This window comes from Mycolicibacterium fluoranthenivorans (assembly GCF_011758805.1).
Taxonomy (GTDB): Bacteria; Actinomycetota; Actinomycetes; order Mycobacteriales; family Mycobacteriaceae; genus Mycobacterium; species Mycobacterium fluoranthenivorans.
In genome coordinates this window covers 1-109,888 of record NZ_JAANOW010000005.1, presented here as the reverse complement: position 1 = coordinate 109,888, position 109,888 = coordinate 1, and the positions used below count along the sequence as shown (strand labels likewise).

General features: G+C 65.4%; 136 protein-coding genes and 1 pseudogene (1 of these 137 cut by a window edge). 102 read left to right on the top strand and 35 right to left on the bottom strand.

Features of this window, described 5'->3' with window-relative positions; translation table 11 throughout:
* From FHU31_RS32100 to FHU31_RS29125, 57 genes are all read left to right on the top strand, one after another.
* On the top strand, positions 1 to 406 hold the 3' portion of the coding sequence (locus tag FHU31_RS32100) for a BRO family protein (protein WP_263988175.1). 401 nt of this gene lie to the left of the window's left edge; only the last 406 of its 807 coding nucleotides appear in the window; its start codon lies off the left edge, out of view; the stop codon is at positions 404 to 406.
* Positions 403 to 723, top strand: coding sequence for a hypothetical protein (locus FHU31_RS29395; RefSeq protein WP_167164678.1), 321 nt, complete (start codon positions 403 to 405; stop codon positions 721 to 723). The genes FHU31_RS32100 and FHU31_RS29395 overlap by 4 nt, the downstream gene beginning before the upstream one ends.
* A gap of 265 nt (positions 724 to 988) precedes the next feature.
* Complete coding sequence (locus FHU31_RS29390) at positions 989 to 1,198, top strand: hypothetical protein (protein WP_167164676.1); 210 nt, start codon at positions 989 to 991, stop codon at positions 1,196 to 1,198.
* A gap of 277 nt (positions 1,199 to 1,475) precedes the next feature.
* Entirely contained in the window at positions 1,476 to 1,820 is a 345-nt protein-coding gene (locus FHU31_RS29385) for a hypothetical protein (RefSeq protein WP_167164674.1), read from the top strand.
* Between the two features lie 73 nt (positions 1,821 to 1,893).
* Positions 1,894 to 2,166, top strand: a complete 273-nt coding sequence (locus FHU31_RS29380; protein WP_167164672.1) for a hypothetical protein — start codon at positions 1,894 to 1,896, stop codon at positions 2,164 to 2,166.
* Entirely contained in the window at positions 2,163 to 2,636 is a 474-nt protein-coding gene (locus tag FHU31_RS29375; protein WP_167164670.1) for a DUF732 domain-containing protein, read from the top strand. Before FHU31_RS29380 ends, FHU31_RS29375 begins: the two co-directional genes overlap by 4 nt.
* The gene (locus FHU31_RS29370; RefSeq protein ID WP_167164668.1) at positions 2,633 to 3,418 is read left to right on the top strand and encodes a hypothetical protein; all 786 of its coding nucleotides are present in this window, start codon (positions 2,633 to 2,635) and stop codon (positions 3,416 to 3,418) included. Before FHU31_RS29375 ends, FHU31_RS29370 begins: the two co-directional genes overlap by 4 nt.
* Positions 3,415 to 4,338, top strand: coding sequence for a YqaJ viral recombinase family protein (locus FHU31_RS29365; protein WP_167164666.1), 924 nt, complete (start codon positions 3,415 to 3,417; stop codon positions 4,336 to 4,338). The genes FHU31_RS29370 and FHU31_RS29365 overlap by 4 nt, the downstream gene beginning before the upstream one ends.
* Positions 4,335 to 5,369, top strand: coding sequence for a recombinase RecT (locus FHU31_RS29360; protein ID WP_167164664.1), 1,035 nt, complete (start codon positions 4,335 to 4,337; stop codon positions 5,367 to 5,369). Before FHU31_RS29365 ends, FHU31_RS29360 begins: the two co-directional genes overlap by 4 nt.
* Positions 5,366 to 5,968, top strand: coding sequence for a YegP family protein (locus FHU31_RS29355; RefSeq protein WP_167164662.1), 603 nt, complete (start codon positions 5,366 to 5,368; stop codon positions 5,966 to 5,968). Before FHU31_RS29360 ends, FHU31_RS29355 begins: the two co-directional genes overlap by 4 nt.
* A complete protein-coding gene (locus tag FHU31_RS29350) occupies positions 5,965 to 6,357 on the top strand; it encodes a cytidine deaminase family protein (RefSeq protein ID WP_167164660.1) in 393 nt (130 codons plus the stop codon). Before FHU31_RS29355 ends, FHU31_RS29350 begins: the two co-directional genes overlap by 4 nt.
* Positions 6,351 to 7,631, top strand: a complete 1,281-nt coding sequence (locus FHU31_RS29345) for a DNA cytosine methyltransferase (protein WP_167164658.1) — start codon at positions 6,351 to 6,353, stop codon at positions 7,629 to 7,631. The genes FHU31_RS29350 and FHU31_RS29345 overlap by 7 nt, the downstream gene beginning before the upstream one ends.
* A gap of 23 nt (positions 7,632 to 7,654) precedes the next feature.
* Positions 7,655 to 7,870, top strand: coding sequence for a hypothetical protein (locus FHU31_RS29340; RefSeq protein ID WP_167164656.1), 216 nt, complete (start codon positions 7,655 to 7,657; stop codon positions 7,868 to 7,870).
* Positions 7,867 to 9,018, top strand: a complete 1,152-nt coding sequence (locus tag FHU31_RS32095) for a DNA polymerase III subunit beta (protein ID WP_167164654.1) — start codon at positions 7,867 to 7,869, stop codon at positions 9,016 to 9,018. The genes FHU31_RS29340 and FHU31_RS32095 overlap by 4 nt, the downstream gene beginning before the upstream one ends.
* Positions 9,019 to 9,108: 90 nt before the next feature.
* Positions 9,109 to 9,411: a hypothetical protein gene (locus FHU31_RS29330; protein WP_167164652.1), complete on the top strand. Its 303-nt coding sequence runs from the start codon at positions 9,109 to 9,111 to the stop codon at positions 9,409 to 9,411.
* A gap of 5 nt (positions 9,412 to 9,416) precedes the next feature.
* Positions 9,417 to 9,818 carry a hypothetical protein gene (locus FHU31_RS29325; protein ID WP_167164649.1) on the top strand — a complete coding sequence of 134 codons (402 nt, stop codon included), beginning with the start codon at positions 9,417 to 9,419 and terminating at the stop codon, positions 9,816 to 9,818.
* A 2-nt stretch (positions 9,819 to 9,820) separates the two neighbouring features.
* Positions 9,821 to 10,159, top strand: a complete 339-nt coding sequence (locus tag FHU31_RS29320; RefSeq protein WP_167164647.1) for an HNH endonuclease — start codon at positions 9,821 to 9,823, stop codon at positions 10,157 to 10,159.
* Positions 10,156 to 10,635: an ASCH domain-containing protein gene (locus tag FHU31_RS29315; RefSeq protein ID WP_208411584.1), complete on the top strand. Its 480-nt coding sequence runs from the start codon at positions 10,156 to 10,158 to the stop codon at positions 10,633 to 10,635. The genes FHU31_RS29320 and FHU31_RS29315 overlap by 4 nt, the downstream gene beginning before the upstream one ends.
* On the top strand, positions 10,628 to 11,083 hold the full coding sequence (locus FHU31_RS29310; RefSeq protein WP_167164645.1) for a DUF4326 domain-containing protein: 456 nt from the start codon (positions 10,628 to 10,630) through the stop codon (positions 11,081 to 11,083). The genes FHU31_RS29315 and FHU31_RS29310 overlap by 8 nt, the downstream gene beginning before the upstream one ends.
* Positions 11,080 to 11,385 (top strand): hypothetical protein, encoded by a 306-nt coding sequence (locus FHU31_RS29305; RefSeq protein ID WP_167164643.1) that lies wholly within the window; start codon positions 11,080 to 11,082, stop codon positions 11,383 to 11,385. Before FHU31_RS29310 ends, FHU31_RS29305 begins: the two co-directional genes overlap by 4 nt.
* Before the next feature lie 34 nt (positions 11,386 to 11,419).
* Positions 11,420 to 12,010: a hypothetical protein gene (locus FHU31_RS29300; protein WP_167164641.1), complete on the top strand. Its 591-nt coding sequence runs from the start codon at positions 11,420 to 11,422 to the stop codon at positions 12,008 to 12,010.
* Entirely contained in the window at positions 12,011 to 12,277 is a 267-nt protein-coding gene (locus FHU31_RS32260; protein WP_167164639.1) for an HNH endonuclease, read from the top strand.
* A gap of 508 nt (positions 12,278 to 12,785) precedes the next feature.
* A complete protein-coding gene (locus FHU31_RS29290; protein ID WP_167164637.1) occupies positions 12,786 to 13,382 on the top strand; it encodes a hypothetical protein in 597 nt (198 codons plus the stop codon).
* Positions 13,375 to 14,310, top strand: a complete 936-nt coding sequence (locus tag FHU31_RS29285) for a hypothetical protein (RefSeq protein WP_208411583.1) — start codon at positions 13,375 to 13,377, stop codon at positions 14,308 to 14,310. Before FHU31_RS29290 ends, FHU31_RS29285 begins: the two co-directional genes overlap by 8 nt.
* A complete protein-coding gene (locus FHU31_RS29280) occupies positions 14,303 to 14,635 on the top strand; it encodes a hypothetical protein (protein WP_167164635.1) in 333 nt (110 codons plus the stop codon). Before FHU31_RS29285 ends, FHU31_RS29280 begins: the two co-directional genes overlap by 8 nt.
* Complete coding sequence (locus FHU31_RS29275) at positions 14,632 to 14,913, top strand: hypothetical protein (protein ID WP_167164633.1); 282 nt, start codon at positions 14,632 to 14,634, stop codon at positions 14,911 to 14,913. Before FHU31_RS29280 ends, FHU31_RS29275 begins: the two co-directional genes overlap by 4 nt.
* Positions 14,913 to 15,128, top strand: coding sequence for a hypothetical protein (locus FHU31_RS29270; RefSeq protein WP_167164631.1), 216 nt, complete (start codon positions 14,913 to 14,915; stop codon positions 15,126 to 15,128). Before FHU31_RS29275 ends, FHU31_RS29270 begins: the two co-directional genes overlap by 1 nt.
* Complete coding sequence (locus tag FHU31_RS29265; RefSeq protein ID WP_167164629.1) at positions 15,125 to 15,415, top strand: DUF7352 domain-containing protein; 291 nt, start codon at positions 15,125 to 15,127, stop codon at positions 15,413 to 15,415. The genes FHU31_RS29270 and FHU31_RS29265 overlap by 4 nt, the downstream gene beginning before the upstream one ends.
* Complete coding sequence (locus FHU31_RS29260; protein ID WP_167164627.1) at positions 15,412 to 15,915, top strand: hypothetical protein; 504 nt, start codon at positions 15,412 to 15,414, stop codon at positions 15,913 to 15,915. The genes FHU31_RS29265 and FHU31_RS29260 overlap by 4 nt, the downstream gene beginning before the upstream one ends.
* On the top strand, positions 15,912 to 16,796 hold the full coding sequence (locus FHU31_RS29255) for a hypothetical protein (protein WP_167164625.1): 885 nt from the start codon (positions 15,912 to 15,914) through the stop codon (positions 16,794 to 16,796). Before FHU31_RS29260 ends, FHU31_RS29255 begins: the two co-directional genes overlap by 4 nt.
* A gap of 34 nt (positions 16,797 to 16,830) precedes the next feature.
* Entirely contained in the window at positions 16,831 to 17,112 is a 282-nt protein-coding gene (locus FHU31_RS29250) for a hypothetical protein (RefSeq protein WP_167164623.1), read from the top strand.
* Positions 17,113 to 17,153: 41 nt separating this feature from the next.
* Positions 17,154 to 17,486 (top strand): hypothetical protein, encoded by a 333-nt coding sequence (locus FHU31_RS29245; RefSeq protein WP_167164621.1) that lies wholly within the window; start codon positions 17,154 to 17,156, stop codon positions 17,484 to 17,486.
* Positions 17,487 to 17,538: 52 nt separating this feature from the next.
* Entirely contained in the window at positions 17,539 to 18,909 is a 1,371-nt protein-coding gene (locus FHU31_RS29240; protein WP_167164619.1) for a hypothetical protein, read from the top strand.
* Positions 18,902 to 19,303 carry a hypothetical protein gene (locus FHU31_RS29235; protein ID WP_167164617.1) on the top strand — a complete coding sequence of 134 codons (402 nt, stop codon included), beginning with the start codon at positions 18,902 to 18,904 and terminating at the stop codon, positions 19,301 to 19,303. Before FHU31_RS29240 ends, FHU31_RS29235 begins: the two co-directional genes overlap by 8 nt.
* The gene (locus FHU31_RS29230; RefSeq protein WP_167164615.1) at positions 19,300 to 19,725 is read left to right on the top strand and encodes a hypothetical protein; all 426 of its coding nucleotides are present in this window, start codon (positions 19,300 to 19,302) and stop codon (positions 19,723 to 19,725) included. The genes FHU31_RS29235 and FHU31_RS29230 overlap by 4 nt, the downstream gene beginning before the upstream one ends.
* Positions 19,718 to 20,155: a hypothetical protein gene (locus FHU31_RS29225; RefSeq protein WP_167164612.1), complete on the top strand. Its 438-nt coding sequence runs from the start codon at positions 19,718 to 19,720 to the stop codon at positions 20,153 to 20,155. The genes FHU31_RS29230 and FHU31_RS29225 overlap by 8 nt, the downstream gene beginning before the upstream one ends.
* Positions 20,156 to 20,275: 120 nt before the next feature.
* On the top strand, positions 20,276 to 20,458 hold the full coding sequence (locus FHU31_RS29220; protein WP_167164610.1) for a hypothetical protein: 183 nt from the start codon (positions 20,276 to 20,278) through the stop codon (positions 20,456 to 20,458).
* A 3-nt stretch (positions 20,459 to 20,461) separates the two neighbouring features.
* A complete protein-coding gene (locus FHU31_RS29215) occupies positions 20,462 to 20,848 on the top strand; it encodes a hypothetical protein (RefSeq protein ID WP_167164608.1) in 387 nt (128 codons plus the stop codon).
* A 290-nt stretch (positions 20,849 to 21,138) separates the two neighbouring features.
* On the top strand, positions 21,139 to 21,351 hold the full coding sequence (locus FHU31_RS32255; protein ID WP_420372092.1) for a DUF7213 family protein: 213 nt from the start codon (positions 21,139 to 21,141) through the stop codon (positions 21,349 to 21,351).
* A 588-nt stretch (positions 21,352 to 21,939) separates the two neighbouring features.
* A complete protein-coding gene (locus FHU31_RS29210) occupies positions 21,940 to 22,446 on the top strand; it encodes a phage terminase small subunit (RefSeq protein ID WP_167164606.1) in 507 nt (168 codons plus the stop codon).
* 6 nt (positions 22,447 to 22,452) lie between these two features.
* Entirely contained in the window at positions 22,453 to 24,135 is a 1,683-nt protein-coding gene (locus tag FHU31_RS29205) for a terminase large subunit domain-containing protein (protein WP_167164604.1), read from the top strand.
* A 12-nt stretch (positions 24,136 to 24,147) separates the two neighbouring features.
* Positions 24,148 to 25,662: a phage portal protein gene (locus tag FHU31_RS29200; protein ID WP_234901743.1), complete on the top strand. Its 1,515-nt coding sequence runs from the start codon at positions 24,148 to 24,150 to the stop codon at positions 25,660 to 25,662.
* The gene (locus FHU31_RS29195; RefSeq protein ID WP_167164602.1) at positions 25,646 to 26,800 is read left to right on the top strand and encodes a hypothetical protein; all 1,155 of its coding nucleotides are present in this window, start codon (positions 25,646 to 25,648) and stop codon (positions 26,798 to 26,800) included. The genes FHU31_RS29200 and FHU31_RS29195 overlap by 17 nt, the downstream gene beginning before the upstream one ends.
* 64 nt (positions 26,801 to 26,864) lie before the next feature.
* A complete protein-coding gene (locus tag FHU31_RS29190) occupies positions 26,865 to 27,593 on the top strand; it encodes a hypothetical protein (RefSeq protein WP_167164600.1) in 729 nt (242 codons plus the stop codon).
* 15 nt (positions 27,594 to 27,608) lie between these two features.
* Positions 27,609 to 28,025: a head decoration protein gene (locus tag FHU31_RS29185; protein WP_167164598.1), complete on the top strand. Its 417-nt coding sequence runs from the start codon at positions 27,609 to 27,611 to the stop codon at positions 28,023 to 28,025.
* Between the two features lie 14 nt (positions 28,026 to 28,039).
* Positions 28,040 to 29,098, top strand: coding sequence for a major capsid protein (locus FHU31_RS29180; protein WP_167164596.1), 1,059 nt, complete (start codon positions 28,040 to 28,042; stop codon positions 29,096 to 29,098).
* A 12-nt stretch (positions 29,099 to 29,110) separates the two neighbouring features.
* Positions 29,111 to 29,488: a hypothetical protein gene (locus FHU31_RS29175; protein WP_167164594.1), complete on the top strand. Its 378-nt coding sequence runs from the start codon at positions 29,111 to 29,113 to the stop codon at positions 29,486 to 29,488.
* Entirely contained in the window at positions 29,485 to 29,943 is a 459-nt protein-coding gene (locus tag FHU31_RS29170; protein ID WP_167164592.1) for a hypothetical protein, read from the top strand. Before FHU31_RS29175 ends, FHU31_RS29170 begins: the two co-directional genes overlap by 4 nt.
* 35 nt (positions 29,944 to 29,978) lie before the next feature.
* Positions 29,979 to 30,272, top strand: a complete 294-nt coding sequence (locus FHU31_RS29165; protein ID WP_167164590.1) for a hypothetical protein — start codon at positions 29,979 to 29,981, stop codon at positions 30,270 to 30,272.
* 2 nt (positions 30,273 to 30,274) lie between these two features.
* Positions 30,275 to 30,634 carry a hypothetical protein gene (locus FHU31_RS29160; RefSeq protein WP_167164588.1) on the top strand — a complete coding sequence of 120 codons (360 nt, stop codon included), beginning with the start codon at positions 30,275 to 30,277 and terminating at the stop codon, positions 30,632 to 30,634.
* On the top strand, positions 30,631 to 31,113 hold the full coding sequence (locus FHU31_RS29155) for a phage tail termination protein (RefSeq protein ID WP_167164586.1): 483 nt from the start codon (positions 30,631 to 30,633) through the stop codon (positions 31,111 to 31,113). Before FHU31_RS29160 ends, FHU31_RS29155 begins: the two co-directional genes overlap by 4 nt.
* Positions 31,114 to 31,129: 16 nt before the next feature.
* A complete protein-coding gene (locus FHU31_RS29150) occupies positions 31,130 to 32,047 on the top strand; it encodes an Ig-like domain-containing protein (protein WP_208411582.1) in 918 nt (305 codons plus the stop codon).
* A 71-nt stretch (positions 32,048 to 32,118) separates the two neighbouring features.
* Positions 32,119 to 32,754 (top strand): hypothetical protein, encoded by a 636-nt coding sequence (locus FHU31_RS29145; protein ID WP_167164584.1) that lies wholly within the window; start codon positions 32,119 to 32,121, stop codon positions 32,752 to 32,754.
* Between the two features lie 14 nt (positions 32,755 to 32,768).
* The gene (locus FHU31_RS29140; RefSeq protein ID WP_167164583.1) at positions 32,769 to 33,155 is read left to right on the top strand and encodes a hypothetical protein; all 387 of its coding nucleotides are present in this window, start codon (positions 32,769 to 32,771) and stop codon (positions 33,153 to 33,155) included.
* Positions 33,156 to 33,175: 20 nt separating this feature from the next.
* On the top strand, positions 33,176 to 37,219 hold the full coding sequence (locus tag FHU31_RS29135; protein WP_167164581.1) for a hypothetical protein: 4,044 nt from the start codon (positions 33,176 to 33,178) through the stop codon (positions 37,217 to 37,219).
* Positions 37,220 to 37,428: 209 nt separating this feature from the next.
* Positions 37,429 to 38,151, top strand: coding sequence for a hypothetical protein (locus FHU31_RS29130; RefSeq protein ID WP_167164578.1), 723 nt, complete (start codon positions 37,429 to 37,431; stop codon positions 38,149 to 38,151).
* A gap of 3 nt (positions 38,152 to 38,154) precedes the next feature.
* A complete protein-coding gene (locus FHU31_RS29125; protein WP_167164577.1) occupies positions 38,155 to 39,861 on the top strand; it encodes a Gp37-like protein in 1,707 nt (568 codons plus the stop codon).
* A 9-nt stretch (positions 39,862 to 39,870) separates the two neighbouring features.
* On the opposite strand, the gene FHU31_RS32250 is transcribed toward FHU31_RS29125, so the two are convergent.
* Positions 39,871 to 40,203 carry an HNH endonuclease gene (locus FHU31_RS32250; RefSeq protein WP_420372093.1) on the bottom strand — a complete coding sequence of 111 codons (333 nt, stop codon included), beginning with the start codon at positions 40,201 to 40,203 and terminating at the stop codon, positions 39,871 to 39,873.
* Between the two features lie 531 nt (positions 40,204 to 40,734).
* Here FHU31_RS32250 and FHU31_RS29115 point away from each other — a divergent pair.
* From FHU31_RS29115 to FHU31_RS29060, 13 genes are all read left to right on the top strand, one after another.
* Positions 40,735 to 41,694 (top strand): LtfC-like domain-containing protein, encoded by a 960-nt coding sequence (locus tag FHU31_RS29115; RefSeq protein ID WP_167164574.1) that lies wholly within the window; start codon positions 40,735 to 40,737, stop codon positions 41,692 to 41,694.
* Positions 41,691 to 42,284 carry a hypothetical protein gene (locus FHU31_RS29110; protein ID WP_167164572.1) on the top strand — a complete coding sequence of 198 codons (594 nt, stop codon included), beginning with the start codon at positions 41,691 to 41,693 and terminating at the stop codon, positions 42,282 to 42,284. Before FHU31_RS29115 ends, FHU31_RS29110 begins: the two co-directional genes overlap by 4 nt.
* Positions 42,284 to 44,137, top strand: coding sequence for a hypothetical protein (locus FHU31_RS29105; RefSeq protein WP_167164570.1), 1,854 nt, complete (start codon positions 42,284 to 42,286; stop codon positions 44,135 to 44,137). The genes FHU31_RS29110 and FHU31_RS29105 overlap by 1 nt, the downstream gene beginning before the upstream one ends.
* Positions 44,134 to 44,328 carry a hypothetical protein gene (locus FHU31_RS29100; protein WP_167164568.1) on the top strand — a complete coding sequence of 65 codons (195 nt, stop codon included), beginning with the start codon at positions 44,134 to 44,136 and terminating at the stop codon, positions 44,326 to 44,328. The genes FHU31_RS29105 and FHU31_RS29100 overlap by 4 nt, the downstream gene beginning before the upstream one ends.
* A gap of 16 nt (positions 44,329 to 44,344) precedes the next feature.
* Positions 44,345 to 44,551, top strand: coding sequence for a hypothetical protein (locus tag FHU31_RS29095; RefSeq protein ID WP_167164566.1), 207 nt, complete (start codon positions 44,345 to 44,347; stop codon positions 44,549 to 44,551).
* A 2-nt stretch (positions 44,552 to 44,553) separates the two neighbouring features.
* On the top strand, positions 44,554 to 44,937 hold the full coding sequence (locus tag FHU31_RS29090) for a hypothetical protein (protein ID WP_167164564.1): 384 nt from the start codon (positions 44,554 to 44,556) through the stop codon (positions 44,935 to 44,937).
* The gene (locus FHU31_RS29085) at positions 44,937 to 46,001 is read left to right on the top strand and encodes a phage fiber-tail adaptor protein (RefSeq protein WP_167164562.1); all 1,065 of its coding nucleotides are present in this window, start codon (positions 44,937 to 44,939) and stop codon (positions 45,999 to 46,001) included. Before FHU31_RS29090 ends, FHU31_RS29085 begins: the two co-directional genes overlap by 1 nt.
* A 10-nt stretch (positions 46,002 to 46,011) precedes the next feature.
* Positions 46,012 to 46,461, top strand: coding sequence for a hypothetical protein (locus FHU31_RS29080; protein ID WP_167164560.1), 450 nt, complete (start codon positions 46,012 to 46,014; stop codon positions 46,459 to 46,461).
* On the top strand, positions 46,458 to 47,147 hold the full coding sequence (locus FHU31_RS31310; protein ID WP_208411581.1) for a hypothetical protein: 690 nt from the start codon (positions 46,458 to 46,460) through the stop codon (positions 47,145 to 47,147). Before FHU31_RS29080 ends, FHU31_RS31310 begins: the two co-directional genes overlap by 4 nt.
* Positions 47,148 to 47,325: 178 nt before the next feature.
* On the top strand, positions 47,326 to 48,474 hold the full coding sequence (locus FHU31_RS29070; protein WP_167164558.1) for a hypothetical protein: 1,149 nt from the start codon (positions 47,326 to 47,328) through the stop codon (positions 48,472 to 48,474).
* Positions 48,475 to 48,520: 46 nt separating this feature from the next.
* Positions 48,521 to 48,643: a hypothetical protein gene (locus tag FHU31_RS31940; protein WP_263987786.1), complete on the top strand. Its 123-nt coding sequence runs from the start codon at positions 48,521 to 48,523 to the stop codon at positions 48,641 to 48,643.
* A gap of 157 nt (positions 48,644 to 48,800) precedes the next feature.
* A complete protein-coding gene (locus FHU31_RS29065; RefSeq protein WP_234901741.1) occupies positions 48,801 to 50,327 on the top strand; it encodes a peptidoglycan recognition protein family protein in 1,527 nt (508 codons plus the stop codon).
* Positions 50,327 to 51,409, top strand: coding sequence for a hypothetical protein (locus FHU31_RS29060; protein ID WP_167164556.1), 1,083 nt, complete (start codon positions 50,327 to 50,329; stop codon positions 51,407 to 51,409). The genes FHU31_RS29065 and FHU31_RS29060 overlap by 1 nt, the downstream gene beginning before the upstream one ends.
* Here FHU31_RS29060 and FHU31_RS32245 read toward each other — a convergent pair.
* Complete coding sequence (locus tag FHU31_RS32245) at positions 51,387 to 51,905, bottom strand: NUMOD4 domain-containing protein (RefSeq protein ID WP_167164554.1); 519 nt, start codon at positions 51,903 to 51,905, stop codon at positions 51,387 to 51,389. The genes FHU31_RS29060 and FHU31_RS32245 overlap by 23 nt on opposite strands.
* A 56-nt stretch (positions 51,906 to 51,961) precedes the next feature.
* Between FHU31_RS32245 and FHU31_RS29050 the strand changes: the two genes are divergently transcribed.
* From FHU31_RS29050 to FHU31_RS29030, 5 genes are all read left to right on the top strand, one after another.
* The gene (locus FHU31_RS29050) at positions 51,962 to 52,318 is read left to right on the top strand and encodes a phage holin (protein ID WP_167164552.1); all 357 of its coding nucleotides are present in this window, start codon (positions 51,962 to 51,964) and stop codon (positions 52,316 to 52,318) included.
* Positions 52,315 to 52,611 carry a hypothetical protein gene (locus FHU31_RS29045; RefSeq protein ID WP_167164550.1) on the top strand — a complete coding sequence of 99 codons (297 nt, stop codon included), beginning with the start codon at positions 52,315 to 52,317 and terminating at the stop codon, positions 52,609 to 52,611. Before FHU31_RS29050 ends, FHU31_RS29045 begins: the two co-directional genes overlap by 4 nt.
* Complete coding sequence (locus FHU31_RS29040) at positions 52,608 to 52,817, top strand: DUF7620 family protein (RefSeq protein ID WP_167164548.1); 210 nt, start codon at positions 52,608 to 52,610, stop codon at positions 52,815 to 52,817. The genes FHU31_RS29045 and FHU31_RS29040 overlap by 4 nt, the downstream gene beginning before the upstream one ends.
* The gene (locus FHU31_RS29035; RefSeq protein ID WP_167164546.1) at positions 52,814 to 53,188 is read left to right on the top strand and encodes a putative phage holin; all 375 of its coding nucleotides are present in this window, start codon (positions 52,814 to 52,816) and stop codon (positions 53,186 to 53,188) included. The genes FHU31_RS29040 and FHU31_RS29035 overlap by 4 nt, the downstream gene beginning before the upstream one ends.
* 108 nt (positions 53,189 to 53,296) lie before the next feature.
* Positions 53,297 to 53,485, top strand: coding sequence for a hypothetical protein (locus tag FHU31_RS29030; RefSeq protein WP_167164544.1), 189 nt, complete (start codon positions 53,297 to 53,299; stop codon positions 53,483 to 53,485).
* 185 nt (positions 53,486 to 53,670) lie between these two features.
* Here FHU31_RS29030 and FHU31_RS29025 read toward each other — a convergent pair whose 3' ends face one another.
* The 3 genes from FHU31_RS29025 to FHU31_RS29015 form a co-directional block, all read right to left on the bottom strand.
* The gene (locus FHU31_RS29025) at positions 53,671 to 53,955 is read right to left on the bottom strand and encodes a hypothetical protein (protein WP_167164542.1); all 285 of its coding nucleotides are present in this window, start codon (positions 53,953 to 53,955) and stop codon (positions 53,671 to 53,673) included.
* Positions 53,956 to 53,968: 13 nt separating this feature from the next.
* A complete protein-coding gene (locus FHU31_RS29020; protein ID WP_167164540.1) occupies positions 53,969 to 54,214 on the bottom strand; it encodes a hypothetical protein in 246 nt (81 codons plus the stop codon).
* Positions 54,215 to 54,469: 255 nt separating this feature from the next.
* Entirely contained in the window at positions 54,470 to 54,760 is a 291-nt protein-coding gene (locus FHU31_RS29015) for a hypothetical protein (RefSeq protein WP_167164538.1), read from the bottom strand.
* A gap of 862 nt (positions 54,761 to 55,622) precedes the next feature.
* Here FHU31_RS29015 and FHU31_RS29010 point away from each other — a divergent pair.
* From FHU31_RS29010 to FHU31_RS28995, 4 genes are read left to right on the top strand one after another with little or no spacing between them, the layout of a single operon-like run.
* Positions 55,623 to 56,312, top strand: a complete 690-nt coding sequence (locus FHU31_RS29010; RefSeq protein WP_167164536.1) for an MspA family porin — start codon at positions 55,623 to 55,625, stop codon at positions 56,310 to 56,312.
* A 4-nt stretch (positions 56,313 to 56,316) separates the two neighbouring features.
* The gene (locus tag FHU31_RS29005) at positions 56,317 to 57,468 is read left to right on the top strand and encodes a hypothetical protein (protein WP_234901740.1); all 1,152 of its coding nucleotides are present in this window, start codon (positions 56,317 to 56,319) and stop codon (positions 57,466 to 57,468) included.
* A 24-nt stretch (positions 57,469 to 57,492) separates the two neighbouring features.
* Positions 57,493 to 58,893 (top strand): matrixin family metalloprotease, encoded by a 1,401-nt coding sequence (locus tag FHU31_RS29000; RefSeq protein WP_167164534.1) that lies wholly within the window; start codon positions 57,493 to 57,495, stop codon positions 58,891 to 58,893.
* Between the two features lie 2 nt (positions 58,894 to 58,895).
* Positions 58,896 to 59,465, top strand: coding sequence for a hypothetical protein (locus FHU31_RS28995; RefSeq protein ID WP_167164532.1), 570 nt, complete (start codon positions 58,896 to 58,898; stop codon positions 59,463 to 59,465).
* 550 nt (positions 59,466 to 60,015) lie between these two features.
* Here the strand turns inward: FHU31_RS28995 and FHU31_RS32240 are convergent.
* Positions 60,016 to 60,450, bottom strand: a complete 435-nt coding sequence (locus FHU31_RS32240) for a sulfocyanin-like copper-binding protein (protein WP_409371168.1) — start codon at positions 60,448 to 60,450, stop codon at positions 60,016 to 60,018.
* 278 nt (positions 60,451 to 60,728) lie between these two features.
* Entirely contained in the window at positions 60,729 to 61,004 is a 276-nt protein-coding gene (locus tag FHU31_RS28985; protein WP_167164528.1) for an SHOCT domain-containing protein, read from the bottom strand.
* 79 nt (positions 61,005 to 61,083) lie between these two features.
* Between FHU31_RS28985 and FHU31_RS31935 the strand changes: the two are divergent.
* Positions 61,084 to 61,218 (top strand): annotated as a pseudogene (locus FHU31_RS31935) (ArsR family transcriptional regulator); the annotation flags it as partial.
* Positions 61,219 to 61,390: 172 nt separating this feature from the next.
* Here FHU31_RS31935 and FHU31_RS28975 read toward each other — a convergent pair.
* Entirely contained in the window at positions 61,391 to 63,379 is a 1,989-nt protein-coding gene (locus FHU31_RS28975) for a glycoside hydrolase family 5 protein (protein WP_167164526.1), read from the bottom strand.
* A gap of 682 nt (positions 63,380 to 64,061) precedes the next feature.
* Positions 64,062 to 64,709: a phosphate signaling complex protein PhoU gene (gene phoU, locus FHU31_RS28970; protein ID WP_167164524.1), complete on the bottom strand. Its 648-nt coding sequence runs from the start codon at positions 64,707 to 64,709 to the stop codon at positions 64,062 to 64,064.
* A 156-nt stretch (positions 64,710 to 64,865) separates the two neighbouring features.
* Here phoU and FHU31_RS28965 point away from each other — a divergent pair, with 156 nt between their 5' ends.
* The 3 genes from FHU31_RS28965 to FHU31_RS28955 are packed head-to-tail and all read left to right on the top strand — an operon-like array spanning position 64,866 to position 65,929.
* Positions 64,866 to 65,174, top strand: a complete 309-nt coding sequence (locus FHU31_RS28965; RefSeq protein WP_170847422.1) for a DUF3349 domain-containing protein — start codon at positions 64,866 to 64,868, stop codon at positions 65,172 to 65,174.
* 10 nt (positions 65,175 to 65,184) lie between these two features.
* Entirely contained in the window at positions 65,185 to 65,466 is a 282-nt protein-coding gene (locus FHU31_RS28960; RefSeq protein WP_167164522.1) for a hypothetical protein, read from the top strand.
* Positions 65,467 to 65,506: 40 nt separating this feature from the next.
* A complete protein-coding gene (locus tag FHU31_RS28955) occupies positions 65,507 to 65,929 on the top strand; it encodes a pyridoxamine 5'-phosphate oxidase family protein (protein WP_167164520.1) in 423 nt (140 codons plus the stop codon).
* Positions 65,930 to 66,070: 141 nt separating this feature from the next.
* On the opposite strand, the gene FHU31_RS28950 is transcribed toward FHU31_RS28955, so the two are convergent.
* Positions 66,071 to 67,033 carry an NAD(P)-dependent alcohol dehydrogenase gene (locus tag FHU31_RS28950; protein WP_208411580.1) on the bottom strand — a complete coding sequence of 321 codons (963 nt, stop codon included), beginning with the start codon at positions 67,031 to 67,033 and terminating at the stop codon, positions 66,071 to 66,073.
* Positions 67,034 to 67,200: 167 nt separating this feature from the next.
* Here FHU31_RS28950 and FHU31_RS28945 point away from each other — a divergent pair, with 167 nt between their 5' ends.
* Complete coding sequence (locus FHU31_RS28945) at positions 67,201 to 67,992, top strand: bestrophin-like domain (RefSeq protein WP_263987788.1); 792 nt, start codon at positions 67,201 to 67,203, stop codon at positions 67,990 to 67,992.
* Here the strand turns inward: FHU31_RS28945 and FHU31_RS28940 are convergent.
* The 3 genes from FHU31_RS28940 to FHU31_RS28935 form a co-directional block, all read right to left on the bottom strand.
* Positions 67,989 to 68,576, bottom strand: a complete 588-nt coding sequence (locus FHU31_RS28940; RefSeq protein WP_167164516.1) for a carboxymuconolactone decarboxylase family protein — start codon at positions 68,574 to 68,576, stop codon at positions 67,989 to 67,991. The genes FHU31_RS28945 and FHU31_RS28940 overlap by 4 nt on opposite strands.
* Positions 68,573 to 68,698 (bottom strand): hypothetical protein, encoded by a 126-nt coding sequence (locus FHU31_RS31930; RefSeq protein WP_263987789.1) that lies wholly within the window; start codon positions 68,696 to 68,698, stop codon positions 68,573 to 68,575. Before FHU31_RS31930 ends, FHU31_RS28940 begins: the two co-directional genes overlap by 4 nt.
* 70 nt (positions 68,699 to 68,768) lie before the next feature.
* Positions 68,769 to 69,398, bottom strand: coding sequence for a TetR/AcrR family transcriptional regulator (locus FHU31_RS28935; protein WP_167164514.1), 630 nt, complete (start codon positions 69,396 to 69,398; stop codon positions 68,769 to 68,771).
* A gap of 129 nt (positions 69,399 to 69,527) precedes the next feature.
* On the opposite strand from FHU31_RS28935, the gene FHU31_RS28930 reads away from it, so the two are divergent.
* Positions 69,528 to 70,520 carry an acetyltransferase Pat gene (locus FHU31_RS28930; RefSeq protein WP_167164512.1) on the top strand — a complete coding sequence of 331 codons (993 nt, stop codon included), beginning with the start codon at positions 69,528 to 69,530 and terminating at the stop codon, positions 70,518 to 70,520.
* On the top strand, positions 70,520 to 71,368 hold the full coding sequence (locus FHU31_RS28925; RefSeq protein WP_167164510.1) for a shikimate 5-dehydrogenase: 849 nt from the start codon (positions 70,520 to 70,522) through the stop codon (positions 71,366 to 71,368). Before FHU31_RS28930 ends, FHU31_RS28925 begins: the two co-directional genes overlap by 1 nt.
* Here the strand turns inward: FHU31_RS28925 and FHU31_RS28920 are convergent.
* The 4 genes from FHU31_RS28920 to FHU31_RS28905 form a co-directional block, all read right to left on the bottom strand.
* Entirely contained in the window at positions 71,365 to 72,270 is a 906-nt protein-coding gene (locus FHU31_RS28920) for a hypothetical protein (protein WP_167164508.1), read from the bottom strand. The genes FHU31_RS28925 and FHU31_RS28920 overlap by 4 nt on opposite strands.
* 2 nt (positions 72,271 to 72,272) lie before the next feature.
* On the bottom strand, positions 72,273 to 72,647 hold the full coding sequence (locus FHU31_RS28915) for a hypothetical protein (RefSeq protein ID WP_167164506.1): 375 nt from the start codon (positions 72,645 to 72,647) through the stop codon (positions 72,273 to 72,275).
* Entirely contained in the window at positions 72,644 to 73,351 is a 708-nt protein-coding gene (gene lpqN, locus FHU31_RS28910; RefSeq protein ID WP_167165135.1) for an envelope biogenesis lipoprotein LpqN, read from the bottom strand. Before lpqN ends, FHU31_RS28915 begins: the two co-directional genes overlap by 4 nt.
* Positions 73,352 to 73,431: 80 nt before the next feature.
* Positions 73,432 to 74,397: a bile salt hydrolase gene (locus FHU31_RS28905; RefSeq protein WP_167164504.1), complete on the bottom strand. Its 966-nt coding sequence runs from the start codon at positions 74,395 to 74,397 to the stop codon at positions 73,432 to 73,434.
* Between FHU31_RS28905 and FHU31_RS28900 the strand changes: the two genes are divergently transcribed.
* Positions 74,396 to 75,076: a DUF5642 family protein gene (locus tag FHU31_RS28900; protein WP_167164502.1), complete on the top strand. Its 681-nt coding sequence runs from the start codon at positions 74,396 to 74,398 to the stop codon at positions 75,074 to 75,076. The two genes, FHU31_RS28905 and FHU31_RS28900, sit on opposite strands and share 2 nt — an antisense overlap.
* 20 nt (positions 75,077 to 75,096) lie before the next feature.
* Positions 75,097 to 75,759, top strand: a complete 663-nt coding sequence (locus FHU31_RS28895; protein WP_167164501.1) for a DUF5642 family protein — start codon at positions 75,097 to 75,099, stop codon at positions 75,757 to 75,759.
* Here FHU31_RS28895 and FHU31_RS28890 read toward each other — a convergent pair.
* Together FHU31_RS28890 and soxR are read right to left on the bottom strand one after the other, a co-directional pair.
* Complete coding sequence (locus FHU31_RS28890; RefSeq protein ID WP_167164499.1) at positions 75,756 to 76,352, bottom strand: alpha-ketoglutarate-dependent dioxygenase AlkB; 597 nt, start codon at positions 76,350 to 76,352, stop codon at positions 75,756 to 75,758. The two genes, FHU31_RS28895 and FHU31_RS28890, sit on opposite strands and share 4 nt — an antisense overlap.
* A gap of 30 nt (positions 76,353 to 76,382) precedes the next feature.
* Positions 76,383 to 76,814 (bottom strand): redox-sensitive transcriptional activator SoxR, encoded by a 432-nt coding sequence (gene soxR / locus FHU31_RS28885; protein WP_167164497.1) that lies wholly within the window; start codon positions 76,812 to 76,814, stop codon positions 76,383 to 76,385.
* A 34-nt stretch (positions 76,815 to 76,848) separates the two neighbouring features.
* Between soxR and arcA the strand changes: the two genes are divergently transcribed.
* Positions 76,849 to 78,060 carry an arginine deiminase gene (gene arcA, locus FHU31_RS28880; protein WP_263987790.1) on the top strand — a complete coding sequence of 404 codons (1,212 nt, stop codon included), beginning with the start codon at positions 76,849 to 76,851 and terminating at the stop codon, positions 78,058 to 78,060.
* Positions 78,061 to 78,069: 9 nt separating this feature from the next.
* A complete protein-coding gene (locus tag FHU31_RS28875) occupies positions 78,070 to 79,362 on the top strand; it encodes a cryptochrome/photolyase family protein (protein WP_167164495.1) in 1,293 nt (430 codons plus the stop codon).
* 5 nt (positions 79,363 to 79,367) lie between these two features.
* On the opposite strand, the gene FHU31_RS28870 is transcribed toward FHU31_RS28875, so the two are convergent.
* Positions 79,368 to 80,906, bottom strand: a complete 1,539-nt coding sequence (locus FHU31_RS28870; RefSeq protein ID WP_167164493.1) for a dolichyl-phosphate-mannose--protein mannosyltransferase — start codon at positions 80,904 to 80,906, stop codon at positions 79,368 to 79,370.
* A 62-nt stretch (positions 80,907 to 80,968) separates the two neighbouring features.
* Here FHU31_RS28870 and rsmI point away from each other — a divergent pair, with 62 nt between their 5' ends.
* Positions 80,969 to 81,814, top strand: a complete 846-nt coding sequence (rsmI, locus tag FHU31_RS28865) for a 16S rRNA (cytidine(1402)-2'-O)-methyltransferase (RefSeq protein WP_167164491.1) — start codon at positions 80,969 to 80,971, stop codon at positions 81,812 to 81,814.
* A 29-nt stretch (positions 81,815 to 81,843) separates the two neighbouring features.
* Here rsmI and FHU31_RS28860 read toward each other — a convergent pair whose 3' ends face one another.
* From FHU31_RS28860 to metG, 4 genes are read right to left on the bottom strand one after another with little or no spacing between them, the layout of a single operon-like run.
* The gene (locus FHU31_RS28860) at positions 81,844 to 83,082 is read right to left on the bottom strand and encodes an aminodeoxychorismate synthase component I (protein ID WP_167164489.1); all 1,239 of its coding nucleotides are present in this window, start codon (positions 83,080 to 83,082) and stop codon (positions 81,844 to 81,846) included.
* Positions 83,083 to 83,101: 19 nt separating this feature from the next.
* Entirely contained in the window at positions 83,102 to 83,986 is an 885-nt protein-coding gene (gene sigJ, locus FHU31_RS28855; protein WP_167164487.1) for an RNA polymerase sigma factor SigJ, read from the bottom strand.
* The gene (locus tag FHU31_RS28850; protein WP_167164485.1) at positions 83,983 to 85,149 is read right to left on the bottom strand and encodes an NAD(P)/FAD-dependent oxidoreductase; all 1,167 of its coding nucleotides are present in this window, start codon (positions 85,147 to 85,149) and stop codon (positions 83,983 to 83,985) included. The genes sigJ and FHU31_RS28850 overlap by 4 nt, the downstream gene beginning before the upstream one ends.
* 49 nt (positions 85,150 to 85,198) lie before the next feature.
* Positions 85,199 to 86,791 carry a methionine--tRNA ligase gene (gene metG, locus FHU31_RS28845; RefSeq protein WP_167164483.1) on the bottom strand — a complete coding sequence of 531 codons (1,593 nt, stop codon included), beginning with the start codon at positions 86,789 to 86,791 and terminating at the stop codon, positions 85,199 to 85,201.
* A 26-nt stretch (positions 86,792 to 86,817) separates the two neighbouring features.
* On the opposite strand from metG, the gene FHU31_RS28840 reads away from it, so the two are divergent.
* The 4 genes from FHU31_RS28840 (at position 86,818) to FHU31_RS28825 (ending at position 90,820) form a co-directional block, all read left to right on the top strand.
* Positions 86,818 to 87,654, top strand: a complete 837-nt coding sequence (locus FHU31_RS28840) for a TatD family hydrolase (protein ID WP_167164481.1) — start codon at positions 86,818 to 86,820, stop codon at positions 87,652 to 87,654.
* A gap of 111 nt (positions 87,655 to 87,765) precedes the next feature.
* Entirely contained in the window at positions 87,766 to 88,893 is a 1,128-nt protein-coding gene (locus tag FHU31_RS28835) for a resuscitation-promoting factor (protein ID WP_167164479.1), read from the top strand.
* Positions 88,893 to 89,831, top strand: a complete 939-nt coding sequence (gene rsmA, locus FHU31_RS28830; protein ID WP_090362359.1) for a 16S rRNA (adenine(1518)-N(6)/adenine(1519)-N(6))-dimethyltransferase RsmA — start codon at positions 88,893 to 88,895, stop codon at positions 89,829 to 89,831. Before FHU31_RS28835 ends, rsmA begins: the two co-directional genes overlap by 1 nt.
* Positions 89,819 to 90,820 (top strand): asparaginase domain-containing protein, encoded by a 1,002-nt coding sequence (locus tag FHU31_RS28825; RefSeq protein ID WP_167165131.1) that lies wholly within the window; start codon positions 89,819 to 89,821, stop codon positions 90,818 to 90,820. Before rsmA ends, FHU31_RS28825 begins: the two co-directional genes overlap by 13 nt.
* Here the strand turns inward: FHU31_RS28825 and FHU31_RS28820 are convergent.
* Complete coding sequence (locus FHU31_RS28820; protein ID WP_167164477.1) at positions 90,810 to 91,574, bottom strand: serine/threonine-protein kinase; 765 nt, start codon at positions 91,572 to 91,574, stop codon at positions 90,810 to 90,812. The genes FHU31_RS28825 and FHU31_RS28820 overlap by 11 nt on opposite strands.
* A 75-nt stretch (positions 91,575 to 91,649) precedes the next feature.
* Here FHU31_RS28820 and FHU31_RS28815 point away from each other — a divergent pair, with 75 nt between their 5' ends.
* Positions 91,650 to 92,606, top strand: a complete 957-nt coding sequence (locus tag FHU31_RS28815; RefSeq protein WP_167164475.1) for a 4-(cytidine 5'-diphospho)-2-C-methyl-D-erythritol kinase — start codon at positions 91,650 to 91,652, stop codon at positions 92,604 to 92,606.
* Between the two features lie 373 nt (positions 92,607 to 92,979).
* Positions 92,980 to 94,617: a fatty acyl-AMP ligase gene (locus FHU31_RS28810; protein WP_167164473.1), complete on the top strand. Its 1,638-nt coding sequence runs from the start codon at positions 92,980 to 92,982 to the stop codon at positions 94,615 to 94,617.
* Between the two features lie 48 nt (positions 94,618 to 94,665).
* Here FHU31_RS28810 and FHU31_RS28805 read toward each other — a convergent pair whose 3' ends face one another.
* Both FHU31_RS28805 and FHU31_RS28800 read right to left on the bottom strand, forming a co-directional pair.
* Positions 94,666 to 94,890, bottom strand: a complete 225-nt coding sequence (locus FHU31_RS28805) for a DUF1737 domain-containing protein (protein ID WP_167164471.1) — start codon at positions 94,888 to 94,890, stop codon at positions 94,666 to 94,668.
* A 67-nt stretch (positions 94,891 to 94,957) separates the two neighbouring features.
* Positions 94,958 to 95,443, bottom strand: coding sequence for a MaoC family dehydratase (locus FHU31_RS28800; RefSeq protein WP_167164469.1), 486 nt, complete (start codon positions 95,441 to 95,443; stop codon positions 94,958 to 94,960).
* A 254-nt stretch (positions 95,444 to 95,697) separates the two neighbouring features.
* On the opposite strand from FHU31_RS28800, the gene FHU31_RS28795 reads away from it, so the two are divergent.
* Positions 95,698 to 96,732, top strand: coding sequence for a 4Fe-4S binding protein (locus FHU31_RS28795; protein WP_167164467.1), 1,035 nt, complete (start codon positions 95,698 to 95,700; stop codon positions 96,730 to 96,732).
* 25 nt (positions 96,733 to 96,757) lie between these two features.
* Positions 96,758 to 97,423: a DUF998 domain-containing protein gene (locus tag FHU31_RS28790; RefSeq protein ID WP_167164465.1), complete on the top strand. Its 666-nt coding sequence runs from the start codon at positions 96,758 to 96,760 to the stop codon at positions 97,421 to 97,423.
* On the opposite strand, the gene FHU31_RS28785 is transcribed toward FHU31_RS28790, so the two are convergent.
* Positions 97,390 to 97,908, bottom strand: a complete 519-nt coding sequence (locus FHU31_RS28785; protein ID WP_167164463.1) for a DUF6611 family protein — start codon at positions 97,906 to 97,908, stop codon at positions 97,390 to 97,392. The genes FHU31_RS28790 and FHU31_RS28785 overlap by 34 nt on opposite strands.
* 99 nt (positions 97,909 to 98,007) lie before the next feature.
* Here FHU31_RS28785 and FHU31_RS28780 point away from each other — a divergent pair, with 99 nt between their 5' ends.
* The gene (locus tag FHU31_RS28780) at positions 98,008 to 98,997 is read left to right on the top strand and encodes an efflux ABC transporter ATPase subunit, DrrA-related (protein ID WP_409371169.1); all 990 of its coding nucleotides are present in this window, start codon (positions 98,008 to 98,010) and stop codon (positions 98,995 to 98,997) included.
* A complete protein-coding gene (locus FHU31_RS28775; RefSeq protein WP_090362393.1) occupies positions 98,994 to 99,833 on the top strand; it encodes an ABC transporter permease in 840 nt (279 codons plus the stop codon). Before FHU31_RS28780 ends, FHU31_RS28775 begins: the two co-directional genes overlap by 4 nt.
* 190 nt (positions 99,834 to 100,023) lie before the next feature.
* Here FHU31_RS28775 and FHU31_RS32090 read toward each other — a convergent pair whose 3' ends face one another.
* A complete protein-coding gene (locus tag FHU31_RS32090) occupies positions 100,024 to 100,221 on the bottom strand; it encodes a hypothetical protein (protein WP_167164459.1) in 198 nt (65 codons plus the stop codon).
* Positions 100,222 to 100,459: 238 nt separating this feature from the next.
* On the opposite strand from FHU31_RS32090, the gene FHU31_RS28765 reads away from it, so the two are divergent.
* A complete protein-coding gene (locus FHU31_RS28765; protein ID WP_167164457.1) occupies positions 100,460 to 105,343 on the top strand; it encodes a cadherin-like domain-containing protein in 4,884 nt (1,627 codons plus the stop codon).
* Between the two features lie 92 nt (positions 105,344 to 105,435).
* Here FHU31_RS28765 and pth read toward each other — a convergent pair whose 3' ends face one another.
* The 6 genes from pth to FHU31_RS28735 form a co-directional block, all read right to left on the bottom strand.
* On the bottom strand, positions 105,436 to 106,011 hold the full coding sequence (gene pth / locus FHU31_RS28760; RefSeq protein WP_167164454.1) for an aminoacyl-tRNA hydrolase: 576 nt from the start codon (positions 106,009 to 106,011) through the stop codon (positions 105,436 to 105,438).
* A gap of 2 nt (positions 106,012 to 106,013) precedes the next feature.
* Positions 106,014 to 106,661, bottom strand: a complete 648-nt coding sequence (locus FHU31_RS28755) for a 50S ribosomal protein L25/general stress protein Ctc (RefSeq protein WP_090362402.1) — start codon at positions 106,659 to 106,661, stop codon at positions 106,014 to 106,016.
* A gap of 139 nt (positions 106,662 to 106,800) precedes the next feature.
* Positions 106,801 to 107,664: an oxidoreductase gene (locus FHU31_RS28750; RefSeq protein ID WP_167164452.1), complete on the bottom strand. Its 864-nt coding sequence runs from the start codon at positions 107,662 to 107,664 to the stop codon at positions 106,801 to 106,803.
* Positions 107,665 to 107,715: 51 nt separating this feature from the next.
* Positions 107,716 to 108,381, bottom strand: coding sequence for an LpqN/LpqT family lipoprotein (locus FHU31_RS28745; RefSeq protein WP_167164450.1), 666 nt, complete (start codon positions 108,379 to 108,381; stop codon positions 107,716 to 107,718).
* The gene (gene arsC / locus FHU31_RS28740; RefSeq protein WP_167164448.1) at positions 108,378 to 108,719 is read right to left on the bottom strand and encodes an arsenate reductase (glutaredoxin); all 342 of its coding nucleotides are present in this window, start codon (positions 108,717 to 108,719) and stop codon (positions 108,378 to 108,380) included. The genes FHU31_RS28745 and arsC overlap by 4 nt, the downstream gene beginning before the upstream one ends.
* A 31-nt stretch (positions 108,720 to 108,750) precedes the next feature.
* Positions 108,751 to 109,731: a ribose-phosphate diphosphokinase gene (locus FHU31_RS28735; RefSeq protein ID WP_090362410.1), complete on the bottom strand. Its 981-nt coding sequence runs from the start codon at positions 109,729 to 109,731 to the stop codon at positions 108,751 to 108,753.
* Between the last annotated feature and the right edge of the window lie 157 nt (positions 109,732 to 109,888).

Below are 109,888 nucleotides of genomic sequence, written 5' to 3'. Positions count from 1 at the left end.
GAAGACGCTGGAGGCGCGTGACGCGCGAATCTTCCAGTTGGAGCAGAAGAATACGACTGATGCACCGAAGGTGTCGTATGTCGACACCTACGTCACCGATGCAGACCTCCTTTCGTTCTCCACTGTTGCTTCGACAAATGGAGTCACTGAGAAGTGGCTGCGCCAACTTCTCATCGAAAAAGACTGGATCTACTGCCAATCCGACTCGCGATGGTCGGAGAAGGAGCAGAAGAAGGTCACTCGCAATCGATACAGCGAGAAATCCGACAAGAAGAGGTACTTCCGCAGGGTCGAGGTCCATGAGGCGCCGCGGTTCCGTGGTTCCGAGGTGATGCACACCTTGAAGATCACGCCGCAGGGTGCCGAGGCCATCGCACGCCTGGTCGCCAAGGAGCAGGCCGCATGAACAGCCCACAGATGCTGCCGCACGTTCCGGACGACGGGCGTGAATGGCGCACTGTCGCAACGTTGATCAACGGTGAGCCGATGTTCTCGACGCTAGGTTTGTCGATCCTGACCGGCTACCCCGAAGCGTTCGTCGCAACCGAGGGGAATGTGTCAGCTTTGGCTATCCAGGCCGGGCGGCGTCGTGCCTCGGAAGCGGCGGCTGCTACCGGCAGTCGCGATCTGGACTTCTGCTTGCCGTACCTCGCAGACCAAATGGGTCTCGATCTCGCTAACCCCGATCCATTCGAAATCGTTGCGGCTCGGCGGGTCTCATGAAGCAGTCGTATTCACTGGAACAGGTTGCTGCTGAGCATCTTCCGGCTGGTTGGAAGGACGGTGTTCGTTGGTTGAAGCGGCGTCTGGCTTCGGGGGAGATTCCGGGTAAGCGGATCAGTCGGGGGGTGTGGCGGATGACTGATGAGGATGTCGAGGCGTGGTTGTCGTCGCGTAATCAGCATGCCGGGCCGTCTTCGGGTGATGAGCGGCCGGCGGTGTCGATCTTGGATGGGCTTTCGTCTCGGTCGAGGGCGAGGCGGGCGTCATGACCGCGGTCGTTGATTTGTGGGGTCCGCTGACCGTGCTCGTGCTGATCCTGCTGGCTGCTGTGCGGTGGGGCCGCAGTCAGGAGCGTGCACGGGGCTTGGCCGGCCGGTGGGCGGAGGCGTGGTCGCGTGAGTCGGCTGTGCTGGATGCTGCGGACCGCGCGGCTGATGAGGATCCCCGGCCGTTCGAGCTGCGGGGACGGTCATGAGCGCTTTGGTTGTCGCGCTGATTGTGGGCGTGTACCTGTTTCTCGGCGGACTGATTGGGTTTGCAACCCGATTGCGCCTGATGGGCAAATGTCCGAGCTGCAGCGCGCACAAATACTGCTATTACGGTCACCAGTTTGGCCTACCGATTGCGGTTGGCGTTTTATGGCCACTCGCGATTCCTGTTGTGGGCGGTGCGTGTGTCGCCAACAGGGTGGCTACGTCTGATGGAATTCAGGCTGACGTGCCAGGACTCTTTGACGTGAACGGCGGCCGGTCGTGAGCGCCGGGGTGTTTCGTCCGGGCTGGGACATCGTCGTTGGTGTGATGTGCGAAGCGCTCGACAACATCGCCAGCCTGTTCTCGAAGTCGGATGCGCAGCGCCGCGGTGACGCGCTCATCGAGGCCGGCTACGACCTCGGAACCGACCCGGACGACTTCCTCGCCCCAGTCCTGACCCACCCAACAGTCGAACCGTTCTGGGGATGCCTCGTGCATGGCCGGTCTGGTCCGTGCCATGACTGCCTCATCGAGGACGAGTTCCCAGCCGACGAACCACCGCCCTTGCCGCCGAATTGCGTTGCGGCGTCCCAGATGTTCCCGCAGCACACCCGCACCAAGTAGTAAGCCCACCCCCGGGGACAGGCCGGGAGCGGGCTCATCGACAACGGAATCACCCACTGGAAGGACTCATCCGATGTCAACCAACACAGTAACCGAGGTCGGTTACGAACTCTGTGAACAGCACACGCCAAGCGGGCCGCGGATACAGGTCGTAGACGCCCGAAAGTTCTGGGTGGCCTCCGCGTTCTTGATCAAAAAGGACTGGTGCATCGTCATCTTCGGCGGGGTCCCTGAGATTGACGCCCTCACTATTCCCGGGACCTACCTACGTGCATCCGACAAGGACGCCGCGGTGGAGTGGCTCCATTTCATCGCGAAGCTGTACGTCAAGGCGGTCGGAGCATGAGCGAGAAGAGTAGCTACCCGTTCAACGGAATCGATATTCCGCGCGTACTTCAGGAGCTCGATCTGCGGGACGCGCAGTCGCGTCGCCGGCCGCGCACCCGGTTAGGGCGTGCTGCACGTTGGTTCTTCAGCCTCGGATCGCTCAGCCTCATGGGCATCGGCGCGCTGATCGGTGTCGTCCTCGTGCTGCTGTCCACCCCGGAGGCCCGCGCCGATGCAGCTGACGATGCCGCGTTCCTGTCGGTGCTCGCCGCTGAAGGCTTCACCTACGACCACGGTAAATCGGCCGGCGTCATCGCGAACGGGCACCGTGTCTGTGAACTCCTGTTGGCCGGGGCGGCGCCGTTCGACATTGTCACCGCGATCGACCGGGCAGAACCGAAGATCGGCCGCAACGATGCCGCCCAGTTCGCCGCCCTCGCGAACGCTGTCTTCTGCCCCCAGTTCGGCACCGAAGCGGTGCAAGCGTGACGTGCACGAAGTGCGACGAGGAAGTCCACGCCCGTGGACTGTGCAGCACCCACTGGGCCAGCTTGCGGCGACGGCTCATGGCCTACGGGAAGTGGGATTGCTTCTACGTCGACGCGGCCGCGGTGCAGAAGCATGTCGCAGGGTTGCGCGCCCGGGGGATGGGGCACCGGCGGATCGAAGCGTTGTCCGGTCTGACACGTGCGGCGTTGCAGGCGCTCCCGAACGTCACTCGGGTGTCGCGGCGAACGGAAGCCATCATCCTCGCTATCCCGTTGCCTGCCTGCGTGTTTGACCCGATACTCGCCGACGGCGCCCAAATATCGGTGATCGGTTCGCAGCGCCGTATCCAGGCATTGGCGCGGATGGGGTGGTCGGCCGAGATGCTGGCCGCCCGGGTCGGCTGCGACAGGCGCCGGCTGGCTGCGCTCACCTCGGGGCAGCAGACCAAGGTGACGGTGCGTTGGGCCCGGCGGATCGACGAGTTGTTCAACGAGCTGCAGGACGTGCCGGGCCCGGGTCGGAAGGCTGCCCGGTTCGCTGAGCTGAAGGGTTGGGCGCCGCCGATCGCGTGGGACGACGACACCATCGACGACCCGAATGCCAAGCCGCAGCACGACGCCCATCGCTTCGTCTCCTTCGCTGAGAAGTACGAGGAGCTGCGCGACCACTGCTTAGTGACCGGCCTCGACGCGATCACAGAGCGCCTCAACCGTGACGACCCGGCCAGCGTGAAACGGCAGATCGAGCGATACCTGGAGCAAGAACGGAAGGTCGCATCATGACCCTCACCGCAGGAGTCTTCCGGCCCGGCCAGCCCGGCTACATCGCACCCGGCACCGACGAATGGTTGCAGTGCATCACCCCGTCGAAAGTCGCCGCCATCCTGGGTGTTTCACGGTGGGAGTCGCCGTACTCGCTGTGGCACCGCATGAACGGGTCGCTGCCGCCGAGTGAGCCGAAGGACATCTACCAGGTCGGGCACGACTACGAGGCGTCCGCGGCGAACCGGTGGCGCTCCCGCAACCCCGGCTGGACCCTGTCCCGCGGGGAGCTGCAGTTCGTCATCCCCGCCGAACAGTTCGGGTTCCCCGTCCTGGCGACACTCGACCGTCGGGCCACCCGAAACAAGGTGCAGCACTGCGTGGAATTCAAACTCGCACGCGACCTTTCGGACATGGAGAAGTGGGGCGACAACTTCACCGGTGACTGCCCCGAGGACTACTGGACGCAGGTCCAGGCGCAGATGCTGTTCACCGGCCTCACCAAACGCCCCGGGCAGCTGCTCGCGCTGGGCCCGTTCTGGAACGAAGGTCTCTACACCATCCCGTTCGACCCGCCGACTGGTGCATACATCGTCACTAAGTGCCTGGAGTTCTGGGAGTCCGTGCAGGCCGGCGTCGAACCCGATCTGGACAACACCGTCCCCACCTATGAGTGTGTCCGGTCCCAGCACCCCGGCATCGTCACCGCATCCGAAGCCCCGATCCCCGAAGATCTCGCGGCTGAGTATCACGAGGCTGTGGCGGCGAAAAAGGCTGCGGAGGAACGGGAACGGTTCGCCAAGACCCGCGTCCTGGACCTGATGGGCGACTCGCAGTTCGCCACCACCAACGGTGTGAAGATCGCCCGCCGTCAGCCCAGCCGCGGCGCCGTAGCCCTGTACGCCGTGAAACCCCCCAAAGCGCAGGAAGAAGTCGCATGACCAGCACCGAGATCGCCACCACCGGCGACTACAAGACGTCGTGGAGTGATCAGGAAATCGCGATGCTCCGCCAGGTCGGCATCGAATCCGCCGAACCCGCAGAGCTCAATCTGTTCTTCCACATATGCAAGCGGTCCGGGCTGGACCCGTTCGCCCGCCAGATCTACATGATCCCCCGCGAGACCGATGTGAAGGTCCGCGTGGAGATGGAGAACGGCAACACCCGCCTGGAGACCCGGCGTGTGGTGAAGCAGTCCATCCAGACGGCGATCGACGGGTTCCGGCTGATCGGGATGCGCGCCGCAGCGAAAGCCGGGGTGAAGGTCGCCCACGACCCGGCGGTGTGGGCGGGGGAGGACGGGGACTGGCGGCAGGTGTTCAAGGGCACCCCGGTGGCCGCGCAGTACGTGCTGCGCATCGCAGACACACCGGTGGCCACCACGGTGCTGTTCGAAGAGTTCGCCCAGTTCTCCGGCCGCGGTGAGCTCACGCCGATGTGGAAGAAGTCGCCGTGCAACCAGTTGTCGGTGCGCGCGGAGGCGGCGTGCTGGCGCAAGGCGTTCCCCGCGGACTTCGCCGGCATCGAACTGGAGGGCAGCGATGACCCCACGGTCATCGACTCCGACGGCACCCCCGTCCCGCGCGCTGAGCGCGGCGGCCGCGGTGGCTCCACGATCCGGGATCGGGCCCGCGAAGCCACCGTCGTCGAAGGCGACATCACCGAACCCGGGAAAACCACCGAGCAGAAGCAGCTGAGCGACGGATCCAGGAAGAAGTGGCAGGACCGCCTCAACCAACTGCTCGTCGGCGCCGACGTCACGACACCCGAGCAGCAGCTCCTGGTCGTCGGTGGTCTCGTCGGCCGGACCGGCCTGAACAGCCCCGCCGATGTCGACGACGTCGAACTGCAGGACGCCGTCACCACCCTCAACAAGGCGACGAAAGCCGGGACCGTGCAGCAGGTCGTCACCGACATCATCAACGCCGCCGACTCTGCGGCGGCCGAATCCGAAGGGACTCAGACGAAATGACCGACATCCCGACCGTGTACGTCGAGTTGATCGAAGAACAACCGCTTGCGTTCGGCCCGTGGGCCGAGGATCACCCCGGCGTCGACTTTCGACGGGACGGTGGGTTCCATGGTCTCACCGGCGGTCAGCAGCAACTGATCGAGGCCGCGTACCGCGACTACCTGCAGCGATTCCAGCCGTTCCGCTGGAACGCCAAGGGCGGAAACCACGAGATCGTCGGCCAGGGCGAACGGTACTTCAATCGCGCTGACGCCGAGCATGCCATCCGGCTGCAGTACGGGCAGGAGTCCAGTGTCTACCTGGTACGTGACGGGGAAGCCGACGAACTCCTACGTCAGGCATACCCGCACACCGGGTTGAACGGCACCACGGTGATCGGCCCCGAATGCTTCGCCAGCGCCGACGGTGACCTCATCCAGTGGAAGGGCAGTGCGTACGGGCGATATCCCGATGAATACACGCCCAGCAGCGCCTTCCATGTCGTGGTCGGTGGAGACAACCCCGCCATGGATGCCACGGTCACAGCGGCCGCCGACACCGAGTACGTCGAATACCCGCTGCTGCGGGTCCGCGAGATCCTCGAAAGGCACCAGGTATGACGATCACCGATGCGCAGTGGACCGTGCTGGCGGAAGCCGCATGGGAGACCCGCGCGAACGCCCGACTGATCGGTAAGACGGCCGTCGGCGCGGCGGTCTGGTCCGGGCGGGGCTGGATCTACACGGGCTGCAACGTCGAGCACAAGTTCCGTGCCCACGACGTACACGCCGAAGTCAACGCCCTCACCACGATGACATCCGCCGGCGACGGCCCCGCCGTCGCGATCGTCATCGCTGCCGAGCGTGACCGATTCACACCGTGCGGCGGCTGCATGGACTGGATCTTCGAACTCGGAGGCCCCGGCGTCTTGGTCACTTTCCAAGGCACTCCCGGTGGGCAGCTCGACACGCTGCGCGCCGACGAACTGATGCCTCACTACCCATGCTGAGCATCGGATCGTTGTTCTCGGGTGCTGGCGGCCTGGATATGGCCGTGGAGCAGGTGTTCGGCGGGAAGGTCTCGTGGCAGTGCGAGCTGGAGATCCTGCACGACGAGAAGGGCCATCCTCGGATGAACCCTGCGGGCAAGGTGCTCCGGCATCGGTTCCCGGATGCGCCGAACCTCGGCGACATCACATCCGTGAACTGGGCTGCCATCCCGCCGGTTGATGTGTTGTGCGGCGGGTTCCCGTGCCAGGACGTTTCTGCTGCTGGTAGGCGTGCGGGCCTCGGTCCGGAAACCCGATCTGGGTTGTGGGCCATGTACGCCAACGCTATTGCCGCGCTGCGGCCCAAGTTTGTGGTGATCGAGAATGTGAGAGGACTGCTCAGTGCCGAAGCCCATCGCGGAGTGGAATCCGCAGACGCAACTGTGGGAGACGGGGCAGGTGGATCTGCTCTCCGAGCAGCCGGCGCCGTTCTCGGAGACCTGGCCGACCTCGGGTATGACGCGCAGTGGGCAACTGTTTCCGCTGCCAGTGTCGGAGCCCCCCACCAGCGGGAGCGCGTCTTTATGCTCGCCCACCCTGCCGACGCCGAGGGCTATGGACGGCAACGCCTCAATGACGGCGCCAGCGGCAAGGCAGCACGTAGCCGACGGCAATGGCTCGTTAGCGGAGGTGCTGGGAAGCCATCTTCTTCCGACGCCGCGAGCGACGGATGGGACCAAGGGCGGGCCGAATCAGAGGGGATCGGCGGGCGACCTGATGTTGCCCAGCGCAGTGATGCAGATGTAGCCCTGCTCCCTACGCCGAAGTCCACCGACCACAAGCGCAACGATTCGCCCAGCGAGCACTCTCGGAAGTCCCCAGCTCTCGGGGCAATCGAGCACTACTTGCCGACTCCGGCCGCCGCCGACGCCGAACGTGGTCCCGACTTTGCGCGCGCAGCGCGCGACGGATCGGGCGGCGACGACCTCGTCACGCTGTGCGCCCGTGCGACTCGTGAAATCGGTTCGAACTGGGGCAGATACGAGCCCTCGATCCGCCGCTGGGAGTACTTGACTCGGCCCGCCCCGTCGCCGACAGAGCCCAACACTAAAGGCAATCCCCGCCTCGCACCCGCCTTCCCTGAGTGGATGATGGGCTGGCCTGTCGGCTGGGTTACTGATGTGCCTGGGATCTCCCGCAACGACCAGCTCCGCATCATCGGCAACGGCGTGTGCCCGCAGCAAGCCGTCGCCGCACTCCACCAGCTGCTCCCCGTAATCGGATGCGCGGCATGACCATTCAACGTCGATCAGAAGGCATGACCATGACTGCAGATCACCCCACACTCACCTATCTGCGCGGCGAAGCCACCGCGCACGGCGAAATCTCGGTTTCCGAACCCAGCCAGGTTCTCATCACCGGCGACTTCCCGCCAGGCTTGTCGGCCTACGACTTCCGACCCGGCGCCCGCGTCTTCATCCTCACCGAGGACGACGCAATCGACCTGTTCAACAGGGCTGGGGTGGACTTGTGAAATTCGGCATCAACTCCGCGGCCCTGGCCGACGCGATCAACGCTGCGATCAGTTCAATCGCAACGAAATCCACATCACCCGTCATGGGTGGTGTCCTGATCGAAGCGCAGATCGGCACCGTCACCCTGTCGAGCTTCAACTACGACCGCGCCACCGTTCGGGTGGTCCCGGCGGATGTGATGGACACCGACACAGTTCTCGTGTCCGGCCGGCTGCTGGGCGCGGTGGCCGGGAACCTCCCGAAGAAGGACACCGAAACCACGGTCACGGTGGACGGCAACCAGCTGTTGATTGCTGCTGGGCGCACCGTCTTCCAGCTCCCGATGATGCAGGTGCAGGACTACCCGCACCTACCCGCCATGGCCAGCGAGGATCTGATCGGAACGGTCGACCGCGATCTGTTCACCGAGGCCGTGAAGGTGGTGGGCGGGTTCGCCTCCAACGATGTCCTTCCCGCGAACCTCGCCGCCTTGAACATGCTATGCACACCCGACCAGATCACCCTGCGCGCGACAGACCGCTACATCATCGGCAACCGAAGGATCCCGTGGTCCGGGCACGAGGACAAGGAGATCAGCGTCGCGGCCGCCGACGTCTTGGCCACCATCAAAGCCCTCTCCGACCACACCACCGGCGACGTGGAGGTCCTGTTCAACGGATCCATGTTCGGTTTGCGCACCAAATCCACCACCGTCATGACCCGCGTCCTGGAACTGGAGGAGAAGGAACGCTTCCCGGACACCGGCCGGATCATGGCCTGGCCGCAGTTCTTCGCCACCGCCACCATCCCCGTGGAAGCGCTGCAGTCAATGCTGAAGCGGGCCATGTCGATCGCCGACGACCTCGTCGCCCAGGTCGACCTGGATGTCGACGACGGCCTCCTCTCAGTGACCACCACCCACAGCGCCACGGGCAACATCTCGGACGAGCTGCAGGTGACTCATCACGGCGGGCACCGCAAGATCGCAGTGTCGAGCCGGCGCCTGCACGCCGCCCTGGCCATCATCGACGACCCGATGGTCACGTTGGCGTTCCGCCCCGAAGGGCTGCATCTGCACCTGCACCCGGGGGAGATCGACGAGAACCTCGCCCAGCCGGACACCGACACCATCGCTTTGGTCGGCGGCATCTACGGGGCCCGCCGATGAGGTGCGCCCAGTGGGGTGATGTCCCCATGATCACCGACCCCTGCGTCTGCGACCGCAGCCAGGACAACACCGACGAGAGGACTGACTGACATGGCGCCAGTTGTCATCACTCACACCGAGTACGCCGTCAAGATCGGAGACCGCGGCTACGTCGGTGGATTCGGCGACAGCATCATCGACGAGGTGCCGACGCGGTCGCCCGCCGATGGCACCGGGCAGGGATGCGTATTCCTGACCGCGAAGTCCGCCGCCGAGACGGTCGAACGAATCCAGAGCATCTACCGGAATCTCAACGCCCCCGAGATCGCCGACACCGTCCACGTCGTCAGCCGTCAAGTCCAAACCATGCAATCCGACTGGCAGCCTGTCGTCGCCAACGCCGGACGAGCGTGACGACGATGGCCGAGCTGAAACCCGTTCCGGGACAAATACTCCTGACGTACAAAGACATTTCCACCCTCCGAGAAGCGGCAAGACTAGAGATCAGCGGAACGTCTTCGGACTCCTACAAGACGGCGCGCAACGTCATCGAAGGCGCCATGGCGGCCCTGAACCAACAGAGGTGCGGCGACCCGGCCGGCATGATCCGGCGGTCAGACGCCGGCTCCATCGCCGTTCGTGAACAGCGCGATGACGGAAGCCTCCGATGGAACATCACCTACCTCGACGACGCCGACATCAACAAGACCACCGTCTCGCACATCGAGCGGTGGGACGTCATCCACGCCGAGTCGTGGCGCAGAAGGCTCATCGTCGACGACTTCCCGAAGGCTGAGTCAGAAGAGAAAGCCGCGTCATGAGTGTGGCGACGAAGACCCGGGCGCAGCTGTATGAACGCGCTCATGGCTGCTGCGAAATCTGCGGCATCTGGGGCGCCAACAACGCCCACCACCGACGCAACCGATCCCAAGGCCGCCTGGACACCCTATCGAATCTGATGCTGCTCTGCGGATCCGGCACCACCGGCTGCCACGGCTGGGTCACCGAGCACCCGGAGGAATCGATCACTGAGGGGTGGACGATCCCGCGTGGTGACCGGAGGGTGCCGGCGGATGTGAAGGTGTCGCGGTTCGACCGGGTATTGGGGGCGCGGCGCCTGGTGCTGCTCGACGATGACGGCGGAATCGAGGAAGCCGCATGATCCGCGCCATCACAGTCCGCCAGCCGTGGGCCTGGCAGATCATCAACCAGGGAAAGAACATCGAGAACCGCACCCGCAACATCGCCGGCAAGTACCGCGGACCCGTCGCGATCCACGCCGGGCTGAAGGCGGACGAGGAGGCGCTTCGCCGGCTGCCGAAGCATGCGCCCGAGTGGGTGACCGCGCCGCGGGTGTTCGACTACGGCGTCATCCTCGGAGTCGTTGATCTCGTCGATGTGCACTATGCCCATGCCTGCTTAACCCGAAGGGAAGGCCTCGCGCTGGTCGGGCCGCCAACCCCCTGCTGCGGATCGTGGGCAGAGCGCGATGCGTACCACCTTGTCCTGGCCAACCCGCGACCGATCAGCACCAACCCGGTGACCGACCCCGGCATCCCGTGTCGTGGCGCGCTCGGACTCTGGACACCACCCGCAGACGTGATCGCCCGTATCAACGCGGCGGTGCTCAATGCCTAATCGCGTGCAGCGGAAGCGCCGTGCCGGGGAGGCTGGTATCCCCGCCGGCGCCGTCTACGTAGGCCGCCCAACGGTGTTCGGCAACCCGTTCAAGGTCGGCGCCGACTACAAGTCCGTATACGTGCACGACGACATCAACGTGCACTACCGCATCCCCGGCGGGCCCGATGCCTCCGCCCTCGTCCAGGAGCGCGCCGTCGCCCTGTACCGGGCATGGCTCGACACCGGTGACATCCGCGGCCTGACGGAACTGCCCTGCGCCGAGCTGCCGCCCATCCTGACGCGCAAGCGTGGCCAAATCATCGGCGAACTCCACACGTTGGCTGGCCGGGATTTGTGCTGCTGGTGCCCACCCGAACGCGCCTGTCACGCATCGGTATTGCTGGAACTCGCCAACAACCCCGCCGCACCACAGCGCCCACTTATCAGCACAGAGAGGACACCATGAGCGACTGCCACGATGCCTACTTGGGCAACGTTCGCTGCGACTGCGGCGAGACGATCAATCCGGGCAGCCCATACGTGGAGGTTCAACCGGGCGGCGTGCTGTGGCACGGAAACGCCCAGGGTGGCGGCCATGCATCCAATTTTGAGAGTAAACGCGCTCCGCGAACGCCAGATTTCCGCGACCTGCTGCGACGCGACCTCCTGCGGTATTGCAAGGGCCGGGGGCTGCCGCCATCAGAGGCCGAGCAACGTGCTGCAGAGCTTCTGGAGTTCGTAGAGCGCGAAGCCGCCAGGTTTACATAAGGACTCGTTACGATGCGTGAAAGGTATTGATACAGTGGATATTTGCTTCATCGACACCGAGACCCTTGGCCTTCACCCGGACGCGCCTGTGTGGGACTTCGCGGCGGTAAGGCGGTTCGCCGCCGGCGGTGAGGATAAGACGGAGTTCCGGATCCGTCACGACCCCGCGCACTGGCTGGACGAACTCGCGAAGGCGCCGCACGGGCAGCAGTTCGTCGACGACTACCTCAACCGGTATGTGCGTAGCGACGCGGCAACAGAATTCGATGCCGCCGTCATGATGAACATCGTCACCCGCGGTGCGCTCGTCGTCGCGTGCAACCCGGGATTCGACCTGCCGCGCATCGACAAGCTGATCGTGAAGCACGGGATGACACCGAGCTACCACTATCATCCCTTCGATATATCCAGCATCGTGTTCGGGGCACTCGCAACGGCTTCACGGCTAGACGGTAAGCCCCCGTTGTTCTACACGCCAGACGGCCCTCCCTGGAAGTCCGATGCACTCGCCGCTTACCGCGGCGTGAAGGCGGAGGACTACGCCCGCCACACCGCGGCTGGGGATGTCGCATGGACTGTCGCACAGTGGGACGCCGTCATCGGAACCAAGCAGGGCACCAAGTAAATGGCTGTCTCGAAACGTCTCCGATACGAGATCCTGACCCGCGACGGTGAGGCCTGCCGAAAGTGCGGTCGCCGAGCACCCGAGGTTGAACTCCAGATCGACCACATCATCCCCGTCGCACTGGGCGGGTCGGATGATCCATCGAACCTCCAGACGCTCTGCAGGGACTGCAACGCTGGCAAGGCGTCAATGCCAGCGGTGCTTATCTGTAACGAACCGGACGGACGCGCCCATCGCCAACGGTCCCAACCAATTACACATGGGTAGGGCGTGTCCGGCTTCAGCTGATCAGCTTCGCATGTGCACGACGAAGGAACTCAAAGTTAGGAGAAGTGAAAATGGCGGATCAGTGCACAACGTGCGGTGAAGATATCCCAGAGGGCGAGGCGGAGTTTGACCTCAATGGCGGTCGGATTGGCCTCCCGCATCACGCGGTCTGCTTATCTATGCCCGAATCCCTGAAGGCCAAGCTGTCGCGCTGCCCTGCGTGCGGGCACATGGAGGGTTCGCACATGAACGTGACCGCGTTCGATGAGTCCACTGGAAAAATCCGAGCAGTACACGCCGAGTGCAGTTGCGGATGCCGGTACTACATGATGCCACGCGGAGTCGGCTGATGCGATCTCACGTCGGTTACACCGTTACAGATAACACTGTCTCCAAGGGACATTCAGTGGTGTCGACTCCACGTCGTACACAGTCGTACACACCTCCGGAGTCGTTACAGATAACTGATTCCCCGCTCATCGCGGAGGTATCGCGGACCGCCGAAGCGATGGCAGAAGCCCTCCAGATCGTCGCCGACGAACGTGCGTTGGACCGCGAGCAAAGAGCTCGGTTGCATACGGCGTTCCTAGACGAATGGAACACCTGGACGAACTGGCGTGGCGACACTTTCGACCTGCCGGGTAGCTGGAAGGCCGACATTGATCAGCTCCTTAGAGCCGGCCTGCGAATCGACGACCTGATTGAACTTGTCGATGTGGCGATGGCCGTTAAGGCGAAAGACACCTGGAAGTACTTTTGCGGCTGCTGCTGGCGCCGACTGAAGCAGGACGTGGATTGCGCTGCCGAAATCGTTTCTCGGGCGGCGCTTTCCGAGGAGAAATTGGTGACGATATGGACCAACTCGCAGATTGCGGAGCACGTTCAGTCCTCTGAGACGTACGCGGGTGGCCTTCTGGGCGACGATTCCATCTCCTCTGCCTACTGCCCGCACAGGCAGTGGGGGGAAGGCGACTGCGGCGATCCAGTCTGCCAGATCGAACGTTCAGAGGCGCTGAGTTGGATGGCGGACTCCATGAACAGAAAGCGCAAGCGCGACGAGGCCATCATGAACGAACTCGACGAGTTGGAGTCCGCCGATGCCTAGGGATCACACGCGAGTCAACCTCGACATCTGGGGTGACGACGACTTCCGGGACTTGCCCGTGGACGCCCAGAACCTCTACTGGACGCTGTGGACTAGCCCCGATAGGACGTACTGCGGAGGCCATGATTGGCGGCCGGGGAAGATGACCCAGTGCGCTGAGGACTGGACTGTTATAAGGCTTCTCGCCGCCGCGCAGATTCTCTCTGAGCGCCTGTTCGTGTTGTTCGATGACGTCACCGAGGAGTGCTTGATCCGGTCGTGGATCAAGCACGACGGGTTGTGGCGTACGCCGAATATGGCGGTGACGATGGCCAACGCAAGGGCGGCGATGGGGTCGAAGATTCTGCGTGGCGTGATCGTCCACGAGGTGCAAAAGCTCGTGAAGGCGGAGCCGGATTTGAACGGCTGGAAGCGCGACGAGGTGAAGAAGATGCTGGCGCAGAGGGCGGTTGATCCGGCTGATGTTCCGCCGTACAACCCGGACCCTAACGGGGGCGTTAACCCCACAATCAACCCAGTCGATAACCCGGCTGTTAACCCTTACGGCCAGGGTGGCGTTAACCCCACGATCAACCCGGCCCCTACTACAGCTACAGCTTCTCCTACTACAGCTACCTCTACAAATAGGGGTTACGTAAGTAGGGAACGTCACCTAGCGATCGCCCCCGACCCGAACGTCCCCCCATCTCCTCGCTGCAGCCTTCATCGGAACGAACCGTCCACCAAGGGTTGCGGCGCCTGCGCTGACGCGCGGCGCGCATACGACGAATGGGACACCGCGGTGAGAGCCGAGAAGGCCCGACGGCTCGCCCTGTGCGATGACTGCGACGAAGCGGGCTGGGTGAAGGGCCCCGACGGCATCGCCGCCCAGCCCGGACGCAAGTGCACCCACGAACCGCACGAACCAGCGGAGGTCGGCCATGCCTGAACAGATCTCGACCGTCGAGCTGCGCCAGCACCTCGCGTGGCCGGCGACCGTTCCTGCCGAGGCACTCGCCGTCGGGGACGCGTACATCGAGGAGCACGCGGCGGTATGTGACTCGATCTTCCCGGGGCTGGGCGGATTCCTGCGGGACATCTGGCGCGCCATCCGGCCATCACCGTCGTGCGACTGCCCGCTGGACCCGTACCACCGCTGGAACTGCGCCCTGACGCCGATCTGGGCGCAGACGATCCGGGATCTCGACACCAACCCGTGGACGGTCATCAAGCCTTGGGATCTCGCGATGGTCAGCACGGGGTGCAGCTCATGATGCGCGACCCGTACGAACCCTTCGGCGGTGAACCCGATGACATCGCCGGCTTCACCGCCCAAGACCTCGATGGCCGCACCGTCGACGAGCAGCGCGCCGCTGCGATCGCCGACTGCCAGCTCTGCGACGAGAACGGCTACCGGACCGGGGCGACGCGCTGCGACCACATTGACCACGCCGCGATCGCCGAACGCCACCGCGCCGAGATCGCCGCTCAGCTCGCCGAGATCCGCGCCCGCAAGGAACCACCCACCGAAACCACCGATAGGAGCTCCTGATGGGACTGAGACCCCCAAGAACCATGACCCTGGATCCCGACTACGAGACACTTCTGGCCGAAGAGGCGTACGACGCCGCTGTCGAGGTCGTCGGAAACGCCGCACTCATCGGCATCCGACACGGCCAGTGGGATCTCTACGCCGCGGCGTTCCAGCGCCTGCAGGTTGAGGCCCGGGCCGCGATCGCCACGAGTCACGCCGGCGGTGCCCGATGAGAATCATCCGCCACCAGATTGCCATCACCGACTACCAGGAGATCGATCTCCCGGCCTCCGGAAAGGCCCTATCGGTGGCCATGTCACGAATCCCGGAGCTGCAGAACCATGCGCTCGACCTGTGGTCTGCCGACTACGAGAGCGGTCCGCCGAAGACCCTGGCGATCTACGTAGTGGGTACCGGCAACCCGATGCCGGACGGGATCAACCCCGACTGGTTCATTGGCACCGTCGTCACCCCGTCTGGGCTGGTGTGGCACGCATTCCAGGGATTGATCAACCGATGAGCGCCCTGGAACGTCTTGTCACTGTTCAGCCGGCCTACGACTGCATCGGCGTGCAGCCCTGCGTGCACGGCTCCGACACCTGCAATCCGGGTACCGGCAGATCCCACGGACGCCACAACGCCGAGCTGCACATGACGGTAGGCGGGCCCGACGCTGAGATCACCCTCGTGATCGGAACCGGCTGGGACCTACCGTCCGTGCCGGCGCACCACCGGCTCGCTCGTCACGATTACTACCCACGCGGCAGGTTCGTCGAGTTCCACACCGCACGGCCGCGGTACGAGGGCCAAGACCGCAGAGAACCCCAACCGGACGGTACCTGCAAGAGCTGGTCTGGCTGCTACTTGGCCGGCGGATACACGATGGCCGACGAACCGACTCGGCTGCTCGTCGCGAAGGGTTCCGACGCTGTGTGGGCGTGGCTCGAAAACCTCTACAACGAAACGCAGATGGACATGGCCGCCACCGCCCTGTCTGCTGCTGAGGCGGTCGAGCGATGATCGGGATCAATCAGTCGAACCTCGTGCAGCTCACCCAACCGGACCTGGACCGAGTGTGCGCCAGGATCGCCGAGTACGGGTTCACCAGTGTCCGGTTCGCTGTGGACTGGGGCATCCTGGCGAACTTCTTCGGCAAGGTGAACTACGCGCCGGTGCAGCGCGCCGCGGACGCCCTGAGCAAGGCCGGGCTGACCGCGCTGCCGGTGCTGGGCATCCACTACCCCCGCACCAAGACCCCGGACAGCTTCGCCGCGTTCACGCAGCGTGTGGTCGGCATCTTCGGCGCCCCGTACTACGAGGTGTGGAACGAACCGAACCTCTGGACATTCGGCATCGGCACCCCAGCCGACTACCTCAAGTACCTGCGCGCCGCGGCGAAACCGATCCGGGACTCCGGGGCGAAGGTGATCTCCGCCGGCCTCGCCGCCTACCCGGACCGAAAGAAGCTGTGGCTGCGCAACTACTCGCCGGTGACGTGGCTGGCCGGCCTGTACGCCGCTGGTGAGGCAGAAACGAGGGACTATGACCTGTTCGGGTACCACCCGTACGCGCTGACCGTCGACGAGAAGTTCAGCGACCCCAGCAAGGCCCCGTACGGGATCACCGTCATCCAGGAACTCGACGCGCTCCGCGCCCAGCACGGTGACACCCGGCCGTACGCGTTCACTGAGATCGGTTTCGACACAGGTCGAGTCGGTGTCCCGAATGCCGCGAAGTGGTTGCCATCCCAGTCGGCGGATATGGGTGCGCACACCGATCATCAGTGGTTGTTCTGCTGGCGCGACACCATCGGAGATGGCGGCAACTTTGGGCTCGTCGACGCCGCGGACAAGCCGAAGGCGGCGTTGTTCGACGCGGTGAAACCACTACTGGGCGAATGACATACCGCAACGTTATCGGTGAAAGGATGAATCCATGAGCAAAGGCATCTGCGACTACGGTCGCTACAACGAAGACCCCGAGCACGTCGGCTGCCCTCGCGCGAAAACGAGCGAAACACCGTGTATCGCACGCGACGGCTCGACGGCCCTGGCCGATGACAACAAGTGCGTGGGCTGCGACAAGCGCCCGAGCGCGTTACTCAAAGAACTTCGTCTGGCAGGCGCTATTCAGTACCCAGACCCGCCTCAGCCGACGGCTGCTGCCGACAAGCTGCGCGACGTCGTCCGCGAAGTCACGGCACCGTCCTCTAGCTGACATAAGACCTGATTATCAAACCGAGGAAAGGTGAACGAAAGATGGATGACGACAACGGGTTTGATCTGGTGATGCCATTCGTGTCGGTGCAGTCGAAGGGCGGCCCACACGACGACTCAGCGTTCGCTGCCGGTTACGCGATGGGCCTGTTGGACGCTGAGCTGGGCGGTTCGGTGTTCGATCAGGGGCGTGCAATAAGGGTCGAAGACCGCGCGCAGGCTGATCTGATCGCGATGCGCCACGGGTTCATCGCCGAGTTCAGTGACCCGAGCGAGTGCATGTGCGAGGACCACGCAGACAACGCGGATGAGTGGCTGTTTATGACCGTGCGCCGCGCCGTCGTAGACCCGAGCGATGCGGGTCCGCGTGTTTGAGCGTTCGACGAATGATGCCCGCCGCGGCCCGCAAGACCGCATCTATCCGTGCGTGTCCGGGTCGCGGTGCCGGGCCGCCACTCTCGACGACGCCAATGAATCGCAGCCCGCGCTGACCGAGCAGGCCGCCGGGCTGTGCGAGACGTGCAGCAAGACGTACGCCGAAGCGGTCAAGCAGCTCCCACGGGACTGGGCTGAGCTGTTGGTGACGATCGGGCATCGCCAGGCCGCGCAGGGGGAGGTGGTGCACTCCACGCCGTCGCCGACGGTGCTGCTCAACGCGACGAACGATCGACTCATGGTGGATATCGCGGAGTGGATCGATATCGCCGCCGGGATGGTCGCCGACCGGCGGGGCATGGCGAAGCCGACGGGTGCGCGCCGGCTGCCGCTGGCCGTCGACCCGAAGGACGGGAAGAAGAAGCCGCCGCAGGTCGGGTCGATCGCGTTGCGAACGTGGGATTGGCTTTCGAGCCCGCGTGCGTGGCCGGTGTTGTCGGGGCAGCACCGCATGGTGCTCAACAGCCTGGCGGTCCTCGCGGCCGAGCCTGAGGCGCCGGTGCGGGTGTGGGCGCATCCGGCGCGATGCGACGAGCATCGCGCCCTGATCGACACAGCGGAAGACGTTGTCGGGGCCGTTGCGGCAGGATCTCCCGAACACCAGGCCGCGAGCCGTGAACTGGAGCGCGCACGGCTGGCGGCCGCGGTGTGCGACGACTGCAACGGATGGGGACCGAGAGGGCAGGCCCGCGAAACCCGGACCGTGACCGGAATCGAGGTCCTACAGAAACTCGTAAACCTACACCACCTTGTGCGAAAACACTTGGGGCACACCAGGTTACGCGAAATGTTCACGATGCCATGCCCCCGCTGCGGATACCCCACAGGCCGCGACGACGGCACCACCATCATCACCTGCGAAAACACCAACTGCACACCCCGCGGCCGATCATCCTGGTCCGAACGCGAATACGACTGGCTCACCGGCCGCGTCATAGAAGGGAACACCGAGTTGTGGCTATTCGATGAGGCATACCAACGCCTCGACCGACTCCAGCAGTTGATCGACAAGATCAAAGCCGACGGCATCGACCTCCGCGAACCCGGCTGGGGCGCCATCATCGCCGAGGAACTCGACGTCATCATCGACGGCCACGAACGCCCCGAAGACCGCGCCACCAGCACCGACAAAGCATCCGCATCCCGCCGCCAGGCCGCCGACGACCAGCGCTCCTGGAAAGCCGAACCGAAACACAAGAAGCCCAAGGTCAAGTCCCGCGAGGTGCGCGACGTCGGCATTGCGGGTAGCTCACTGTCGACCATCACCGATATCGACCTGAACACCACAGCACCTCAAGGCATCTGCGGAACGTGTTGCCTCACCCTGCCCTGCGACTGCGAACCCGGAGCAACCCATGCCTGAAACCACAGTCCAGCTCGAAGAACTGGAGACGCGCGTCGCCGCCCGGTACTCCGAGAAGATGGCGGCTCTCTGGACGCTGCCTGACAGCGAGTTCAGCACCGTCGAATTCGGCCCCGACTGGGCCAATCACCTGAAACCTTCCAGTGAGCCGAGGCCCACCGCCCGCACCATCGAGATCAGCACCGTCGACCAACCTCTCCCGCCGCCGATCGTTCCGTTGCCGCCGCCGATCATGCAGTTCCCCCGCGAACAGTGGATCACCTACCCCCACAAGCGAACCATCAGCCTGCTCATCGCCGACCGGATGATCGACCTATGGGATGACCTCACCACCGAGCAACAGGCACAGGTCGGGTACCTGGTGCTGTACGGCGGCCGGGAACACGTCGCATGATGGTCGAACGCCGCTTCCGCCTTTACGTCCTGGGAGATTGGGAAACCCCGGTCTTCGACAGCAGTACCAGCGACATGCATCCTCACGACTTCCTGCTCTACGGGCCGCACGCCGAGCTCAACGTCGTCATCGATCAGGGAACCGGCAGTTGGCGCACGCGCTGGTCCGGTATTTGGACACAGGTCAGCCGCCGGAAGTTCACCGAGCACGACCACTTCGACTTCCTCAAAGGTCTCCTCTCCTGGCCAGAGATTCCAACCCAGGTCACCCCGCCGAGCTACGAAGAACAACGCCGATCCTTGCGCTTCCAACCCGTCACTGAGTTGCTTGCAGGGGTGATCGAAGACGCCGACCTGACCATCACGGTCGACAAGACCGCGCTCTACCGCGGCTCGGAATATCGGACTGGTACCGATGTCTGAAGAGAACCGGAAGCCAGCTCAGCCACCCACCCGCTGGCGCACCCGCCCATGGCCATGGCCCGAAGATAATCGCGAAGACAAGGCCAAGCGCGTCGCCCTTTCGTACCGCGGCCTGGTCCAGCGCATCGCGCAGGGCATGTGCGAAGACCCAGCCGGTGACCTACACCGCCTCGACGAGCACTGGGCGTCCCTCGATATCCATTGGACGCGGCCACGACCCAACCTGTTGAACGATGCCGATGACGAATGGATGTCGGCCCGCGATATCGCCCACGCCCTCGACCGCACGCGCAAAGACATCTACAACTGGGCTCGCGCTGGCCACATCGAACAGCGCTGCGGACCCGACGGCGCCCCGGAATACCTCGTCGGATCGGTCAAGGACTACGTCACCAGTCTCCGAACACGACGCATGAACAGATCTCGATGAAAGGAACACAGGTGCTTTTGAGGACGTTGGAGGTACTTTCTAGTACGCTAATGGTCAAGCACCGCTGTGTCCGGACCGGACCAGCGGTTTTTTCGTGCCCCCAGTCGAGGGGAGTGCCGAATGACGATCAAAGCGCCCACCGCCCTGGACCAACTCAACGCCGCCCTGGACAAGGCCCGCCATTCCCGGCACCAGCCGGACTGCCGCTGCGGCCAATACCAGGGCCTCTGGTGCACCTACCAGGAACAGTTCTGGTGCACCACAGTCGACCGGCTCATATCCGCTGTGAGGCAGGAGTTCTGACCCGTGGACAAAGCCATCGGCATCACCGCCATCGTGCTCCTCGGCGCCATCGTCTACGCCTTCCGCCGACAGACTGCAACACCGCAGCCCGTCACCCTGACGGAAGAAACCATCACGCAGATCAAGGAGATCGCCATGTCCGCAACCCAGGACGCCGTCGACGCCATCGCCGCCCAGCTCACCCGCGCCAAGGATGAGATCAGCTCGGAGATCACCAAGCTCGAAGAGCAGGTCGCCCAGGGCCAGGCCCCCGACCTCACCGCGCTGAAGGCCGCCGCGCAGGCCCTCGACGACGTCGTTCCCGACGCCCCGGTGGAGCAGCCGGTCGAACCCGTCGAACCGCCCGTGTCCGACGAGCCGGTCGACGCGCCGGCCGAAACCACCGAGTAAAAGGCCCCCTGATGGCTGGAGGCGCCGACAGCAGTCCCGGTGTCGGCGCCTCCGCTTCACTCAACGCTTACTGGACCAGTGGGGAAGGCCGAGCCAAGTGGGCCAGCAGCCCGAAGCCTTGGACCACGCTCTACACCCTGCTCCGCAAGTACATGAGCGACGCCAAGGCCAAGGGCCTGGCCACCGAGTATTTTGTTCGTGTGTTTGGCCACGGACCAGGCGCACACCACTGATGGAAGCACGAAGCCCCGAATGGCGATCTGCCTACGCCAAGCTCGACGACGCAGTGAATGAACTGCATCGACTGCTGGAGCGCGACACTGATGGGCCCGGCGACCAGCCTTCCGTCCCAGCAGACTACGTACTACTTGGTCGGATGGATGGCCTACGACAACGATGGCGATCGATTCGGTGGCGTGAGCCTGTTCCCCAAGCAAGGGTCTCAGCCGGCCTACATCACCACAGGTCTCGTTGCCTCGGCTCAGCACTCACTCAACCGCTGATGCCACGAGCACCGCGTCGCTGCCCAGCGCCTGACTGCACAGAGCTCATCACCTCAGACCGCTACTGCGTCGAGCACACGAAGGCCAACGCGTGGAAGGGCAACACCACAGGCCAAGGCTCCACACGAGCCACCAGAGCAGCACGAGACGACTGCCTCCGCGACGCCGGCTATCAGTGCCAGCTGCAGCACGAGGGCTGCACCGGATACGCCAACGAGGCACACCACCGCGACGGCGTTGCAGCTACAGGACGCAGACGCGCCAAGGCCATCGACCGAGGCCGCCTCATAGCCGCCTGTCGCTGGTGTCACGGCATCGAGACCCAACGCCAAGCCGCACACGGCCGATCACGCCCCTGACCTTGCGGTAACACTGCCCACCCTGGCCTCCACCCCTCCCCGGGGACCTCAGCCGGACACCGATATGCACTGTGAAAAATGCCCTGTACGGGTTGGGAGAAAAACTTCACCGCGGCTTTCGGTAACCCCGGATATGCCGTCTGAACTTCTCAAATACGTTCCTGCGCAACAGCTTTGGCGCTCCCGCTATGGGATGCCAAGTGTCCCTTCCTGATATAGGAGCCCGCCCATGCCTGGACCCATCGCCAAGGATCCGTCCATCCGGACGCGACGGAACAAGACATCGACCCGCGCGACGCTGGTCAAGAAGGCCGCTCCAGCGAAGCCTCCGGCAGAACCCGCGGCCACCGCTGAGCAGGCGGTAGAACGCAAAACTCCGACACTGCCCGACAGCATCGAGTGGTACCCGTCGGTCACCGAGTGGTGGGATGATCTGTGGACGTCGGAACCGCGGGACCAGTGGATTGATGCCGATGTGCACCTGCTGTTCGTCGCGGCGCGCATCTACCAGGCGATGCTGGATCCGGCAACGAAGGTGACCGCGGCCAAGGCGCTGGCGGGCGAGTTTCGGCAGATCATGGTGCAGTTCGGTCTCACGCCGATGTCGCGGCGAACGCTGCAGTGGGAGATCACCTCACCGGAGAAGACATCGGGCACGACCCCGCCGGCGAAGAGGACTGCACCGAAGGCCGCCGATCCGCGCGCCAAATTCAGGGTTGTCGCCGGCGGCGCATAGCCGCTCATGGATCTGATCGTTCCGCCGATCGAGGCAGAGTTCTATCCCTCGCTCGGTGACCAGGTCTGCGACTTCCTGCAGGGCTACAACGGCTACACCGGTGCTGTCTTCGGGCCGGGCGATTTGAAGGGCCAGCCCCTGGTCCTCGACGAGGACCGGCAGTTCATCATCTACCGGGCGTTCGAGGTGTGGCCGAAAGGTCACCCGCGTGAGGGCCGGCGGAGGTGGAAGCGCATCGCGGTGTCGGTGCGCAAGGGCTTCGCGAAGACGGAACTGATGGCGCTGATCGCTTACGCGGAGCTGCACCCGGGGAGCCCCGTGCGTTTCAACGGCTTCAACCGTGATGGCACGCTCAAGCAGGGCAGGCCGGTCGTCGACCCGTACATCCCGATGCTGGCCAACGCGAAGCTGCAGGTGTCGGAGCTGGCTTTCGGTGCGCTCAAGTACATCTGCGAAGAGGGACCCGAGAAGGAGCTGTTCGACTGCTCGCTGGAGCGGGTGATTCGAAAGGATCACCGCGGGAAGGCGGACGGCAAGGTCGTCCCCTTAGCCAACGCGCCGGACTCCAACGACGGCGGCCGGACCACGTTCAACGCGTTCGACGAGACGCACCGCCTGTACCTGCCGTCGGAGCGTGACGCGGTAACGACGATGGAAGCGAACACCGGTAAGCGGGTCGCGCAGGATCCGTGGTCGATGTCGACGACGACGGCCGGCGCGCCCGGCCAGAACTCAGTCGCCGAGACCGATCACTTCGAGGCCGAGGCGATGCTGCGGGGAGAGATCAAGCGCCCCCGCATGTTCTACTTCCACCGGCAGGCATCCGACGACTGGGATATGGACAGCTTCGAGGATCGCTGCGAGGCGATCCGGGAGGCGTCCGGGCCGGCGCTGGCGGCGCGCACCGACGTCGAGGATCTCGCGTCGCAGTGGGACATTCCCGGCGCGGATAAGCCGTACCTGGAGCGGGTGTGGTGCAACCGGTGGACCCAGCAGGGCGCCCAGGCGTTCAACCTGGGGCTGTGGAAGGACCTGGCACGGCCTGAGCTGCACATTCGCCGCGGCGCGTACGTGACGGTCGGGTTCGACGGCGCCCGGTTCCGGGACGCCACCGCGCTGGTGATGACCGATGTCCGCACCGGGCTGCAGCAGCTGGAGTACTTGGCCGAATGCCCTCTGCACGCGGAGGATTGGGAAGTCGACGAGGCTGCGCTGACTGCGAAGTGGAACTATATCCGCCGCAATTACAAGGTGATGCTGTGCTACGGCGACCCCGCGTACTACACCGCCACCCTGGGTGGATGGGCGGCGAAGGCCGGAGAAAGTCCAGTCACGAAACGTGCTGTCGTTCAGGAGTTTTGGACGAACAAGCAGGACCGCATGGTGAAAGCACTTCTCGGGTATGAGTCGGCGATCAACTCGGGCCTGATCACGTACTCGGATATCGAGTTCGCCACCAACGAGCCGAAGAAGCACGGCGACCTGACCCGACACCTCGGCAACGCAGGCAAGAAGCTGCTGAACATGGTGGATCTGCAGTCCGGCAAGCAGAAGTGGATCCTCGGGAAGCTGCACAAGGACCGCAAATTCGATGCCTGCATGGCGAGTGTCCTGTCGTGGGAGGCCCGCATGGAGGTTCTCCCGAAGTTGCCGAAGACGAAGAAACGTGTGATCCAGCGACTCAGATAGGAGGGGGTTTCGTTGACGCTCTCTCCTGATGACTGGTTCCAGAAGATCAACGCGATGTTCACCTCGGTCACCCGGCCGCCGTGGCAGGACAAGATGCGCCGCCCAGCCTCCGAGGGCAGCGGTGCGTTCTTCACCCGGTACACCACGCCCCGCAATCGGTTCCTGGACATGCTGTGGTCCTACAACGTGGGTGATCCGCCGCTGCCGCAGATCGAAGAGGCGTACCGGGATGTGTTCCGTCATGTGATGCGTAAAGCGCGGTCGAACTATGCGCCGATGTGCCTGTCTGCGATGTCGGATCGTATGGAGCTGCAGGCAATTTCGACGCTTGCCGATGACGACACCAATGGTGACGATATCGCCGCGCAGATCATGGACGAGACCGGCTTTGTGGCTCAGTTCAAGGAGCTGCAGGACTTCGCTTTCTCCATGGGGGAGAGCTACGGCATGGCCGTCCCGAAGGGCGGCGGTGTCGCTCTGAAGAACGGGCAGCCGTGCCCGTCCGTGCACGCAATCGACCCGCGCCGCTGCATAGGCATCCCTGATCTGACGAACCCGACCAGGTTGCGCGCCGCAGTGGTCAAGCAGTACGACCCAATTACCGATGAGCAGACGGCGTTCCTGTTCCTGCCGGGCCGGAAGTACACCTACCGGCACGGTTCGGGCGGGTGGACGTTCGACGCCGACGTCGAGGTCGAGGCGATCACCGGCCTGGATGAGCTCGGCGGCATCCCCATCGTGCGATTCGACAACCTGCACGGCATGGGGGAGTACGAGCCCCACATCGATCTGCTCGACCGCATCAACGACACCACCCTGCAACGGATCATCGGGTTCTGGTACCAGGCACTGCGCCAGCGCGGCCTATTCGGTGACGACGATGAAGACGACGAGGACGATGACGACGACCTCGACGGCAGCGAGGGCCGCCGGATCGACCCGGAGAACGATCTGAAGGCGGGCCCGGGTGCTCTGTGGCGGTTTCCGGCCGACTTCAAGATGTGGGAGTCCGCGCAAACTGACCTCGGGCAGTTCATCAACGCGAAACGCGACGATGTCAAGGAATTCGCGGCCGTCACCAGTACTCCGCTGCACCTGATCACCCCAGACGCCGCGAACGGGTCCGCTGAGGGCGCGGGTCTGATGCGGGAATCGTTGACATCGAAGGTGCGCGATCGGCGCACCCGGTTCACACCGCAGCTCAAGCTGTTGTGGCGCATGGCGTTCGCGATGGCGGGCGAGACCGACCGGGGCACCGGGATGCGGCTTAACTGGGGGCCGATCGAGTTCCGCACGCTGGCTGAGCAGGCATCGGCGTCCTCGCAGGCGGTGGGAACCTTGTCGCTCGAGGATCGTTGCGAGCGGATCTGGCAGATGTCGCCGGAAGAGACCGACCGCAACGTCGACCGGATGACCGCCGACGCTCTGCTCGGGCTGCCGACGACTCCCGGCCAGACGGCCCCGGCTCAGACACCGCCGGCCGAACAGCAGCCGTCGTCGGGCCCCGCCGTTGACAACACCAACTAGCTACCCGGAGGCGCTGGCCGCTGCTACCGCCGCCCGTACCGCCGGCAGGTCGGTGTCCCCGAACCAGATCGTGGCCACCACCGCCGAAGGTGTGATCACCACGCGGGAACGCGCGGCCACCGTCGCCAAGCGCGCCTTGCGTGCGCTGTGGCGGACCGTCAACCCGTACGACCAGAAGCAGGTCGACGACTTCGCCGCCAAAGGCACCAAGATCCTGGCCACCGCCCAGACCGCCACCGGCCGGGCCGCGGCTGCCGCAGTTGCTACCCAGCTCAAGGCGATGAACATCAAGGTCGACGCCCGTACCGACATCCCCGTCGACGTGCGGGCGCCGGCGCAGGTGATCACCGGCGGCAAGGTCACCTTGGAGTCCCGCGACGTCACTGTCGAGTACTCCAACGGCGATACGCGGACCGTCACCGCGGATGAGATGACCACAGAGGCCGTGCTGAAACGGCCAGCAGCGGGGTTCCGGTGGATCCAGTCCGAGGAAGGTCTGGACGCTGCGGAGCAGTCCGGGCTGCGGATCGATCAGATCGTCGACGACAACCTGATGCTCGCCCAACGCCTGGGAGAGACGCAGGTGTTGGCCAAGGCGGTGGACCTGGACGCCCAGAAGCCTGCTACGAGGGTTATCGGGTACCGGCGGGTGATCCACCCCGAGTTGTCCCGCAGCGGGACGTGCGGCCTGTGTATCGCATCGTCAGACAGGGTGTACAAGGTCGGGGAGTTGCGGCCGATCCACGCGGACTGCAAGTGCACGGTCGCGCCGGTCACCGCGGAACACGACCCGGCCGACGACCTCAACCAGGTCGACCTCAATGCGCTGTACGACGCCGGCGGAGGCACCTCAGCGGCGCACCTTAAGCGCACCCGATACCAGGTCGACGACCACGGCGAGCTCGGCGCAGTTCTGGTCCCGAAACGCAAGTACAGGCCACGAGACAAGAACACGCGCGCTGGCGCAGAAACCGCCGCCGCGAAACCGGAATCCGCTACGGACATCGCATCCCGACATCTGCCACTCCTGGAGAAGAGCCTGGCAGATCTGCGGGTACGCGGTGTCGCCGAAGACTCCGGCCCCGTGCAGTGGCACCTCGAACAGATCGCCCGAATGCGGTCTGCGCTCAACCCCTGATCTTCCGCCAGTTCCGGCGGTCGGCCCGCTATGGGCAAAACCCCTCACCCGATATGGGAGTCGCATGTCCCCGTTACCTTTTCACCCATCCACCAACCTGCAGGCGCTGGGTCTCACCAAGCGCGGTCTGCCGATCTGGCCCGTTATGGGTGGATCCGAAGACGGCGGCCAGCAGCAGGGCGCCGAAGGTGGCCAACAGCAGAACGGTGGTCAGCAGTCAGGTGCGCAGTCCGGGTCCGATAAGGGCTTCCCGGACAACACACCAGTCAAGGACATGACTGTCGACCAGCAGGCCGCCTACTACCGCTACCAGAACCGTCAGACAGACAACAAGCTTGCCGCGTTCCACGGATTCACCCCGCAGGACGTCAACGCGATGTGGTCACGTCTGGAGGAGTTGGAGGGCGAAAAGCTGACCTCCGATCAGAAGGCCGTCAAGGATGCGACCGAGAAGGCCGCAGCCGAGGCACGCGCCGCGGCAGAAGCGGAGTACCGGCCGAAGTTGGATCAGGCCTCTCTGCGCGGTATCGCCGCGGGATTCCTGTCCGGTGACCAGTTGGAGGCGTTCGTCGCCACCACCAATCCCGCCGCGTTCTACGGCGAGAGCGGCGACGTCGACACGGACAAGGTGATCGGTCACCTGACCGCACTGTTCGGCGGTCAGCAGCAACAGCGGAGCGGTGTCAAACAGCAGGCTCCGGTCTGGGGACAGCACAGCGGGGGACAACCCCCATTACGGCCCGGCGAAGCCGGAAAAGCCGCAGCGGACAAGCGCTTCGGTACATCCACGTAAGAAAGGACGCACGCTATGTCGACCGACATTTCGTTGCAGACGACGACCTATCAGGTCGGCAACAAGCAGTGGCTCCTGCAAGAGCCCAAGGTCAAGCCCAACGTGACCCTCGACCCGTCGAAGTTCACCGCCGGCACCCACTACCCCAACGGCTTCCTGCCGTCGGGCACGGCGATCGGGAAGGTCACCGCGACCGGACTGTTCGGCCCGTACAACGACGCTGCCTCCGACGGCACGCAGACCTTATACGGGTTCACCTACGCCGACGCGCGTTTCGTGCGCCAGAACGGCACCACCGCGGCCAAGGTCGGCACCGGTGCCGTGGTCAACGACGCGATCATCTCGGTGGGCAAGCTCCCGTTCCAGTCCGGAACGGGGTCGGTCGATGCCAACGGCAAGGCCGACACCCCCACCATCCGGTACGAGGCGTGAGGGAGGACTGACCCATGGCACTGTTCCTGGACGGCCCGTTGCCGCTCGAAGACACCATCGTGTTCACGCAGAATGTTCCTCTGCCGTCGAACAACCGATTCACCGCGGAGTTCCCCACCCGGAATTACGACACCGACGAGATCGACTTCGCGACGATCACCCAGACCAACCGGGCTGCGAAGTTCCGGAACTGGGATGGTTCGTTCTGGGTGGCGCCGCGTGACACCGGCAAGGAAGGCCGCGTGCGGATGCTCCCGCTCGGCGGCCAGCTGAGCGTCGGTGAGTACGAGCGCCGGCAGAAGGAGATGGCCCGCTACGGCGGCACCATCCAGAACATCCTCGTGGATGCGATCTACGACGACCTGACCAACCTGACCCGCTACGCGCAGAACCGCGTCGAGCTGGCCTGGGGCGACGTCCTCACCGATGGTGTGCTCACCATCAACGAGAACGGTGTGCAGCAGCAGGTCGACTACGGCATCCCCGGCGGCCAGCTGGTCACCGCCGCGACCCTGTGGTCCAACCACGCCGCGTCGACGCCGCTGACCGACCTGATCGCCTGGACCGGCGTGTACTCGGGCCTCAACGGCGCCCCGCACGGCCAGTTCCGGACGTCGCTGGCTGTGGTGCAGCACCTGATGCAGAACACGCAGCTGATCAACGCGATCAAGGGCGCCAACACCGGTGTCACGTGGGTGTCGATCGCCGAGATCAACGCCTTCCTGGCGGGTTTCGGCATCCCGCCGTTCGTGGTGCCCACCGACGGGCAGCCCGGCGGGTCGATCTACGGCTCCAGCTTCGACGTCGACGGCTCCACCACGCTGGCCTACCCGGCCAACAAGGTGGCGTTCCTGCCGTCGGATCTGGGCACGCTGGGCTTCACCGCCTGGGGTGTGCCGACCACGTCGATGGAGCTGAACGCCAACAACGTTCAGGTCCAGTCGGCGACGGGCATCATCGGCATCCTCGTGCGCGAGGAGCAGCCGCCGTTCCGCAAGACCACCTTCGTCGACGGTGTGGTGCTGCCGGTCTTGGCCGACACCCGCAAGATCCTCGTCGCGACGGTCGCGTAAGGCAGTCTGGTCGTGGCGAAGAAGATCGGCGAATTCGCGGTCTACGTCCAGGACGGGGAGGGAGCCGTTCACGGCTTCCTTCCCGGCCAGGTCGTGCCCGCGTGGGCGGCCAAGCAGATGGGCGACCACTGCTTCGCGCAGGAGGGCGGCGAGGGCTCGGCGGACGAACCCGTCGATGAGCCGCCCGCCCCACCGGTGGATCCGGGCGACGCGGAAGATCCCGCGGATCCGGATGAGGAGCCGGCCGGTCCGCCCCCGCGGCACGGCGCAGGCTCCGGTGAGCCTGCCTGGCGGAAGTACGCCGAAGACAACGGCGTCGACGTCGACGGGATCAGCAAGCGCGACGACATCATCGCCGCCGTCGCGGATGCGGGTGTGCCGGTCGAATGACCACGCCCACCCCACCAGAGGGCAAGTTCGTCAGCAGTGACGACGCGGTCGCCCGGTTCGAGGGGACGTTCCCCCCGGCCCGGGTGCCGTGGCTCAAGTTCCGCATCTTCGATGTCGAGAACGCTCTGATGGGGGACGTGCCGTCGTTGCGCAAGACGCTGCCAGACATCATCGAGGCATCGGCGGCCGCCGGTGACCCGGACCGCGTCGAGCGTGTGAAGCAACTCGTCGTGGACAAGGTGCTCGGCCTGTATCGCAATCCTGATGGTGCGACGCAGGTTTCGCAGACCATGGAGCAGGACACCACGAGCCGCTCATACGGGTTCTATCAGGACCCCACCCGCGGCCGGATCGCCTTCACCGCGCAAGAGCTCGACAGGGTTAAGCTGCACAGGAAGCGTCGCCGCCGCATCACCACGATGCCGATCGCTCCGTGGGGTATCGGGTGCCTCTAGAGGTCACGAACTTCGCGACCGTCACACCCAGCAGGGTGACCGACGACGCGAACAACCAGACCACCGAGCTGGACCCGATCGACATCGTGGCATTCCTCAGCGAACCTCAGGCGATCGTCACAGAACGCGGTAAACGCTGGGTGCAGGACGGCATCCTGCGTGTCCGCAAGAAGGCCGACGGCAGCGCCCCGGACCTTCAAGACGGTGACCAAGTCCCGCTGCCGGAAGGCGTTTTCGGTGTCGTCGGTGGACCGGGCCAGAACCGTGTCCATTCGATGACCGGTGAGGACTTCGGCTGGGTGCGCTACAGGATCCGGAAGGGAGGCTGATCGTGGACATCAACTTCCAGACACCGAACCCCGGCCTGGCCGCGTTCCTGCTGTCCGGTGACTGCCGGCGCGCGGTGGAAGAGCGCGCCAACATGGCGATGCTGCTGTACCAGGCCCGCGTCGCGAAACGCACCGGCGCTCTGGCCCGCTCGGCGCACGCATCCACCGAGATCGGCGGTGTCCGCCACGACCGGCACATCGGCGTCATGACGGTCGGCCGCGGCGTCGACTACGAGCTCCCACACGAGTTCGGTCGCGGTAACCATCCTGGATCCGTCCATGATCTGGACTCGGACCACGAGACCATCCAGCAGGGTGCTGACGACCTCAACGCTGTCCTCGAAGAGTTGTCGGCATATTGATCACCTTCGGTTCTTGGTACAAGGGTGGATACCCGAACGTCGAGAACCTCCTCAAGACGCTGTTCGCTGATCCCGCAATCGGTTTGAGCGGCGTCGAGGTCACCTACTGGCTTCCGAGCGAAGAGAAGATCGCCGAAAAGCTGGACGCCGACGAGGGGTTCCTGCGGATCTACCGCACCGGCGGCAAGATCAACCGCTCCGAAGGGCGCGACGAAGCCAACGTGCAGCTCGCCGCCCTCACCAAATCTCGCGACGCCTCGTGGGAACTGATCGAGGTGGCCCGCCAGGTCCTCGAACAGTTCGAGGCGACCGCGATCGTTCCGGGAACCATCCACAAGCTGCACTGCGCCGGTGAAATCCTTGGCCCGCAGCTCATCCCGGAGCAAATCAGGGCCGAACGACTCGTCCCTGTGACCTTCACGCTTCACACCTGGAAGCCGAAGGGACTCGGTAACTACCGCGAGGCTCTCGGCCTCTAACAGAAAGGTCACCACCATGGGTATTCAGTTCCAGTACGGACAGTCCGACCTCGAGCTCGCGGGCTGCGACACCCGCGTACTGCTGGCCCCCAAGGTCGGCACCGCGCCGCTGACCAACATCGAGGACATCACCACCGGCGGCATCGACATCACGAAGGTCGGTGTGGCGTCTCGGTTCCGGTCCGTGGGTAACCACGAGAAGAAGGCTGGCGTGAAGCTGTCCAACAAGCCCACGATCAACAAGATCATGTCCAACGGTCAGGGGTCGCCGACGCGCAACCTGCCGTCGGAGTCCGGAAAGGGCATCTCGTACACCCCGCAGGAAACCAACCTGCTGAACCTGCAGAACGCGTGGGGTTTCCCGCTGTCGGCGGTGTCGGCAGTGTCGGCCAAGGGCGGGTTCACGATCCGCATCCCGGAGCTGCCGGTCCGGTTGCAGTGGCGCACCGTGCTGATCGCGCAGGACTACTTCAACGCCAAGCCGATCTACCTGTACTGGATCGCCAACCAGGCCGAGGTGGGTGACCGCTCCGATCAGGGTGTGCTGGACTCCAACGTCATCGAGACCACGGTGTCGCTGGACTTCCAGACCGATCCCGCGGTCGGTGATCCGGTGATCTTCGGCATGTGCGGTGAGGGCATCCAGGACCTGGCTGCGGCGGTGGCCGACGGCAGCCTGTACCTGCCGGCCACCGGGATCACCACCGCGAACCTGTCGGTGACTGCGGCGGCTGGTGTCAACCACACCAAGCAGGTCGTGGTGACCGACTCGCAGGGCATCGACCGGACCGCGACGGCGACGTTCGTGTCGGACACCCCGGCGAAGGCGACCGTCAACAGCGCGGGTCTGGTCACCGGTGTGGCGTCGGGTTCGGCCAACGTCACCGCCACCTGGAACGGCTTCACCGCGGTCAGCGTCGTCACCGTCACCTAGTCACCCCCGTCACCCCCGCAGCACTCCGATATGGCGTGTTGCGGGGGTGACGTCCTGCATGAAAGGCCGATATGGCTACCAGAGCTGTCAATCCCGTCCCGGTCCCGTCGGAGCGTCTGCAGAAGCTGCTGCTCGACACGAACCGGCCGGACCCGTACCCGGTCACCGACACGCTGGTGATCGTGCCGCCGACGAAGAAGCGGCGTGACGAACTGCGCGAATCCCATCGTGAGATTGAGATCGCGCAGCAGCTGTTAGCCCGCGCGCTGCTGACCGCCCCGAGCCCGCGGCCGGAGTTCCCGGCGATCCCGGGGGCGTTGCCGGACAAGGCGACTGCCAAGCAGCAGGCCTCCTACAAGGTGGAGGTCACGCAGTTCGAGAAGCTCGCTGCCGGCTGGGAGCAGCTCAGTGCGGCATGGGAGGGTGGTGTCGCGAAGTTCGAGGCGGCCGTCGCTGCACACCGCGCCAAGATCAGCGAGCAGGCCGACCGCTACACCCGGGCACTGTTCGGAGCGGCCTATGACGAGGTGTTGGCGTTCTTCGACGACCAGGACCCCGAACTGTGGGATGCCTTCCAGGTCGACTTGCAGGAGCACTTCCGGATCATCCCCAAAGCGCCGGAGGTGCCCGACGACGGCACCTGCCCGCACTGCGGCCACGTCGAAGACACGGAGCAAGCGGGAAAAGCGCCCGAATCCTCGGACTGATCGAAGACAACTGGGTGGCTATCGAAAAAGATTTCGGCAGCCGAGGATTCGACACCCGGGACTGGCTGCGCGGACTGAAACCGTGGGACCAGTTCCTCAATTTCTGCGACATGTTCGCCAACACTGAAGGTTCCTGGCTGTGGGCTGACCAGTTGTCAGATCCCAAGCACCTCGCGGCGTTTGAGCAGCAGTACGAGGAAGCGCAGCGCAACCCGGACAAGTATCGGCCGCCGCTGGCCGGCTATGACGCTCTGATATCGGCGATCCAGGGCCTGCGCAACGATTTCCGGGCGGCCAAGGGAATCTCTCAGTTGGACGGGCCGAAGACTCCGCTCGATGAATTGAGAGACCGGCGCAAGCAGGTCAGTAACGCGAATCTCGATAAGGCCCTGGGATTTTGAACAGAACGGAGGTGATCTGAGTGTCCACGTACGACGCAGGCGATGCGCGACTCAAGGTCATCCCCGACGTTTCGGGATTCAAGAAGAAGCTCGAAGCGGACATGTCGAAGGTCCGCGCAGAGTTCGCCATCGACGTCACCGCGAACACGGCGCAGGCGCGCGCTGATATCGAGCGGTTCCGCGCGGTGGAGCAGCGCAACGGTGTGCAGCTCGGCGTCGACGTTGAGCTTGCTCGTGCGCGGGCGAAGATGGACGAGTTCCGGATCCGGCAGCAGGCCAACGCGATCAACCTACGCGTCGATGTCGATTCGTCCCCGTTGCAGAACGCGCTCTCACGGATTAGCCAGGGCGGCGGCGTGGAATCCGGCGGTGGGGCCGGCGGGCCACTGGGGCTCGCCGCGCTGGCCACACTCGGCGTTGGTTCACTTCCCGCGGTAGCGTCCGCGGCCGCCAACGTTGTCGCAGTCGTGCAGCAGTTGGCCAGCTCTGGCCTCGTGCTGCCCGGTGTGATCGGTGGTATCGCCTCGTCGGCGATCACCGCCAAGGTGGGGTTCACCGGCATGTCCGACGCCATCGACGCCGTGAACAAGGCATCCGATGGCACCCCGAAGTCCATCGAGGCGGCCAAGAACGCCTTGAAGGGTCTGGCACCTGCCGCCGCAGATGTTGTCAAGACGATCACTGAGATCAAACCGGTGTGGGACAAGGCGGTCCGGGACACCTTCCAGCAGAACATGTTCGACGGCATCGCCCCGGCCTTCAAGCAGTCTTTCGACGAGGTGTTCCCCGTCGTGCAAGAGGGTCTGGGGAAGATCTCTACGTCGTGGAACGGCACGTTCAAGGGGTTGCTCAGCGCGGTCGGTTCTGACTCGTCGAAGAGCTTCCTCGAGCGCATCTTCGGTAACACCGCGGACGCGCAGAACATCGCGAATCAGTCGATCTCGCCGATCACCAATGCGATCGGCGCGCTCACCGCGAAGGGCAGCGAATCGTTGCCGCGCATCGCCAACGACATCAAGTCGGTTGCTGAGCGGTTCGACAACTGGATTACGCAGACGTCCGCCGACGGCCGGCTCGATGACTGGATCAACCACGGCATCTCCGGGCTAGAGCATCTCGGTAACACGGGAATCAACATTGCCGGGTCGATCAGTGGGATCGCGAACGCGGTGGGTGGTGACCTGCTCGGCAGTATCGAGCGTGTCACCGGCAAGTGGGACGAGTGGATGAACTCCGTGGAGGGCCAGACGGCGCTCAAGGATCTGATCAAGGAGGGCAACGAGCAGCTCGGCCACATGTCGGACACAGTCAGTAATCTGGGCCCGCTGTTCAAGCAGAATTTCGAGAACGCGGCCACCTTGGTTTCGGCGGTCGGGACCGCCGCGGACGCTACGACGACGGCGCTGGGCAAAATCCCCGGGGCGATCGAGGCGATGAGTGGGCCGTTGGGTGCGCTGCTGGAGGCGTACCGCGTCATCACCGGGCCGAGTGCGCTGGAGAGTGCTCAGCAGAAGGCAGACGACGCGCTGCGTGCCGCGCGGGCGCGCGATCCCCGCACCCAGATCGGCCCGGTAGCGCCGGGGGCGGCGGTCAATCCGAACCCCGCGAACAACGTACCGGTGGTGGGTAGCCCGACTTTGCCGGCGGTGGGCCCGGCCGGGCCGGCGCCATCGGGGGACTGGACGCAGCTTCCCGGGCTGAAGATTCCGACTCGTGCGCGTGGTGGCCCGACACCGTCCGGCCGCGGCACCGGCCCCACTGGTGGGTTTCTGGCCGAGGTGCATTCCGATGAGTGGGTGCTTCCGGCGCACGCGCGATCGGCGATCGGCGATCAGGCGTTGTGGGCGATGACGCAGGGCCGCAGCTTCGAGCCAGGCGGCTACGTCGACCAGTGGGGTAACCCTGTTACTCCTGGCCCGGCCGCGGGCCCCGGTAGTGGGCCGATCGCGCCGAACCCGACCGCGGGCGGCGGCGGACTGAACAGCATCATCGGTAGCTTCGTCGGTGGGCTCGGAGCGGTGGGTAACAACGCGCTGGCACTCGGCCAAGGTCTGATGAACGCGGCGCCTGGCGCTGGTGGTGCGCCGACTCCTGGCGCGCAGACGCAGCACGGTGTCGGCACCCTCGCCCCCGTCGGAGGAAACGGCTCCATGGTGCCGACGTTCGCCGACCGGGCCGCCGGACTCCCTGGGTTCGCTGGGCTGCTCGGGTCCGCGTTCAGTTCGAACCCGGCCGACAGCCTGATGAACTGGGGTCAGCAGACCGCATCGTGGTTGGGCAACTTCACCGCCAAGACAGCCGGGACGTTCGGGTCGGCGTTGTGGTCAGGTGCCCTCGGTTTCTTCGGGCTGGAGAACAGCATCCTGTCGCCGTCCAACCCGTACAACCAGGCAGCGCAGCAGGCCGGTGGGTTCTTCCTGGACTCCAGCGGCCCGATCGGCACCCTGCTCGGCAACGGGCAGTCCGGAAGCGGCAGCGGGGGTTACGGCGGAAGCCTCGACAACCTCACGCCAGCCCAAATACAGCAACTGCTAGCCGTCCAAGGGCAGTCGGGCACGACGCAGTCCGGTATCAAGCTAGGCACCGGTGCCGGCGCTGGAGTGGGCAAGGGGGGTGCCGAGCGGTGGCGGCCGGTCGTGCTCAAGGCGCTGGCTGAGATCGGCCCGAAGTACGGCATCACGAACATCAACGGGTGGGCCGATGCGCTGATCGGGCAGATTCAGTTCGAATCCGGAGGCAACCCGGGTGCACTGAATCCCAACGACTCGGATGGTCTCCCCGCGATCGGCCTGGGTCAGTTCAAGTCGGCAACGTTCAACGCGCACAACGTTACTGGCGGATCCATCAACGATGGTGTGGCCCAGATCTACGCGATGATCGACTATGTCGCCACCCGCTACGGGCAGACAGCGTCCGGGGTCCCGAAGTACATCAACCAAGGTCACGGATACTCCGATGGCGGCAAGGTGTGGGGTGCCGGCACTGAGACGTCGGACTCCATCCCGGCGTGGCTGTCCAACAACGAACACGTCCTCACCGCCTCGGATGTCAACGCCATGGGTGGCCAGGACAACGTCTACAAGTTCCGGAATGCGTTGCACCGCAGCACCGGTGGTGACATCAAGATCGCTGAGATCATCGGCAGCGGTACGCAGCGCGGCTGGCTCGACAACGACATGAACGGCACGCAGGGCCAGCAGCGACCCAGGTGGTCGGAGAAGGCTGGTCCGGGGTTGCAGCCGGGACCGGACTGGAACTCCAAGGGCGGCCCGGCGCGGCGGGACTCGATCACCTTCCCGTGGGAGCCGTGGATTCCTCTGGACCCGTACCGCCAGAACCGCCGCGGTGTCCGTGCTCTCGGCAGCGGCGTAGGTGGGTTTGCGATCGGTGGCGCGGTGCAGGGGCTGATCATGCCGCCGCCGCGACCGGACTTCCAGGTGCCCAACGCTCAGACCAAGGTGGTCCCGCCGCAACCACCAGTGCCGTCGCGGCCGTCGACCGGGCCCGGTGCCCCGCCTGCGCCCGCCCCGGCACCGGCGCAGGTCGACACCAATACCCCGGACTATCCGCCGTTCACCGGCGCCCCGGGCGGCATCACCGGTATCGGTTCCAACGCCGTCGCACCCCCCGGGACCATCAACCACAACCTCAAGGCCGTCGACACCCTCATCGACTCCACCGCATCAACGCTGGGCAATCTTGCCGCCACCGCCGCCTCCATGGGCATGGGGGCAGCGGGAGCTATCGCCCCTGGGGCAGGGGCCGCCTCAGGGCTGGTGTCGTCGATGGTCGCCGGCGGTGCCCAGCAGATCGGGAAGATCGCTAAGAAGGTCGTCAACATCGGATCCAGTGCCCTGGTCGGCAACGTGCCGGGGAGCTTCGGTAACCCGGACATGGATGCATCCGGCCAGACGATCCGGCCGCAACAGAACATCCCCGTGACCGCGCCGAACCGGGTGCAGAACAACACCTTCAACGGTATGGATATCCCGCGCGTATTTCAGGAGCTCGATTTGCGTGACGCCGTGGCCAGTCAAGCGATCCTGGCGAATCATCCGTCATGAGGACCCAGAACAGCATCGATGTCGCAGGTGTGAACGGGGACTTCTGCCGCATCAGCCCGCCAGGGCTGTCCTGGGGGCCGGAGTTAGCCCCGGGATCGACAGGTTTGCATGACCTGCCTATCCAAACGAACTGGGGCACTTACGGTTACGGGCAGTTCTATCAGTCGTGGAAGCCGAAGCGGCGTGACGTCGTGTGGACTATCCACCTGATGAACCCCGACACTGGGACACAGCTGGACCAGAGCGCGGATCTGTGGCATCTGGTGTATTCGCGGTGGCGGGCGATGTTTCACCCCGACAAGGAAACCAAGATCATCTACACCTCAGTCGATGGTGAGCGGATCCTGCGGGTGCGGCCGCTGGATACGACGAAGTCGTTCTCCACGCAGAACTTCGAGGGCATCGATCCTGAGATCTACCGGTACGGGTCTCTGGTGCAGATCATGGCGGCTGAGCTGCCTTTCTACGTCGGCAAACCGGACGTGTACGAGCATGAGATCACCACACCGGGCGACTCGTGGTTCACCCTTCCGTACTTCAACCCCAGCACCGTGGATATCTGGTCGGAATGGGAATTAGCTTGGGGGGCACAGTATGTGCTTCCCGACTACAGCTTCTACAACGAGATCAAGGCCCGCGGCATCGCCGATCTCGGCAAGACTGTCCTCACCCCGCAGATCGTCGAAGGCGACGGGGCCACCTCGGTGTTCACTCGTCCGGATCTAGAAACGTACATCTCGGAGATGGAAACCCCGGTCGGGCTGCGCGCCGGCGGCCGGGACTTCGAATATCCCATCCCACCCGGGTCCGGCACCTCGGACCCCGAGCGGGGCTGCGTGGTCCGTGTCCTCGGAGTACAGGACACCGCGGCGGTGCGGCTCACGCTGCCACGCTGGTATGACTCCCCGTTCAGCACACCGCTGGTGGCCTGACCAATGCCGGGTCTCGCGAGCCTTGACCGGACACGCGAGATCACCGACGAGATCCGTCGGCAACGACGATGCCTGCAGCGCGCGCAAACCGAGATCAGTCTCTACCGCAACATCCCCGATCAGGTCGGCCTGAACCGCCGCGGCGCGGTCAACATCCTCGACACCACCAAGCACCAATTCCCCTGGCGAGACAACGTGTCCTCGCCAGGATATTTCCAGCTTCCCTGCCGGCACCCGATGGCCAAGTGGATCGCGTCGATCCCGAACAACCCGGAGGAGTGCAAGCAAGTCGTCATCCGGGTCGACCGATACGGCGGGCTGCTGCGCTGGTCCGGGATGATGCACCACTGGACCGTCGAAACGATCAACGGCGTCGACTTCCTGACGGCGCACTTCAACGACGACCTGCAGTTCCTGCAGTTCCTGCTCGTACCACCGAATCCCGCCCTGCCCATCCCGATATTCCAATTCCCCAGGGATTTCTTCCTTTTCGCGCCCAGCGCCTGGGGCGCCGCCGCGGTCATCAAGATGCAGTTCGTTCGACAGTTCCTGAATGCCTGGACGCTGCCGGATGACCCGTTCGACTTCGACTCCTACACCGAGTCGTTCGACCCCCGCACCTGGCAGGCCCACATCAAGGGTCCGTCGTTCGCGAACGACCCGTCGCTGTGGGGGATCTTCGCGGCCCGGATGAACACCGCCGACAGTGTGATCGCCGACCCTCTCGACGACGCGCAGCTGTCGCTGACCTACCGGCGGATCTTCACCGACGAAGGCGAAACCGTCACCGGCCTGTTCAACAACGACATCGCCAACGGCGCCCTGGTCTTCGAGGTGAAGGACCGCTCCGGGTTCGCCTCCGGAGACGGCACCTACTTCTCCGGAGGCGCCGCGGCCGGCCTGGCGCGTTCGGTGCTCACCTGGACCTCGGACCTACTCGAAGGGGTGCTCGAGTTCGTCGACGACGACCAGTCACTCACCCCAGACGAGTACTGGCAGTCCTCGTGGATGGGCACCCTGGCCAAGAAGCCCGGTATCACGCTGCGCGACTCCTACGTCAACGACCTGCAATCCAAGGTCACCTATTCGCCGGCCACCGCAACCCAGGTCATCGTGGGCGGCGACAACCCCACAGCGGACGCGCTCGTCGACGCCATCATCAGCTCGGTCGGTAACCTGCTCGGCTACTTCTTCCTACTGGGCTTCGACTCTGCAGGCGATATCGCGAGCGACGTGATCATGCCGTTCCTCGTCGGCACCATCGCCGCGTGGGCTCAGTTCGAACTCGGGAACCGAGCAAGCCATCTCGGCTGGGTGCACCTGCTGGAGATCTACCAGTCCGGCGCCGAGCAGAACGTCTGGTCACTGTCAGCGTTGGCGACAGCGCGCGGCGGTGTCAAGGACACCGCGGACGAGACCAGCCACACCCTGGTCATCGACGAGTCCACGTGGGTGATACCCGGCCTGCATTACGACATCGGTGACCGGATCGTCTCGACGTCGGGCGCGTTGGAACGCATGGGCATCGACGTGATGTTCGTCAACCAGGTCAAGGAGATGACGCTGCAGGGCGACGACTCCGGCAAGTCCGAGTTCGTCACCAAAGTCGGCCTGAACAAGGCGGCGATGTCCCGCGGCGAACGCGACGCCCGAATGCTCAAAAAGGCTATGGACCGAATTAGTGACATTGGAGTTCATTTGGTCCAGTAGGTTCCAAGGTCAAATACCTTGGAATGAAATACCTTTGACGATCCTCATCGCAGTAGTTCGGGAACATTGAAACTGCCGCGATATCTCTGTCATGTTCATCCCGGCAGTGTGAAGGGCGCGCATTGAGGTGACCTCAGCCTGGGTCCGATGGCGAAAACCCGTTCCGTTATAGGCATCGGCGCCTCGGGCCAGTCGGTCATGGGAGTTGTCCTCGTGGGTTCCGAGAATCAAGTGCGCAGGATTAGTGCATGGCGGATTGTCGCAGGCGTGGCGGACTACCAGACCGTCGGGAAGTTCTATCTCATGGTGCAGCTCCCAGGCGATGACGTGAGCCTGACGCATACGTGAGCCGGGCACCGACATTGCTCCGTATCCCTTGTTGAGTGCCCGGGTCCATTCCCAGCACTCATCGGGTGCGCCGGTCGGAGCGTATGTCCGCAGCCGTGCTAGCAGGTCATCGGTGATGAGTTTGGGAACGATCGGCGCGCTGATGTCCTGCCCTTTCTTGTTGCGGCGCCAGTGCGATTGGCACAGGCCGTTAGCAGCGTGATCTCGCTCGCAGCCATCGACTGAGCAACCGCGTTCTAGTCGACGCCGGTTGTCGCCGTCGAGGGGAACGCCACGGGCTTGACGCTGTCGATGTCGACTACAGAGGCCGTGACCGTCAAGTGGTTGGACACATCCGTCGACCGAGCAGGTTCCGCCGCGTGTGTAGCTACGGAGCGGAGCGTCCAGTGGTTGGCCTGTGCGAGAACGCTGATAGTGCGCTGCGCACATCGTCTTCGCGAGAACTTTCCGCTCGCAATCAGGGACTGAACAAACCGTCATGGGTAGCAATCCTACCCATTGCTACCGACATGAGAGGGGGCTGCGGTGGAATCACTCTACTCGGCTGTAGTGCTATCCCGCGGCAGCGTCTGGAAGCCCGAACCAGGCGACCAGCCGTACCTGATCCCGCACACCAGCGGACTGGAGCGTTGGCCGGACCGCTCGACCACACGGATCGTATTCACCGACACCAAGGGCGCGGACCTGCTGAAGTTCGACGGCCGAGTGTTCCCCGATCGCCTTGAGTTTGTGGGCAGCCCAGCACAGATGGACAAGGTCCCGGCCGGCGCGAATTTCACCATCTACCTGGAAACCAAGGAAGGCCCGTTCTCGATCCGGCACGGGAAGGTCATCCGCAAGGAAGTCACCTATACGACCCCGCCGGCGCAGGCCGACGTTGTCCCGCTGACCATCACCGACAACCTGCAACGCACTGCGGCCGGCAACTGGTGGAAGCCCGTGTACGGCCGCATCCAGATCAGCGACAACTCCGACGACGATCTGCCCTACGCCATGATGGGCGGGCCCGGGGCTCAGAAGAGCGCGGTGCGTTACATCCGCGAATTCAGCACCGACGGCATCGAGATCGGCGTCACCCTGCTCAACGTCTCGACATCGTCGCCGTCTTGGACGTCGGTCAACTTCGGCGCCGACATCAACTTTGAGATGGGCTGCGCGGTGAAGTTCGAAACCGGCGCCAGCGCGGCACGCAAACTGCACATCGGCACCCTGACCGCGCCGATGACCATCGTTGACCGCGCACCGGTGATCGCCAACACCGTGGTCAACCTCGAGTACTACCGCATCGTCTACATCGATTCGGTGCGCACCGTGTCGGTGTACAAGGGCACCTCGCTGGACCCGATCAGTACCTGGACCGACGACACGAAGATCGTGCCGCACGGATTCGGTTACCGGCACGTCGGATTCAGCTTCTACCGGGGGACACCGTCGGCCACGCGCGGTATCCAGGTTGCATCGGTCACCGCGCGGGATGCGGCGTGACCGCCACAGCTGCTGAGATCTCGGCGCTGGAGAAGGTGCTGTGGGTGGTGGCCCCTCCCGGGCGCAAGATGCTCGCCCCGAAGCTCGCCGCGGCCGGCCTGCGTGTGCATCCAGAATTGGCGACCAAGCGGCTGGTCAGTATGGGGACCGAGGCTGACGGGAATTGGGCGCCGCAGCGGGCGGAGAAGATCGACATCACCGCCCCGGATCCTCCGATGGACGTGCAGCAGGCCGGGGCGCTGTCCATCGCCCTGCTCGTGTTGCCGCCGCCGCTGCCGGTCGCGCTGGCGCCGGAACTGTATGCGCTCGGTGTCCGGGCGCACCCGGAGCTCGACGAGGCCGGGCAAGGGCTACTCGCACGGGCCAACGTCGTCGGCCTGATTCGCAAGCTCGAAAACCGGGCCCCGAAGTTGTCTGGTCTGGCGGACCGAATCCAGTCCGCTACCGACGCGGCCGCGTCCGGCGACATGAGCAAGGTGCGCGCGCTGGCCGCCGAGCTGGCCCCCCCGATTCGCGCCGACAGCCAGGCCATGAAGCAGACCGCCGCGGCGATCAAGCCTGAAGACTTCGCCACGGAGGACGATTCCTGATGGGCGTGATGCCCAACGGGCCGGACGGGATGAATCCCGATGCCCAGTTCGGCGTCTCAGACACCGGCATATCGGAGTTGCCGAGCCGCACCCAGGTGAACGTCGTTGCGATCCTCAAGGCACAGAAGTTCCCGGCGGGCAGCGTGTGGAAGAACCCCGCCGGTGTGCTGAAGCAGGGCTGGTCGATGGTGATGTCGGCGCTCAGCGGCGCGGCGACCAACGCGGTCAACGCGCTCACCCAGATCGGCACGCTCATCTGGAAAGTGGGCGGCAGCATCATCGACGATGTCGGCGATTTCATCAACGCCGCGCTCGCGAACGCCAACACCGCGGTAACCAACGCCGGTCACGCGATCGCGCAGATCGGTTCCCTGATCGGGAAAGTTGGCGGATCGATCATCGATGACGTCGGTGACTTCATTAACGCCGCCGTATCCAACGCGTCCACGGCGCTGGCCAACGCGGGTATCAGTCTTGCTGGGCTGCAGAACTTCCTGGACGCGCTCGCGTCGGCGTTCGGTGGTTCGTCGTCGGGGAACACCGTGTCGACGGTGGCTGCACAGTCGATCGAGGTGGCCCAGGCCGCCCAGCGCGCCGAAGCGTCGGCGTACGCCGCGCAGCTCGCGGTCGCCGCGCTGGCCAAAGATCTCGACTCCGCGCACGACGGAGCGGTGTTCGACATGACGTTTACCGGCGCCGACGGGGCAGCGCTGAACGCGACTGATTGGCCGACGACCGGACCGACGTCGGGGGACCTGTGCATTCGGCTGATCGGCACGATCCCGACGATGGGCATCAAGGCCGGCGCCGCCACCAACTCGACCTTCTATGCGGGCTGCGGTCACATCTACGAGACGGACGACCAGTCCCTCTCCGTCATCATCGCCGGCGGAAACTCCGACACCGAGGCGGCGACGAGACTGCACTTCCACTGCGACGACATCGGCCCGGCGGCCACCCGCGGCCTGTATCTGTCGATCGTTCCGACGGGTGTGGAGCTGGGATATTTCACCACCAGCGGCGGCATCCGCACGTACACGGCATTCGGCGGCAACGGGACTATCACCACTCCGATGTCCAGCGGTATGCGCGCCGAGGTCCGCAATATTGGCAATCAGTATCAGATCGTCCTCAACGGCGCCGCTCAACCGACCTACGTTGACGCCGCGAACAGGGCTGTGGCGGGCGACTTCCACGCCTTCGTGACGATGGAGACCAAGACCAAGACGTGGAATCCGGGGCTGCCGTGGCAGACCGACGCCATCCGGAACTCGTTCTTCTTGGCCGGCGTCCTGATGTCGGACTACGCCCCGATCGCCTACAAGGGATCGGGCGCGAAGATGTACCGCACCTCGACCGCCAACATCGCAGCGGCATCCGGGGCGAACATACTGCCAGACAACACCTTTGGAGTTGAGGCGCAGAAGACATCTGACATCACTGTCGATCTAGTGACAGGCAAGTTCACGGTCTCACGAGACGACTGGTACATCGTCACCTTCCAGGTGGCGATGACCGTCAAGACGGCCGGCATCACCTCACAGACCGGCATGGCGCCGTATCCGCTGAGCATGGCCCTATTCAAGAACGGCGCGTTGGAGAAGTACGCCGGCGAGACACTGCGGCCGATCGCCTACGACGTCACCGGCACCATCACCGGCGGCGGCAGCACCTTCAACGGCACCCTTCAAACCCGATCTCCCGACGCTGCGTACGCATCGGTGCCGGTCTACCTGCAGGCCGGGGACTACATCCAGCTCGGCTACAACGCCAACGCCGCCAACTCCACGGTCTTCACCGGTGAAGCGACCGGCACCAAAACGTACTTCGAAATCATGGGAGCGAATCCGTGAACTACGCAGTGAACGACGTCAAGAAGGACCCCGACTCCGGGTTCGTCGCGCTCAAGACCGGGATGTCCGATCCAGCGAAATCGTGGCTGGTCGTGACCATCAGCGACGGCAAGACCCACTACGTCGCCGACGAGGACGTCGAGTCCTGGACCGACATGACCACCACCACTGTCCCCGAAGAGACCCCCTGACAAGAGGAGAGCTGACATGGCCTATGCACCGAATTCCCTGAAACGCGACCCAGTTTCGAAGGCGATCGCGATCAGAACCCAATTCCCCGAAGAAGGCCCATTGGCCAACATGGCGTGGCTGGTCGCGACCTCCAACGCGGGGGCGCGCAACGCGAGCGCTGCGGAAGTTGCCGGCTGGTCGGACATCGAAATCCAAGACGCGGCAACAGGAAGTGAGGGCTGATCATGGACACCGAAGAAGACCTCTACTCCGGATTCACCCTCTCCTCGTGCATCCTGGGTATCTCGGCGATCCTGTCCACGATCACCCACGCCAAACTGCACATCGGCACCCCGTTCGACGGCACCATGCACCCATCGGCCTACACCGACCGGATCGCCTCGACCTATGGCACCCCGGACGCGAACGGCCTCTACGACCTCGCTTCGCCGTTCTCATTCGACGGCATCGCGACGATCGAGGACGTGTGGGGGGTGAGCTTCTGGACGGCGTTGACCGGCGGGACGTGCCGCATGGTGCGCCAGTTCTCGGAGGTCAAGCACATCTACACCGGTGACACCCTGACCATCGTGTCGGCGCCGGTGTACGCGAAGGCAGTGGACCGCTAATGGCAGTCGGGTTCGGCGTCAAGGGACTCGGCGCACTCGACGGCGAAGAACTCGACACACACGTAGGTGCCGCGTTCGATCTGGTCACCAACCCTGGTGATTGCATCATCGCGCCGATCGCGTTCTCGGCCGCGGACCTCGCCCTCGGCCCGTTCAAGCTCGTCGACCTCGACCTCGGGGATCTGTCCCGCAAGGTGATGTACGGCGATATCGAGATGACGTCGCTGGGCATCATCCCGTGGGGCACCGTGCCGGTGCAGGCGTGGACAGAAGTGTTCGCGCTGCTCGACTCGCCTGGCGGGAAGCAGCGCATCTACGGCGCGGTGGGCGGCGGTGGGCCGTCGAAGCGGTTCGTGCGGGTGGGCGCGGCGACGTACACCGGGGTGGATTCGGTCGGCCCGCTGGTCACCGGGCAGGGTACTGGTACGGCGATGACGATCTCGGCGACCGCGTCGCCGGCTGACCGTCTGGTGGGTGTGTTCGGTACCCGTTCGGGTATCGCGGGGTTCAGCGGCGCGCAGCAGCGGTATCTCGACAACACCGGTATCGCCCTGGGGATCTGCGATTCTGCCGGGACGGGGTCACCGCAGAACATCACCGCGACCCGGCAGAAGTCGGGTGATTGGGGTGGCATCGTGGTGCCGCTGTATGCCGCTGACACGGTCGCGTCGTGCCCTCCGATGGCCTTCGATGTCGGGTTCGGTCCGGCTATCGCGCACCGGGAACCGCGTCTGGGTGGGTTGCGCCGGCAGGTGTTCGACGTCCCTTTGGATTCCTACACCGAGGTCGTCGATACCGCGGATCCGAAAACCCCGGACGATATCACCCCGTTGACGTTGAATTGGGAGACGTTCCTGGGCAAGACGTTTGATCGGATCAAGGATGCCCGCATCGATGCGGGTGGGTTGGACATCCTCGACTCGTGGTTCACCGATATCGATACCACGGTGATGGTGGGCGGCGGCTCGGCCGGCGGCGACTCCTACACGATCAAGTACCACATCGATACGTGGGGTGGCGAGTCCTACACCCGGTCCCTGCGACTGCCCGTCAAGAACCTGTAGGAGGTGCGTGGTGACTGATCTGCCGAGCTTCACGGTGGACTGGAACGTCTTCGACATTCCGGGCACGGTGATCGCGGGGGAGTTGACCCGCCAAGCCTTGTCCAAGGCCCGGGTGGTGTTCACCTCGAACCTGGTTCAGACGTCGCTGCTGCGGTTCGGCGGCGACTCGCACCGGCCGCCGCACACCGTGTACGCCACCATCGACGGTGACGGATCCTTGGTCGATAAGGACGGGTCGCCGTTGAAACTGTTGGCCAACGACCCGGGTTTGTCGGTGACCGGCATCCAGTGGGCGGCGTCGGTGCTGCTGCCCGTGCCGGGACCGTTGCAGGAACTCCTGATCGGCCCATTCGATGCGCCGGTCGACGGTGCGACGCTGCAGCTCTCGACGGTCATTCAGACCGTCAGTCTGCCGCCGTTGGAGGACAACGAGTACATCATCGACGGGACACCGCTATGACTGCCACTCCGCTGCGCGCTCGGATCATGCCGTACCAGAAGACCGCTGCCGCGTTGGCCACGGAGAACGACATCCCGCTGCAGGGTGAGCGTGTCCGGGAGACGGACACTGGTCGGGAGAAAACGGGTGACGGCGAAACGCACTACAACGACCTGGACTACGACGACGATCCGGCAAAGCTGGATGGAGTCACTGAAACAGGGCTTACGGTACTTACCGGTGATCCTGCCGCCGCCCGGGCGGCGATCGGCGCGGTATCAACCACCGATATCGCGGCGGCCGTGAACAACGTGATCAACGGCGCGCCCGGGGCTTTGGACACTCTGAACGAGTTGGCCACGGCGCTAGGTGACGACGCGAACTTTGCGGCCACAGTCACCAACGCACTCGCCGGCAAGGCAGCTGCCGCGGCCGTGCTGCTATCCCTTGCGGCCAATCCAGACCAGCTCGCCACCGGAACCATCACCCGATCAGCGACCAGCGCTGCGACCGGATTCTCCGTCTCCTGGCCCGACGGAGCCACTGGAACATTCACGGGAACCGAGTCGACCAGCTTTCCCGGCGCGATCGACTCCTATGTGGTGACGCACGTGCTGTCTGCCGTGACCACGACCTACACCCAGCCCGCACTCACCAGAGACTCATCCGGTGCAGTGACCAACCGACCTGCGATCGTGGTGAGCTGACATGGGAGTGCTTGATCCACCCGCCCCCTCCCGCGCAATGGGCCCTGTAAAAGCGCCCCTGTCGACCCCGCCAGGGTTCTCCTGGACCACCTCCCCGCTGGCAGGGAAACTGTTCATTGACCAGTACGGAACACCATCGACCACCTTCGATCCGACGGCCCGTAAGTACGGATCGGGTGTGACCTACTACGTCGATATCGTGTCCGGCTCCGACGCAAACAACGGACTGTCGGCTGGGGCGGCGCTGCAGAACCTGTACACGGCTATGGCCAAGTCCGATGTCGGCACGGTGATGGTGAAAGGCTACGGATACACCAACCCTTACTACCGCAGTAAGGGATTCAACGGTGTCACCCAAGGCAAGAACATCAACGTCATCGGGTATGACGGCGGCACTGGTCTGCCGTATATCACCACTCATGAGGTACTGACTTACACGCTGTCGTCTGGGCAGACCAACACCTATGAGACGACACGCACCAGCGTGTCCGAAGTTATCGACATGGTGGCTGGTGCGCCGGGGGTTCGGTTGACGAAGATGACCAGCATCGCCACTGTTGAAGCGACGGTGGGGTCGTGGTGGCAGAACGGATCCACCCTCTACGTACACGCTTCTGACAACCGGAATCTGAACACCACCAACGCATCACGTATCTGGGCGCTACTGAACGTGCCGAACTTCAAGAACGTCGGCGACTACACCACCTACCTGCAGGACATGATCCTGTACGGCGGCACCGACGTTGTGAACGTCACCAACTCCACCTCCGCTGGTGCGGTGGCGACAATGGTCAACGTCGAGACAGGTTTGTCGCAGAACGCCGGATACAACAACGTGTCCATGCTGGGTGTGGATTCGGTACTGGTGAACTGCGAAACGACCCGCTCAGGTGCGGATGGATTCAACTACCACGCCAACGCTGGCAAGATCCCCCGCGCAATCGAAATCAACTGTCGCGCAACGGATTGCGGACACACGTCCAGCGATCAGTGCTCAACCGCCCATGACGGAGCGCAGGTGATACGAATCGGCGGAACCTATCGCACCGCGACTGCGTCGGTGGTCGCCGACATCAACGGCACCGGTAATAGCACACAGTCATGGAATATCGGGTGTTTGGCTGAGTCGCCGGGTGATGGGTACGCGGACTGGCAGTGTGGACTGTCAGGAGACACCAGCACGCCGGCAGCGAAGATGTGGCTGCACGGTTGCGAAGCGCGGGTTGCCAGTAATAAGACGTTCGGGGCGGCCCCCTACGGCGGCTCACAAATCCTATCCCGAGGTGGACGAATCGAACGCGCCCTCTCTCCGGTCACCGCCTACTGACTAGGCATCTTGTCGCACATCCGGATGAAGGGGAAGAACCCGGGCCATGAAAATCCCTGCCGCTATCACTGTCGGTGCCCTCGCCGGACTCACGCTGGCCGCCACCGTGGCCTACCTGTGGCTGATCGGCGTCGCCCCGCAATTCGAGAAGCAACTCTCCCACCACTAGGAGACCCCTTGCACACGTTGACTTTCCGCGGTGTCGATATCGCCTGCGCTCGCCGCTGGCAGCGGCTCTGCATGCACATGGCCGACCTGCCCGCCGGCATTCAGCGTGCGATGACGATCCGCGCCGGCCACCCCAACCGAACCGTGAGGGAGCTTCGATGAGTTTCACCCGTTTCCTTCAGGACGACCCGCTGCTGACGCGGGCCGACTACATGCGCATCTTCATCGACGTCGCGAACGAACTCGGTCTCGAGGAGAAGCCGGCCGCGGTGCTCGCCGGTATGTGCACGATGCAGGAAGTCGGGGTGAAGGACGGCGATGCGCCCTTCGAACGGCGCATCTGGTGCCCGGCCAACCCCACCCGTGAACCGTCGAGCGCGAACTACCCGCACGACAGCGAGTCCAACGACGGCCGATCATGCGGCATCTGTCAGCAGCAGCGCGGCCCGAACGGTGAACTGTGGTGGGGCACCGTCGCCGACGAGATGAACCCGCGCACCGCGATCCGCAACTTCATGCTGCGGCTGCCCAAGGAATTCCACGCCAACGACGGCATTGACGCCGGCCACTTCATCGCGGCCGCGAACTCGGCGAACGACGTCGTCCAGGGTGTGCAGCGATCCGGCGTTCCCGAGGCGTACGCGCAGTGGTGGGGCGACGCGATCCGCCTCTACAACGAGGTGAAGGCCGGCGCCCCGGTCACCGTCCCACCGCCGCCGGAGGAGATCGAATACGAGCACGGGCCTTGGACGGGTGACCCGGTCTGGCTGGCCGACGTGCTGCGCGCCGAAGGTTTGACGGTCATCGAGACGCCGGGATGGCTGGAATCCGGCCACGGCGACATGGGATCGCTGTGGGGTGTGATCAACCACCACACCGGGTCGAATGGCTCGACGTGGCAGTCGATCCGCAACGGCCGGTCGGATCTTGCCGGGCCTCTGGCGAACATCCATCTGCGCCGCGACGGTGTCGTCGAGCTCGTCGCCGTCGGGGTGTGCTGGCATGGCGGCACCGGGTACTGGCCCGGCCTCGGTCGGCACGTCGCGAATCAGCGGTGCATCGGCATCGAATGCCAGAACGACGGCGGCGGCACTCCCGGGAAGCCGCACCGATCGTCCTGGCCCGACGCGCAGTACGACGCCCTGGTGAAGGTGAACGCCGCCATCAACCGACGTATCGGTGTCGACGCATCGCACAGCCTGTCGCACAAGGAATACGACCAGGGCGACCCGCCCACCGCCGAGGGTAAGTGGGATCCCGGCGCGATCGACATGGACGTCCTGCGCGCCGACATTCAAGCCCAGATCGACCGCAAACCAACGAGCACTGGAGGTTTCCTGATGGCACTGACCGACAAGCAGCAGCAAGAACTCTACGAGGAGGTCATGAAGCGCGGCCCGTCCCGTGCGGCGCTGGCCGAGGACGGCAAAGACATTGAGACGATGCTCGGCTTCATCTACAACATCGACGGCAACATCTGGGACGGCCGGAACACGCTGGCCTACCTGCTCGACGTGCCGTACGCGGTCGAGCACGTGGAGCGCGTCGCCGAACACGGTGTCGCGGCGGACTCCTACGCCGCATCGAACCCGTTCGTCGCCGAATTCGGCCAGGACATGTGCAAGGCGCTCGTCGCGTTCAAACCGAAGTTCCAGGCCGTGTTCAAGACCGGGGGGAATTCCTGATGACCGCGCCGGCGCATCTCGTCGCGCAGGTCTCCTCCGGGTGGCATCCCGCCCGCGATATCGGGGATGTAGACCCGCTGCTCTCCGACGCCAAGACGTTCCTCAAGCGGTTCTCCTACGGCAAGGCCGAAGGCCTCGGGATCACCGACGTCGACGACACCTACACAGAGGGCTACGGTCGCGCGCAGGCGAAGTTCAAGGCCGCGGTCCGGCAGCTGGTGCAGGCCGGGCAGCGACCCGGACCCATCACCGACCTGGATGCCGAGTTCGACTGGGCCACCAAGTCGCAGATGCAGCTGCTCGCCCCGCCGCCCCCGGCGCCGGTCGACGGCCGCAAGCTCAAGCCGCTGTACATCAGCGTCGAAGGGCACATGTCCGACATGTTCATCGGGCCCGCGGTCGGTGTCGGGCAGCAGATGGAAGCCGAAGGCCTGGTCCAGCTGCAGCCCACCGGGTACGTGAATACGGCGATCCCGTTCCAGAGCAACACCGGAGTCTCCGAGGTGTGCCGGTTCATGCTCGACCCGGTACTGATGCCCGCCGGCCGGCCGTGGTGCATCAGCGGATTCTCCGAGGGCGACATCGTCGTCTCACGATTCCTGAACCGGCATGTCATCAACCCGACGGGCCAGTTCCATCACCGTCTCCGCGACCTGGTGTCTGTCCTCGAGATGGGCGCTCCGTACCGCCCCAAGGACTTCCTGGGCGATGCTGTGCTGCAACCGGATTCACCGAAGGCAGGCACGGGCGGGATCAGCCCGGAGTGGCTGCAAGTCGAGGCGCTCGGTGACCGGATCGCCTACCTGGTCCGACACGGTGACATGTACACCGAGACCCCGTTCGACAAGGCCGGGCAGATGCAGCGGTCCATCTACAGCCTGATCGCCGCCTCCGACCCGAAGGCACTGCTATTCGAGCTCGTCGCCGTAGGCATCAACCCCACCGCCGAGATCATGAACGTCGTCAACGCAATCCTGCGCGGCGTGCTGTTCCTCGGCAACATGACCCCCCATGGGGGTTACCAGCTGGGCCCGGCCATCGACTGGGTGCGCGGCAAGATCAAAGCGTCCGTATCGGCCTAGTTTGACGTACGCCGCGGGCATCTCGAACACACTGGCGACATTGCCGGGCCCCGCTTGTGGGGTTAACGTACGTGTTCTCAACTGTGAAAGCATGATTGCGTTTGCAGTGAGTCATGTTGCGCTCGTGATGAGTTCCAATCCGGACGCTGTCCTGAGAATTGGACACTTTTGTATCCCAGCGCAGATTCGCCGCGCGGTTGTCATCGGGATCGCTGTTGTTGTGGCAACCGTCCATCTCTGGCGATGGCCTAGGCCCGATGAACGCCTCCAGCACCAGCACGTGGATCCGTCGATTTCGTTTGTAGCCGTCTCTGGAGAGGCTGACTGTCAGGTAGTTGGTTGGCGGAGATCGGAACGGTGCTATCTCGGTCCCGTGATGGCGACGCCACGCCTTACTTCCATATCTGACGCTGCGGTCAAGGGATCTAACCCGTCCTTGATCTGAAACCTCGTACAGGCCCTCGTATCCGACTACTGGGCGCCAAAGTTCACGCATGACATAAGTCTACGACGCACATATGACAAGTGAAGTTAGAACCTGGAAGGACTGTCATGAAGAATCTACTCAACATCAGGTCGTGGGCCGATGCCCGCGCGTTCCTTCACGTTGCGCTGCCGGCCGTCGCCGCTGTGCTCACCGCTGCCGGGTACATCACCGCCACCGACGCCAACCTCTGGGCCGCGCTGGTCCTGGTGCTCGCCGACGCAGGACTGTCGACCTTCAACACCGCCAACGGGTTCCGGAAATTCCTGTACCCGGCGCTCGCGACGGCCGGAGCGCTGCTCGTCCGGTATGGCTACACGACCGATCAGGTGTGGGCGCTGTGGACCGGACTCGCTCCGGTGCTGTTCGGAGGCGGTGTGGCCGCCGCCAATACCGACACCACGACCGCAGGTCACAAGGCGTGACGTTGCCGAATCCGGCTGCCTGGAATGGCATCAGCATCGTCACGCTGATGATCTTTCTCACGGCGGGATTCATCTATCTGCTGCTCAAAGGGCATCTCATGCTCGGCGTGCATCATCGCCAGCTGATGGCGGAGAAAGACCGCGAGATAGCGGCCAAGGATGCCCTGCTGGTGGAGGACGCCAGGAGCATCGCGAAGTTCGCCGAAGCGGCGAACGTCACCACGGTGACTGCGGAGGTCCAGCAAGCCTTGGTTACAGCGATCCGTGAAGTCGCTCAGGAGCGGATGTCATGAAGCTGTGGTGGCGGAGGGAGATCGACGAGGCCCGTGAGAGCGCCGACCAGGCGGAACGGCAGCAGCAGTTCGCTGCAGAGAGCACCGCGAGGATGGCCGACGCAGCAGTGGAGCGGGCCAAGAAAGTGGGCAGTCAGTTGCGTGATGAGTTGGTGCAGAACGGTTTCGCAGAAGCGTTGCGCACTGCATTCGGGGGTGTGGGGTGACGACGGAGACGTGGGCGAACGTATTCCTGTGCCTTCTGTCCCTGGTGACGGACATCTACCTGCTCACCTATGTTGCGGCCTCGCCGTGGTGGGCCACGATGCTCGGCCGAATCTACGCGCTGAAGACGCTTCTGTTCGCCTTGGTGCTGACGCAGAACGCGGCGTCGGAATTGACCGACTCGGAGTACCCGGCCCGGCAGGTGATCCGCCTGGTGCTCTATGCAGGCAGCACGGTCGCGATGATCGCACTGTGGCAGATGATGCGCAGGTATCAACGCGAAGGGAAGGCGCTGCGCGCCGCGCTCGGGGATACCCGCCCGCAGTGGCGTGTGTGGGTCGACAGCCTGCGTGAGTGGATGCACCGCCAGTGATTCAGGGGTAGCCGCTCGCTGCTGACTTAGTACTCGATAGAACCGCCCCGTCTGGCCTCGTGCCGGACGGGGCGGTTTCTTTTCGTTGGTGGGCAGTACGGTGGCGGGGTGTCTGAGCCTGATCACGTCGTCCGTCAGCGGCCCCGCGGTCAATCCCCGTCGCTGGATGAGGTCGCCCTGCTGGTGCGGACTCCGGGCCGCTGGGATGGGTATCGGTCGTTCACCGATGCGCAGCGCCCCGACGCGGAGGCGTACGCCAAGCAGATGGGTGTCGCTGTGGAGCAGCTGGCACGGTGACCGATCTGGTGCGCGGTCCTCGTGGCTGGTCGGAGGTCGCCCCGACGGGCTGTCCGGCCGGTCACCCGTTCGGGCCGAACCGCACGCTGGTGGGGTGGACGTCGTGCCACGGCCAGCACTCTGGTGGGCATCGCACATGGGCGTGCCTGGCCCCGGGCTGTGGCGAGGTGGTGTACGGGCCGCCGCTATCGGAGGGATGCCGGCCCGGCACCGGGCCAGACGAGCGGTGACGGCGGATAGATGCCGTAGGTGCCGCGCGGGTCGCCAGCAAGCGCCAGGGCGTGCTGCTCGTCCGCCCGGGCGATGATCTCGGCGTTCTCAACGTCCGCGGCCAGGCGCTCCCACAACCGGGTCTCCCATTCCCGGTAGATGAGCCAGCCGACGCACGCGATCGCCGCGCCGCCGACGATCCACCAGAACAACTCCGCGGTGACCACCGCGACGATGACCCAACCCAGCAGCGCGACCATCAGGTAACCAGCCTTATGTCAACCTGCGGACGCAGAACTCGCCGTCGTCCAGGCGCACGATGTAGTCGCCGTTACGCAGTTCTCGAAAGTCACCCTCGGTGGCGAGCAGCGGCGCGTCCCACGTCCCGTCGTCGGCGAAGTTGAAGGTCAGGACCGGATCGCCATACGGATCGAACCCGTTGGCCCACCGACACAACTCTTCGAGGCTGAGGCGCGTTCCATTCCAGTAGCGCGTCTCAACGATCCTTGGATCTCTCACTCTCCCACCTCGTCTGGCTCTGGTCGCTGACCTGGGCGCAGTAGCATGGCGGGTAACGGTATGTCGCGGTTGCCATGCGGTTGGCTGTCACCGACCCGGTACCAGGACGCCCCATAGACGCGTTGGCGGAGCTGCCACGCATAGCCGTTCGCGTCCTCGATCACGGCCCGAAAGAGCTGACCACTCAAGTCAGCGATGGTGGCTAGTTCTTTGCTCATCTCTGTTTCCTTTCGCCGATAACGTTGCGGTAGGCCGTTAGTCGGCTGCGGCTGCGGCTGCGACTTCGCGGAGCACCTGGGCCACTGCGCGGCCCACGTTGCTCCCACCGACCGGATATCGGGCGTCCTCTGCCCGGCGAGCGGCTTTGATCAGCAACGTTCCATTGGTGTCATTCGGGCCCTTGTGCTGAACGTCGGGCACGCGGACGACGGCCAACTTCTCGTCTCGCAAGGTTGAGAGGACGTGCGAGGCCACGGACTTGGGGTCACCACCAAGTGACAGCTCTTCCTCTACAGCTGTGGCGATGATGTCTTGCAATTCGCTCATTTCAACTCCTGTCGATTGCCGATAAGTGGGGCGGTCCGTCGCGTCTTTGGCCCAGCAAACGGGTCCAGGCCGCCGGGCCGGGCGTGTGCGGTCGTGGACCGCACCGATTTTCATATCCGCAGGTGGCGACAGACGGTGAGTGTCCGGTCGACACAGGTGCCGGTGCTGGTCAATAGGCGACACGCCCGATCCAACAGTGGTTCGAATCCCCTGACCCCCAACGTCATCCGGTAGGCGGTTCTGTGCGGCACGGTGCCTGTTGTTGTCTAAAACAACAACAGGCAGGTCGGAGGCGTGTTTACCCAGGTCGCAGCAGGTCAAAATAGCTCCAATCATGCAGGTGAAACCACAAAACGCCTGTTCAGAAAGTGGTTCGATTCCCCTTAGCTCCACTCGTAGGAAATCCGCCCCGACCTCGGTCGGGGCGGATTTCGTTTCCTGTGGGGTTCTGTAGCTCCATTCAGATCGACTTCAACGCCGTTTGATCCGCTCGGATCGCGATCCTCACCACAGTCTGGATTCCCGCGTCCTGGTCATTCACGGTCGGGGTGACAGATGCGACGAGTCCGCAAAGTGTCGGGTGCCTGGCGACCACTGATCCACCCCGGCCCCGCCGGACGGCCGAACAGAACTTAGCCCTGATACGTCCGTGGGTTCACAGGCCGATCTGCGCACTCATTGCAATGTTTGCCAGTTGACGAAGGCATCTTGCGATTGACATGCCAGTCGACTTTATGGCAGGGTGCGCGTTGAAGCGGTAGCTGAGGAGTTCACCAGCATTTGCGAGGGGGTCTCGCCGCGGAACACGTTCGGGGGCGTGCTGTTAATGAGATTGAGTCTTGCTGTTTATGCGCGGCAGTCAATGTTCGCGTTCTTAGCCGGCTTGTTGGCGGCCAGTGTGGCTACCGCTGGTGCGGCGTTTGCTGACCCACAGGTCATGCCGGATCGGTGGACGCAGTTTGTCACTGATGACGGGTGGGTGGTGGATGTGAACACCACCAATGAGGTGATCGATCACATCGACAACCTGGCCGGTGCGTCGAATTCGTGGCAGGCCCGGGTGTCGGTGCGCGCGGAGGCGCGTATCAGCGGTACCGGTGGTGCGGTGATTCAGGATGCGCAGTTGGAAGCCGGGTATTTCGTCGGCTGCCGCACCGATTCGTCGGCGGGTGTCGAGGTGGGCGGCGATATCGGGATCGATCCGTATCAACAGGTCAATGGCCAGGTCTACGGCGGTGGCTACGGCGGCGGTGGTTCCGGTGGTGGCCAGGGCGGCGGGTTCGGCGGGGCGTCGGCTGGTGCGACCTTGGGAGTGCAGGAGCATCTGGGTGGTTACATCCGGGTGGTCCTCAAACCCGGTGGCCTGGCGCAGGTTCCGCTGGACCGGATCAGTCTGCGCAACATGCATGCGGTGTCGAATCTGCGTGATCAGAACATCGAAGCCGACGGGTGCGGTGGTCAGGTCAAGATCCAGTCCTATACGACAATTCGGATCCGTACCGATAACGGCAATGACACCCAAACCCTCTACGGCGAACCGAAAGACCTCTGAGATCATGGTGATTCGGACCAAGCTCGTTGTGGTGGCGTTGACGGTACTGGCAGCCATGGCGCCGGTGCCCACAGTTCACGCCGACCCAGTTCCGACGGATCCTACCCGGCCCGCAGTGCCGCTGCCGATCCAGCGTCCGATGCCCGCCGACCCGGGACGGGTGAATCCCATTGGTGGGGCCAGGATCTCCTCGACGATTCCGCAAGGTGAGACCGCCGGGCTGGAACCACCATTGGCCGCCCAAACCGAACGCGGTGAGGCGACCGTACCCATGTGGGCCAAAGACGGCATCTTCGCCCCGACCGCGCACCCCAACCGCCAGATCTCCCTCCACCTACCCGCCGAGGTGACGCTGGGTCCGGCGGCATGGCTGCCCGGCGGGGGCGGGGTGTACGGCTCACCCGACGTCGATTACACCGTGGTGCCCTATACCGGTGGCGGAGTGGATATCACGGTGACCCGCAAAACGGTGTTCTCCGCCTCGACCATCCCGTTCGGGATCAAACTCCCGGCGGCGACGCATCTGCGCCAAGGCCCTCACGTGGTGGTGGTCGAGACCGACGCTGTTCCCGGTAACCCATCGCGGGTGATCGGCACCTTCTCGATCCCTACGGCCACCGACGCCCACCAGGCACCCTTGTCGGTGACACCGACGTTGGGGCCGGGCTTTCCACCGGGACAGTCGAATCTGACCATCGATCTGGGGCCCGCGAACATTTTCGCGTTCCCGGTCACCATCGCCCTGTCTTACCGGGCCTCTGACGTGCCGACCACGGGTGCGCCCAACCCCAACTGGACCGGCCTGCCGGCCGGGGTCACCGTGCCAGCCGCACCTATCGACGGGCACTGCACCGGCGGACCTGATGCCTACACCAGCGCTGACGGTCGGGCCGCGAACTTCGTGGCGGCGTGTGTGACACAGCAGCAATGCCTGACCACCGCCCCGGCCTACACGTCGGTGGACTCCTGCAACAACCGCTTGTTGGCGCACATGTCGATCCAGTGCACCACGGTGTTCGGTCAAACCGGAGACGACTACGACGCCTGCACCCGTGCCGCTGCCGACTACGTCACCTGGACCAAAACCAACATGACGAGCGGGCCCGATGAACTGGACCATGAGCGCACTGCACGCGAATGGAGAGGTGTTCACTGAGGGAGATAACCGACGATGCCGACGATGAAACCGCCATTCAAGTCGCTTTCGCCGCGCTACCGACGGCTGTTGGTAGTTCCGGCGCTCCTCGCTGTGTTTCTCGCTGCGGTCATCACCACCACCAACGACTTTGAGGGGTCAACGGTTTCGGTGCTGCCTGGGGCGACCGCTGATCCAACCGGCCCCACTGGAGGGCCAGGCGGTGATGGCGGCTTCAACGGCGGCCAATTCCAGCCGCCCGGGATGCCCAGCCCACCAGGGGGATACAACGGCGGCTCTTATCCGCAGCCGGGGCAATCCGATTACGGCGTGGACATCAACTCACCGTCCGTGCAGGCACGCCAATACAGCCAGGCATCCCAATACCCACAGCAGTCTTACCCACGGCGCCAGCAGCCGGTACACGGCACCCAGCCGCCGGATTATGACCGACCGCTCCAGTCGGCGCCATCCCAGGCGCAGGTGCAGCAGAGCCAGCGGGATGTTCCGCAGCCATCGGCAACGGCAGAACCTCAAGAGTCGTCACAACCCGAGCAAGACCGACAGTCGGACTGCACCCTGAACACGTCAGCGGTGACCAACGGGCAAGTGGTGTACGCGGCGAGCCCCGAAGCGGCGGCGGCCGCGGGGCAGGCTGCACAGGAATGGGTGAATGCGGGCTCGGTTCCCATCACTGAGGCCAGCGCGACCGGAGCCTCACCGACGGTGGTGATCGAGTTCTCCCGCGATCCCACGGTGGGCATCGCCGAGTACACCTCCGGCAGCGACACGACCCCTGCGCGAATACGGGTCAATCCGGACAACTTGTCTGTGCAGGAGTTGGCTTCGGTGTTGGCCCATGAACTCGGCCACGCCCTCGGTCTGGCGCATTCGGACGATCCTGCGGCGTTGATGAACCCGGGTGGTCAGCCCCAAGGTGGTCCGCAAGCTGCCGATATCGCGGCGCTGCAACAAGCCTGCACAAGCGGACCAAAAACCCCCAATGTTCCCGAACAACAGACCTGGGGAGCATGCGGGCGCACCTCACCGGAAGACAAGACCGTGCGCACCTTCGCCCGCGCACCCATCAACACACCCGGCCACGCCATGGTCGAAGGCACCTCCACCCTGTATTGCGGCAATCTCAAAAACGGGTACCGCCACATCGCCGACGGCCACGAAAGCGATTGGCAGCGTATTGACGGTAGATACAATTGGCGTGACAACGCTGATCACAGCATCGAGGTAGCGCTGCAACACCCGATGACCGTCTGCTACGCCGAGACCAACGGTACATTCGTGATCGGCTATCTCTTGTTCGAGAAGAACCTCCGCAATGGCGGGCAGCTGACAGGAAAGACGCTGTGGGCGAACGTCATCATTGACGGTGGCGGCGGGAAGATCATCACCGCATACCCTTCGTCTGTTCCGAGAGGGTGCGCATAGACATGTCCGCCACCCAACGCAACACGCTACGCAACATCATCCTCGCCCTGATCATGATTGGAGCGGTCCTTATGGTCACGAGTTGTGGTGACAACAACTCCGGTGGTGGCGACCAGCCGGCCGTGAGCGCACCCGCCCTGCCGACTTGCGCGCAGATTGGCGATGCGCTTCACGGACTAGTCGCCAACCTGGAACCGGTCAACCTAAACCGAACCCAAGAGGACATCGAAAGCGGTGCCATGTGTCGGTGGGAAGACAAACCAACAGGAAAGAGCATTCTCATCGGAGCGAAATATGGCCCGATCGACGTGCAGGAGATATACGACCAGAAGGGAGTCTGGGATCCGTCCACTTCCATGATGCCCGTGTACTCGCTGGCCAAGCCAGACGGCCAGGAACGTTCGGATGCGGTCTTCGTCATATATGACGGCAGCGCCGAGCGGTATGAGCCAGGTTGCGAGGTGAACTTGACCTATTTCACGCCAAAGTTCAAGGTTCAATTCATCGGGGAGGAGTACGTGATCGATCAGGCCAAGGATGCAACGCTGCGGGTGGCGGATTTGATGCGATGAGCCCCACGCTGGGCAATAGGGGATCGTGGCTCAGTGTGGGTCGTGGCGGGCTCTGGTGTGGGTGAGGCGGTATCAGTGATGCCGGTTTCGATGGTTGTTGCCGCCGAAGCAGAGTAGGTCAACCGTCGCTGCATATAACCGCGGGCACGGATCAGCTGGACCATCAACTGGGTCCCCCTCAGCCCCACTCTCCGGGACCCATCATGCCGGGACCCATCATTCCTGGACCCGACTGTGCAGGGCCGTACTGCCCCGGGCCGTACGGCCCGGGTGCCCATTGTCCGGGACCCCAGCAGTCGGGATGCCAGATGCCGTCAGTGTCCCAACATCCTGGCGGGTCTAGCGGATTTGGACCCTGGGCCGGATAGGGGCTTCGAGAGACGGAGGACGGCGCAGGTGCCGACAGGTCACTTCCGGCGGTACCCCCACTAGGCGCGGCCCACAGCATCGAGCCGGTAAGCGCGACGATTGCGGCGCTGGTGACTGTCCATGTTGTGGCGCTGACCATGATCTTCTCCCCTTCTCGTCCGTCTGAGCGTGCTGCGAGGAGTTACGCGATTGGGCTGACATCCAACTCGGCGTACATGCCGGTCCAGTAGTGACCGGTGATGTTGCAGATCAACTCGTAGCGTCCCGGTGTCAGGTTCACCGTGGTCCACCCGCTGGCCCCTGAGGCAATGCCGGTGTTGGTCGCGTTGTCGTCACCTTTGTCAGCACCGCAGGAGCGTGAGGCTTCACCAAGGCTGCCTGCCTCATCGACCTTGCCGTCTGGACCGATGGCCCGCTGGCCGGGGTACTGGCCCTTCGCGAGAGGCAGGACGACCAATTCGTGGTTCAAGGCACCGGCATTGGTCACTCGAAAGGACACCTGTCCCGGCGGAACGGTGGCCGGATTGATGAGGATGCGCATCATCCCGATCATGCCCATCGGCGCGCCTTGATCGCCGGTTCGGCCCGGCCCCATCATGCCGCCCGGTCCCATCATCCCGTGCATATCGGCGAGGGTGATGTCGACAACGGTGCCCGGCAACGCGGGCGCGGAGCATGACGGGATCACAGGAGACCGCCCAGGTCCCATCACGCCGGGACCCGTCATCATCCCTGGACCCATTCCGAAGCCCGGCGGATACGGCGGGCTCGCAGCTATCTGGTTGTGCCGCATGACTATTCCGATGCTCAGTGCCGCTGCGCAGACTATGGCGACGACCAACGCCGTGAGGGCGATAGTCAAATCGCGCGATCTGCGAAGAGTCATCATGGCGGTCAGCGGTGTTCGCGCAGCAGAGCCATGCGCTGCCGGAACTCGTCACCGTCGATCTCACCTCGCGCGAAACGGTCGGCCAGTCGGTCTTCGGCACGCATGCCCTCTGGGCCCGCACCGCCTCGATGGTGAAGGCTCGCGCTGCCCGACAGGTAACGCACGGCGAAGATGATCGCCACCACCACGGCCACGACCAGCAGCACCATCAGCACACTCATCACGACGCCGCCCCAGCCCCAGCTGCTGTGCCATCCATTGCCCCACCCGTATCCACACATCGCTGCCTCCCAAACGCCACGCCTGTCGTACTCGTTGTGGGGCCAGCATGCGCGGGCCGTGCGCTAGGTAGTAGGGCCGATGGTCCTTTTATCGACCGGACTGCTATGGCATCGCCAGGCAGTGCCGGCGGACCTACCGCGGGTCGAGCTGGTACAGGCGGTGGGGCTGGTTCAGTCCACCGTCTCCAAACACCTTGCCTGCCTGCGGGAGTGCGGTCTGATCGACGTACTCGCCGCTGCCCAGATTGTGCTGGAGGCCCCGCGTGGTGAATTACCTCGCGGCCAGACGGCCGAACGACCAATCTGGCGAGATGTCTGCTGCGCTTTCGATTTTCGCCCCGAACGTGGACTGCCCATCGCTCTGGAGGCGACCATCGGCCCCGCTCTTAGTCCGATTCGCTCTTCGCGGAGGACGCATCACCCTTGCCCGACGACGCGCCGGCCCCTGCGGTGGCTCTGCCCTCCGACGTCACGGCGGGTTCGGGGGTACGGGGCTTGGGGGCGGGCTTGGGCTTGACGCCCTTCTTGGGGTTGGTCCCCTTCATGCCGGGGCCGAACTTGGCGCCGGGCCGGGTGACCTTGTCACCCTTGGCGTCGTCGGTCTTCGGCGATGCCCCGGCGGTGGACCCCGCTTCGGTCTTCGTCTCGGACTTGGTGTCGGTGTCGGTCTTGGTGCCCGACGTGCTCTCGGACTTGGTATCCGGCTTGGTGTCGGGCTTCGCTTCCGGCTCGGCCGCAGTCTTCGGATCGCTGACAGCCGCTGTGCCGGTGTTGGTCTCGGTTGCCGACTCCGTCGCGGTGGAAGTCTCGGGTGCCGTTGTGGTGGAGGCCTTCGGCTCGGTCGCCTCGGTCTCCGGCTCGGTCGCAACCTCGCTCGCCTCGGTTGCCGGCTCGGTCACTTCCGCCTCGGCCACGGGGTCGGCGGTGGTACTCGTTGCCTCGCTGTCGACATCGGTGCTTGCCGGCTTCTCTTCGGCCTTGGTGTCAGCGAGAGCGGATGTCGCCGTGGTGGTTTCGTGCTTGACGGTGGTTGCCGTCCGAGCGGATGCGCTCTCGCCGACGTCGGTTGCCTTCTCGACGGATTCCGCCGTGACAGCAGAGGTGGTGTCTGCCTCGCTGCTGGCCGCTGCGACGCGCGCCGCCGCGGTGGCGACCTTGGCTATACCGAAGATCCCGCCGAGCAGGTTCTTCACCGCCTTCATCATTGCCATGGCCGTCATCGGCACGAAGTTGATGATCGTCGCCACCATGGACGCTAGCTGGTGGGCGAAGGCGGCCAATCCGGTCTGCGGCTTGGGTTTGGTGGGATTTGTCGGCTTGGGCCCGGTCAACTCCAGGATCAGCTTCCTGATCACGTCGGCGGCGGCCTTCTCGTTCCAGGAGTAGTCGAACAGGCCGAAGTGGTGTTCGGTGTTCGTGCTGTTGGCGGGGCCGGTGTCCTTGACGTTGTAGATGAAGATGGGACCGCCGTTGAGGAACTTCTGCCAGGACCGGATCATGTCCTCCATGAAGTCGGCCTGCTTCTGCAGATCGGCCGCGGTACCGCTCACCGTGGGCTGGCCGTACTCGCTGATCCAGATCTTCAGGTCGGCGTCACCTTTGACGTTCATCAGCGCCCGGATGGCCTGCAGCTGCGCGAGTGCCGATGTTCCCGGCCACGTATTGGCAGGGCCCGCACTGAATTTCACCGAGTAGTTGTAGGGATGGAATGAGATCGCGTCGAAGTATCCCTGGGCACCGTTGGCGTACATCTGGGTCACGAAGCTCACCGGGTCCAGGGTGAGGTTTCCCAGGGTCAGTCCGGCGCCGACGACACCACCGATCACCTTGATGTCCTGATTGGTACTCGCGGCGACCGTCTTGATCGCCGTGTAGGCCTTCTTGAGCATCTCGGTGTAGGAGGCCGCGCTGACGGGGTTCCATTCCAGGAATCCGTTGGGCTCGTTCCAGATCTCGTAGGCCGAGATCTTGCCCGCGTACCGCTCGGCGACGGTCGCGGCGAACTGGGCGTAGGTGTCCGGGTCGGGATGGCCGTTACCCAGGGAACCAGCCCATGGCGGGGTCTTGTTGAGCACGCCGAGAATGCCCATCCCGCGATCGGAGGCCGCCTTCACGATGTAGTCGGTCTTGGCCCAGTTGTACTTGGTGGCACTCGTCGGCTGGATGTTCAGCCAGAACACGCCGACACGGACATTGGTGACGCCGAGCGACAGCATCTTGTCCAGTGCCTTGTCGATCTCGGCGTTGCTCATCGAGTACAGGTTCGACTCGGCAATGCCGATCGTGGTCGGGGACTCGTCGATGGCCGTCGTATTGACGATGTCGTACGAGGCCTGCCGCACGGTCGGCGCGTGACCATTCTGTGTGGTCGGCAAGAGATATTGACTCGTTGTTGCTGCGAATAGTGCTACCGCGGTCACTGCAATTACGGAACGAACGGCAATCCTTCGGAAATGCCTGAGCGCATGGCTCATGACGGCGACTCCTCCTCTGAACTGCAGCAATTCAGACGCGTGACCAGCTTCTTGCCCAAAAGTTATGTGGGCAACAGCAAATTGGCAAATTATCCATATTGCGCATTAAGGTGGCCGCATTCAGTACCTGATGCTCGTAATTCGGCAAAGGATCGGTCGATGATTCCGATTCTTATCAGGCATCGGTAAGTCGAGTTATGGCAACATTCGCGGAAAGCTGCATCGCGCTCGGTGCGAACCGAAGGGCCATCTGCCCGTGGGCCGCTAATGCACAGTAGATTCCCAGTTTTGGGACGTCGCCTCCCGCGCGCATGCATCGGGTGTGGTCTCAGAGTGTCGGGACGCGCGATGGCTGGCGAATTCGGACGGAGTCTCGTCTGATCCGAAGACGTCGCCGCCCTGGCCTCAGGGGCAAGATTCGTTCGGCGGCGCGGAGGTATCGCGAGTCGCAGGCGACCCCGCGGCCGCAGGTAAAACGCCTGCTCGCCGCCCTATTGCCGGGCGAGAATCTCAGAGAACATTTACAGTTCGCTTAGGCTGGTCGCCTTTACGACCCCGGTATCGGCCCGGCGGCCGGCCGGTCTCAGAGCTCTGGGGTCTGCCCGGTGACCTGAAAGATGACCCGACGCCCGATCTCCACGGCGTGGTCGGCAAAGCGCTCGTAGAACCTGCCCAGCAGGGTGATGTCCACCGCGCTGGCCACGCCGTGGTGCCACTCCTTGTCCATCAGAACCGTGAACAGGTGCTTGTGCAGATGATCCATGGCATCGTCGTCCCGGCTGATCTGGGCGGCTCGCTGAGGATCGCCCGACAGCACCACTTCCTGGGCGCAATTGCTGAGTTCGACTGCGATACGGCCCATTTCGGCGAAGTAGCCGTCGACCTCCTCGGGTACCGCATGTCCGGGGTGGCGGCGTCGCGCGATCTTGGCGACATGCAGCGCCAGCCCGCCCATCCGCTCGGAGTCGGCGACATTCTGAATCGAGCCGACCACCAGGCGTAGGTCGCTCGCGACGGGCGCCTGCAACGCCAGGAGGACGAACGCAGCCTCTTCTGCCTGGGTGCGAAGGTCCACCAGGTGGTCGTGATCGGTGATGACCTGCTCGGCGGTCACCAGGTCGGCCTGCAACAGGGCCTGCGTGGCGCGTTCCATGGCCACTCCAGCCAGCCCGCACATCTCGCTGAGCATCTGGGTCAGCCCGTCGAGCTGGTCTTGGAAAGCGGTGCGCATTGTCACACAGTAGATGCTGAACGCCACGACAGGTGCACTTGGTGAACTCACCATGAATGCGATCTGGCTGGGTGGTGAAAGGAGTTGCCCCCGATGGGGCTTTCCGGCTAACAAGGTTTCAACGCTGACATGTGGCCGGATGGCCGAGGGGGAACTGTGGCGCTATCCGATGTTCTGGCGCGCATCTTGGGATTCCTTCGTGCCGGTTATCCCGAGGGCGTCCCAGCCGACGACTACATCCCGTTGGTCGCCGTGTTGAGGCGGCGCTTGTCGGACGACGAAGTGCTCACGCTGACAACTCAATTGATTGCGTTGGGAAACAGGCCGGCGCACGGGACCGACGTGCGGGTGGCGATCACCAAGCTCACCGACGAGATGCCCTCGCACGAGGACGTGCAACGCGTCGAGCACCGGCTGCTGGCGGCCGGCTGGCCGATAGACGACCCGCTGACGTTTCCGAAATAGGTTGTGCCAGGTGATCGCGGATGGTGAGGCGACCCCGGACGGTGACGCGGTGGTGCTCCGGCTTGTACAGCCCGCTGAACGTGCGCAGGCAGAATTCTTCGCCGATGTGCTCCGACAGGAGATCGCCACGATGACAGCGAAAGTTGCGAAAGCCGAAGCAGATTGGCGCCGCCGCTGCGACGAGAAGGGCTATGTCGAACCGCCGTGTCGGATCGGGGTGGTGCTGCGACGTGTCGAGGAGGCAACGCGGATGCTCGGCGCGATCGACGAGCGCTTTCTGCGTATACGGTGAACGGGAATAGGCCCGGGCCGTCGCGGCGTTGCTCGCCACTATGAGCAGACCTTTCGGAGAGACAGAGCGCGAAGAGTTCCTGGCGGCCAAGCGTGTCGGAGTGCTGTCCGTGGCGTCGGGCGATGCACGGCCGCCCGCCAGCGTCCCGATCTGGTACGACTACACCCCGGAGGGTCTCATCCGGATCAACACGGGGGCGGCCTCGCGCAAGGCCCGGCTCATCGCCCGGGCGGGCGCGGTGACACTGGTGGTGCAGCACGAAGAGCCGCCGTACCAATACGTCGTCGTCGAAGGCAGTGTCGTCGAGACCATCGAGCCCGCTCCGCTGCAGGCGCGGGAGGAGATCGCCATCCGGTACCTGGGCGAGGAAGGGGGGCGGGCGTTCGTCGACTCCATGAAGGACATGCAGAGCGTGCTGTTCATGGTGCGTCCGGACCGGTGGCTCACCGCGGACTACTCCTGACGGTGGCGCGGCCTGCGGGCGGTCCCCCCGGCAGCGGGTCTGTACCGGGGGAACCTGGCGCGGAGACCACCCGGGTTGGGCTCGTGCGCCTTCGGCAGGGATCCCCACCCGGCAGCTGATCGAAACCTGTGTGGTCCGCACTCAGGGCACCAGCACCAGCTTCCCGGTCAGCCGGCCGGTCCGGCTCAGGGTGTGGGCCTCTTCGGCGCTGGTCAGCGGTAGACATTGGGCGATGCTCACCCGCATGGTGCCGTCGGCCACTGCGGCGATCAACGGCTCGAGTCGCGCCCCGGTCGGCTTGCCAAGAATGCCCTTGGATTTCCGTGGCGCGATGAGTCGGGCAAGTGCGGCGCCGGCGTCATCGCCGGCCACCATGATGTGCCGCCCGCCGGGGGCGAGCAGGGCGCGGCATCCGCGGCCGGAGTATCCGCCGGCGCAGTCGACGATGACGCTGAACGGGCCGTACGCCTTTGCCTGGCTGAGGGCATCGCCCCGCCGATAGTCGATGACCACATCGGCGCCGAGCTCTTCTACCCGCTCGACATTGGCGGTTGAGCACACGCCACCGACGAACGCGCCCTCCTGCTTGGCGATCTGCACCACGAGCTGTCCGACGCCGCCGGAAGCACCCAGTACCAGCACTCGACGCTGCGCAGTCGGCACCCGCCGGATCCGGCCGAGTTCCACCACCGACATCCACGCGGTGACGCCCGGGATGGGCAGCGCGCCGGCCACCGTGATATCCACCGAATCGGGCACCCGGCAGATCTGGTCCTCGCGCACCACCACGGTGTCGGCATAGGACCCGCGCTGTCTTCGGGCGAAGTTGGTGCCACCGGCGACCCGATCGCCCACGGCGGCACGTGTCACCCCGGGGCCGACGGCATCGACCACACCGGCGAAGTCGACACCCACGATCACCGGGGGCCTTGGCCCCAGGAGGCGGGCCGCCCAGCGCAGGGGACCGTGGCTGCGCATCTTCCAGTCCACTGGATTCACCCCGATGGACTGCACCCGTATCCGGACCTCGCCCCCGCGGGGTTCGGGGGTGGGGAGCTCCAGCAGTTCCAGCGGTTCCCCGGCTGCCCAGGTCCGTTGGGCCATCGCCTTCACCGCGCTTGTCCTGTCGGAGATCGGCCCACCCGTACAGCCTAGTGAGTCAGCGGCCAGGCCATGGTGAGAATCAGCCGCTCGCAAACCAATTGGTGGATCGCCATCGCACGGATGCCTCCGGCGCCTAAGGTGCGTAGTCGACGAAGGGGGAGGATCCGGTGGCGGCTTGGCTGGTGGAACACATCCCTGCGGGACTGCTCCTGCTCATCTTGATCGCGGTCATCGCCGGCGGTGCGATCCTGCTGTTGACGGTGATACGCCACCGCTACCCGGCGCTGAACCAGGATGAGCACAATGATGTCACCAGGTTCACCTACGGGGTCATCGGGTTCGTCTACGCGTTCTTCATCGGTTTCGTCGTCTCGTCGATGTGGGGTCAGATCAACACCGCAGACGGCAATGCGCGGGCCGAGGGCGCCGCAGCGGTGCAGATGGCAACGGACGCCACGGTATTCGCTCCCGCCGACGGCGATCGCATCAGGACTGCGCTGCTGACCTACGAGAACGCCGCGATCGCCGAATGGTCCGCCGGCGACAACCGACGGTCCGCGGCCGCTGATCACGCGCTGGTCGAACTGCGCACCGCCTACGCACAGGTGCAGGCCACAACCGATGCCCAGAAGACCGTCCTGTCAACGTCATTCGGCAACCTGGACAAGATCGCTCAGGCGCGAACCGTGCGCATCCTGCAGGCGCGCAACGACGACGGGCCGCCGTGGCCACTATGGGCGGTCATCTTCATCACCAGCGCCATGGTGCTCGGCGCCGCGGTCGTCTACGGCGTGGAGCGGCCCGTGATGCACTACCCGATGGTGCTCATCGTCGCCGTGTTGGTCGCCACGAATCTGTTCCTGGTGCTCGAACTGGCGCACCCGTTCGTCGGTGACATCGCCACCTCCCCGGACCCCTTACACGAAGTGGTTCAGGTGCTGACGGAACCGCCGAGCTAGTCCCGGCCGGCCAGGTACTCGCGCACATCGGCGTCGAGTTCGACGCCGAAGCTGCGCAGCATCCAGCCCAGCGTCTCGTAGGCGCCGACGGTGAAGATGGCATCGAGGAGCTGCTCGGTGCTGAGCTCCGCCGACAGCGTCGCCCACGTCGCGTCGCCGATCACGCCGTCGGCGACCAGTTCATCGGCGGTGCGCAGCAGCGCAGCGTCGACCTCGGACCACGTCGACGCGTCCGGGCCCTCGGTGATCGCGGCGATCTCACTGCGCGAGATCCCGACATCACCGGCGATCACCACATGCTGGGCCCACTCGTATTCGGACTGCCGCAGCACCGCCGTCCGCAGAATGAGCAGCTCACGCTGGCGCGGGCTCAGCGAGGTCGCCGACAGCAGGTGACCGTTGAACGTGAAGAACGCGCGCGCCAGTTCGGGGTGATACGCGAACGCGCCGAGCACGTTGAGCCCCTTGGGCCTGCCGTCGGTGGGGATCTGCGCATGGCGCCGCACCGGCGGATTCATCGCGGCGAGGGCGTCGCGCATCGTGGGCGGCCACTGGGTGGGGGGTAGCGGGTCGACACGGGTCATTCGGGCGGCCGGTCCTCTCCTGGCAGACGGCCGTCCACGACGACGCCGGCGGCGTCGTCGATCGGCCGGATGATGGTGGTGAAATCCGAGTGCGCGCCCCGATCGATCGGGGCGCTCCTCAAGATTGCCCCACGGCCTCCGGCACCGGCCGGGCGAGGCCCACTTCCGCTACGGTCAGATGACGGCGGGCTCCTACAGTTTCCACAAGTTGTTGGACAACAACTTCTGCAACTTGCCGACCACAGCGGTGACCTCGGCGTCGGTGCCGACGAATCCGGCGTAGAACCCCACCCCGAACATCAGCACCAGCAGCATGTCCACCAGGGTGTCCGGGTCGGTGCTCGGATCAAACTGCCCGTCGGCGACCGCTTCGGTGACGGCGGCACGCACGAAGGTGCGCACTTCGTCGCGCGGGGCGTAGGAATCCTGGCTGAGCTCCGGATGTCGCTGGGACTCCAGCATCGAGGTCACCAGGAACGCCGCTGCAGAGTCGTACTCGCGGTGCGCGAGCAGAGTTCCGCTGAGGAACGCCGACAACCGGTCCACGAGGGTGGTCTGGGTAGCGGCGGCGGTCACACCCGCGGTGATCAGTGCGGCATTGGTCGCCGTCAACACCTCTTGGTACAGGGCCCGCTTGTTGGCGAAGTAATGGTTGATCGCCGGTCGGGTCAGATCGGCACGTTCGGCGATCGCCTGAAATGTGGCCGCGTCGTAGCCAAGTTCGCTGAAAACCTGCCGGGCTGCACGGATGATCCGCTCGCGAGTCTCCGAGCCGTTAGCTGCCCGGGGGCGACCGCGAGTACGGCGCAGCGTTTGAGTCATACGCGGAGTTTGCCACACTTATCTGACCGGTGCGTAGAAACGCCGTTCCCCACCGCCGGCTCAGGCCCTACACAGCAAAGTTCCGTTCGCGTGGTGGCTTCTCCGCGGACCAGGCCGTAGCCTCGTGACGTGTCTGGAGTGACCGATGCGCGTGCCGGTGAACTGGCCGCGTTGGAGTTCTTCGCCGGGTGCACCGCGCAGGACCTGGCGCCACTGGCGGCGCTGCTACAGCCGCTGACGGCCGCACCCGGCGAGGTGCTCATGCGCCAGGGTGAGCACGCGGTGTCCTTCCTGCTGATCGGTACGGGGTGTGCCGAGGTCGTCCACATCGGTCAGGGCGGCGAAGCGACGGTGGTGGTGCCGCTGCATCCCGGCCTGGTGGTCGGGGAGATCGCCCTGCTGCGCGGTATCCCGCGAACTGCGACGGTGACCGCGACCGATCGACTGACCGGCTGGGTGGGCGACTCTGCGGCGTTCGCCACCATGCTGGATCTGCCGGGCGTGATGGACCGGATGATGCGGACCGCCCGGCAGCGGCTGGCGGCCTTCATCACCCCGATTCCGGTCTCGCTGCGCGACGGGACCGAGCTGTATCTGCGGCCGGTGCTGCCGGGCGACAACGAACGCACCATCCACGGCCCCGTGGAGTTCTCCAGCGAGACCCTCTACCGCCGGTTCCAGAGCACCCGTTCGCCGACGGCGTCGCTGATGGCCTATCTGTTCGAGGTCGACTATGTCGATCACTTCGTCTGGGTGCTCACCGACGGCCCCGACGGGCCGGTGGTGGCCGACGCGCGATTCGTGCGCGAGGGGCATGACGCGACGACGGCCGAGGTCGCGTTCATCGTGGGGGACGCCTACCAGGGACGCGGTGTGGGCACGTTCCTGATGGACGCGCTCGCGGTGGCGGCGCGGGCCGGCGGGGTCACGACGTTCACCGCCCGCGTGTTGTCGGAGAACTATCCGATGCGGGCGATCCTCGACCGGGCCGGTGCGCGCTGGGACCGCGAAGACCTCAACGTGGTGACTACCGTGGTGGACGTGCCTGAGGTGTCGATGAGCCCGCGACGGTATCGGGCCATCTACGAGATGGCCAGGCGAGTGATGCGGGCGGTCGGGTGATGGCACCGGGCCACCCGCTTTCCAGCGGCCGGCGGCCGCCCCTGAACAAAGACACCAGGCTGTGCATCTCGCTGGCGGCCCGTCCGAGCAATATCGGTACCCGTTTCCACAACTACCTCTACGAGGAACTCGGTCTGGACTACCTCTACAAGGCGTTCACCACCACCGATATCGCCGCGGCCATCGGCGGTGTGCGTGCGCTCGGCATCCGGGGCTGCTCGGTGTCGATGCCGTTCAAATTCGACGTCATCGCGCTGGTCGACGAGGTCGAGCCGTCGGCGCGGGCCATCGAGTCGGTCAACACCATCGTCAACGATGACGGGTACCTGCGTGCCTCCAACACCGATTACCTTGCGGTGCAACAGCTTATCGACAGCCACCGGCTGGATCCCGACGATGCCGTCATCATCCGGGGCAGTGGGGGGATGGCCAGTGCGGTCGCCACCGCGTTCCAGGCCAGCGGTTTCGGCTCGGGCACCGTCCTCGCGCGCAATGCCCGAGCGGGCCGGCAACTGGCGGACCGGTTGGGTTACGCCTATGCGCCCGAGGTCGGTTCGCTGCGCGCGCCGATCTTGGTCAACGTCACGCCCATCGGTATGTCCGGCGGCCCCGAGGAGTGCCAACAATCATTCGACGATGACGTAATCGCCAAGGCGCACAACGTCTTCGACGTTGTCGCGTTGCCTTCGGAGACGCCGCTGATCGCCGCGGCACGCGCGGCGGGTGTCGAGGTGATCACCGGCGCAGAGGTCATCGCGCTGCAGGCAGCCGAACAGTTCGAACGCTATACCGGGGTCCGGCCGTCACCGGAACAGATCGCCGCGGCCTCGGCGATCTCCCGTGCCTAAGGCGCGTTGACCACCGTGATCGGCTTGCGCACCCGCTCGACCTGATGCCCGGTGACACCGGAATAGAAGATGCGGGCTCCGACGAACCATGACAGTGACGAGTGCACCGAGGTCGCGGTCGGGGCGGCATCAGGGGGCAGTGGCAACGCGAACGGCAGCTCGAACTCGGTGCCGCCGAGCATCGGGACCTTTTTGCCCAGGTGCAGCGGCGGCCCGTCCAGCGTGCCGCCCTGTGCGGGATAGCGCTCCAACGGATGGTGTTCGCGTTCTCGCTGCCAATAGACCGCGATATCGGCGGTCGGCAGGTCCTGCTGTGGCCGGACCACCAGGTGGCCGGTGATGGCGGCGCCGGCCAGCCCCACGGGTGAGGCCAGCACGATGTCCAGCTGCGAGGCCGCATCGCCCATATAGCGTTCCTGCGGTTCGTCTACCGCGTCGACATCACCGACCCCGATCACGACGGTGAACTCGCCCTTGGCGTCGACATCGCGACCGCCTCTGTCGAGGACCAGCCGGCAGCCCCAGCGCGCCACCTGAGGGGATGAGCCCGGAGCCCAGGACGGCACCTTGAATGATGCGGTGGTTCCGGTGAACTCATCGGCAGCCAGGGGAATCTCCGTGCGGGAGACGCACACCCAGTCATCGGTGTCGCGTTCGCCGCCGTAGTCGGTGCCGACCTCGCCGGCCATCCACAGCGTGTCGTTGGCGGCCGAGGCAGCCGAGTCGGCCCGGCCGGCCCAGTGATACCGGTAAAAGTTGTCGTAACCCCACTCCAGCCGCGCCGAGGTGACCTTGTCGACCGGTTTGTCGGCGGTGACGGTCGCTGTGACGGATTGACGCGGCCGCACCACGCCGGGGGTGATCTCGATGCGTACACCGCCGGTGCGGTTGAACAGTCCCACGGCTACTTCTGCTGGGAGGCCGCGTAATCCTCCGGATGGTTCTTCTTCTGGTGGTTGCGGACCGGCCAGAACAGCACCCAGAGGATCGGGTAGATGGTCACGTAGAACAGCAGGTGCAGCGCGGCGCCGACGACCACGGTGAACACCCATCCGGGCCAGATGAGGATCAGGCAGAACTGGATGAACTGCTTGAGCACCACCGGATAGCCCTCGGCCATGGACAACAAGAACCTCGGGTTCATCACCTTCAGGTACTGCCGCACCTTCGAGATCTCGGCCTCGGCTTCGGACTGTGCCGCACTGACGTCACGGCCGCGCTCGCCGCGCGTCTGACCGCGCTGCGGGGGCGGTGGTTCGGCCGGTGCGGGCTGCGTCATGGAGTGATCGTGGTCTGGTCGTCAATGGCTGTGGTGGCATCCATCAACGGACCCATGTCGTCCTCGGAACCCTGGGCGTTGAGTTGCAGGACGAACAAATCTTGGCCCGCCGGGATGAGCACCGTCTTCTGGGCGATCAACAACTTCTGGCCGTCTTTGACGTACGTACCGCCGACCTGCACCGCATCGAAGCCGCCGAGCTTGCCCGTTTGACCTTCGTTGCCGCCCTCGTACTCGGGCAGATTCTTCAGCTCGTTGGGTGCGTACTCGATGATCTTTGCCGGATCGGCACCGGTGAGCTTGGACATGATCGCCGTGATCGTCGGGGGGACCGGCCCGGCCGGCGTACCGGCGAGCACAATCTGCCCCCATGCCCAGTCCGGCGCCTTGGCCCCGGCATCGGCCCAGCCCTCCGGGATCGGCAGGTTCACCGTGGGCGTACCCGGATCGCCTCGCTTGACCGGCGTTTCGGCGATCTTGTTGTCCTTGACGTAGTCCATGATCGTGTAGTTCTGGCCGCTGGCGTTGGCTGTCGAGCTCGGCGCGGCGCTGGTCGAGCTGGCTTCGGACGTCGTGGACGTCGCCGATGTGCTGCTGGTGCTCTCTTTGCCCGCCGTGTCGGTCTTGGTGTCCGATCCGCAGCCGGCCAAGGCCAGGCCCAGAACGGTGGCCGCCACCGCGAGTCCGCGGGTCGTGGTGTGCATGGTCATGCCTTCTCCTGGGGTGGTCGCCGTCGTGGGTGGGAAACAGTCTTGTCTGGGAGAACTTGTCTGGGAGAACTCTGTCAGAAACCTATGTCACTCGGCGTGAATCGGTCGGTGACGTTACCGGTCAGCGAGTCGTCATAGGGGTTGATCGCCACGGGTTGCGGGCCGAAGGGCAGTTTGTCGAACTCCACCCAGATCACGCTGGGGCTGGTGGTGAGTTCGAAGTAGTAGATGCGGTGGGTCAGATCGCTGACGGTCCGGTACTCGGTGTTGTACACCCCGAAGTCGCCGTAGGGCGCCCCGAACGGCACCGACACGTTGCGCATGATCGCCATCACACCGGCCACCGCCTGACGCTCGGTGCCGGGTTCGGGCAGCAGGGCCTGGTAGTAGGCGGCACGCTGAAATCGGTCGACGGGGTTGACGTTGCCGGGTAGCGGCAGGTCCCGGCTGGGATGGGAGAAGTCATGTGCGGCCAGCAGTTCCAGCTGTTCGTCGTAGCTGGGGTCGTTGGTCATCAGGGTGAACTGCGGCCCGTGGTGCACGACGAGCTCGCCGCCCGCCAGCTCGAGGATCGCAGAGTCGCCGGAACTGTCCTCGATGGCCAGATGCAAGGTGGCGTCCCGGCCACGCGCACCGACCATCACCAGCTGCACGTCGTCCATCAGCGCGAGGGCCTCGTCCACCGTCGCGGCCTGGTCCAGCAGGTACTGGGCCCATAGGCCGGTGTGCAGGCCGGGCCGGGCCGGGTCGCGCGGCCCGGTATCGGTGGATTGCAGGTACAGCGCGTGCACACCGAGACCGCGTTCGTTGAATCCGTCCACGGTGCCCAGGCCGTACACGCTGGTGATCAGACTGGAATAGCGGCTGGTCCAGCGCAGCGGATTGTCGGCGATCACCACCTGGTCCAGCAGCTTTCCGCCGTCGCGGTCACGGCCGGCGCCGAACGCGATGAGCAGAGGTTCGGTCGATTCGGGCCAGTCCATGCTGCGGCCGGCCAGTTTGGCGAGTTGATTACCGTTCCAGAACACCCTGGTGCACATGAGGATGTGGTATCACAACGGCGTGCGCACCATGGTGTTTTGCCTCCTGGTGGCGGCGGGTGTGACGGGATGCGGGACTTCGGACCACATCGCGGCGTCCTCGTCGCCGGCCACCGCCGCGGGGGCCGCCGGCCCCGTCGATCCGGCCGGGGTGGCGCGGGCCCGCAGTGGCCTGCCGGCCGGATATGAGGTGGGCACCCTCGCCGAACAGGCTGCACCCGTGACCTTTTGGGGCTTCAAGCCCGGGTGGTCCGCGACTCCGGAGCACTGCGGCGCGCTGGTCGACCCCGGTGCGGGCACCCCGGTGCGCGGCTGGTCGGCATCGGGACCCGGCGGGATCATCTACGCCGTCGTCGCCGGGCCGGGCGCGCAGACCGCCCCGCCGGACGGGTGTGCGGCCTGGTCGCTGGAGGGCGGGCATACCGATGCCACCGTGACCTCGGTGCCGGGACCCGATATCGAGGGTACGACGACGGTCGCGATGAGTGCGGTGGCCACCACGACCGTCGAGGGCGGCACCCAGACCCGAATGCATGCCGACACCGTCACGGCGTATCTGCGTGACGCCTACGTCGCGTCGGTCACGGTGGTCACCGATCCGGGGTCCGTCCAGCAGGGGCTCCCGCCGAACATCGCGCCAAGCCTGCTGGCGCAGGTGGTTTCGGCGGTCGCGGGGTGAGGCCCGGTAGATTGGCCGCGATGCTCACTCCACGAGCGGCCGCCCTCGTGGCCTGCGTTGCCGCACTCACCGCGTGCTCGACTGCTCGGCCGCCCACCCAGCCCGACATCGCCCGGGTCGCCGACGTGAAATCGCAATTCGGCCCGGAGTTCCACGTCACCGCGGTCGCCCCGGCCGGGATCGACCCGAAAGCGCTCTCGGGGCAGCCGGTACCGCCCGGGGTCACGATCGCGCCGCCCGACTGTGCCAAGTTCGCCAACGGGATCTCGGTGCCCGCCGGTCTGCACGGCAACATGGCGGCCACCACGGCCGAGGGCAAAGGCAACCGCTTCATCGCCATCGCCGTGGAGACCTCGGAGCCCATCCCGTTCGCGGATCCCGGGCCCGCCTGCAAGCTGGTCAGCTACACCGGCCCGGGAGTACGCGGGCAGGTCGAGGTGGTGGACTCCCCGCACATCGACGGTGCACGCGTGCTGGGCACCCACCGGGTGGTGCAGACGGCCGTGCCGGGCGGACCGCCGCGCGTCGGCGAGTTGTTCAACTACGTGGCGAGTTTCGACACGTTCCTGGTGATGGTGACGGCCAATCCGCTGGTGGTGCCGGACAAACCGCCGGCGCCGGTGGATGTCCAGAAAGCCAAGGATCTGCTGACCGCAGCGGTCGCGGCGGTACGAGGCAGCTAGCGCACGTCGCGGGGCCGGAACTGGATGCTGATCCGCGGGCCGATCGGCCGGGCCGTCTTGGGGACCGCATGCTCCCAGGTGCGCTGGCAGGATCCGCCCATCACCAACAGGTCGCCGTGTGCCTGGGGTAACCGCAGGCTGCGCCCACCCGAGCGGGGGCGCATCGCGAAAACCCTTCGTGCGCCGAGGCTGACGATGGCCACCATGGTGTCGCTGGTGCTGCTGCGGCCGACGGTGTCACCGTGCCAGGCCACGCTGTCGTCGCCGTCGCGATACAGGCACAATCCGGCGGTGGTGAACCGCTCACCCAGTTCGCCGGCGTAGATGTCGTTCAGCCGCACCCGCAGTCGCGCGATGCCCGGATGTGGCGCGGGTTCGGTGGTGAGGTCGTGGAAGCTGACCAGCCTCGGTACATCGAGCACCCGGTCATACATCTGCCGGCGTTCGGCCCGCCACGGGATGGCGGTCAGGAGTTCGTCGAACAGTCGGTCGTCACTGCCGAGCCACCCGGCCCGGACGTCGATCCACGCGCCGTCGCCCAGATAGCGACGTTCCGAGTGGTCGAAGAGCGACCCCTGAACGGCCAGAGACACCACCCGATGGTATCGCACAGATGTTCGATATCAGAGCTTGGCGGCGCCGGGCCCCTGTTCGGAGAGCATGTCCCCGGGGTTGGACAGCAGGCAGGTCTTCAGGCTGAGGCAACCACATCCGATGCAGCCGGCCAGGTTGTCGCGCAAACGCTCCAGGTGCACGATGCGGTCATCGAGGTCCTGGCGCCAGCCGGCCGACAGTTTGGCCCAGTCCTTGCTGGTGGGTACCCGGTCGGTGGGCAGCGAGGCCAGGGCTTCGCGGATGCGGGCCAGCGGGATGCCCAGACGCTGCGACATCCGGATGAACGCCACCCGGCGCAAGGTCTCGCGCGGATAGCGCCGCTGGTTACCGCTGGTGCGCCGGGACGCGATGAGTCCCTCGCGTTCGTAGAAGTGCAGCGCCGACACGGCGACACCACTGCGGTGTGCCATCTCACCCGGCGTCAGCTCATGAGACTCCATACACCTCAACCATAGTTGAGCTAACGTTTCCGGTGTGGAAACAGCTCGGGTACTGGGATGCAACTCCGAGGTGGGGACCCTGCGGGTCGTCATCCTGCACCGCCCCGGGGCCGAACTGCAGCGCCTCACCCCGCGCAACAACGACAGCCTGTTGTTCGACGGACTGCCCTGGGTGGCCAAGGCGCAGGAGGAGCATGACGCCTTCGCCGCGGTGCTCGCCTCCAGGGGCGTCGAGGTGCTGCTGCTGGCCGATCTGCTCACCGAGGCACTCGCCTCCGGCGCGGCCAGGATGCACGGCATCTCCGCCGCCGTCGATGCCCGCCGACTGGGGATCCCACTGGCCCAAGAGCTTTCGGCCTACCTGCGCACCCTGGACGCCGCCACGCTGGCGCATGTGCTGATCGCCGGGATGACCTTCACCGAGTTGCCGTTGGCGGGCAGCGAGTTGTCGCTGGTGCGCCGCATGCACCACGGTGCCGACTTCGTCATCGACCCACTGCCCAACCTGATGTTCACCAGGGACTCGTCGTTCTGGATCGGACCGCGGATGGCGATCACCTCGCTGGCGCTGCCGGCACGGTCGCGGGAATCGTCGCTGACCGATCTGATCTACGCCCATCACCCCCGCTTCCTGGGGGTGCGGCGCGCCTACGAATCGCGCTCCGCACCGGTCGAAGGTGGCGATGTGCTACTGCTGCGGCCCGGGGTGGTGGCGGTCGGGGTGGGTGAGCGCACCACGCCCGCCGGGGCGGAAGCGTTGGCGCGCAGCCTGTTCGAAGACGATCTGGCGCACACCGTATTGGCCGTGCCGATCGCCCAGCAGCGCGCCCAGATGCACCTGGACACCGTGTGCACGATGGTCGACACCGACGCCGTGGTGATGTATCCGAATATCGTCGACTCGCTGTCGGCGTTCACCATGCATCGCACGCCCGGGGGTGGGGTGCGCATCGACGAGGAGCTGCCGTTCGTGCAGGCCGCCGCGGCGGCCATGGAGCTCGACAGGTTGCGGGTGATCGACACCGGGCTGGACCCCGTCACCGCGGAACGCGAACAGTGGGACGACGGTAACAACACCCTCGCCCTGGCGCCCGGTGTGGTGGTGGCCTACGAGCGCAACACCGAAACCAATGCCCGCCTTGCCGATTCGGGCATCGAGGTGCTCACCATCGCGGCCGCCGAGCTGGGAAGCGGGCGCGGCGGCCCGCGTTGCATGTCCTGTCCGGCGGCGCGCGACCCGCTGTAACGTCGAAGGATGCCTACGCTGCTGTGGTTCCGGCGTGACCTGCGCGTGCATGACCTGCCGGCCCTGCTGGACGCCGCCGAGTCCGACGGTGAGGTGCTGGCCTGCTACGTGCTGGACCCGAAGCTGCAGGCCACCTCGGGGGCGCGGCGCCTGCAGTACCTGTACGACGCGCTGCGCGATGTGCACGAGCAGCTCGACGGCCGTCTGCTGGTCACCCGTGGTCGCCCGGAACAACGGATTCCGGCCCTGGTCAAGCAGATCGGCGCCACCTCGGTACACGTGTCGGGGGACTTCTCGCCGTTCGGCAAGCGCCGCGATGCCGCCGTCCGCGAGGCCCTGGGTGAGATTGCGCTGGAGGAGGCGGGCTCGCCGTATCTGGTGTCACCCGGGCGGGTCACCAAGGACGATGGCACGCCGTACAAGGTCTTCACCCCGTTCTTCCGGTCCTGGCAGAGCCACGGTTGGCGCTCGCCCGCACAGACGACGGCGACGTCGGTCCGCTGGATCGACCCGGCCGATCTGGATGGCGGCGTGGACATCCCGGCCGGTGACACCGAGCTGGAGTACGCCGCGGGGGAGCGGGCGGCGCGCGCGGCGTGGAAGCGCTTCGTGAAGGACGGGTTGGCGGACTACGAGGAAGATCGCAACCGGCCGGATCTCGATGCCAGCAGCCGGATGTCGGCGCATCTCAAGTTCGGCACCGTCCATCCCCGCACCCTGGCCGCCGACCTCGGCAAAGGTGAAGGGGCCCAGGCCTATCTACGCGAGCTGGCCTTCCGCGATTTCTACGCCGATGTGCTGCACCACTGGCCGCGCAGCGCGTGGTGGAACTGGAACCGCACCTTCGACGCGATCGAGGTCGACGAGGACGCCGAGGCGCGCAAGCGGTTCGAGCTCTGGAAGGCGGGCAAGACCGGTTTCCCGATCGTCGACGCCGGGATGCGCCAGCTCGCCGAAACCGGCTTCATGCACAATCGGGTCCGGATGATCACGGCGTCGTTCCTGGTCAAGGATCTGCACCTGCCGTGGCAGTGGGGTGCGCGCTGGTTCCTGGACCAGCTGGTCGACGGAGACATGGCAAGCAATCAGCACTGCTGGCAGTGGGCCGCCGGCTGCGGCACCGACGCCGCCCCGTACTTCCGGGTGTTCAACCCGGACACCCAGGGCAAGAAATTCGACCCCGACGGGGTCTATGTGCGGCGCTGGGTGCCGGAGTATGGGTCGGCCGACTACCCGGCCCCGATGGTGGACCACAAGGCCGAACGGGCCGAGGCGTTGCGGCGGTATGAGGGGATTCGGTAGCGGAACTACCGCCAGCTGGGCAACCAGATCTGCATGTTCCACGTCGACGGAGAGATCGGCAGCCCGGTGAGAATCGGGTACATCCAGGCGAAGTTCGTGATCACCAGCGCCACATAACAACTCACCGCGATCAGGCCCAGCGTCCGGCGTTCGGCATTCTGCCCGGGTTGGTACAGCACGTCGCCGAGGATCAGCGCGATCGCCATGATCAGGAACGGCGCCATGGTGGTCGCGTAGAAGAAGTACATCTGCCGGTCGATATCGGCGAACCACGGCAGGAAGCCCGCGCCGTAGCCGACGAGCACCACCGCGTAGCGCCAGTCGCGGCGCACGAACGCCCGCCAGATCGCCCACACCAGGACCGGGACGGCGACGAACCACATCGCCGGGGTGCCCACCAGCATGACGGCCTTGACACAGGACTGTGCGCCGCAGCCTGGCACGTTCTGCTGATCGATCGCGTACAACACCGGGCGCAGCGACATCGGCCACGTCCACGGTTTCGATTCCCACGGGTGGTGGTTGCCCGCGGCATTGGTCAGCCCGGAATGGAAGTGATACGCCTGATAGGTGTAGTGCCACAGCGACCGCAGCGCATCCGGCATCCAGCTGTCCAGGCCGATCGAGCGGCCTTCTTCATGGCGGTCCACCGCGGTCTCGGAGGCGAACCACGGCGCGTAGCTGCCCAGGTACACCAGGAACGGGATGATCCAGAACACGTAGATCGACGGACCCACGTCGCGGCGCAGGGTGCCCAGCCACGGCCGCGGCACGCGGTACTGGCGGCGGGCGATGACGTCGAACGCCAGCGTCATCAACCCGAAGAAGACGATGAAATACAGGCCCGACCACTTCGTCGCGCAGGCCAGTCCCAGCAGCACGCCGGCGCCGAACCGCCACCAGCGCACGCCCAGGCGCGGACCCCACGGGGTCTCCGCGATCCGGCCCTCCATCAGCGCCACGTGCATCCGGGACCGCACCTCGTCGCGGTCGACGATCAGCGCGCCGAATGCCGCCACCACCCACATCACCAGGAACACGTCCAGCAGTGCGGTGCGCGCCGAGACGAAGCTGACGCCGTCGGCGATCAACAGCAGGCCGGCGATCCCACCGACCAGGGTCGACCGGGTGATCCGGCGCACGATCCGCGCCGTCAGCACGACGATGATGACGCCGCACACCGCACCGGAGAACCGCCAGCCCAGCCCGTTGTAGCCGAAGATCCACTCGCCGATCGCCATCAGCTGCTTGGCCACCGGCGGGTGCACCACCAGGCCGTAGCCGGGGTTGTCCTCGACGCCGTGGTTGCCCAGCATCTGCCAGGCCTGCGGCGCGTAGTGCTTCTCGTCGAAGATCGGGGTGCCGGCGTCGGTCGGCGAGCCGAGATTCAGGAAGCGGGTCAGCGCGGCCAGGGCGCCGATGATGAGGGTCATCACCCAGCCCTGAAGGCGATCCAGCGGCCCGAAGTCCGGCACGGGTACGAGCGGGCCGGGGCTGATCACGGGTACGGCGCGCTCCGGCTGCACGGTATGAGGAGCGGTCATCACCGACGATCGTAAGCTGTGCAGTTGTGGAACCCTGGGTCGCTCCGCTCCAGCCCGCCGGAGTGTCAAACCCCGGCTCTGGCCGACTGTTGCTGGCGGCCACGCCGCTCGGACAGCCCGCAGATGCGTCCGCCCGCCTCGTCGAGGCACTGGCCGGCGCCGACGTGATCGCCGCCGAGGACACCCGGCGCGCCCGCACCCTCGCTGCGGCGCTGGGCGTGACGCCCGCGGGACGCTGGCTGAGCGTGTTCGACCAGAACGAGTCGGCGCGGGTGCCCGCCCTGCTGGAGGAGATCCGCGGCGGCGCCACGGTGGTCCTGATCAGCGACGCGGGAATGCCGCTGATCAACGATCCGGGCTACCGGCTGGTGACGGCCTGCATCGAGGCGGGGTTGGCGGTCAGTTGTCTGCCCGGTCCGTCGGCGGTGACCACCGCGCTGGCGGTGTCCGGGCTGGGCGCGGACAAGTTCTGTTTCGAGGGGTTCGCGCCGCGCAAACAGGTCGCGCGGCGCACCTGGCTGGGCACCCTGGCCGCCGAACAGCGCACCGCGGTGTTCTTCGAGTCGCCGCGCCGGCTGGCCGACACCCTGCGCGACGCGGTGGACACCCTGGGCGCGGACCGGCGCGCGGTGGTGTGCCGGGAGCTCACCAAGACCCACGAGGAGATCAAGCGGGGCACGCTGGGCGAGTTGGCCGACTGGGCCGCTGACGGTGTGCTCGGCGAGATCACCGTGGTGCTGGCGGGCGCGGTGCCCAAGGCCGACCTGGGTTCCCTGGTCGCGCTGGTACTGGAGCTGGTGGACGACGGTGCGCGCGCCAAGGATGCCTGTGCCGAGGTGATCGCCGCGCATCCCGGTGCGCCGTCGCGGCGTGAGCTGTACGACGCGGTGTTGAAGGCGCGCAGCTGACACGATGGGCGGGCCCATCTGATCGACCGCTACGTCGGCACCGGGCCGGCCGAGGCCACTCCGACGTGGCCGGCCACCCCGACGATCGCGGCCGCCTTGTGCAGGCATTCCGCCCACTCGGCGTCCGGGTCGGAGTCCGCGGTGATCCCTCCGCCGACACCGAGGACCGCGTTGCCCCGCGCATCGAACTCCACCGTCCGGATTGCCACATTCAGTTCAGCCCCCGCCGATGGTGACGCCAAACCCACTGTCCCGCAGTAGATTCCACGTCGGTCCGGCTCCCACTGCAGGAGCAGCTCGCGGGCCCGGCCCTTGGGTGTGCCGGTTACCGACGCGGGCGGGAAGCTCGCCTCGAGTACCGCCGGCGTCGACACTTCGACCGGAATCCGGGCCGTCACCGTCGACACCAGATGCCAGACCCCCGGAGCCGGGCGAACCCGCAGCAGCTCGGGGACGGTCACCGAGCCGGTGACGGCAAGGCGGCCCAGATCGTTGCGCACCAGGTCGACGATCATGATGTTCTCGGCGACGTCTTTCACCGAGGCGCGCAGCGCCACCGGCGATTCATCAAGGGGCAGCGTCCCTTTGATGGGGCTGGAGGTCACCTGCTCGCCGTGGCGGCACAGGAACAGCTCGGGGGACAGCGAGGCCACCGCACCCCATTCCCCGGCCACGAAGGCGGCGCGGGCCGGCGCGGTACGGGTGACGGCGTCGACGAAGAAATCCAGCGGGTCACCGTCGATACGGCCGGTGTACTGGGTGCAGACGCAGGCCTGGTAGATCTCACCCGCCGCGATCGCCTCGAGGCAGGCCAGCACCCCGGCCTGGTGCGCCTTGCGGTCCGGAGCCCGCCAATCGATGGCATAGGGTCGCGCCGGCGTGCCGGCGATACCGGTCAACCAGTCGGGAGGTGCAGTGCCGGAAAGGCTTTCGTACCACCAGAGGCCGTCGCGGTCCTGGCGCAGTACGCAGTCCGACCAGCCTCCGGCGGCCGCGGGGAGACGCGGGCTGCCGTCGGGATAGGAAAGGTAGCCGAACCAGCCTCCGCCGACGAAGGTGTCCGTCCCGACCGATCTTGCGGTGAGGGGCACGTCGAACACCCGCGCGCACGGTTCGGCCGCCACACTGGGCGCGATGACCGCGCGCGACCCGAACCAGTCGCCGATCAGCGCCGCGGGCGGGGGCAGGCCGCGGCTGCGGCCCGCATCGGCGACGGCGCGCAGCACCCCGGGGGCGTCACCCAGGGGGCCGAGCCGGTCGATTCGCACCGGCCTAGCCTGTCAGAAGCTATCGGCTGATCGCGCGCGGGACCATGATCGAGGAGAGCTTGTCCGGATTGCGCATCGCGTAGAAATGGCTGATCCTGCCGTCGGTGATCTCCACGGTGATCACCCCTTCGAGGTTCTCGCCCAGGTACAGGACCAGGGCGGGTGCGTTGTTGTACACCGCGAGGTCGATCCGCGCGTCAGGCCGTTCGCCGGCCCCGCGCATCAGGCCGAGCACCAGCCTGGCCACCTTGTCCGCACCGATCACCGGCCGCCGTGCCGCGCTGACCTTGCCCGCGCTGTCGGCCGTCCACACCACATCGGGTGCCAGCATCTCGACGAGCGCGGCCACATCGCCGGTGGCGGCGGTGGCGAAGAACTGCGCGGTGATCTGTTCGCCGACCGCGGCATCGACATGGTCGAACCGCTTGCGTCGGGCCTGCACGTGTTCCCTTGCGCGGTGCGCCATCTGGCGCACCGCGGCCGGCGACCGGCCCACCGCCGCGGCGATCTCGTCGTGGCTGAAGCCGAACACCTCGCGCAACACGAAGATCGCGCGCTCGTCAGGTGTGAGCGTCTCCAGCACCACCATCATCGCCATCGACACCGACTCGGCCAGCACCACGTCGGCCGAAGCATCCTCGACCAGAACGGGTTCCGGCAGCCACGGCCCGACGTACTCCTCGCGGCGGCGGGCCGTGGCGCGTAACGCGTTGAGCGCCTGCCGGGTCACCAACTGGGCCAGATAAGCCTTGGTGTCGACGACCGCATCCAGGTCCACCTCGGCCCAGCGCAGGTAACTCTCCTGCAGCACATCGTCGGATTCGGTTGCCGAACCCAGGATTTCGTAGGCGATGGTGAACAGCAGCGGTCGCAGTGCGGTGAACCGCTCGGCGTGCTCGTTCATGCCGGGTCGTGCTCCAGGAGCGCTGCCAGCCGCTCGGCCCGCTTACCGCCCTTGATCAGGAAATAGGATCCCGGTTTGGCCGCCTCGCGACGCAGCTGCCACAGCGTGCCCTTGCACACCATCTCCTTGATCGACGCGGCGATACGGCCACCAACGTAGGCGCGGCGCGGACTGTCATCCGGGCGTGAGATCTGGATGGTGCCGTAGGACCGTCCGATGCTGACGCACTGTCCGGCGAAAGCCTGGTTGATCGCCTGCGGGGCACCGCCGTCGATGCGGGCCAGCACGGTGCGCGCAGCCTGCGCGGCCAGTGGCATCGCGGCCTGGCAGCTCATCCGCAACGGCGACCCCGACGGCGCCACCGCGTCACCGGCGCCGACGACGCGGTCGTCGTCGATGCTCACCAAGGTCTCGTCGGTGAGCAGCCGGCCCAGGTCGTCCGTGCGAAGGCCGCTGCGGGCGGCGAGGCCGGACACCCCGAAGCCGACAGTCCAGACCGTGGTGGCGCTGCGCAGCAGGCGACCGTCGGACAACTCGACGTGGTCGGCGTGCACCGCGGCGACCGTCGGGCCCACGATGACGGTGACACCCAGCTTGGCCAGCTGCTTGGCCGCGGATCTGCGCGCCTGGGCGCCCAGTGAGGGTCCCAGCGCCGGGCCCGCCACAAGCGTCGTCGTCCGGCCGGCCTCGGCGAATTCCGACGCCGCTTCGATACCGGTCAGGCCGCCGCCCACCACCACGATCGGCGCCGACATCGGGACGTCCTGCAGACGGGCGCGCAGGCGCTGCGCATCTTCGAGTTCGCTGAGTGCATAAGCGAATTCGGGTGCACCGGCGCTGGTGCTGCCGACGGCGTAGATCAGGTAGTCGTAGTCGAGGGCGTTCCCCGAAGCCAGCTCGACGCGGCGTGCCGCGGTGTCGATGCGTTCGGCCGTGTCGACCACCAGAGTCACCTTGTCGGAGAGCAACTCGTCGTAGTCGGCGGTGGCGTCGTGGGTCCCCGCGACCAGCTGGTGCAGCCGGATACGTTCGACGAACTCGGGCCGGGCGTTGACCAGCGTGACCTTCACACCGGGCCGTTGCAAAAGGTGGTTGGCGGCCAGCACGCCTGCGTAGCCGCCGCCGAGGACGATCACTTTCTGGGTTGCGTTGTTCTCAGTCATGCCCTCAAGACACCGCCCATCCCGAAAGTGTGACAGGCGGTGACCCAGATCACTCCGGCTCGGCGACCTGGTACCGCGGGAACACGCCTTCGGGTTTGGGCAGGGCCGTCCCCGGCGCCAACCGGGTCCCGATGGCCGCGAAATCACGCTGCGCCGCCGACTGCCCGAGCAGGTCGAGCAGCTTGGCCGTCGACCCGGGCATCACCGGCTGGCTCAGCAGCGTGGCGATGCGCACGGTCTCCAGCGTCGTGTACAGCACCGTGCCGAACCGTTCCTCAGCCTCGGGGGTTCCGACCTTGCGCAGTACCCACGGCTCCTGCGCAGAGAAGTACTTGTTGGCCGCGGCCAGCACCGACCAGATGGCGTCCAGGGCCAGGTGCATGGCCTGCTCGTCGTAATGGCCGCGGACGCGCTCCAGCAACCCGTCGGCGGCGGTGAGCAGTTCGGTGTCCTCCGCGGTGAACGGACCGGGCGTCGGCACCACGCCGTCGAGGTTCTTGTTGACCATCGACAGCGACCGTTGTGCCAGGTTTCCCAGCTCATTGGCCAGATCGGCGTTGATTCGGCCGATGATGGCCTCCTCGCTGTAGCTGCCGTCCTGACCGAAGGGCACCTCGCGCAGGAAGAAGTAGCGCACCTGGTCCACGCCGAACTCGTCGACGAGCACCAGCGGGTCGACCACGTTGCCCAGCGACTTGCTCATCTTCTCGCCCTTGACGTTGATGAAGCCGTGCGCGAAAACCCGTCGCGGCAACTCGATACCGGCCGACATCAGGAAGGCGGGCCAGTACACCGTGTGGAACCTGATGATGTCCTTGCCGATCATGTGCAGGTTCGCCGGCCAGTACTTCTGAAAGTCCTCCGAGGAGGTGTCCGGGAAACCGACCCCGGTCAGATAGTTGGTCAAGGCGTCCACCCACACGTACATCACGTGGTCGGGGTGGTCCGGGACGGGCACACCCCAGTCGAAGGTGGTGCGCGAGATGGACAGGTCGCGCAGCCCGCCGGAGACGAAGCTGACCACCTCGTTGCGGCGCACATCCGGTCCGATGAACTCGGGATGGGCGGCGTAATGGGCCAGCAGCCGGTCGGCGTAGGCGGACAGTCTGAAGAAGTAGGTCTGTTCCTCGGTCCAGGTCACCTCGGTGCCGGTCTCGGTCGCGAACCGCGAGCCGTCGCGTTCCTCGGTTTCGTCCTCGGTGAAGAAACGCTCGTCGCGCACCGAATACCAGCCCTGATAACTACCCAGGTAGATATCGCCGGCTTCGTTCATCGCGCGCCAGATCTCCTTGGACGCGTCGTAGTGGTCGGCATCGGAGGTCCGGATGAACCGGTCGTAGGAGGCGCCGAGCCGGTCCTGCATCCGTTCGAACACGTCGGAGTTGCGGTTGGCCAGCTCCGCGGCGGTGATGCCCAGTTTGGCGGCCGTCTCGGCCATCTTCAGGCCGTGCACGTCGGTTCCGGTGAGGTAACGCACGTCGAACCCGTCGAGACGCTTGAACCGGGCGATCGCGTCGGTGGCGATGTACTCGTAGGCGTGTCCGATATGCGGGTCGCCGTTCGGGTAGGCGATGGCCGTGGTCACGTAGTAGGGATCCCCGGGGGTGCGCGTCCCCGCGCCGGGGGAAGACGAGTTGCTCATGAGGGTTTCCACCTTAAAGTGTCGGCGTGAGCTCCAAGAGACAGAAGCCGCCCGCTCCGGAGCCGCTCGCCCCGCTGATCGACGCGCACACCCATCTGGACGCCTGCGGCGCGCAGACCCCCGCGGACGTCGCCGAGATCCTGGACAGGGCCGGGGCGGTCGGTGTGCAGGCCGTCGTCACCATCGCCGACGATCTGGATGCCGCCCGCTGGGCCGCGCAGGCGGCGGGCTGGGACGAGCGCGTCTACGCCGCGGTGGCGCTGCACCCCACCCGCGCCGACGCCCTCGATGACGCCGCGCGCACCGAGCTGGCGGCCCTGGCGCGGGATCCCCGGGTGGTGGCCGTGGGGGAGACCGGGATGGATATGTACTGGCCGGGCCGGCTCGAGGGCTGCGCCGATCCGGCCCAGCAGCGGGAAGCCTTCGCCTGGCATATCGATCTGGCCAAACGGACCGGTAAGCCGCTGATGATCCACAACCGTGACGCCGACGCCGAGGTGCTCGACGTGCTGGCGGCCGAGGGCGCCCCGGAGACGGTGATCTTCCACTGTTTCTCCTCCGGCGTCGAGATGGCCAGAACCTGCGTCGCCAACGGCTGGACACTGAGCCTGTCGGGCACCGTCAGCTTCCGGAACGCGCACGCGCTGCGGGAAGCCGCCGGGGTCATCCCGGATGGTCAGCTGCTGGTCGAGACCGATGCGCCGTTCCTGACGCCGCACCCGTTCCGCGGCGCACCCAACGAGTCGTACTGCCTGCCGTACACGGTGCGCGCGCTGGCCGATATCCTGGACCGGCCGGCGACCGAGCTGGCCGAGGTCACGACCGCCACCGCGAGGCGCGTCTACCAGCTGCCGGGCGTGTGAATTGGCGCCGGTTGCAGATCTTCGTTACCTTCCTGTTATAGAACGCGGGCGGCCAGCCGGGTCGCGAGTGCCGCGGGCCCGTATGGGTCGAAACCCGGAGACGACAGACTCTTGAGTTTTTTGGACAAGATCCATGAGGAGCGATCGCCTGCGCTTCGGCTGCTCGTGGGAACCCTTTTATTGACGCTCGTGTTTGCTGGTGGGGTGGCGGTCGCCTCCCACAAGACCGTGACGCTGACCGTCGACGGTGCGCCGATCACCGTGACCACGATGAAGTCCAAGGTCATCGACGTGGTGCGGGAGAACGGCTTCACCGTGGGTGACCGTGACGATCTCTACCCGGCGGCAGGTACGCCGGTGCATGACGCCGAGAACATCGTGCTTAGCCGCAGCCGTCCCGTGCAAATCTCCCTGGACGGTCAGAACAGCAAAGAAGTGTGGACCACCGCCTCGACCGTCCAGGACGCGCTGGCGCAGCTGTCCCTGACCGACACCGCCCCCGCGGCGGCGTCCCGGGCCACCCGCCTGCCGCTGGCGGGGATGGCATTGCCCGTGGTCAGCGCCAAAACGGTACAGATCAACGACGGCGGCACCGTGCGTTCGGTCCATCTGGCCGCGCCCAATGTGGCCGGCCTGCTCGATGCCGCCGGAGTTCCGCTGCAACAAAATGACTCCGTCGTCCCGGCGGCGTCCGCGCCCGTCGTCGACGGCATGCAGATCCAGGTCACGCGCCTGCGGATCGAGAAAGTCACCCAGCAGATTCCGCTCGCGCCCGCCAGCCGGCGCATCGAGGACGCGTCGATGAACATGAGCAGGCAGGTCGTCGTCGACCCGGGAACCCCGGGTGTGCAGGACGTGACTTTCGCCGTGGCGACGCTCAACGGAGTCGAGACAGGCAGGTTGCCAGTAGCCAATGTCGTCGTCACTCCGGCGCGCGATGCTGTGCTGCGGGTCGGCGCGAAACCGGGCACCGAGGTGCCGCCGGTGCGCGACGGACGAGCCTGGGATGCCGTCGCTCAATGCGAATCGGGTGGTAATTGGGCCATCAACACCGGCAACGGATATTTCGGTGGCGTCCAATTTGATCAGAACACATGGGAACGACAGGGGGGTCTGAGGTATGCTCAGCGGGCTGATCTGGCAACCCGTGAGGAGCAGATCGCGATTGCTGAAGTGACGAGGGCGCGTCAAGGATGGGGCGCCTGGCCGGTGTGTAGTGGGAGAGTAGGTAACTCCTGATGACGATCCGACTGCTCGGTCGTACCGAGATCAGGCATCTGGCGCGCGAGATCGACTTCCGACCACGCAAAGCCTTCGGACAGAACTTCGTCCATGACGCGAACACGGTGCGCCGCATCGTGTCGGCATCGGGCATCCACCGCCAGGACTGTGTCCTCGAAGTGGGGCCCGGCCTCGGCTCGCTGACCTTGGGTCTCCTCGATCGAGGTGCGCGGGTCACCGCGGTGGAGATCGACCCGGTGCTGGCACATCAACTGCCCAAGACCATCGCGAACCACTCACACAGCGAGATCAGCCGGCTGACCGTGCTGAACCGCGACATCCTCACGCTCAAGTCCGACGACCTGGACGAGCAGCCCACCGCCTTGGTGGCCAATCTGCCGTACAACATCGCGGTGCCCGCCCTCATCCACCTGCTGTGCGAGTTCCCGTCCATCAAGACGGTCATGGTGATGGTGCAGGCCGAGGTCGCCGAGCGGCTGGCCGCCGAGCCCGGTGGCAAGGATTACGGCGTGCCCAGCGCGAAGGTCCGGTTCTTCGGCAATGTGCGCCGCTACGGCATGGTGTCGCCGACGGTGTTCTGGCCGATCCCGCGGGTGTACTCCGGCCTGGTCCGGATCGACCGCTACGAGACGTCGCCGTGGCCCACCGACGAGAGTTTCCGCGAGCAGGTTTTCCAGCTCATCGACATCGGCTTCGCGCAGCGCCGCAAGACCTCGCGCAACGCCTTCGCCGAGTGGGCGGGCTCCGGTAACGAGTCTGCCGAGCGGCTGCTTGCGGCCAGCATCGATCCGGCCCGTCGCGGCGAGACCCTGTCGATCACCGATTTCGTCCGGCTGCTGCAGCGCTCCGGTGAGCTCGAGGTGCCGACCGCCCGTTCGGTGGAAGCCATCGAGGCCGTCGACTCCGTCGACAACACCGAGGCATCGCTCAGCTGAGCATCGCCACAGGAGCTGTTCTCGTCGTCTTCACCGGCGGCACGATTGGTTCACGGCGCTCCGGTGACGTGATCGGGCTGGCCCCCGGCCAGACCCGGCTGCTGTTCCAGGCCTACGACGACACGTCGGCCTTCGATGTGATCGAGCCGTTGTCGCTGCTCAGCGAGAACGCCCGGCCTTCGGACTGGACTGCGATGGCGGCCGCGGTCACCGCGGCGATCCGGCCACACCACACCGGGGTGGTCATCACCCATGGAACCGACACCCTGTCCTACGGGGCCACCGCGCTGGCCTTCGCACTGTGCCACCTGACTGTTCCGGTGGTCGTGGTCGCCAGCAACAGACCCCTCGATCATCCGGATGCCAACGGGCACAGCAATTTCCGCGATGCGCTCGAGGTGATAGGTGCGGTGCCGGGTGGTGGTGTCTTCGTCACGTTCCGCAATCCCGACGGTCGCCGGCTGGTACATGCCGGCGCGCGGTTACAGCCGTCCACGCCGATCCGGCATTTCGTGCACAGCGACGGTGAGGTCGATATCGCCGATCTGGACCAGTTGCCACGCAGGTCGCCCGCGCCGCCACCCTGGCCGGTGGGGCCCGTCCGATTCGGTGCGCGCGTGCTGTTCCTGCGCCCGTATCCCGGACTCGATTACCGGGCGGTCGATCCGACCGGCTTCGACGCTGTGGTGCATGAGACGTATCACTCCGGTACCGCGTGCACCGTCGACCCGTCCGGGCCCACCGACATCACGGAATTCGCGCGGCGTTGTCGCGCGGCTGGGGTGCCGATCTTCCTCGGCCCCGTCCCCTCGGATGTCGCCGCCTACGAGTCCGTGACCGGCTTCGCCGCCGCGGGGTTGATTCCCTTCCGCCGGATGCGCGCCGAAACCGCTTATGTGAAGGTCTCTTTGGGCACCGGAATGGGCCTGACCGGGGACGCGCTCACCGAGTTCGTCCACCGTGAGATCGCCGGGGAGTTCACCGGCTGAGCGCGCGAGCGATCAGGCCCATGAATTCGGTACAGGATCGATAGCGCGCGTCCGGGTCCTTGGCCATGGCCTTGGCGACGATGGAATCGAAAGCGTGCGGTATCCCGTCGACGCGTCCGTGGTAGCGCGGCACGGGTGCGTGCAGGTGCTGGTCGACCAGGTCCATGGCCGTGTCTGCGGCGAATGGTGGTGTGCCGATGACCAATTCGACGCACACGCAGGCCAGTGCGTACTCGTCGGTGGCGGCCGACGGTGGGTGGCCGGTGAGCAGCTCGGGCGCGGCATAGGGCAGCGACGCATCCGCGCGGCCCGGGTGGTGCCAGACGTCCTCGGCCAGGGCGTGCGCGCTGCCGAAATCGACAAGCAGGGCGGGGCTTTGCGGATCGTCGCGGGACAGCAGAATATTCGAGGGTTTGACATCGCAGTGCACGATGCCGCGGCGGTGGGCGTGGTCGAGGGCCCCGGCGATCTCCGTCAGCGCCCGCAACCGGTCCTCGCGGCCGGGCAGGTGTGTCACCGTCCCGCCGCGGGCGAGTTCCATCGTCAGCCAGCCGTCGCCGAGCCGGTGCATCCGCACGATATGGGGGTGGTCGAGCCGTGCGGCGAAGGCGAACTCACGAGCCAGCCGGTGGCGGTGCGCGCGGGCGACCTTGAGCGCGACGTCCGCACCGCCGTCGCGGTGGTGGGCGCGGTACACCGACGCGTAGCCGCCGTGCCCGAGGAGCTCGTCGGGCTCATAGCCGCCGAATCGCACGTTTCCACTATTCCCCGTATTCCCATTCCCCCGGTCGCTTCGCTCCCGCGGGTGGTGGGCGAATAATGTCGACCTGTGCCCTCCTCCGACGGAAACACCGCGTCCGAATGGGTGGCTACGGGTTCCGTCACCGTGCGCGTGCCCGGCAAGGTCAATCTCTATCTTGAGGTCGGCGACCTGCGGGACGACCGCTACCACGAGCTGACCACCCTCTTTCACGCCGTCTCCCTGTTCGACGAGGTGACGGTCCGCAATGCCGACATGCTGTCGATAGAGATGTCGGGCGAGGGTGTGGCCGGGCTGCCCACCGACAACCGCAACCTGGCCTGGCGGGCGGCCGAACTGATGGCCGAGCACGTCGGCCGCGCACCCGATGTCGCGATCTCGATCGCGAAGTCCATCCCGGTGGCGGGCGGTATGGCCGGCGGCAGTGCCGACGCGGCCGCGGTCCTGGTCGCCATGAACACCCTGTGGGAACTGGGGGTGGCCCGCCGCGATCTGCACACCCTGGCGGCCAAGCTGGGCAGCGACGTGCCCTTCGCCCTGCACGGCGGGACGGCGCTGGGGACCGGCCGCGGTGAGCAACTGGCCACGGTGCTGGCCCGCAGCACGTTCCACTGGATGCTGGCGTTCGCCGAGAAGGGCTTGTCCACGCCCGCGGTGTTCGGCGAGATCGACCGGCTGCGTGGTGCCCCCGACCGGGAGGCGCCGCCACGCCTGGACGATGTCGAGCCGGTGCTCGCGGCATTGTCGTCCGGCGATCCGCGCGAACTCGGGGCGCTGCTGGGCAATGATCTGCAGCCGGCCGCGCTGAGCCTGCGCCCGGATCTGCGCCGCACATTGCGTGCAGGTACGGAGGCCGGAGCCCTGGCGGGCCTCGTCTCGGGGTCCGGTCCCACCTGCGCTTTCCTCTGCGAATCGGAGGAGGGGGCGGTGCAGGTGGGCGCCGCGTTGTCCGGTGCCGGCGTGTGCCGCACGGTGCGGGTGGCCAGCGGTCCGGTGCCGGGGGCGCGGGTCATCGCGGAAGTGTGAGGCCCTGGGGCGAGCGAAGCGACGGGGTGTGACGCCTGGGGCGAGCGAAGCGACGGGGTGTGACGCCTGGGGCGAGCGAAGCGACGGGGTGTGACACGGGCCTCAATTCTCGCGACAGTTTGGCAGTTACTTAAGGGTCTCTTAAGATGGCTGACGGTGGAAAATAGCGCGATCCGGTCGTTCCTCACGCGACAGAGCCGTTCGGGGGAACTGGATCAGCTGGACCATCACCGTTTTGAGACACAACTGCTTCCCAATTGTGTGCGCGCGCCTCTCGAATAGTGCGTGCTAGCAGGCGGAATATAGGGAAACGTGCAATGACACTGGGGTCGACGTCGCCGGCGACGCGCCTCCAGACATTCAGGAGGTTGCCGTGAGCCGATTTACCGACAAGATGTACCGCAATGCCCGGGAGAGCGAGCGGGGCATGGTGACCGGTGAGCCTTACGAGCCCGTCCGCCACACCTGGGGTGAGGTCCACGAGCGCGCCCGCCGCATCGCCGGTGGCCTCGCCGCTGCCGGCATCGGTCCCGGCGACTCCGTCGGCGTCCTGGCCGGCTTCCCTGTCGAGATCGCTCCCACCGCCCAGGGCGTGTGGATGCGCGGCGCCAGCTTGACCATGCTGCACCAGCCCACCCCACGCACCGACCTCGCCGTCTGGGCCGAGGACACCATGACCGTCATCGGGATGATCGAGCTCAAGGCCGTCATCATCTCCGAGCCCTTCGTCGTCGCCATCCCGGTGCTGGAGGAAAAGGGCATCAAGGTGCTCAAGGTCGCGGACCTGCTGGCCGCCGACCCGATCGACCCCGTCGAGACCGACGAGGACGACCTGGCCCTGATGCAGCTGACCTCCGGGTCCACCGGTTCCCCCAAGGCCGTGCAGATCACGCACCGCAACATCTTCTCCAACGCCGAGGCCATGTTCATCGGCGCCCAGTACGACGTCGACAAGGACGTCATGGTCAGCTGGCTGCCCTGCTTCCACGACATGGGCATGGTCGGCTTCCTCACCATTCCGATGTACTTCGGCGCCGAGCTGGTCAAGGTCACGCCGATGGACTTCCTGCGCGACACCCTGCTGTGGGCGCGCCTGATCGACAAGTACAAGGGCACCATGACGGCGGCCCCGAACTTCGCGTACGCGCTGTTCGCCAAGCGGCTGCGCCGCCAGGCCAAGCCGGGCGAGTTCGATCTGTCCACGCTGCGTTTCGCGCTGTCCGGTGCCGAGCCCGTCGAACCGGCCGACGTCGAGGACCTGATCGACGCCGGTAAGCCGTTCGGGCTGCAGCCGTCGGCCATCCTGCCGGCCTACGGCATGGCCGAGACCTGCCTGGCGGTGTCGTTCTCCCCGTGCAACGCCGGTCTGGTGGTCGACGAGGTCGACGCCGATCTGCTGGCTGCGCTGCGCCGCGCCGTGCCGGCCAGCAAGGGCAACACCCGCCGGCTGGCCTCGCTCGGTCCGCTGCTCAAGGATCTGGAAGCCCGGGTGGTCGACGAGGACGGGGCGGTGCTGCCGACTCGCGGTGTCGGCGTGATCCAGCTGCGGGGTGAGTCGGTGACCCCCGGCTACATCACCATGGCCGGGTTCCTGCCCACTCAGGACGAGCACGGCTGGTACGACACCGGCGACCTCGGCTACATCACCGACGAGGGCAACGTCGTCGTGTGCGGCCGGGTCAAGGACGTCATCATCATGGCCGGGCGCAACATCTACCCGACGGATATCGAGCGGGCCGCCGGCCGCGTCGAGGGCGTGCGCCCCGGCTGCGCCGTTGCGGTGCGTCTCGATGCCGGTCATTCGCGAGAGACCTTCGCGGTGGCCGTCGAGTCCAACGCCTACCAGGACCCGGTCGCGGTGCGCCGGATCGAGCACCAGGTCGCGCACGAGGTGGTGACCGAGGTGGACGTCCGTCCGCGCAACGTGGTCGTGCTGGGCCCGGGCACCATCCCGAAGACCCCGTCGGGCAAGTTGCGCCGCGCAAACTCGGTCGCGCTGGTCACCGGATAGCTCGCCGGTCGACCTGACCGCCCGTCTGCGGCGGGTCTCTCCGGGAGGTCAACCGGCGGTGGTGGGCGACGTGCTCGCCGGTTCCCGCACCGGCGGATCGCCGGGCCCGTGCCAGATCACTGCCTGGGCGACGACCACGCCGGCGCCCGTCCACGTCAGGGCGGGCCCGCCGTGCAGCTGGTAGCCCAGATCGAGGGCTTCGCTCACCCGCGCGCAGAAAGCGGCGTCATCTGGCCCCGTCAGAACGCGGTACCGCGGAAACCGATCACTCATGCAACGTACTGTCGCACAGCCGGGCCGCGGCCCGTTGTGCATGCCCGCGCCCGGCACACAGTGTCGCCTATGAGGCGTCGCGCTTCAAGACGTAGGTGTGTGTCCCGGACAGGACCAGCTCGCCGCGCTGATTGTGCACTGTGGCATCGGCTTTCACGATGCCCTCCGGGCCGTCGGGGACCAGTTCGCTGATGGTCAGTTGGGGGTAGAGCGTGTCCCCGGCGTGCACCTCGCCGAGAAACTCGCAGGTGACGCTCTTGAATCGGATGAAGACCTCGCCGATCACATGCGGAAAGAGGGTGGCACCGGGTGCGGTGAACGCCAGGACCTGTAGGCCGTGCACGACCGGCGCCGAATGACCGTGCGCCCGTGCCCATTCGGCGTCGTAGTGCACCGGGTGGTTGTCGGCCGAGACGGTCTGGAACGCGGCGGCGTGCGCGTCGGTCAGCGTCCGGCTCGGTGCCCGGAACACCTCGCCGACCTGCAGTTCGTCGAAGGTCCGTGCGGGCACGATGGCATATTCGGTCGGGTCGAACGGTCCCACCTCGGTCATGGCTGTCTCTTGCTCCCTCGTCGTCGGCGAGCATCGAGTCTCGCACACGTGGACGATCCGATTGATGGATAGATCAGCGATGAGAAATCTGATCTGGATATGGACCTGGCAGCCCGGTCGCCAACTCGAAAGGGGTTGTTTACCAGGCGTTTTGCGCGCGCTGCTAGCCGCAATCGGTGACCGAAGCCGGCCGACGCCGGCCGACGCCGGCCGCCGCATTGCCGAGCTGAGTTTAGTAAACTATATTCAGCTGGGTGACGGACAAACTTCCAGCGCGCCTGGCCGAACATCCCACCGTGCGTGCGGTCCGCGCCCGGACCGCCGCGCCGGTGCCGCCGGTGATCGACGCGGGCTGGCTGCGCCGGCTGTGTCTGGAGGCCGGGGCCGACGACGTCGCGTTCGCCTCGTTCGACGACCCCGCGTTGGCCTCCGAACGCGAGTACGCCGAAACGGCGTTGCCGGGCGTGCGCAGCTACATCTCGCTGGTGGTGAAGATGAACCGGGACAATGTCCGCTCGGCGGAGCGCAGCGTGGCCAATCAGGAGTTCCACCGCACCGGCGAGATCATCAACGAGACCGCACACCGTGTCACCCGGGCGCTGGAGGACACCGGGTACCGGGTGATCAACCCGTCGGCGACGTTCCCGATGGAGATGGACAAGTTCCCCGGGCGGATCTGGGTGATCGCGCACAAGCCGGTGGCCGTGGCCTCCGGGCTGGGTGTGATGGGCATCCACCGCAACGTCATTCACCCGAAGTTCGGCAACTTCATCATCCTGGCCACCCTGCTGGTGGGTGCGCCGATATCCGAATACGGTGAGCCACTGGACTATTCGCCATGTCTGGAATGCAAGCTGTGCGTCGCGGCCTGCCCGGTGGGGGCCATCGGAAAGGATGGGGAGTTCGACTTCGTCGCGTGCTCGGTGCACAACTACCGCGAGTTCATGGGCGGGTTCACCGATTGGGCGCAGACCATCGCCGACAGCGCCGACGCCGCGGATTTCCGGTCCAGGGTCAGTGATTCGGAGAACGCCTCGATGTGGCAGAGCCTGTCGTTCAAGGCCAACTACAAGGCGGCCTACTGTCTGGCCGTGTGCCCCGCCGGCGAGGATGTGATCGCGCCCTACCTCGATGACCGTAAGGGCTTCATGGATCTGGTGCTCAAACCCCTGCAGGAGAAGAAGGAGACGCTCTACGTCCTGCCGAACTCCGCGGCCAAGGCCCATGCCGAGAAGCGCTACCCGCACAAGACGGTCAAGGTCGTCGACAGTGGAATCCGAGGGCGCTGAAGTCGCCGATCCGTAGGCTGGTTCGATGAACCGGCGTCTTCATGTGGTGTTCGGCTGGATCGCGGTGTTCGGGGCGGCATCATCCCTGTTGGCCGTGCTGGCGCTCGATGCCGTACTGGGTGGAGAACCCTTGCGCGGCAGGACATTGCGGCGGGCCACCATCTCCGAGTATGTGTTCACCACCGGTGGTTGGCTGTTCGTGATCGCGGTCCTGGCGCTGGCGGCCGGGTCGGCGCTGCTGTTGGCCGGTCTGATTCATGCCGGCCGGCTACCGCCGCTGTCGGTCGGATCGGTACTCATGGCGCTCTGGGTGGTCGGGCTGCTGGGTGTGGTGGCCTTTCCCAAGCACAACTGGGCGGTCGGCCCCAGTGCCAGCGGAACCGTGCACCGGGTGGCGACGTTGCTCGCGTTCGTGGCGCTTCCGGTGGCGGTACTGCTGATCGCCCGCGGCCGAGACGTCTGGGCGCGGGTGGCGCGCTGGCTGGCGTGGGGTTCGGTCGGCTGGCTCAGCGTGCTGTTCGGCGCGATCGCGGTGGGCATGGTGTCGGGGCAGGCGTGGTGGCGGATCATCCCGCTGGGGTTGGTGGAGCGGGGGATCGCCGGGTTCGAGGTCGCCGCGGTGATAGCCCTGGGGGTGTGGCTGATCCGCGGGGCGCCTCAGGCCATCGAGGTGCGGGCCATGCCCTCGTAGACCCGCCACACCACCGACTCGTGGTCGGCGGCGGATATCTCACCGGCGGCCAGTTCGCGATCGGCGCGGGCCAGCGCGGTGGCGTGCCCCTTCAGTTCGGCGAACAACTCGGCACTCTCGCGATCGTTGATCCCGGCCATCCGCAGCACGGCCAGCGTCTGGACCTCGCGGCGGAACTGGTCGACGAATGCCATCGAGACGGCTCCTGCCGACAGGGCGGCGAACGTGGATATCGTCAGCGCACCACCTGTTCCCGCGGTCGGTAACAGTGCCACCTCCAGCACCAGCCACAGCGCCGGACCCCATGTCGGCCAGGCTCGCCACACCCGCAGCTGCCGGCGCTGCTCGCAGGACAGGCCGGGCGGGAACACCACCAGCCGATAGCGGGTGATGCCGTGACGGGTCAGGGAGATGCTCAACGACCCCCACGTGCGGTCGCCGTCGAGGAGGCGATGCCAGCGAGTGGTCTGGGTGGTGGCGCTCATGTCCTCAGGTCTACGCCCGGTTCGGGGCCCCGGCGGCGTCGTGAACGGAATCTTTACGGACTGGGCGCGGATCTTGACGCCGTCAAAAGCATTGGTGAGATGTCGGGGCACCTCGCTACGGTTGAGGCCATGACCCCACCGGCGATCGAGGCGATCGAACTCGTCAAAGAGTTCGGCGACAATCGGGCCGTCGACGGGGTGAGCTTCACGGTGCCCCAAGGCGCCGTGCTCGGGCTGCTGGGGCCCAACGGCGCGGGCAAGACCACCACGGTGCGGATGATGACCACGTTGTCGGAACCCACCAGTGGTACCGCGCGGGTCGCCGGATACGACGTGCGGACCCAGCCCGATATGGTGCGGCGCAACATGGGGCTCACCGGACAGGCCGCCACCGTCGACGAACTGCTCACCGGCCGCGAGAACATCCGGATGATCGGCGGCCTGTACGGGATCGGTCGCAAGGACCTCAAGTCACTGGGGGATCGGCTGCTCGAGCAGTTCGATCTGGTGGCCGCCGGAGACCGGCCGGTGCGCTCGTATTCCGGCGGGATGCGGCGCCGCCTCGACCTGGCGGTCAGCCTGATCGCCGCGCCACCGGTGTTGTTCCTCGACGAACCGACCACCGGGCTGGATCCGCGCAGCCGCAGCGACCTGTGGGAGGTGCTGCGTGAGCTCGTGGCCGGCGGCACCACGCTGCTGCTCACCACGCAGTATCTGGAGGAGGCCGACCAACTCGCCGACGAGATCGTCGTCATCGATCATGGCCGGATCATCGCCGAAGGGACACCGCTGCAACTGAAGGAGCAGGCCGGTAACGCCAGCCTGGTGGTCACGGTGTCGCACGCCGCCGACCTGCCCACCGCGCGTGACCTGGTGGCCCGGTCCGGCACCGAGGTGCACGTCGACGTGGGTGCCCGTCAGCTCACCGCGGCGGCCGACGGTATCGACGACCTGACCCGGGTGGCCAACTGGCTGCGGGACAGCGGCATCAAGATCGACGACATCGGGTTGTCCCGGCCCAGCCTGGACGACGTCTTCCTGTCGCTGACCGGGCACCGCGCCGAGACCGCCGAGGAGGCGCAGGCATGACCGCCGTATCCGAGAAGGCCATCGCGCACCCGGCGGTGCGGCCGACGAATATCGCACAGCAGTCCTGGATCATGGTGAAGCGCAACATGATCCACACCAAACGGATGCCCGAGATGCTCAGTGACGTGACGGTGCAGCCGATCATGTTCGTGCTGCTGTTCGCGTTCGTGTTCGGGGCGTCCATCGCCACCAGGGGCGGGGCGTCCTACCGTGAGTTCCTGCTGCCCGGTATCCAGGCGCAGACCATCGTGTTCACCGCGTTCGTCGTCGCATCCGGCATCACCGCCGATGCCGAGAAGGGGGTGATCGACCGGTTCCGGTCGCTGCCCATCCGGCGGTCCTCGGTGCTGATCGGCCGCAGCGTCGCCAGCCTCATCCATTCGTCGATCGGCATCGTCGTCATGGCGATCACCGGCCTGTGTATCGGATGGCGGATCCGGGGCGGTGTCGGGGACGCGGTGTTGGCGTTCGCGCTGATCCTGGTGTTCGGGTTCGGGATGATCTGGTTCGGCATCCTGGTCGGCTCGTTGATGCGCTCGGTGGAGGCCGTCAACGGGGTGATGTTCACCGTGCTGTTCCCGATCACGTTCCTGGCCAACACCTTCGCGCCCACCGAGCCGATGCCGCGCTGGCTTCGGGTGGCCGCGGAATGGAACCCGGTGTCCTCGCTGGCGCAGGCCATGCGGGAGCTGTGGGGTAACGGCCCCGCGGCTCCGCCGGATGCACAGTTGCCCCTGCACCATCCGGTGCTGGCCACCATCCTGTGGTCACTGGCGATGACGGCCGTGCTGGCGCCGTTCGCCTTGCGGGCCTACGCGCGGCGTACCTCGGACTGAGCGTTGTAGGCCGTTCGGATGAAATTATCCCCAAAGTCAATTTTCTAGCAAACCGACTGGCAACTCCCTGATAGTTTCGCTGCGAACTTGCTGTTGAACTGCCATCAGACCGTGACATCCCGCGAACTGCCGCGCTGACCCGAGGTCCAGCGTGGGGTGAAACGTGTCCTCAGACAGGGGATGTCATGGGTTATGCGAAGCATGTCGGCCGGGTGGGCGCGCTGGCGGTAGCGCTGGGGATCGGTTCGGCCATCGCCGCGGTACCCGCGTGGGCGGACACGTCCGACCCGGAGCCTTCGTCGAGTGCGCCGTCGTCGAGCAACGAGAGCTCGAGCGGATCGGCCCCTGGTTCCGCAACCGAGACGTCGGGGTCGTCGACATCGCCCACCACTACCAGGCCGGAATCTTCGGTCCCCGACGGTACGTCCGGAGTGGTCGAGTCCGGCAGTACACCGAAACGTTCCCACCTGCCGAAACCGAAGAAAAAGTCGCCAAAGGCGACTACCTCCTCCGACGCTCCTACCACTACGACGAAACCTGGGAAAAAGACCGAACCCGACACGGACGCGACGCCCCCTAGCTCGCAGGCGACCACATCGGCCGCAACCACTGCGCCGGCGGTGTCGGTGAGTGCGCCTGCAACGACGACCGAGGCGCCGGAGCAGGTTTCAACGCCGGTCCAGCCCAAGGAACAGAGGGATCTGGCCGTAGCGGTACTGTCCGCCGTCACCGACCCGTTCAACAGCTCTGGCGGGCCCGGCGTTCCAGCGGAATCGCCGACCGTCTGGGTCGCTCTAGCCGCGGCTCGTCGTGAAGTGGAGACACTGTTGTCCGGTGCGAAACCGGAGGATAGCGGCACGCCGGTGAGCACCGCGCAGGCGGCTACCGCGGTGAATGCGCCACCGGTCGTCGGAGCGCCGACCTCTTCGGCTGCCGATCCGACGACGGGTGCGGTGACCGGCAAGGTCGTCGCGACTGATCCCGAGGGCAAGAAGCTGTCGTACGCCGTGGTGGCTCCGCCAGCTGAGGGGAAGCTGGTGCTCGACAACAAGACCGGTGCATTCACGTTCACTCCGACCGCGGCGCAGCGGTTGATCGCCGGTCTGGGTGGCGCCGGATTCGTCGAGTTCGGTGTGACGGTCTCCGATGGTGTCAAGGCCAACAATCAGGTCGCCACTTTGCATGTGACCATCGCGCCGACACCGATCACCGACTCGGGTGTATTGGCCACCGGCAAGAACGTGACCGGCGTGGTGGCCACCGATACTCGGGCTTACTTGACCAACTATGACGACAAGACGATCACTGTCGTCGACACGATTCATCGCGCTGTGTTGGGCACCATACAACTTGAAGCCGAGCCGATTTCGGCCGTGCTCGCACCCGACGGCAAGAAGCTCTACGTCAGCCTCGACTACACCGATCATGTCGCGGTCATCGACACCACGACCGGAGCGGTCGCCTCGACCTTCGATCTGAAGGAGCGCTACCCGGTCAGTGTCGCCGTCAGCCCGAATGGCAAGACGTTGTACGTCACCACGCTGACCTACGACAAGAACGGTAACCAGGTGGCCTCGGTCACCAAGGTCAGTACCGCCAGCGGCAAGGTCACGGGCACGGTGAAGCTGCCCGGCGCCATCCCCACGTTTTATGACATCGAAGTCGCGGCGGACGGCAAGAAGGTGTACGTCATCGCAGACATGCCGACCGACGATCCCGATGTCGTGCTCTCCGGTCTGTACGTCTTCTCGTCATCATCCAGCAGCGCCAAAGTCATTGCGGCAGGGACGTATTTCACTGATGTGGAGCTGAGCCCGGACGGCACCCGCGCCTATCTGAATGAGGTCGGCGAAGGCACCATCAGCGGAATCGACACCAAGACATACAAGGTTGTGGGCACCATCGACACCTATGCTGAAACCCTGGGTGGCTTGGCCATCAACGGTGACGGGTCCGTCCTGCTCGCGGTCGACACCGTGAACAACACGGTGGTGGCGATCGACACTCGGACGGCCGCCGTCTTGACCACGACACCTGTCACAGCCACCACGACCGATTTCTATCCCCGTGCGGTGCTTTCGCCGGACGGGATGGAGCTGTACTACTACGGCGACGATGATCAGCTGCAGATCATTTCGCTTGTACCGCACAACGATTTCCCGGTGGCGCATGCCCCCGTCGTCAATGCACCTAACGCCAACGGCGTAGTTACCGGGCATCTGACCGTCACCGACTCCAACGGCGATCCTTTGACGTTCTCGGCTGTGCCGGCCAAGGGGTCCATAGTCTTCAACGCCGACGGGAGCTTCACCTACACGCCGACCGCGGCTGCGCGCCACGCCGCGGCCACTGGCTTGGCGGGAACGACTACCGAGACATTCCTGGTCACCATTTCCGATGGGCGTCGGGGTGTTCTGACGCAGGATCTCACGGTTGACATCGCGCCGTTGAACATCGATCCGACTGCGAAATCCAAAGTGGGTAAGCCGAGTTCATCCGGCGTCGTGAAGGGTACGGTGACCGGGTCCGACAAGGACAAAGACGTACTGACCTACACGGCATCAGACCCGGCCAAGGGTGATGTGACGATCGATGCCAAGGGGCGGTTCGTCTTCACACCGACTGATGCGGCGCGGCATGCCGCCTCGGCGTTGGGGGCGACGGATTCGGACAAGAACGAAACCTTCACCGTGACAGTCAATGACGGTCATGGCGGCACCTATGACGTGCCGGTGACGGTGAAGATCAGCGCGAAGAACGCGAAGCCGACGAGCCCGGCAGCGATCGATGTCGTCACCAAGTCAGATACGGGGCGTATCACCGGGAAGCTGGGTGCTTCCGATCTCGATGGTGACGCGGTCACCATCGCCAAAGCTGTTGCAACAAAGAAGGCCACCGTTCGCGTCAACGCTGACGGCTCGTTTACCTATACCCCGACAGCGGCGGCCCGGCAAGCCGCGAGCGCACCGGGAGCTAGTAGTTCGGCAAAGACGGACACCATCACCTTCACGATCAGCGATGGTCACGGCGGAACGGCAACGCTGAAGTTGAAGGTGGACATTGCGCCGGCAAGCGTGGGAAACCATATCCCGGCGCCGGGGAAGTACACGACCACAACGGATTCGAGTAGCGGTGTCGTGACGGGGCAGGTGACTGCTACTGACTCCGATGGGGATGCGCTGACATACCGAATCGACGAAGTGGTGGACTCAGCACTCGGCACTGTAGTGCTTAACCCGGCTACTGGTGTCTTTGCCTTCACGCCGTCGGCGCAGGCTCGCTACGAGGCTGCGCTGGGAGTTGGACCTCGTGCGGCACAGTTTACGATTACGCCGTTCGACGGTAAGGATGGTGCGCCGGTAGACGTCAGCGTGGTTATCGTGCCACGACATCCGGATGACGACGGATCGGTCAGCCTCGTCGATCTCGAGGACCTCGTTGGCGCGGGACTTGTCCAGGTGGGGGAGAACGAGGATGGTTCCGTCCGCTACATCGACGGTGCATTCAGCGATGACGCTGTGCGCTCGATCGCAGATGCCGCAGCCGTTCTGAACAAGGTCGCTGAACTGCTTGGTGCACCTGCTGGATCCGTTCGCGCTGAGCAGATCATCAGGCAGGCAGTGATGGATACTCGTGGTGAGGTGGCTGAAACCTTCTATCGGGTGAGTCCAACCGTAAACGCCATCCCTGTGTTGGGTGCTCAATCGGTTCTCGTTGTCGATCGCGACGGGGCCGTCACAAGTCTGCTATCCGATTACGATCCGCGACTCAACAATGTTGACGTCACCCCGGCTGCTGGAATCAGTCAAGCATCCCAAGCAGTCTCGATCGCCAAGGCGGCCCTCCTCGAGGGTTTGCAGCTAACTGACCAAGCGGAGATCACGGCACTTTTGGCGACCCTTTCGTTCAGATCCAACCTCGCCGTGTACGCGCTTGACCGTGACTCGGCCCCGAGGCTGGTCTGGGACGTCGAAGTACTCTCCACGTTGGATCAAGCGAATCAAATTCCCGACGTCGACCAGGGGCTGCCGGTTATCGGCGCAAGGTACTACGTGTACGCCAACGGCGGAGGAGCGGGGACTGTGCTGGCCACTAGCGCGGGAATCCTTGATGCGTACGCGCCGGCTACTCAGAGTGCCAAGGACCTGAAAAACAAGACGCGGACCTTCACCGTTGACCGCGACGGAAGCGCGTACCGCTTGGTCGATGCCGACCGCAACATCTGGGTGTTCAACGCAACGGGGTACACCGTATCCGACGAGTTCCACCTCAACAGCTACCCCGGCAGTCTCATCTATAAGACATCCAACGGGTGGGATAGGTCTGGGGTTTCAGCGATAGCCAATATGGAGGCTGTCTACGGCTACTACAGCGACGTACTAGGCCGCGATTCCATCGACGGTCTGGGCGCGCCGATTCTGGTCAGTCTGGTGGGAAGCAACTATGCCAACGCATCGTGGTATCTGCAAGGTACGTATGGATCGTTTCGATTCGGCAGTGACTTTGAAGCTGCTCTGGACGTCGTCGCTCATGAGTACACCCACGCTGTAATAACCCACGTGATCGGACAGGGGCGAACCTATGGCCTCGACGGCGCCACGGAGTCGCTGGCGCTGAACGAGGCGTACGCTGACATCATCGCCAGCTTGATCGAGGCGAAGGTCCAACGGAAGACTGAGCCCGAACGCTGGTTGATCGGCGAAGATCTTAACTGCGGCTCGGGCGGAAGAAATGCCTGTGCCGGTAGGAGTTTGGCCGATCCCTCGTTGTACGGCGGCCGCACAAGAATGGCCGATGTCGCGCGTGACGATGATGCCCACGCTGTCGCAGGAGTATTCGACAAAGCTGCGTATCTAATGATGAATGATCCGACGACCCGCGCGGTGTCGGACGACACGTGGGCGAAGGTCTTCTATAACTCGCTGTATCGTCTTGGCCAGGGTGCCCGTTTCATCGATGCGCGGGCCGCAGTGCTGAGCTCCGCGAAGTCGCTGGGTCTAACGAATAGCGAGTTGATCGCGATCCAAGACGCCTTCGATGAGGTCGGAATTACGGAGAGTAGGAAAGTCCGTATTGTGCTCCGCTGGGGCTCCTCGCCCAACGACTTGGATTCCCATCTGACCGGTCCGACGACAACGGGTGGGCGATTCCATGTTTACTACGGCAACCAGTCCTACGTCGTAAACGGAAAGTCCTACGTCGACCTGGACTATGACGACACGAGCGCATACGGTCCCGAAGCTACGACCATTCGTGACTTCCTGCCAGGCGAGTACTACTTCTACGTATACAACTTTTCGAGCGGCGGATCGACGAACTCGACTGTCCTGTCGAAGTCTGGGGCGACGGTGATGGTCTACTCCAGCAGTGCGCGGATCAATATGATCTTCAATGTCGATCCAGCAATGCCGGGCACCTACTGGACCGTATTCAAGATGACAGTCGCCGAGAGCGGGAACATCACCATAATCCCGATCAACAATTACGGTTACTCGGTGGGAGCCGTCTAACCAAACCACCCCGCGAGCGTGCGCAAAATGCCAGGAATCACGGCGTGTCGCCGTGCAAACACGCACGCTCGCGGAATGGCGGGGGGAGAAAACTACCAGGCGTGCACGGTGTTCTGCGCGGCCTCGACACCAACCCGAAGCAGTAGCTCCGTCGCGTCGGCGGCGTTCTCGCAGAGCAGCGGAACCTCAGGACGCTCAACAGAATTGAAGGTCTCCAGCACGAAGGCCGCGGGATCCTTGCGGCCGGGCGGTCGGCCGATGCCGATGCGCACCCGCTGAAAGTCCTTGGTGCCCAGCGCGGCTGCCACCGAGCGCAGGCCGTTGTGGCCGCCTTCGCCGCCGCCGAGCTTGAGCCGGATCCGGCCGAAGTCGATATCGAGCTCGTCGTGCAGCACCACGATATCGGCGGGTGCCACCGAGTAGAACTTGACCAACGGCCCGACCTGACGGCCGGACTCGTTCATGTACACCCGTGGTTTGGCCAGCACCACGGACCGGTCGCCGAGGCGGCCGGTGGCCACCTCGGCGCCGGAGCGCTTGTGCACCTTGAAACCCGAGCCGATCCGGTCGGCCAGGATGTCGGCCACCATGAAGCCGACATTGTGCCGGGTTTTGGCGTAGTTGGGCCCGGGGTTACCGAGCCCAACCACCAGTAACGGCTCGGCCAAAACTATTCGGCGGACTCGGCTTCGGCGGCAGGCTCCGCGGCAGCCCCACCGGCAGCGGCGGTCTCGCCGGCGCCCTCGGCGTTCAGGTCCTCGGCGGTCGGCGCGGCGACGACGTTGACCACCAGGGTCTCCGGGTCGACGATCAGGCTGACACCCTTGGGCAGCTCGATCTGGCCGGCGGTGATCTGGGTACCCGCCTCGAGGCCCTCGACCGACACGGTCACCTGCTCGGGGATGGACATCGCCTCGGCCTCCACCTGAATGGTGTTGGCGTCCTGGGTGACCAGGGTGCCCGGCACAGCCTCGCCCTCGACGACGACCGCGATGTCGACGGTCACCTTCTCGCCGCGGCGCACGACCAACAGATCGGCGTGCACGATGTTGCGGCGGATCGGGTGGATGACGATCGCCTTGGTCAGCGCCAGCTGCTCCTTGCCCGCGATATCGAGGGTCAGGATGGCGTTGGTGCCCGAGTGACGCAGCACGGCGGCGAAGTCACGCGCGTTGAGTTCCAGGTGCTGCGGATCCTCGCCGTGGCCGTACAGCACGGTGGGGACCTTGCCGTCACGGCGGGCCTGGCGCGAGGCGCCCTTGCCCGTGCGGGTGCGCACGTCGGCGGTCAGCTTGTTGGGGGCCGAGTTCTTGGCCATGTGTTGGTCCTCCTGTAAACCGGTTCACACACGGCCAGGGTCCAACGAAGTGGGTTCCCGTCGATAACGGTGGTCTTCTGCATTGACAGATGTCGACCAACCCTCGCCGTGACGTCAGCAAGGGTAGCCGATGACGTGCTCAGATCCGAAATTCGGTACCCGTGAGCTGCGCCGACAGTTCCCACAGGCCCTCGGCGGTGCGCACCGAGCGAGCCAGTGGGCTACGCGGGCCGGGGCCGGTCGGGCCCCGCATCCCGAACTTCGGGCCGATGAAGCTGTCGCCGGGCACATCCTGGGACACGGCGAACAACGTCTGCCTGGCGCCGAAGTCCGCATCGGTGGCGATCTTGTTCGCCGCCAACCACACCTTGGTACCGACCGCGTTCCCGGTCTGGCCCTGCAGGTTCGTGGCGGAGTAGCCGGGGTGCGCGGCGATGGCCCGCACCGGGGAACCGGCGGCGGCCAGCCGGCGCTGCAGGGCGCTGGTGAACAGCAGATTGGCCAGCTTGGATTGGCCGTAGGCCGGCCAGGCCAGGTAGGGCCGGGACTTCCAGTTCAGGTCCTTGAGATCGACCCATCCGAGCAGGTGCATCAGCGAGGCCACCGTCACCACCCGGTCGGTGATCTTGGGCAGCAGCAGGTTGGTCAGTGCGAAATGGCCGAGGTGGTTGGTGCCGATCTGGCTCTCGAATCCGTCGGCGGTCAGCGCGAACGGCACCGCCATGATGCCGGCGTTGTTCACCAGCACATCGACCCCGTCGACCCCGGTCGCGAACTCCCGGATCGAGTCCAGGCTCTGCAGATCCAGTCTGGCGACGGTGACATCGCCGGTCATCTGTGCGGCGGCGGCATGGCCCTTGTCCAGGTTGCGCACCGCCAGCGTGACCGATGCCCCGACCCGGGCCAGCTCACGGGCGGTGACCAAGCCGAGCCCACTGTTGGCCCCGGTGACGATGACCCGGCGCCCGGCGAAGGAGGGCAGATCTGAGGCTGTCCAGTTCATGCCGGGAACAGTAGTCAATCCCCGGGTCGCTGCGCGCCGGCCCGGCCAAACCTACTTGGCGGCGACCTTGAACCCGGCGATGATGCCCTCGATGTCCTTGCCCTGCTTCTGCGCCTCTTCGGCGTAGCTGGTGATGGTCAGCTGGATCAGGTAACGCTGACCGGGAGCGCCCGGCGGCGTCTTCGGCGGGGTACCGGTCGCGATAATAATCCGGTTGTAGCTCTGCATCCGGCGCCCGTTGAGGTCATAGGTGCCCTCGATCATCGACGACGGGAAGCCGCGGAAGTTCTCGTTCGACCCGTTGAGCTTCGTGAAGTTCTGCGACAACTGCGCGTCGGCGTCGGCGTGCTTGAGGGCCTCGGCGATATCGAAGTTCCCGGTCAGTTTGAACACCATCAGCATCGCCGTCGGATAGGTGTCGCCCTTGGCGATCACCCGCGTGCCGGGCGAGAGGTTGACGTTGCTGTAGGCCTGCCAGCCGGCCGGCCGCGGCAGGTCGACGGTCAGGTCGGTGATCTTCTCCGGCGCGACGGGATCGCCGGTGACGCCGACGCTTTCCAGGTAGGCCGACAGCGGCACCGGCTTTGGTGCGGCGCTGGGATCGGCGCTGGAGGTGGTCGTCGTCGGGGTGGTCCAGATCGACTTGTAATCCGGGGTGTCGTCACCGCAGCCGGCCAGCAGGACGGCCAGCGCCGCCAGGGCTGCCGCGATCCTCACAGGATGTCGCGCACGCGATCGATCGGCCGTGCCAGCCGGGTGCCTTTGTCGGTCACCACCAGGGGCCGCTCGATGAGGATCGGGTGTTCGGCCATCGCGTCGAGCAGTTCGTCATCCGATGCGTCGGCCAGTCCCAGTTCGGTGTAGAGCGATTCGCGTGTGCGCACCGCCTCGCGGACCGGGATACCGGCATCGGCGATCAGCGTGGCCAGTTCGGCGCGCGACGGCGGGGTCTTCAGGTACAGCACGATCTCCGGCTCGATACCGTTCTCGCGCAACAGGTCCAGCGTCTTGCGCGAGGTCGAGCATTTCGGGTTGTGAAAAATCGTCGCCACCATGGCTGATTGCTCCTCGGGCAGGCGCTCGTCGCTATGCGGACCCGTCGAAGAGGCCGGTGACCGAGCCGTTGTCGAAGACCGCGCGGATGGTGTTGGCCAGCAACGGTGCGATGGACAGCACGGTGAGCTGCGGGAAGCGCTTCTCCTCGCCGATGGGCAGCGTGTTGGTGACGATCACCTCACGCGCACCGCAGTCGGCCAGGCGCTGCGCGGCCGGGTCGGAGAGCACACCGTGCGTCGCGGCGATGATGACGTCCTTGGCGCCGTCCTCGCGAAGGAGCTTGACCGCGCCCGCGATGGTGCCGCCGGTGTCGATCATGTCGTCGGTCAGGATGCAGGTCTTGCCCTTGACCTCACCGACGACCCGGTTGGACTTCACCTGGTTGGGCACCAGCGGGTCGCGGGTCTTGTGGATGAAGGCCAGGGGCACGCCACCGAGGGAGTCGGCCCATTTCTCGGCGACCCGGACGCGGCCCGAGTCGGGGGAGACGACGACCTTGTCGGCGTCGGCGTAGTTCTCGGCGATGTACCCGGTGAGCAGCTTCTGGGCGCGCATATGGTCCACCGGACCGTCGAAGAAGCCCTGGATCTGGTCGGTGTGCAGGTCCACGGTGACGATGCGGTCCGCACCGGCGGTCTTGTACAGGTCGGCGACCAGGCGGGCGGAGATGGGCTCGCGGCCGCGGTGCTTCTTGTCCTGGCGGGCGTACGGGTAGAACGGCAGGATCGCGGTGATGCGCTTGGCGCTACCGCGCTTGAGCGCATCGATCATGATGAGCTGTTCCATCAGCCACTGGTTCAGCGGCGCGGGGTGGCTCTGCAGGACGAACGCGTCGCAGCCGCGTACCGATTCGTCGAAGCGGACGAAGATCTCACCGTTGGCGAAGTCCCGCGCGGTCTGCGCGGTCACCGGTACGTCGAGTTCCTTCGCCACCTGCTCGGCCAGCTCTGGGTGAGCCCGACCCGAGAAGAGCATCAGGTTCTTGCGGTTGTCGGTCCAGTCGTGGCTCATCTGTCGCCTTCGCCAGTCGGGTCGATTACGCGCCAATCGTACGGGCCAGTAACCGTCCCGCGTCCCCGGGTTACCAGATTACGAACATCAGGCGTCGGGTTCGGCGGCCCCGGCCCGGCGCGCGGCATCGGCCGAGGCACTCGTCGGCCGCTTGCGC

Coding starts and splice junctions, on each gene's coding strand:
- FHU31_RS29005 (WP_234901740.1), top strand. CDS start 56,317: ATGGTGATTCGGACCAAGCTCGTTGTGGTGGCGTTGACGGTACTGGCA.
- FHU31_RS29315 (WP_208411584.1), top strand. CDS start 10,156: ATGATCCGCGCCATCACAGTCCGCCAGCCGTGGGCCTGGCAGATCATC.
- FHU31_RS29340 (WP_167164656.1), top strand. CDS start 7,655: ATGACCATGACTGCAGATCACCCCACACTCACCTATCTGCGCGGCGAA.
- FHU31_RS29360 (WP_167164664.1), top strand. CDS start 4,335: ATGACCAGCACCGAGATCGCCACCACCGGCGACTACAAGACGTCGTGG.
- FHU31_RS29090 (WP_167164564.1), top strand. CDS start 44,554: ATGGACACCGAAGAAGACCTCTACTCCGGATTCACCCTCTCCTCGTGC.
- FHU31_RS29260 (WP_167164627.1), top strand. CDS start 15,412: ATGAGCGCCCTGGAACGTCTTGTCACTGTTCAGCCGGCCTACGACTGC.
- lpqN (WP_167165135.1), bottom strand. CDS start 73,351: ATGCACACCACGACCCGCGGACTCGCGGTGGCGGCCACCGTTCTGGGC.
- FHU31_RS28790 (WP_167164465.1), top strand. CDS start 96,758: ATGAACCGGCGTCTTCATGTGGTGTTCGGCTGGATCGCGGTGTTCGGG.
- FHU31_RS29190 (WP_167164600.1), top strand. CDS start 26,865: ATGTCCCCGTTACCTTTTCACCCATCCACCAACCTGCAGGCGCTGGGT.
- FHU31_RS28995 (WP_167164532.1), top strand. CDS start 58,896: ATGTCCGCCACCCAACGCAACACGCTACGCAACATCATCCTCGCCCTG.
- FHU31_RS28870 (WP_167164493.1), bottom strand. CDS start 80,906: ATGACCGCTCCTCATACCGTGCAGCCGGAGCGCGCCGTACCCGTGATC.
- FHU31_RS32255 (WP_420372092.1), top strand. CDS start 21,139: ATGAACTGCATCGACTGCTGGAGCGCGACACTGATGGGCCCGGCGACC.
- FHU31_RS29220 (WP_167164610.1), top strand. CDS start 20,276: ATGACGATCAAAGCGCCCACCGCCCTGGACCAACTCAACGCCGCCCTG.
- FHU31_RS29125 (WP_167164577.1), top strand. CDS start 38,155: ATGCCGGGTCTCGCGAGCCTTGACCGGACACGCGAGATCACCGACGAG.
- FHU31_RS29010 (WP_167164536.1), top strand. CDS start 55,623: ATGTTCGCGTTCTTAGCCGGCTTGTTGGCGGCCAGTGTGGCTACCGCT.
- FHU31_RS29150 (WP_208411582.1), top strand. CDS start 31,130: ATGGGTATTCAGTTCCAGTACGGACAGTCCGACCTCGAGCTCGCGGGC.
- FHU31_RS29185 (WP_167164598.1), top strand. CDS start 27,609: ATGTCGACCGACATTTCGTTGCAGACGACGACCTATCAGGTCGGCAAC.
- FHU31_RS29235 (WP_167164617.1), top strand. CDS start 18,902: ATGCCTGAAACCACAGTCCAGCTCGAAGAACTGGAGACGCGCGTCGCC.
- FHU31_RS29180 (WP_167164596.1), top strand. CDS start 28,040: ATGGCACTGTTCCTGGACGGCCCGTTGCCGCTCGAAGACACCATCGTG.
- FHU31_RS29065 (WP_234901741.1), top strand. CDS start 48,801: ATGAGTTTCACCCGTTTCCTTCAGGACGACCCGCTGCTGACGCGGGCC.
- FHU31_RS32240 (WP_409371168.1), bottom strand. CDS start 60,450: ATGATGGGACCGGGCGGCATGATGGGGCCGGGCCGAACCGGCGATCAA.
- FHU31_RS28915 (WP_167164506.1), bottom strand. CDS start 72,647: ATGACGCAGCCCGCACCGGCCGAACCACCGCCCCCGCAGCGCGGTCAG.
- FHU31_RS28985 (WP_167164528.1), bottom strand. CDS start 61,004: ATGTGTGGATACGGGTGGGGCAATGGATGGCACAGCAGCTGGGGCTGG.
- FHU31_RS29395 (WP_167164678.1), top strand. CDS start 403: ATGAACAGCCCACAGATGCTGCCGCACGTTCCGGACGACGGGCGTGAA.
- sigJ (WP_167164487.1), bottom strand. CDS start 83,986: ATGAACGAGCACGCCGAGCGGTTCACCGCACTGCGACCGCTGCTGTTC.
- FHU31_RS29290 (WP_167164637.1), top strand. CDS start 12,786: ATGGCAGAAGCCCTCCAGATCGTCGCCGACGAACGTGCGTTGGACCGC.
- FHU31_RS29310 (WP_167164645.1), top strand. CDS start 10,628: ATGCCTAATCGCGTGCAGCGGAAGCGCCGTGCCGGGGAGGCTGGTATC.
- FHU31_RS29325 (WP_167164649.1), top strand. CDS start 9,417: ATGGCCGAGCTGAAACCCGTTCCGGGACAAATACTCCTGACGTACAAA.
- FHU31_RS29130 (WP_167164578.1), top strand. CDS start 37,429: ATGAACCCCGACACTGGGACACAGCTGGACCAGAGCGCGGATCTGTGG.
- FHU31_RS29095 (WP_167164566.1), top strand. CDS start 44,345: ATGGCCTATGCACCGAATTCCCTGAAACGCGACCCAGTTTCGAAGGCG.
- FHU31_RS28955 (WP_167164520.1), top strand. CDS start 65,507: ATGAGCAGACCTTTCGGAGAGACAGAGCGCGAAGAGTTCCTGGCGGCC.
- FHU31_RS29285 (WP_208411583.1), top strand. CDS start 13,375: ATGCCTAGGGATCACACGCGAGTCAACCTCGACATCTGGGGTGACGAC.
- FHU31_RS28735 (WP_090362410.1), bottom strand. CDS start 109,731: ATGAGCCACGACTGGACCGACAACCGCAAGAACCTGATGCTCTTCTCG.
- FHU31_RS32260 (WP_167164639.1), top strand. CDS start 12,011: ATGGCTGTCTCGAAACGTCTCCGATACGAGATCCTGACCCGCGACGGT.
- FHU31_RS28950 (WP_208411580.1), bottom strand. CDS start 67,033: ATGGCCCAACGGACCTGGGCAGCCGGGGAACCGCTGGAACTGCTGGAG.
- FHU31_RS29225 (WP_167164612.1), top strand. CDS start 19,718: ATGTCTGAAGAGAACCGGAAGCCAGCTCAGCCACCCACCCGCTGGCGC.
- FHU31_RS29350 (WP_167164660.1), top strand. CDS start 5,965: ATGACGATCACCGATGCGCAGTGGACCGTGCTGGCGGAAGCCGCATGG.
- FHU31_RS29270 (WP_167164631.1), top strand. CDS start 14,913: ATGGGACTGAGACCCCCAAGAACCATGACCCTGGATCCCGACTACGAG.
- FHU31_RS29025 (WP_167164542.1), bottom strand. CDS start 53,955: ATGGTCGCGCTGCTGGGTTGGGTCATCGTCGCGGTGGTCACCGCGGAG.
- FHU31_RS29210 (WP_167164606.1), top strand. CDS start 21,940: ATGCCTGGACCCATCGCCAAGGATCCGTCCATCCGGACGCGACGGAAC.
- FHU31_RS29145 (WP_167164584.1), top strand. CDS start 32,119: ATGGCTACCAGAGCTGTCAATCCCGTCCCGGTCCCGTCGGAGCGTCTG.
- FHU31_RS29390 (WP_167164676.1), top strand. CDS start 989: ATGACCGCGGTCGTTGATTTGTGGGGTCCGCTGACCGTGCTCGTGCTG.
- FHU31_RS29085 (WP_167164562.1), top strand. CDS start 44,937: ATGGCAGTCGGGTTCGGCGTCAAGGGACTCGGCGCACTCGACGGCGAA.
- FHU31_RS28850 (WP_167164485.1), bottom strand. CDS start 85,149: ATGACTGAGAACAACGCAACCCAGAAAGTGATCGTCCTCGGCGGCGGC.
- FHU31_RS29205 (WP_167164604.1), top strand. CDS start 22,453: ATGGATCTGATCGTTCCGCCGATCGAGGCAGAGTTCTATCCCTCGCTC.
- arsC (WP_167164448.1), bottom strand. CDS start 108,719: ATGGTGGCGACGATTTTTCACAACCCGAAATGCTCGACCTCGCGCAAG.
- FHU31_RS29060 (WP_167164556.1), top strand. CDS start 50,327: ATGACCGCGCCGGCGCATCTCGTCGCGCAGGTCTCCTCCGGGTGGCAT.
- FHU31_RS29280 (WP_167164635.1), top strand. CDS start 14,303: ATGCCTGAACAGATCTCGACCGTCGAGCTGCGCCAGCACCTCGCGTGG.
- FHU31_RS32250 (WP_420372093.1), bottom strand. CDS start 40,203: ATGCGTCAGGCTCACGTCATCGCCTGGGAGCTGCACCATGAGATAGAA.
- FHU31_RS28785 (WP_167164463.1), bottom strand. CDS start 97,908: ATGAGCGCCACCACCCAGACCACTCGCTGGCATCGCCTCCTCGACGGC.
- metG (WP_167164483.1), bottom strand. CDS start 86,791: ATGAGCAACTCGTCTTCCCCCGGCGCGGGGACGCGCACCCCCGGGGAT.
- FHU31_RS28875 (WP_167164495.1), top strand. CDS start 78,070: ATGCCTACGCTGCTGTGGTTCCGGCGTGACCTGCGCGTGCATGACCTG.
- FHU31_RS29305 (WP_167164643.1), top strand. CDS start 11,080: ATGAGCGACTGCCACGATGCCTACTTGGGCAACGTTCGCTGCGACTGC.
- FHU31_RS28780 (WP_409371169.1), top strand. CDS start 98,008: ATGTCGGGGCACCTCGCTACGGTTGAGGCCATGACCCCACCGGCGATC.
- FHU31_RS29245 (WP_167164621.1), top strand. CDS start 17,154: ATGGATGACGACAACGGGTTTGATCTGGTGATGCCATTCGTGTCGGTG.
- FHU31_RS29345 (WP_167164658.1), top strand. CDS start 6,351: ATGCTGAGCATCGGATCGTTGTTCTCGGGTGCTGGCGGCCTGGATATG.
- FHU31_RS29275 (WP_167164633.1), top strand. CDS start 14,632: ATGATGCGCGACCCGTACGAACCCTTCGGCGGTGAACCCGATGACATC.
- FHU31_RS28905 (WP_167164504.1), bottom strand. CDS start 74,397: ATGTGCACCAGGGTGTTCTGGAACGGTAATCAACTCGCCAAACTGGCC.
- FHU31_RS29355 (WP_167164662.1), top strand. CDS start 5,366: ATGACCGACATCCCGACCGTGTACGTCGAGTTGATCGAAGAACAACCG.
- FHU31_RS28800 (WP_167164469.1), bottom strand. CDS start 95,443: ATGACCGAGGTGGGACCGTTCGACCCGACCGAATATGCCATCGTGCCC.
- FHU31_RS29040 (WP_167164548.1), top strand. CDS start 52,608: ATGAAGCTGTGGTGGCGGAGGGAGATCGACGAGGCCCGTGAGAGCGCC.
- phoU (WP_167164524.1), bottom strand. CDS start 64,709: ATGCGCACCGCTTTCCAAGACCAGCTCGACGGGCTGACCCAGATGCTC.
- FHU31_RS28940 (WP_167164516.1), bottom strand. CDS start 68,576: ATGACCCGTGTCGACCCGCTACCCCCCACCCAGTGGCCGCCCACGATG.
- FHU31_RS29365 (WP_167164666.1), top strand. CDS start 3,415: ATGACCCTCACCGCAGGAGTCTTCCGGCCCGGCCAGCCCGGCTACATC.
- FHU31_RS29330 (WP_167164652.1), top strand. CDS start 9,109: ATGGCGCCAGTTGTCATCACTCACACCGAGTACGCCGTCAAGATCGGA.
- FHU31_RS29265 (WP_167164629.1), top strand. CDS start 15,125: ATGAGAATCATCCGCCACCAGATTGCCATCACCGACTACCAGGAGATC.
- soxR (WP_167164497.1), bottom strand. CDS start 76,814: ATGGAGTCTCATGAGCTGACGCCGGGTGAGATGGCACACCGCAGTGGT.
- FHU31_RS28805 (WP_167164471.1), bottom strand. CDS start 94,890: ATGAGTGATCGGTTTCCGCGGTACCGCGTTCTGACGGGGCCAGATGAC.
- FHU31_RS28925 (WP_167164510.1), top strand. CDS start 70,520: ATGGCACCGGGCCACCCGCTTTCCAGCGGCCGGCGGCCGCCCCTGAAC.
- FHU31_RS29250 (WP_167164623.1), top strand. CDS start 16,831: ATGAGCAAAGGCATCTGCGACTACGGTCGCTACAACGAAGACCCCGAG.
- FHU31_RS29375 (WP_167164670.1), top strand. CDS start 2,163: ATGAGCGAGAAGAGTAGCTACCCGTTCAACGGAATCGATATTCCGCGC.
- FHU31_RS28895 (WP_167164501.1), top strand. CDS start 75,097: ATGCTCACTCCACGAGCGGCCGCCCTCGTGGCCTGCGTTGCCGCACTC.
- FHU31_RS29230 (WP_167164615.1), top strand. CDS start 19,300: ATGATGGTCGAACGCCGCTTCCGCCTTTACGTCCTGGGAGATTGGGAA.
- FHU31_RS29255 (WP_167164625.1), top strand. CDS start 15,912: ATGATCGGGATCAATCAGTCGAACCTCGTGCAGCTCACCCAACCGGAC.
- FHU31_RS29380 (WP_167164672.1), top strand. CDS start 1,894: ATGTCAACCAACACAGTAACCGAGGTCGGTTACGAACTCTGTGAACAG.
- FHU31_RS28935 (WP_167164514.1), bottom strand. CDS start 69,398: ATGACTCAAACGCTGCGCCGTACTCGCGGTCGCCCCCGGGCAGCTAAC.
- FHU31_RS31940 (WP_263987786.1), top strand. CDS start 48,521: ATGAAAATCCCTGCCGCTATCACTGTCGGTGCCCTCGCCGGACTCACG.
- FHU31_RS29015 (WP_167164538.1), bottom strand. CDS start 54,760: ATGAGCGAATTGCAAGACATCATCGCCACAGCTGTAGAGGAAGAGCTG.
- FHU31_RS29050 (WP_167164552.1), top strand. CDS start 51,962: ATGAAGAATCTACTCAACATCAGGTCGTGGGCCGATGCCCGCGCGTTC.
- FHU31_RS29170 (WP_167164592.1), top strand. CDS start 29,485: ATGACCACGCCCACCCCACCAGAGGGCAAGTTCGTCAGCAGTGACGAC.
- FHU31_RS31310 (WP_208411581.1), top strand. CDS start 46,458: ATGACTGCCACTCCGCTGCGCGCTCGGATCATGCCGTACCAGAAGACC.
- FHU31_RS28750 (WP_167164452.1), bottom strand. CDS start 107,664: ATGAACTGGACAGCCTCAGATCTGCCCTCCTTCGCCGGGCGCCGGGTC.
- FHU31_RS29105 (WP_167164570.1), top strand. CDS start 42,284: ATGGGCGTGATGCCCAACGGGCCGGACGGGATGAATCCCGATGCCCAG.
- FHU31_RS28755 (WP_090362402.1), bottom strand. CDS start 106,661: ATGGCCAAGAACTCGGCCCCCAACAAGCTGACCGCCGACGTGCGCACC.
- rsmA (WP_090362359.1), top strand. CDS start 88,893: ATGACGATCCGACTGCTCGGTCGTACCGAGATCAGGCATCTGGCGCGC.
- FHU31_RS32245 (WP_167164554.1), bottom strand. CDS start 51,905: ATGCGTGAACTTTGGCGCCCAGTAGTCGGATACGAGGGCCTGTACGAG.
- FHU31_RS29000 (WP_167164534.1), top strand. CDS start 57,493: ATGAAACCGCCATTCAAGTCGCTTTCGCCGCGCTACCGACGGCTGTTG.
- FHU31_RS28900 (WP_167164502.1), top strand. CDS start 74,396: ATGAGGATGTGGTATCACAACGGCGTGCGCACCATGGTGTTTTGCCTC.
- FHU31_RS28775 (WP_090362393.1), top strand. CDS start 98,994: ATGACCGCCGTATCCGAGAAGGCCATCGCGCACCCGGCGGTGCGGCCG.